This is a genomic window from Telluria sp. RB2R28 (genome assembly GCF_059685835.1).
Map to the genome: position 1 here is coordinate 56,056 of NZ_JCASIK010000009.1, position 108,616 is coordinate 164,671.

Annotated in this window: 97 protein-coding genes and 2 rRNA genes (1 of these 99 cut by a window edge); 34 read left to right on the forward strand and 65 right to left on the reverse strand. The window is 64.2% G+C overall.

Annotation, left to right across the window (positions count from 1 at the left end; translation table 11 throughout):
- From AC56LV_RS23260 to AC56LV_RS23310, 11 genes are all read right to left on the reverse strand, one after another.
- Positions 1 to 550: the 5' end (the start) of an HDOD domain-containing protein gene (locus AC56LV_RS23260; protein WP_499561179.1), read on the reverse strand. It extends 1,622 nt beyond the left edge of the window; the window shows 550 of its 2,172 coding nt (coding positions 1-550); it begins with the start codon at positions 548 to 550; the stop codon falls past the left edge of the window.
- 286 nt (positions 551 to 836) lie between these two features.
- Complete coding sequence (locus AC56LV_RS23265) at positions 837 to 2,120, reverse strand: multidrug effflux MFS transporter (protein WP_499561181.1); 1,284 nt, start codon at positions 2,118 to 2,120, stop codon at positions 837 to 839.
- A gap of 14 nt (positions 2,121 to 2,134) precedes the next feature.
- On the reverse strand, positions 2,135 to 3,337 hold the full coding sequence (locus tag AC56LV_RS23270; RefSeq protein WP_499561183.1) for a THUMP domain-containing class I SAM-dependent RNA methyltransferase: 1,203 nt from the start codon (positions 3,335 to 3,337) through the stop codon (positions 2,135 to 2,137).
- 99 nt (positions 3,338 to 3,436) lie between these two features.
- Positions 3,437 to 3,850 (reverse strand): CopD family protein, encoded by a 414-nt coding sequence (locus tag AC56LV_RS23275; protein WP_258835892.1) that lies wholly within the window; start codon positions 3,848 to 3,850, stop codon positions 3,437 to 3,439.
- Between the two features lie 25 nt (positions 3,851 to 3,875).
- Positions 3,876 to 5,141 carry a glutamate-5-semialdehyde dehydrogenase gene (locus AC56LV_RS23280; protein ID WP_499561185.1) on the reverse strand — a complete coding sequence of 422 codons (1,266 nt, stop codon included), beginning with the start codon at positions 5,139 to 5,141 and terminating at the stop codon, positions 3,876 to 3,878.
- Between the two features lie 81 nt (positions 5,142 to 5,222).
- A complete protein-coding gene (holA, locus tag AC56LV_RS23285; protein WP_499561188.1) occupies positions 5,223 to 6,236 on the reverse strand; it encodes a DNA polymerase III subunit delta in 1,014 nt (337 codons plus the stop codon).
- A gap of 3 nt (positions 6,237 to 6,239) precedes the next feature.
- Complete coding sequence (locus tag AC56LV_RS23290; protein ID WP_499561190.1) at positions 6,240 to 6,809, reverse strand: LPS-assembly lipoprotein LptE; 570 nt, start codon at positions 6,807 to 6,809, stop codon at positions 6,240 to 6,242.
- A complete protein-coding gene (gene leuS / locus AC56LV_RS23295; protein WP_499561192.1) occupies positions 6,809 to 9,451 on the reverse strand; it encodes a leucine--tRNA ligase in 2,643 nt (880 codons plus the stop codon). Before leuS ends, AC56LV_RS23290 begins: the two co-directional genes overlap by 1 nt.
- 129 nt (positions 9,452 to 9,580) lie before the next feature.
- Entirely contained in the window at positions 9,581 to 9,907 is a 327-nt protein-coding gene (locus tag AC56LV_RS23300; RefSeq protein WP_499561194.1) for a barstar family protein, read from the reverse strand.
- A 1-nt stretch (position 9,908) separates the two neighbouring features.
- Positions 9,909 to 10,718 (reverse strand): 4-hydroxy-tetrahydrodipicolinate reductase, encoded by an 810-nt coding sequence (gene dapB, locus AC56LV_RS23305; RefSeq protein ID WP_499561196.1) that lies wholly within the window; start codon positions 10,716 to 10,718, stop codon positions 9,909 to 9,911.
- A gap of 8 nt (positions 10,719 to 10,726) precedes the next feature.
- Complete coding sequence (locus AC56LV_RS23310) at positions 10,727 to 11,338, reverse strand: outer membrane protein assembly factor BamE (RefSeq protein ID WP_499561198.1); 612 nt, start codon at positions 11,336 to 11,338, stop codon at positions 10,727 to 10,729.
- Positions 11,339 to 11,413: 75 nt separating this feature from the next.
- Between AC56LV_RS23310 and fur the strand changes: the two genes are divergently transcribed.
- Positions 11,414 to 11,845, forward strand: coding sequence for a ferric iron uptake transcriptional regulator (gene fur, locus AC56LV_RS23315; RefSeq protein ID WP_499561200.1), 432 nt, complete (start codon positions 11,414 to 11,416; stop codon positions 11,843 to 11,845).
- 88 nt (positions 11,846 to 11,933) lie between these two features.
- Here fur and hrcA read toward each other — a convergent pair whose 3' ends face one another.
- Together hrcA and AC56LV_RS23325 are read right to left on the reverse strand one after the other, a co-directional pair.
- Positions 11,934 to 12,950 (reverse strand): heat-inducible transcriptional repressor HrcA, encoded by a 1,017-nt coding sequence (gene hrcA / locus AC56LV_RS23320; RefSeq protein ID WP_183556043.1) that lies wholly within the window; start codon positions 12,948 to 12,950, stop codon positions 11,934 to 11,936.
- A 91-nt stretch (positions 12,951 to 13,041) separates the two neighbouring features.
- Positions 13,042 to 13,803 (reverse strand): HAD family hydrolase, encoded by a 762-nt coding sequence (locus tag AC56LV_RS23325; RefSeq protein ID WP_499561202.1) that lies wholly within the window; start codon positions 13,801 to 13,803, stop codon positions 13,042 to 13,044.
- Positions 13,804 to 13,822: 19 nt separating this feature from the next.
- Here AC56LV_RS23325 and AC56LV_RS23330 point away from each other — a divergent pair, with 19 nt between their 5' ends.
- From AC56LV_RS23330 to AC56LV_RS23340, 3 genes are all read left to right on the forward strand, one after another.
- A complete protein-coding gene (locus AC56LV_RS23330) occupies positions 13,823 to 13,963 on the forward strand; it encodes a hypothetical protein (RefSeq protein WP_258835903.1) in 141 nt (46 codons plus the stop codon).
- A 73-nt stretch (positions 13,964 to 14,036) separates the two neighbouring features.
- The gene (locus AC56LV_RS23335; protein ID WP_499561204.1) at positions 14,037 to 14,624 is read left to right on the forward strand and encodes a hypothetical protein; all 588 of its coding nucleotides are present in this window, start codon (positions 14,037 to 14,039) and stop codon (positions 14,622 to 14,624) included.
- A gap of 20 nt (positions 14,625 to 14,644) precedes the next feature.
- Complete coding sequence (locus AC56LV_RS23340; RefSeq protein WP_499561206.1) at positions 14,645 to 15,289, forward strand: hypothetical protein; 645 nt, start codon at positions 14,645 to 14,647, stop codon at positions 15,287 to 15,289.
- A 366-nt stretch (positions 15,290 to 15,655) separates the two neighbouring features.
- Here AC56LV_RS23340 and rsmA read toward each other — a convergent pair whose 3' ends face one another.
- The 4 genes from rsmA to AC56LV_RS23360 are packed head-to-tail and all read right to left on the reverse strand — an operon-like array spanning position 15,656 to position 21,231.
- Entirely contained in the window at positions 15,656 to 16,432 is a 777-nt protein-coding gene (gene rsmA / locus AC56LV_RS23345; RefSeq protein ID WP_499561208.1) for a 16S rRNA (adenine(1518)-N(6)/adenine(1519)-N(6))-dimethyltransferase RsmA, read from the reverse strand.
- A gap of 14 nt (positions 16,433 to 16,446) precedes the next feature.
- Positions 16,447 to 17,523 carry a 4-hydroxythreonine-4-phosphate dehydrogenase PdxA gene (pdxA, locus tag AC56LV_RS23350; RefSeq protein WP_499561210.1) on the reverse strand — a complete coding sequence of 359 codons (1,077 nt, stop codon included), beginning with the start codon at positions 17,521 to 17,523 and terminating at the stop codon, positions 16,447 to 16,449.
- 3 nt (positions 17,524 to 17,526) lie between these two features.
- Entirely contained in the window at positions 17,527 to 18,951 is a 1,425-nt protein-coding gene (locus tag AC56LV_RS23355; protein ID WP_499561212.1) for a peptidylprolyl isomerase, read from the reverse strand.
- 60 nt (positions 18,952 to 19,011) lie between these two features.
- A complete protein-coding gene (locus tag AC56LV_RS23360) occupies positions 19,012 to 21,231 on the reverse strand; it encodes an LPS-assembly protein LptD (RefSeq protein ID WP_499561214.1) in 2,220 nt (739 codons plus the stop codon).
- A gap of 170 nt (positions 21,232 to 21,401) precedes the next feature.
- Here AC56LV_RS23360 and AC56LV_RS23365 point away from each other — a divergent pair, with 170 nt between their 5' ends.
- From AC56LV_RS23365 to AC56LV_RS23380, 4 genes are read left to right on the forward strand one after another with little or no spacing between them, the layout of a single operon-like run.
- The gene (locus AC56LV_RS23365) at positions 21,402 to 22,466 is read left to right on the forward strand and encodes an aminoglycoside phosphotransferase family protein (protein WP_499561216.1); all 1,065 of its coding nucleotides are present in this window, start codon (positions 21,402 to 21,404) and stop codon (positions 22,464 to 22,466) included.
- 11 nt (positions 22,467 to 22,477) lie between these two features.
- Entirely contained in the window at positions 22,478 to 23,200 is a 723-nt protein-coding gene (murU, locus tag AC56LV_RS23370; RefSeq protein WP_499561218.1) for an N-acetylmuramate alpha-1-phosphate uridylyltransferase MurU, read from the forward strand.
- Positions 23,197 to 24,543: a Xaa-Pro aminopeptidase gene (pepP, locus tag AC56LV_RS23375; RefSeq protein WP_499561220.1), complete on the forward strand. Its 1,347-nt coding sequence runs from the start codon at positions 23,197 to 23,199 to the stop codon at positions 24,541 to 24,543. The genes murU and pepP overlap by 4 nt, the downstream gene beginning before the upstream one ends.
- Positions 24,540 to 25,688 (forward strand): FAD-dependent monooxygenase, encoded by a 1,149-nt coding sequence (locus AC56LV_RS23380; RefSeq protein WP_499561222.1) that lies wholly within the window; start codon positions 24,540 to 24,542, stop codon positions 25,686 to 25,688. Before pepP ends, AC56LV_RS23380 begins: the two co-directional genes overlap by 4 nt.
- A 226-nt stretch (positions 25,689 to 25,914) precedes the next feature.
- On the opposite strand, the gene AC56LV_RS23385 is transcribed toward AC56LV_RS23380, so the two are convergent.
- The 5 genes from AC56LV_RS23385 to AC56LV_RS23405 all read right to left on the reverse strand — a co-directional run bounded on the left by AC56LV_RS23385 (position 25,915) and on the right by AC56LV_RS23405 (position 30,370).
- Positions 25,915 to 26,601, reverse strand: a complete 687-nt coding sequence (locus AC56LV_RS23385; RefSeq protein WP_499561224.1) for a type 1 glutamine amidotransferase domain-containing protein — start codon at positions 26,599 to 26,601, stop codon at positions 25,915 to 25,917.
- A gap of 90 nt (positions 26,602 to 26,691) precedes the next feature.
- On the reverse strand, positions 26,692 to 27,297 hold the full coding sequence (locus AC56LV_RS23390; RefSeq protein ID WP_499561226.1) for a TetR/AcrR family transcriptional regulator: 606 nt from the start codon (positions 27,295 to 27,297) through the stop codon (positions 26,692 to 26,694).
- A 132-nt stretch (positions 27,298 to 27,429) separates the two neighbouring features.
- Complete coding sequence (locus tag AC56LV_RS23395; RefSeq protein WP_499561228.1) at positions 27,430 to 28,887, reverse strand: NAD(P)(+) transhydrogenase (Re/Si-specific) subunit beta; 1,458 nt, start codon at positions 28,885 to 28,887, stop codon at positions 27,430 to 27,432.
- Entirely contained in the window at positions 28,884 to 29,204 is a 321-nt protein-coding gene (locus AC56LV_RS23400) for an NAD(P) transhydrogenase subunit alpha part 2 (protein WP_499561230.1), read from the reverse strand. Before AC56LV_RS23400 ends, AC56LV_RS23395 begins: the two co-directional genes overlap by 4 nt.
- A gap of 53 nt (positions 29,205 to 29,257) precedes the next feature.
- Positions 29,258 to 30,370, reverse strand: coding sequence for a Re/Si-specific NAD(P)(+) transhydrogenase subunit alpha (locus AC56LV_RS23405; RefSeq protein ID WP_499561232.1), 1,113 nt, complete (start codon positions 30,368 to 30,370; stop codon positions 29,258 to 29,260).
- Positions 30,371 to 30,618: 248 nt separating this feature from the next.
- Here AC56LV_RS23405 and AC56LV_RS23410 point away from each other — a divergent pair, with 248 nt between their 5' ends.
- Complete coding sequence (locus AC56LV_RS23410) at positions 30,619 to 31,101, forward strand: NUDIX hydrolase (protein ID WP_482896476.1); 483 nt, start codon at positions 30,619 to 30,621, stop codon at positions 31,099 to 31,101.
- Between the two features lie 21 nt (positions 31,102 to 31,122).
- Positions 31,123 to 32,235: a tRNA 2-thiouridine(34) synthase MnmA gene (gene mnmA, locus AC56LV_RS23415; RefSeq protein ID WP_258835920.1), complete on the forward strand. Its 1,113-nt coding sequence runs from the start codon at positions 31,123 to 31,125 to the stop codon at positions 32,233 to 32,235.
- Positions 32,236 to 32,242: 7 nt separating this feature from the next.
- Here the strand turns inward: mnmA and AC56LV_RS23420 are convergent, their stop codons facing one another.
- Positions 32,243 to 34,021, reverse strand: coding sequence for a sensor domain-containing phosphodiesterase (locus AC56LV_RS23420; RefSeq protein ID WP_499561234.1), 1,779 nt, complete (start codon positions 34,019 to 34,021; stop codon positions 32,243 to 32,245).
- A 167-nt stretch (positions 34,022 to 34,188) separates the two neighbouring features.
- Between AC56LV_RS23420 and AC56LV_RS23425 the strand changes: the two genes are divergently transcribed.
- Positions 34,189 to 34,935 carry a GAF domain-containing protein gene (locus AC56LV_RS23425; RefSeq protein ID WP_499561236.1) on the forward strand — a complete coding sequence of 249 codons (747 nt, stop codon included), beginning with the start codon at positions 34,189 to 34,191 and terminating at the stop codon, positions 34,933 to 34,935.
- Between the two features lie 6 nt (positions 34,936 to 34,941).
- Here the strand turns inward: AC56LV_RS23425 and AC56LV_RS23430 are convergent, their stop codons facing one another.
- From AC56LV_RS23430 to AC56LV_RS23455, 6 genes are all read right to left on the reverse strand, one after another.
- The gene (locus tag AC56LV_RS23430; protein ID WP_499561238.1) at positions 34,942 to 35,340 is read right to left on the reverse strand and encodes an ANTAR domain-containing response regulator; all 399 of its coding nucleotides are present in this window, start codon (positions 35,338 to 35,340) and stop codon (positions 34,942 to 34,944) included.
- A 33-nt stretch (positions 35,341 to 35,373) separates the two neighbouring features.
- Complete coding sequence (locus AC56LV_RS23435) at positions 35,374 to 36,156, reverse strand: 5'-3' exonuclease (protein WP_499561240.1); 783 nt, start codon at positions 36,154 to 36,156, stop codon at positions 35,374 to 35,376.
- A gap of 90 nt (positions 36,157 to 36,246) precedes the next feature.
- Positions 36,247 to 36,927, reverse strand: coding sequence for a glutathione S-transferase (locus AC56LV_RS23440; protein WP_499561242.1), 681 nt, complete (start codon positions 36,925 to 36,927; stop codon positions 36,247 to 36,249).
- Between the two features lie 70 nt (positions 36,928 to 36,997).
- A complete protein-coding gene (locus AC56LV_RS23445; protein ID WP_499561244.1) occupies positions 36,998 to 37,258 on the reverse strand; it encodes a DUF6587 family protein in 261 nt (86 codons plus the stop codon).
- Between the two features lie 2 nt (positions 37,259 to 37,260).
- A complete protein-coding gene (gene feoB / locus AC56LV_RS23450; RefSeq protein ID WP_499561246.1) occupies positions 37,261 to 39,141 on the reverse strand; it encodes a ferrous iron transporter B in 1,881 nt (626 codons plus the stop codon).
- Between the two features lie 4 nt (positions 39,142 to 39,145).
- Positions 39,146 to 39,400, reverse strand: a complete 255-nt coding sequence (locus AC56LV_RS23455) for a FeoA family protein (protein WP_482896485.1) — start codon at positions 39,398 to 39,400, stop codon at positions 39,146 to 39,148.
- A 246-nt stretch (positions 39,401 to 39,646) separates the two neighbouring features.
- Here AC56LV_RS23455 and AC56LV_RS23460 point away from each other — a divergent pair, with 246 nt between their 5' ends.
- On the forward strand, positions 39,647 to 39,856 hold the full coding sequence (locus AC56LV_RS23460) for a (2Fe-2S)-binding protein (protein ID WP_183556015.1): 210 nt from the start codon (positions 39,647 to 39,649) through the stop codon (positions 39,854 to 39,856).
- 253 nt (positions 39,857 to 40,109) lie between these two features.
- Positions 40,110 to 40,580, forward strand: a complete 471-nt coding sequence (gene bfr, locus AC56LV_RS23465; RefSeq protein WP_183556014.1) for a bacterioferritin — start codon at positions 40,110 to 40,112, stop codon at positions 40,578 to 40,580.
- A gap of 83 nt (positions 40,581 to 40,663) precedes the next feature.
- Here the strand turns inward: bfr and AC56LV_RS23470 are convergent, their stop codons facing one another.
- Together AC56LV_RS23470 and AC56LV_RS23475 are read right to left on the reverse strand one after the other, a co-directional pair.
- On the reverse strand, positions 40,664 to 41,599 hold the full coding sequence (locus AC56LV_RS23470; RefSeq protein ID WP_499561248.1) for a PfkB family carbohydrate kinase: 936 nt from the start codon (positions 41,597 to 41,599) through the stop codon (positions 40,664 to 40,666).
- Positions 41,596 to 42,213 carry a glutathione S-transferase N-terminal domain-containing protein gene (locus tag AC56LV_RS23475; protein ID WP_499561250.1) on the reverse strand — a complete coding sequence of 206 codons (618 nt, stop codon included), beginning with the start codon at positions 42,211 to 42,213 and terminating at the stop codon, positions 41,596 to 41,598. The genes AC56LV_RS23470 and AC56LV_RS23475 overlap by 4 nt, the downstream gene beginning before the upstream one ends.
- Before the next feature lie 157 nt (positions 42,214 to 42,370).
- On the opposite strand from AC56LV_RS23475, the gene purB reads away from it, so the two are divergent.
- Positions 42,371 to 43,750 carry an adenylosuccinate lyase gene (purB, locus tag AC56LV_RS23480; protein ID WP_499503999.1) on the forward strand — a complete coding sequence of 460 codons (1,380 nt, stop codon included), beginning with the start codon at positions 42,371 to 42,373 and terminating at the stop codon, positions 43,748 to 43,750.
- Between the two features lie 72 nt (positions 43,751 to 43,822).
- Here the strand turns inward: purB and AC56LV_RS23485 are convergent, their stop codons facing one another.
- Positions 43,823 to 45,784 (reverse strand): TOL_0244 family TonB-dependent receptor, encoded by a 1,962-nt coding sequence (locus AC56LV_RS23485; RefSeq protein ID WP_499561251.1) that lies wholly within the window; start codon positions 45,782 to 45,784, stop codon positions 43,823 to 43,825.
- Positions 45,785 to 45,953: 169 nt separating this feature from the next.
- On the opposite strand from AC56LV_RS23485, the gene AC56LV_RS23490 reads away from it, so the two are divergent.
- The 3 genes from AC56LV_RS23490 (at position 45,954) to AC56LV_RS23500 (ending at position 47,788) form a co-directional block, all read left to right on the forward strand.
- The gene (locus tag AC56LV_RS23490; protein ID WP_499561253.1) at positions 45,954 to 46,502 is read left to right on the forward strand and encodes a cytochrome b; all 549 of its coding nucleotides are present in this window, start codon (positions 45,954 to 45,956) and stop codon (positions 46,500 to 46,502) included.
- On the forward strand, positions 46,499 to 47,071 hold the full coding sequence (locus AC56LV_RS23495; protein ID WP_499561255.1) for a YceI family protein: 573 nt from the start codon (positions 46,499 to 46,501) through the stop codon (positions 47,069 to 47,071). Before AC56LV_RS23490 ends, AC56LV_RS23495 begins: the two co-directional genes overlap by 4 nt.
- Before the next feature lie 147 nt (positions 47,072 to 47,218).
- Entirely contained in the window at positions 47,219 to 47,788 is a 570-nt protein-coding gene (locus AC56LV_RS23500) for a YceI family protein (protein WP_499561257.1), read from the forward strand.
- A gap of 102 nt (positions 47,789 to 47,890) precedes the next feature.
- Here AC56LV_RS23500 and AC56LV_RS23505 read toward each other — a convergent pair whose 3' ends face one another.
- Complete coding sequence (locus tag AC56LV_RS23505; protein WP_499561259.1) at positions 47,891 to 49,213, reverse strand: hypothetical protein; 1,323 nt, start codon at positions 49,211 to 49,213, stop codon at positions 47,891 to 47,893.
- Positions 49,214 to 49,494: 281 nt separating this feature from the next.
- Between AC56LV_RS23505 and AC56LV_RS23510 the strand changes: the two genes are divergently transcribed.
- The 3 genes from AC56LV_RS23510 (at position 49,495) to AC56LV_RS23520 (ending at position 53,435) form a co-directional block, all read left to right on the forward strand.
- Positions 49,495 to 49,764: a GlsB/YeaQ/YmgE family stress response membrane protein gene (locus AC56LV_RS23510; protein WP_123067791.1), complete on the forward strand. Its 270-nt coding sequence runs from the start codon at positions 49,495 to 49,497 to the stop codon at positions 49,762 to 49,764.
- A gap of 70 nt (positions 49,765 to 49,834) precedes the next feature.
- Positions 49,835 to 51,112, forward strand: coding sequence for a phospholipase D-like domain-containing protein (locus AC56LV_RS23515; RefSeq protein WP_499561261.1), 1,278 nt, complete (start codon positions 49,835 to 49,837; stop codon positions 51,110 to 51,112).
- Between the two features lie 163 nt (positions 51,113 to 51,275).
- The gene (locus AC56LV_RS23520) at positions 51,276 to 53,435 is read left to right on the forward strand and encodes a S46 family peptidase (RefSeq protein ID WP_499561263.1); all 2,160 of its coding nucleotides are present in this window, start codon (positions 51,276 to 51,278) and stop codon (positions 53,433 to 53,435) included.
- Between the two features lie 399 nt (positions 53,436 to 53,834).
- On the opposite strand, the gene AC56LV_RS23525 is transcribed toward AC56LV_RS23520, so the two are convergent.
- From AC56LV_RS23525 to AC56LV_RS23580, 12 genes are all read right to left on the reverse strand, one after another.
- A complete protein-coding gene (locus AC56LV_RS23525; protein ID WP_499561265.1) occupies positions 53,835 to 54,485 on the reverse strand; it encodes a CatA-like O-acetyltransferase in 651 nt (216 codons plus the stop codon).
- A gap of 17 nt (positions 54,486 to 54,502) precedes the next feature.
- On the reverse strand, positions 54,503 to 55,987 hold the full coding sequence (locus tag AC56LV_RS23530; RefSeq protein ID WP_499561267.1) for an APC family permease: 1,485 nt from the start codon (positions 55,985 to 55,987) through the stop codon (positions 54,503 to 54,505).
- 140 nt (positions 55,988 to 56,127) lie between these two features.
- Positions 56,128 to 56,991 carry a head GIN domain-containing protein gene (locus AC56LV_RS23535; RefSeq protein WP_499561269.1) on the reverse strand — a complete coding sequence of 288 codons (864 nt, stop codon included), beginning with the start codon at positions 56,989 to 56,991 and terminating at the stop codon, positions 56,128 to 56,130.
- 125 nt (positions 56,992 to 57,116) lie between these two features.
- On the reverse strand, positions 57,117 to 58,229 hold the full coding sequence (locus tag AC56LV_RS23540; RefSeq protein ID WP_499561271.1) for an NADH:flavin oxidoreductase/NADH oxidase: 1,113 nt from the start codon (positions 58,227 to 58,229) through the stop codon (positions 57,117 to 57,119).
- 261 nt (positions 58,230 to 58,490) lie between these two features.
- Complete coding sequence (locus AC56LV_RS23545) at positions 58,491 to 59,492, reverse strand: succinylglutamate desuccinylase (RefSeq protein ID WP_499561273.1); 1,002 nt, start codon at positions 59,490 to 59,492, stop codon at positions 58,491 to 58,493.
- A 1-nt stretch (position 59,493) separates the two neighbouring features.
- Positions 59,494 to 64,200, reverse strand: coding sequence for an NAD-glutamate dehydrogenase domain-containing protein (locus AC56LV_RS23550; protein ID WP_499561275.1), 4,707 nt, complete (start codon positions 64,198 to 64,200; stop codon positions 59,494 to 59,496).
- Positions 64,201 to 64,297: 97 nt separating this feature from the next.
- Positions 64,298 to 65,638 carry an N-succinylarginine dihydrolase gene (gene astB / locus AC56LV_RS23555; RefSeq protein WP_499561277.1) on the reverse strand — a complete coding sequence of 447 codons (1,341 nt, stop codon included), beginning with the start codon at positions 65,636 to 65,638 and terminating at the stop codon, positions 64,298 to 64,300.
- A gap of 2 nt (positions 65,639 to 65,640) precedes the next feature.
- Positions 65,641 to 67,125 carry a succinylglutamate-semialdehyde dehydrogenase gene (gene astD, locus AC56LV_RS23560; protein WP_499561279.1) on the reverse strand — a complete coding sequence of 495 codons (1,485 nt, stop codon included), beginning with the start codon at positions 67,123 to 67,125 and terminating at the stop codon, positions 65,641 to 65,643.
- Entirely contained in the window at positions 67,118 to 68,197 is a 1,080-nt protein-coding gene (gene astA / locus AC56LV_RS23565; RefSeq protein WP_183555997.1) for an arginine N-succinyltransferase, read from the reverse strand. The genes astD and astA overlap by 8 nt, the downstream gene beginning before the upstream one ends.
- Positions 68,188 to 69,240: an arginine N-succinyltransferase gene (locus AC56LV_RS23570; protein ID WP_499561281.1), complete on the reverse strand. Its 1,053-nt coding sequence runs from the start codon at positions 69,238 to 69,240 to the stop codon at positions 68,188 to 68,190. The genes astA and AC56LV_RS23570 overlap by 10 nt, the downstream gene beginning before the upstream one ends.
- A gap of 68 nt (positions 69,241 to 69,308) precedes the next feature.
- Complete coding sequence (locus AC56LV_RS23575) at positions 69,309 to 70,610, reverse strand: acetylornithine/succinyldiaminopimelate transaminase (protein WP_183555995.1); 1,302 nt, start codon at positions 70,608 to 70,610, stop codon at positions 69,309 to 69,311.
- 135 nt (positions 70,611 to 70,745) lie between these two features.
- The gene (locus AC56LV_RS23580; protein ID WP_499561283.1) at positions 70,746 to 71,684 is read right to left on the reverse strand and encodes a GlxA family transcriptional regulator; all 939 of its coding nucleotides are present in this window, start codon (positions 71,682 to 71,684) and stop codon (positions 70,746 to 70,748) included.
- 236 nt (positions 71,685 to 71,920) lie between these two features.
- On the opposite strand from AC56LV_RS23580, the gene AC56LV_RS23585 reads away from it, so the two are divergent.
- The 5 genes from AC56LV_RS23585 to AC56LV_RS23605 all read left to right on the forward strand — a co-directional run bounded on the left by AC56LV_RS23585 (position 71,921) and on the right by AC56LV_RS23605 (position 76,438).
- Positions 71,921 to 72,349: a MarR family winged helix-turn-helix transcriptional regulator gene (locus AC56LV_RS23585; protein WP_258835947.1), complete on the forward strand. Its 429-nt coding sequence runs from the start codon at positions 71,921 to 71,923 to the stop codon at positions 72,347 to 72,349.
- Entirely contained in the window at positions 72,346 to 72,627 is a 282-nt protein-coding gene (locus AC56LV_RS23590; protein WP_332533499.1) for a hypothetical protein, read from the forward strand. The genes AC56LV_RS23585 and AC56LV_RS23590 overlap by 4 nt, the downstream gene beginning before the upstream one ends.
- 91 nt (positions 72,628 to 72,718) lie before the next feature.
- Entirely contained in the window at positions 72,719 to 73,552 is an 834-nt protein-coding gene (locus tag AC56LV_RS23595) for an HDOD domain-containing protein (protein ID WP_499561285.1), read from the forward strand.
- A gap of 263 nt (positions 73,553 to 73,815) precedes the next feature.
- Positions 73,816 to 74,613 (forward strand): 3-oxoacyl-ACP reductase FabG, encoded by a 798-nt coding sequence (gene fabG / locus AC56LV_RS23600; protein WP_499561287.1) that lies wholly within the window; start codon positions 73,816 to 73,818, stop codon positions 74,611 to 74,613.
- Positions 74,606 to 76,438: a glycoside hydrolase family 15 protein gene (locus tag AC56LV_RS23605; RefSeq protein ID WP_499561289.1), complete on the forward strand. Its 1,833-nt coding sequence runs from the start codon at positions 74,606 to 74,608 to the stop codon at positions 76,436 to 76,438. The genes fabG and AC56LV_RS23605 overlap by 8 nt, the downstream gene beginning before the upstream one ends.
- Positions 76,439 to 76,462: 24 nt before the next feature.
- Here the strand turns inward: AC56LV_RS23605 and AC56LV_RS23610 are convergent, their stop codons facing one another.
- The 6 genes from AC56LV_RS23610 to queA form a co-directional block, all read right to left on the reverse strand.
- Complete coding sequence (locus AC56LV_RS23610; protein WP_499561291.1) at positions 76,463 to 76,735, reverse strand: EAL domain-containing protein; 273 nt, start codon at positions 76,733 to 76,735, stop codon at positions 76,463 to 76,465.
- A 377-nt stretch (positions 76,736 to 77,112) separates the two neighbouring features.
- Complete coding sequence (secF, locus tag AC56LV_RS23615) at positions 77,113 to 78,135, reverse strand: protein translocase subunit SecF (RefSeq protein ID WP_499561293.1); 1,023 nt, start codon at positions 78,133 to 78,135, stop codon at positions 77,113 to 77,115.
- Positions 78,136 to 78,151: 16 nt separating this feature from the next.
- Positions 78,152 to 80,026 (reverse strand): protein translocase subunit SecD, encoded by a 1,875-nt coding sequence (secD, locus tag AC56LV_RS23620; RefSeq protein ID WP_499561295.1) that lies wholly within the window; start codon positions 80,024 to 80,026, stop codon positions 78,152 to 78,154.
- Between the two features lie 59 nt (positions 80,027 to 80,085).
- Positions 80,086 to 80,418 (reverse strand): preprotein translocase subunit YajC, encoded by a 333-nt coding sequence (gene yajC / locus AC56LV_RS23625; protein WP_499561297.1) that lies wholly within the window; start codon positions 80,416 to 80,418, stop codon positions 80,086 to 80,088.
- 180 nt (positions 80,419 to 80,598) lie between these two features.
- A complete protein-coding gene (tgt, locus tag AC56LV_RS23630; protein ID WP_499561299.1) occupies positions 80,599 to 81,738 on the reverse strand; it encodes a tRNA guanosine(34) transglycosylase Tgt in 1,140 nt (379 codons plus the stop codon).
- 12 nt (positions 81,739 to 81,750) lie between these two features.
- The gene (gene queA, locus AC56LV_RS23635) at positions 81,751 to 82,773 is read right to left on the reverse strand and encodes a tRNA preQ1(34) S-adenosylmethionine ribosyltransferase-isomerase QueA (protein ID WP_183555982.1); all 1,023 of its coding nucleotides are present in this window, start codon (positions 82,771 to 82,773) and stop codon (positions 81,751 to 81,753) included.
- 118 nt (positions 82,774 to 82,891) lie between these two features.
- On the opposite strand from queA, the gene recG reads away from it, so the two are divergent.
- Complete coding sequence (recG, locus tag AC56LV_RS23640; RefSeq protein ID WP_499561301.1) at positions 82,892 to 84,952, forward strand: ATP-dependent DNA helicase RecG; 2,061 nt, start codon at positions 82,892 to 82,894, stop codon at positions 84,950 to 84,952.
- Here the strand turns inward: recG and AC56LV_RS23645 are convergent.
- Entirely contained in the window at positions 84,949 to 85,668 is a 720-nt protein-coding gene (locus AC56LV_RS23645) for an NYN domain-containing protein (protein WP_499561303.1), read from the reverse strand. The genes recG and AC56LV_RS23645 overlap by 4 nt on opposite strands.
- Before the next feature lie 227 nt (positions 85,669 to 85,895).
- Here AC56LV_RS23645 and AC56LV_RS23650 point away from each other — a divergent pair, with 227 nt between their 5' ends.
- On the forward strand, positions 85,896 to 86,654 hold the full coding sequence (locus AC56LV_RS23650; protein WP_499561305.1) for a hypothetical protein: 759 nt from the start codon (positions 85,896 to 85,898) through the stop codon (positions 86,652 to 86,654).
- Positions 86,655 to 86,668: 14 nt separating this feature from the next.
- On the opposite strand, the gene AC56LV_RS23655 is transcribed toward AC56LV_RS23650, so the two are convergent.
- The 4 genes from AC56LV_RS23655 to pyrC are packed head-to-tail and all read right to left on the reverse strand — an operon-like array spanning position 86,669 to position 89,992.
- Positions 86,669 to 87,064, reverse strand: a complete 396-nt coding sequence (locus tag AC56LV_RS23655) for a 50S ribosome-binding protein YggL (protein WP_499561307.1) — start codon at positions 87,062 to 87,064, stop codon at positions 86,669 to 86,671.
- Positions 87,065 to 87,116: 52 nt separating this feature from the next.
- Entirely contained in the window at positions 87,117 to 88,118 is a 1,002-nt protein-coding gene (locus AC56LV_RS23660) for a Gfo/Idh/MocA family protein (RefSeq protein WP_499561309.1), read from the reverse strand.
- 15 nt (positions 88,119 to 88,133) lie between these two features.
- Positions 88,134 to 88,937, reverse strand: coding sequence for a DUF3025 domain-containing protein (locus tag AC56LV_RS23665; protein ID WP_499561311.1), 804 nt, complete (start codon positions 88,935 to 88,937; stop codon positions 88,134 to 88,136).
- Positions 88,938 to 88,942: 5 nt separating this feature from the next.
- A complete protein-coding gene (gene pyrC / locus AC56LV_RS23670; protein WP_499561312.1) occupies positions 88,943 to 89,992 on the reverse strand; it encodes a dihydroorotase in 1,050 nt (349 codons plus the stop codon).
- Between the two features lie 252 nt (positions 89,993 to 90,244).
- Here pyrC and AC56LV_RS23675 point away from each other — a divergent pair, with 252 nt between their 5' ends.
- From AC56LV_RS23675 to AC56LV_RS23685, 3 genes are all read left to right on the forward strand, one after another.
- Entirely contained in the window at positions 90,245 to 91,513 is a 1,269-nt protein-coding gene (locus tag AC56LV_RS23675) for a dicarboxylate/amino acid:cation symporter (RefSeq protein ID WP_499561313.1), read from the forward strand.
- 81 nt (positions 91,514 to 91,594) lie between these two features.
- On the forward strand, positions 91,595 to 92,878 hold the full coding sequence (locus AC56LV_RS23680) for a metal-dependent hydrolase family protein (RefSeq protein WP_499561315.1): 1,284 nt from the start codon (positions 91,595 to 91,597) through the stop codon (positions 92,876 to 92,878).
- 31 nt (positions 92,879 to 92,909) lie between these two features.
- Entirely contained in the window at positions 92,910 to 93,983 is a 1,074-nt protein-coding gene (locus tag AC56LV_RS23685) for a type II asparaginase (RefSeq protein ID WP_499561316.1), read from the forward strand.
- Between the two features lie 107 nt (positions 93,984 to 94,090).
- On the opposite strand, the gene AC56LV_RS23690 is transcribed toward AC56LV_RS23685, so the two are convergent.
- On the reverse strand, positions 94,091 to 95,974 hold the full coding sequence (locus tag AC56LV_RS23690; RefSeq protein ID WP_499561318.1) for an ABCB family ABC transporter ATP-binding protein/permease: 1,884 nt from the start codon (positions 95,972 to 95,974) through the stop codon (positions 94,091 to 94,093).
- Positions 95,975 to 96,030: 56 nt separating this feature from the next.
- On the opposite strand from AC56LV_RS23690, the gene AC56LV_RS23695 reads away from it, so the two are divergent.
- On the forward strand, positions 96,031 to 96,474 hold the full coding sequence (locus tag AC56LV_RS23695; RefSeq protein WP_183555969.1) for an acyl-CoA thioesterase: 444 nt from the start codon (positions 96,031 to 96,033) through the stop codon (positions 96,472 to 96,474).
- A gap of 54 nt (positions 96,475 to 96,528) precedes the next feature.
- On the opposite strand, the gene AC56LV_RS23700 is transcribed toward AC56LV_RS23695, so the two are convergent.
- The 4 genes from AC56LV_RS23700 to AC56LV_RS23715 form a co-directional block, all read right to left on the reverse strand.
- Positions 96,529 to 98,211 carry a long-chain-fatty-acid--CoA ligase gene (locus AC56LV_RS23700; protein ID WP_499561320.1) on the reverse strand — a complete coding sequence of 561 codons (1,683 nt, stop codon included), beginning with the start codon at positions 98,209 to 98,211 and terminating at the stop codon, positions 96,529 to 96,531.
- 89 nt (positions 98,212 to 98,300) lie between these two features.
- Positions 98,301 to 99,989 (reverse strand): long-chain-fatty-acid--CoA ligase, encoded by a 1,689-nt coding sequence (locus AC56LV_RS23705; protein WP_499561322.1) that lies wholly within the window; start codon positions 99,987 to 99,989, stop codon positions 98,301 to 98,303.
- 173 nt (positions 99,990 to 100,162) lie between these two features.
- Positions 100,163 to 101,239: an aminopeptidase gene (locus AC56LV_RS23710; RefSeq protein ID WP_499561337.1), complete on the reverse strand. Its 1,077-nt coding sequence runs from the start codon at positions 101,237 to 101,239 to the stop codon at positions 100,163 to 100,165.
- A gap of 25 nt (positions 101,240 to 101,264) precedes the next feature.
- Entirely contained in the window at positions 101,265 to 103,367 is a 2,103-nt protein-coding gene (locus tag AC56LV_RS23715; RefSeq protein ID WP_499561324.1) for a molybdopterin-containing oxidoreductase family protein, read from the reverse strand.
- Positions 103,368 to 103,612: 245 nt separating this feature from the next.
- On the opposite strand from AC56LV_RS23715, the gene AC56LV_RS23720 reads away from it, so the two are divergent.
- Positions 103,613 to 104,806 (forward strand): M20 aminoacylase family protein, encoded by a 1,194-nt coding sequence (locus AC56LV_RS23720; RefSeq protein ID WP_499561326.1) that lies wholly within the window; start codon positions 103,613 to 103,615, stop codon positions 104,804 to 104,806.
- A gap of 45 nt (positions 104,807 to 104,851) precedes the next feature.
- Here AC56LV_RS23720 and AC56LV_RS23725 read toward each other — a convergent pair whose 3' ends face one another.
- Positions 104,852 to 105,553 (reverse strand): suppressor of fused domain protein, encoded by a 702-nt coding sequence (locus AC56LV_RS23725; protein ID WP_499561328.1) that lies wholly within the window; start codon positions 105,551 to 105,553, stop codon positions 104,852 to 104,854.
- 140 nt (positions 105,554 to 105,693) lie between these two features.
- On the opposite strand from AC56LV_RS23725, the gene AC56LV_RS23730 reads away from it, so the two are divergent.
- Positions 105,694 to 106,257, forward strand: a complete 564-nt coding sequence (locus AC56LV_RS23730) for an acyloxyacyl hydrolase (RefSeq protein WP_499561330.1) — start codon at positions 105,694 to 105,696, stop codon at positions 106,255 to 106,257.
- Positions 106,258 to 106,377: 120 nt separating this feature from the next.
- Complete coding sequence (locus tag AC56LV_RS23735; protein WP_499561331.1) at positions 106,378 to 107,820, forward strand: DHA2 family efflux MFS transporter permease subunit; 1,443 nt, start codon at positions 106,378 to 106,380, stop codon at positions 107,818 to 107,820.
- 1 nt (position 107,821) lies between these two features.
- Here AC56LV_RS23735 and AC56LV_RS23740 read toward each other — a convergent pair whose 3' ends face one another.
- The 3 genes from AC56LV_RS23740 to AC56LV_RS23750 all read right to left on the reverse strand — a co-directional run.
- The gene (locus AC56LV_RS23740) at positions 107,822 to 108,106 is read right to left on the reverse strand and encodes a hypothetical protein (RefSeq protein WP_499561333.1); all 285 of its coding nucleotides are present in this window, start codon (positions 108,104 to 108,106) and stop codon (positions 107,822 to 107,824) included.
- A gap of 174 nt (positions 108,107 to 108,280) precedes the next feature.
- Positions 108,281 to 108,393: ribosomal RNA gene (gene rrf / locus AC56LV_RS23745) — 5S ribosomal RNA — on the reverse strand.
- Between the two features lie 128 nt (positions 108,394 to 108,521).
- Positions 108,522 to 108,616, reverse strand: a 23S ribosomal RNA gene (locus AC56LV_RS23750); the annotation flags it as partial.

The following is a 108,616-nucleotide window of genomic DNA, read 5'->3' on the forward strand; positions in this document are numbered from 1 at the left end:
GGGTGATCTGGAGCGTGCGCTGTTCAACCGCGCACAAGTCTTCGTCATCGATCGCGGTGAAGTTGAACGCGTATTCCTTGGGCGCGGCGGCCAGCAGCGCCAGGCGGCCGACATTGTGCAGGAGGCCCGCCAGGTAGGCTTCTTCGGGATGCACGTAGTCGAGCATGCGCGCGGCATCGCGCGCGATCACGGCGGCCGTCAGGGAGTTTTTCCAGAATGCGCGCAGGTCGATGCTGCCGGCATGCGGGAAGCTGTTGAAGGTCTGGAACACCGAGTCGCTGATCACGAGCGTCTTGATCATGTCGGTGCCCAGCGCCACCAGCGATTGTTCGAGGTTGGCGCTGCGCGTGCTGCGGTGGTAGGCCGAGCTGTTGGCAACGGCCAGCAGCTTGGCCGTCATGCCGGCGTCCTTCGCAATCAGCGCGGCGAGTTCCGGCATGCCGAGATCGTCGGCCTGCAGGTGCTCGATCAGCTTGACCAGGATCTGCGGCATGGCCGGCAGCCGGGCGATCAGCAAGCGATTGCGAATATCCTGATCGGATAGGAGCATGTTATCAAGCACGGCCGCCACTTGTCGAAGGGTTCTGGTAGGTGGCGATCGCGCCCGAACAGGCATGCCACGTCGCCCTGCACTTCAGTGCATGGAACAGGCGAGAGGTCTGCCAACTGCTCCAGATGATAAAAACGTATCGTAACATATATACATTTCTGATCAGGAACAATAGTTACGGTAATACTCGTTGCAACGGGCTTTCTCGGGTAGTAAACACAGCCGCGCTTGAAACTTGTTGTAACGATACGACTGTTTCCACGATTCACACTCGCTCGATGCGATATCAGGGTGTCAGTTCGCCCCGGGCGCGCAGCTTGCGGCGATGCCGCCGCGCGGTATCCCAGCATGCAAGCGACAACAGCACGAAGAATGCCTGGCCCAGCGCCAGCGCCAGCACTGAATGCGACAACGCCGGCGCGACGGCGCCGGCCACGACAGCGCCCAGCAGCGTCAGAATGAACGACTGGCACGACGCGACCGTGCCGCGAATACGCGGGAACAGGTCGAGCGCCAGCAGCGTCGCGCCGGGCGCGATCAGCGAACTGCCAAAGGTGAAGAAGAACATCGGCGCCACGGTCCACGGCAGGGCCGGCGGAAGAAACGCGTGGTAGATCACGTTGAAGGTCACGGCGCCCAGCATGAAGAAAAAGCCCATGCGGATCTGGCGCGCGAAGTCCATCTTGCCGGCCAGCCGGTTGGCAACGAGCGAACCGAGGAAGATGCCGCTCACGGTCGGCACGAACAGCCACGCGAATTCGGACGGGCCCAGGCCCAGGCTTTCGGGCAGCATGACAGGCGCTGCAGCGATGTACAAAAACAGGCCGGCGAAGTTCAGCGCCGTCACGCCGGCCATCGTCAGGAACAGGAACGAGCTGAAGATGGCGCCATAGCTCTGGGCGAGGAAGCGCGGATTGAACGGCTGGCGCTCGGCCGGCGGCACCGTCTCGGGCAGGTGCTTCCAGCAGAACCAGAACAGCAGCACGGTGTAGACCGACAGCGCCAGGAAGATCGCGCGCCAGTCGAGCAGCGTGACGATCCAGCCGCCCACCACCGGCGCGATAGCCGGAGCGATCGAGAAGATCATCGTGACCATCGACAGCAGGCGCGCCGCCGCCGTATCCGAATACAAATCGCGGATGATCGCGCGCCCCACCACCACGCCGGCCCCGGCCGACACACCCTGAAGGATGCGAAACACCCACAGGTATTCCACCGACGACGCCGAGGCGCAGCCGAAGCTGCCGATCGCGAACACCACCAGCGCCACCAGGATCACATTGCGGCGCCCGAATGCATCGGACAGCGCGCCATGCCACAGCACCATGACGGCAAAGGCCAGCATGTAGGCGGTGAGGGTTTGCTGGACCTGCAACGGCGTGGCGGCCAGCTGGGCCTGGATCTGCGGGAACGCCGGCAGGTAGGCGTCGATCGAGAATGGCCCCAGCATCGACAGCGCCGCCAGCAGCGTTGCCAGTCCGCCTGCCGAGAGCATCGCGATCTTGTGCGGCGGCGGCGGCGGCACGGGGGTGACGGGGTCCTTGGGCAGATCGGATGGTTCTGGCAGCATGGGGCGGTTCCGGGTCAGTCCTGCTTTGGTTTGGCTTCCTCGCGGCGGTTGAAGCCCGCCACCATGTCGAAACGGAACAGGCGGCATTCGAGCGCGCCATTGAAGAACGGTGTCTTGCGCGACTCTTTCAGGCGCAGCATTTTCGGCAGGCCCAGGTCGGCCGTGAACAGATAGGCGGTCCAGCCGGCAAAGCGCTGCTTGAGCGTCGTGGAAAACGCGGCGTAGAAGCCGGCCGCCATGTCGTCCTGCGGCAGGGTGCTGTCGCCGCGCACGCCGATCCGCTCGCCGTACGGCGGGTTGGTGAGCAGGATGCCCGGCTCGGTCGTCGGCGCCGACACATGCTGCGCTTCGATCTGCTTGAGCGGCACATCGAACAGGATGCCGGCGATCTTCAGGTTATGGCGCGTCATTTCGACCATGTCGCCCGAGATGTCCGAGCCGAAGATGGTCGGCTCTTGCGGCAGCACGTTCGGCTTGACCGCCGCTTTCATCGCGGCCCAGGCCTGGCGGTCGTGGTCGGCGAACTTTTCGAAGGCGAAGCTGCGGCGCGCGCCGGATGGAATCCCTTGCAGCATCTGGGCGGCTTCGACGAGGATCGTGCCCGAACCGCACATCGGATCGAACAGCGGCACGCCGGGCTTCCAGCCCGAGACGCGCAGCAGGCCCGCAGCGAGGTTCTCGCGCAGCGGCGCGTCGCCCGTCTCTTCACGCCAGCCGCGCTTGAACAGCGCTTCGCCCGAGGTGTCGAGGTAGACGATGAAGTTGCGGGCGTCGAGGAAGCCGACGATGCGCATGTCCGGTTCGCGCGTGTTGACCGACGGGCGCTTGTCGTACTGGTCGCGGAAGCGGTCGCAGATCGCGTCCTTGATCTTGAGCGTGGTGAATTCGAGGCTGCGCAGCGGCGACTTGACGGCCGTGACGTCGACGCGGATCGTGTGATCGGGGCCGAACCAGTCTTCCCAGGTCTGCTCGAGCACCAGGTCGTAAATGTCGTTTTCGGTGGTGTAGCTGCGCTGGGCCATGCGCATCAGCACACGCGAGGCGATGCGCGAATGCAGGTTGAGCAGCCAGGCGTCCTGCATCGTGCCCGAGCAGTGCACGCCGCCGGGCACCTGGTTGTGCACTTTCAGCGTGGTGCTTTGTGCGGCGATTTCGCCGATTTCTTCGGCCAGCGCCGCTTCCATGCCGCGTGGGCATGGGCAAAAATAGGAAGCCATGAGGGGTACCCTTTGTCCGTTGATGAAGCGATGAAACGATGAAAAATTAAACGCGCCACCGGCCCGGGCCGATGACGCAGCAATACAAAAAATGCAGGTTTAGAACGGCTTGACGGTCACCAGGATGACAATCGCCAGCATCAGCACGACCGGCACTTCATTGAACCAGCGGTACCATTTGTGGCTACGCGTATTGACGCCGCGCTCGAATTTCTTGAGGATGCCGCCGCACATATGATGGTAGCCGATCGTCAGGAACACGAGCAGCAGCTTGGCATGCAGCCAGCCGCCCTGGATGCCGTAGCCCAGCCACAGCCACCCGCCCAGCAGCACCGCCGGCACAGACAGGATCATCGAGAAGCGGTACAGCCGGCGCGCCATGCCCAAGAGGCGGTCGCGCGCCGCAGGGTTGGTTTCCTCGGCCAGGTTGACGAACAGGCGCGGCAGGTAGAACAGGCCGGCGAACCAGGACGCAATGAAGACGATGTGCAGTGCTTTGATCCAGAGGTACATGCTTTCCTTGTGGTGAACGTTGAATTCAGTTGCGTACTTCGCCGTGCCCGAACACGACGTACTTGAGCGACGTGAGGCCTTCCAGCCCTACCGGGCCGCGTGCGTGCAGCTTGTCGTTCGAAATGCCGATCTCGGCGCCCAGGCCGTATTCGAAACCATCGGCAAAGCGCGTCGACGCATTGATCATCACCGACGCCGAGTCGACTTCGCGCAGGAAACGCATGGCGCCGCTGTGGTCTTCGGTGACGATCGATTCGGTGTGCTTCGACGAATACGCATCGATATGGTCCATCGCTTCGTCGATGCCGGCCACCACCTTCACGGCCAGGATCGGGGCCAGGTATTCGGTCGACCAGTCCTCTTCCGTTGCCGCGACCAGATGCGTATAACCGGTCAGGATCGCGAACGCTTCCGGATCGGCGCGCAGTTCGACGTCCTTGGTCGCATACAGCTCGGCCAGGCGCGGCAGCACGGTCGGCGCGATGCCGCGCGCAACCAGCAGCGTTTCCATCGTGTTGCAAGTGCCGTAGCGGTGGCACTTGGCATTGAACGCGATGGCCAGCGCTTTATCGATATCGGCCTTGTCGTCGATGTAGACGTGGCAGATGCCATCGAGGTGCTTGATCATCGGGACCGTGGCTTCGGCCATCAGGCGCGCGATCAGGCCCTTGCCGCCGCGCGGGACGATCACGTCCACGTACTGCGGCATCGTGATCAGCGCACCGACGGCGGCGCGGTCGACCGTGTCGACCACCTGCACCGCCGCCTGCGGCAGGCCAGCGCCCACCAGGCCTTCGGCCACCAGCGTGGCCAGCGCGCGGTTGCAGTGGATCGCTTCCGAGCCGCCGCGCAGGATCGCGGCATTGCCGCTCTTGATGCACAGGCCCGCCGCATCGACCGTCACGTTCGGACGCGCTTCATAGATGATGCCGATCACGCCCAGCGGCACGCGCATCTGGCCGACCTGGATGCCGCTCGGGCGCACCTTCATGTTCGAGATTTCGCCGACCGGATCGGGCAAGGCGACGATCTGGCGCAGGCCCGCGACCATCGTCGCGATCGCGGCGTTTGATAACGCCAGGCGGTCCATCAGCGCCGGGGCCAGGCCGGCCGCCTGCGCGGCCTCCAGGTCACGGGCATTGGCGGCGCGCAGCAGGTCGGCGTCGCGTTCGATCGCATCGGCGATCAGGCTCAGGGCGCGGTTGCGGGTGGCGGTGTCGGCGCGCGCCATGGCGCGCGAGGCGGCGCGGGCCTGCTGGCCCAGCTGGTGCATGTGTGCGGTGATGTCCATCGTGTTTTCCATTGCATTAACCTGGCACGCGCAAGGCGGCGCTGTCCATCGGCGTCGAGCAACGGCTTTGCTGCGGAAGGCTTACCGCGCCACCCGCAACGCCAGCTGCAACATCGCATCCCACGCGTCGCCCGCAAAATTTTTCGCGCGCAAACCCTTGACCATGCGGTCGACCTGCGCTGCCTGTTGCAGCGCCGCTTCGAGCGTCGCAAGCGACACGCGGCGCAGCGCCGGCTCCATCATCCGCTCGCGCGGCCCCCAGATCCGGTATTCCTTGAGCAGCGCATTTAGTGGCCTGCCCTGACTCATCCCGCTCTTCAATTTTAGCAGCGTGCGGATTTCTTCGGCCACTGCCCACAACACCAGCGGCAGCGCTTCGCCTTCGCCCTTCAGGCCTTCGAGCATGCGCACCAGGCGCGCCGTGTCGCCCGTGAGCATCGCCTCGGACAGCTTGAACACGTCGTAGCGCGCCACGTTCAGCACGGCGTCGTGCACCTGCTCGAACGTGAGTTTGCCCGGCTCGTGGAGCAGGCCGAGCTTTTGAATCTCCTGGTGCGCCGCCAGCAGATTGCCTTCGACGCGGTCGGCGATGAAGTCCAGGCTCTGGCGCTCGGCGCTCTGACCCTGTGCTGCCAACCGGTTGCCGATCCAGGCCGGCAGTTGCGCGCGCTCGATGTTCGGGATGTCGATGTACACGGCGGCCTGCTGCAGCGCCGTCACCCACGACGCCTTGGCCGTCTGCCAGTCAAGCTTGGGCAGCGTGATCAAGGTCAGGTTGTCGGGGCTGAGGTCTTTCGCATAGGCCTGCAGCGCGGCGCTGCCGTCCTTGCCCGGTTTGCCGGTGGGGATGCGCAGCTCGATCAGCTTCTTGTCGCCGAACAGCGACAGTGCCTGATTCGCCGCCAGCAGCTCGCCCCATTTAAAAGTGCGCTCCACACTGAGCACATCGCGCTCGGTATAGCCCTGCGCACGCGCCGCCTTGCGGATACGGTCAGCCGCTTCCAGCGCCAGCAGATGCTCGTCGCTGGCGATCACGTACAGCTGCGCCAGGTTCTTGGCCAGGTGGCCGTCGAGCGCTTCGAGCCGCAGTTGCATCGTTTACGGCGTCGGCAAGACAGCGGCCGGCGTCGCTGGCGCCGTCACGGGCGCCAGCGGCTTGATCGCCACCAGGCGGCGCAGGATCTGCTGCACCAGGTCGGACTGCATGTCGCGGTACAGCAGCGCTTCTTCGGATTCCTTGGCCAGCACCTGCGATTCATCGAACGCGATATTGCGGCGCAGGGTGATCTCGGTCGGCGCCAGCAGCTGGCGGTTGTTGGCGTCGCGCACCTGGAACACCAGCGTGTAGCTCAGCGAGTATTCACGCACGCGACCCAGGCTGTTAAGCGACAGGATCGACTTGCCACGCGACTCGCTGATCACATCGAACAACGCCTCGGCCTTGGACGCATCGGATTCGATGCGCAGGTTGTCGCCCGCGCGCAGGTTGCGCTTGAGCTCCGTGCCCAGCGGCGAGGCTTCGTTGAACGACAGCCAGATGCTCTGGAACGGCACGTTGTACTGGCCGTCGCTGCCGCGCAGCTTGAAGCCGCAGCCGGCCAGCATCGCGACCAGCAGGACTGCACCAAGGGCGCGTACGAGGTAGTTGTTGTTCGAAGTGTTCATCATCAGACCACGATATTGACAAGTTTGCCCGGCACGACGATGACCTTCTTCGGCGTGCCTTCGATGAACTTCTGCACCGCTTCGCTGGCCAGCGCAGCCGCTTCGATGGTCGCCTTGTCCGCATCCTTTGCGACCTTGACCGAACCACGCAGCTTGCCGTTCACCTGGATCATCATGTCGATCTCGGACTGTTCGAGCGCCTGCGGGTCGACTTCCGGCCATGGGGCGTTGAGCAGGTCGCCGTGGACACCGGCAAAGCCAAGCTCTTGCCACAGTGCGTGCGTGATGTGCGGCGCGACCGGGTTCAGCAAGCGCAGGAAGATCGAGAAGCCTTCGGCGATGATGGCGTTGGACGCTGCGCTGTCATCGAGCTTGCTTGACTCGAGCGTGTTGAGCATCTTCATGCACGCCGAGACCACCGTGTTGTACTGGATGCGCTTCAGGTCGTAGTCGGCCTGCTGCAGGATCTTGTGCACTTCGCGGCGCAGCGTTTTCTGTGCGTCGGTGTGCGTGCCCTGCACTTCACCCGTGAGGGCGGCGGCAATGCGCGCGCGCTGCGCGTAGCCGAAGGCCCACACGCGGCGCAGGAAGCGGCTGGCGCCTTCGACGCCGCTGTTCGACCACTCGAGCGTCTGCTCAGGTGGCGACGCGAACATCGTAAACAGGCGCGCGGTGTCGGCGCCGTACTGCTCGATCTGCGCTTGCGGATCGATGCCGTTGTTTTTGGACTTCGACATTTTTTCGGTGCCGCCGATTTCCACCGGCTGGCCGTCGGCCTTCAACACCGCGCTTTGCGGGCGGCCCTTGTCGTCGAAGGTCAGCTCGACATCGGCTGGATTGAACCAGGTCTTCTTGGTCGATGCGTCTTCGCGGTAGTAGGTCTCGTTGAGCACCATGCCCTGCGTGAGCAGGTTCACGAACGGCTCGTCGAATTTGACCAGGCCGAAGTCGCGCATCACCTTGGTCCAGAAGCGCGCGTACAGCAGGTGCATGACGGCGTGTTCGATGCCGCCGATGTACTGGTCCATCGGCATCCAGTAATCGTTGCGCTCGTCGACCATCGCGTCGTTCGAACCCGGCGACGTATAGCGCATGTAGTACCACGACGAATCAATGAACGTGTCCATCGTGTCGGTCTCGCGGCGCGCAGGCTTGCCGCAGGTCGGGCAGTCGCACTTGAGGAACGCTTCGTCCTTGTTCAGTGGATTGCCGGTGCCGTCCGGGACCAGGTGCTCGGGCAGCACGACCGGCAGGTCGGCCTCTGGCACCGGCACGATGCCGCACTCGGCGCAGTGGATCATCGGGATCGGCGTGCCCCAGTAGCGCTGGCGCGAGATGCCCCAGTCGCGCAGGCGGAACGTGACCTTCTTGGCGCCCAGGTCCTGGCTCGCCAGTTCACCCGAGACCGCGTTGACGGCCGAGGTGTAATCGAGGCCGTCGTACTTGCCCGAGTTGATCGTGCGGCCGTTGTCCTTGTCGCCGTACCACTCCTGCCAGGCGTCGAGCGAGAATTCCTGGCCTTCGACGGCCACGACCTGCTTGATCGGCAGATTGTATTTTTTGGCGAAGCCGAAATCGCGTTCGTCATGCGCCGGCACACCCATCACGGCGCCATCGCCGTAGGTGATCAGGACGTAGTTGCCGACCCAGACCGGAATCTGCTCCTGCGTGACCGGATGGGTGACGAACAGGCCGGTCGGCATGCCCTTCTTTTCCATCGTCGCCATGTCGGCTTCGATGACGGAACCGAGTTTGCATTCGGCGATGAATTGCTGCAGCGCCGGGTTGTTCTTTGCCGCGTGCTGGGCCAGCGCGTGCTCCGGCGCCACGGCGCAGAAGGTCACGCCCATGATCGTGTCGGCGCGCGTGGTGAACACGTAGAGCTTGCCGTCGTCGATCGGCGCGCCGGTGTCATCGGCGATCGTGTGCGGGAACGCGAAGCGCACGCCGGTCGACTTGCCAATCCAGTTGGCCTGCATCGTGCGCACGCGCTCGGGCCAGCCCGGCAGCTTGTTGTCGACATGGTCGAGCAGTTCGTCGGCGTATTCAGTGATGCGCACGTAGTACATCGGGATTTCGCGCTTTTCAATGAGCGCGCCCGAACGCCAGCCGCGGCCATCGACGACCTGCTCGTTGGCCAGCACGGTCTGGTCGACCGGGTCCCAGTTCACGGTGCCCGTCTTCTGGTAGATGATGCCCTTCTCGAGCATCTTGAGGAACATCCACTGGTTCCACTTGTAGTAGTCCGGCTTGCAGGCGGTCATCTCGCGCGACCAGTCGATCGCCAGGCCCATCGACTCCATCTGGCCACGCATGTGGGCGATGTTCGAGTAGGTCCATTCGGCCGGCGGCACGTTGTTGGCCATGGCCGCGTTTTCCGCCGGCATGCCAAACGCATCCCAGCCCATCGGCATCAGGACGTTGTAGCCGTTCATCCGCAGGTAGCGGTACATCACGTCGTTGATCGTATAGTTGCGCACGTGGCCCATGTGCAGCTTGCCCGATGGGTAAGGCAGCATCGAGCAGGCGTAGTACTTGCCCTTCGGGAAACGCGGATCGTGTTCGACGGCTTTATAGGCATCGATCGATTTCCAGTAGGCCTGGGCGGCCTGTTCGACTTCGGCTGGACTATATTTTTCTTGCATGATTTCTGCAGACGTAATGTGGGAGATGGAACCGGTCATTATAACCTGTTGATTTTGCACTACGGCGTGGCGTGGTGCAGGCAGGATGGTGCAATGAGACAGCGTCCGCTGAACGCTGCCCCGGGTAATTCAGCGCAGCACGAGTTTCAATGCCGGCGTTTCGCCATAATCTTCATACCGCTCATTGATGCCGCCGATACAAAAGGCCAGCTCCTCGAACAGATCCGGCGCGGCCGCCTTCATGGCCGCGGCGTCGCGGACGACGATCTCGAGCACTTCGTCCGGCGCCAGCTGGAAGCTGGTCATGTTTTCGTCGTCACGCAGGTAGCTCAGGCAATCCACCCAGGCGTCGATGCTGTTCGCATACGACGCCGGGAAACCGAACGCGGCCCGGCTTTGCGCATGAAACGACGCCTCGTCGACGATCGCAGCGCCGTTCAGTTCTGCAACGGCCATATCAGGCGCTCAAGCCCAGCACGTCCTGCATGTCGTACAGGCCGTGGGATTTGTCTGCCAGGAAGCGCGCGGCGCGCAGCGCGCCGTGTGCGTAGGTCACGCGGCTGCTGGATTTGTGGCTGATCTCGATGCGCTCGCCCGTGCCCAGGAACATGACGGTGTGGTCGCCCACGACGTCGCCACCGCGCACGGTGGCAAAGCCGATCGTCGACGGGTCACGCTCGCCGGTGACGCCTTCGCGGCCGTACACGGCGCATTCCTTGAGGTCGCGGCCGATGGCGTCGGCAATCACTTCGCCCATCTTGAGCGCGGTGCCCGACGGTGCATCGACCTTGTGCCGGTGGTGCGCTTCGACGATTTCGATGTCGTAGCCTTCGGCAAAACTCTTGGCTGCCATTTCGAGCAGCTTGAGCGTGACGTTCACGCCCACGCTCATGTTTGGCGCGACCACGAGCCCGATCTTCTGGGCAGCGGCGGCGATCTCTGCCTTGCCAGCGTCATCGAAACCAGTGGTGCCGATCACCATCTGCTTGCCGTTGGCGGCGCAATACGCGAGGTGCGCCAGCGTGCCTTCGGGGCGGGTGAAGTCGATCAGCACGTCGGCGTTGTGCAGGCCGTGCTTGATGCTGTCTTCGATCATCACGCCGGTGAGGAAGCCGCCGAAGGCGCCGGCATCGTGGCCGATGAACGGCGAACCGGGCATGTCGAGGGCGCCAGCCAGGCGGGCGTCGGGTGCGTACTGGATGGCTTCGATCAGCATGCGGCCCATGCGGCCGCTGGCGCCGGCTACGGCAATATTCAACATCGTCATGTCAATCCTTACTGCTGGGTTGCCGGGGCGGTCACCGTGATCGGTGCGACCGGACGGCTTTCCGGTTTTGCTTTCTTTTCCGGCACCTTGGCAGGGCCGGCGATACGGTCGATGTAATCGCGCTCGCTTGGCAGGTTGCCGCCTTCGAAGCGCTCGACCACGTCATCCTTGAAGAACACGGTGACGCGGCTGGTGGTCAGTTCGCCATTGCCGCGGGCCAGGTAGAACGGATAATCCCAGCGGTTGGCATGGAATGCATCGAGCAGCAGAGGCGAACCGAGCAGGAAGCGCACCTGGTCGCGCGTCTGGCCAACCTTCAGCTGGTTCAGCATTTCTTGCGATACGAAGTTGCCTTGCTGGATGTCCGGGCGATAAGGCGAGAAGACCCACAGGAACTTTTGCAGGCGCGAAGCCTGCACGGTCTGCGCGCCGGCATTGGCGATGGCGGCCGATTTGTCGGCGTCGGCTGCGGTGGCCGCCGAGTCCGTTGCCACCGGTGGCGCCGGACGGGTCTGGTTGCGCCAGGATGCGCAGCCGGACAGCGTCAGCGTGCAGACGAGACCTGCCGCCAGCACCGCCTTGGCGGAAAATCGATGGGATACGGCTTGTTTGACGCGCATAGGTAACCTCAAATCGAGCGGGAGCTTTCAAAACGCTATATCATAAAGCACTCCGCCAATATGCGAGTAACAAACATGAGTAACAATCCGACCGACCTGAAGGCAAGCGGCCTGAAGGCCACGCTCCCGCGCCTGAAAATCCTGGAAATCTTCCAGAACAGCGCCGTGCGTCACCTGACTGCCGAAGATGTCTACAAGATCCTGTTGGCTGAAAACATGGACGTCGGCCTGGCTACCGTCTACCGCGTCCTGACGCAATTCGAGCAGGCCGGCCTGCTCAACCGCAACCACTTCGAAACCGGCAAGGCCATCTACGAGCTCAACGCCGGCTCGCACCACGACCACCTCGTCTGCGTCACCTGCGGCCGGGTCGAAGAATTCTACGACGACGAAATCGAGCAACGCCAGAAAATGATTGCCGGAACCCACGGCTACACGATCGTCGACCATGCGCTGGCGATCTACGGCAGCTGCCCGCAATGCCAGGCGGCCCGCAAGGCAAGCTAAGTTATTCGCAGTCGGCAAGGCTGCACAGCAAAAGGGCGCACCGGATTTCCCGTGCGCCCTTTTTGCGTCTGGTAAGCGTAAAAAACTGTTAAGGCTGGCTCAGTGCGTTCGACAGCAGTTTGGCGGTGATGTCGACGATGGGAATCACCCGCTCGTACGCCATCCGCGTGGGGCCGATGACGCCCAGCGTGCCGACGATGCGACCATCGACGGCGTATGGCGCGGTGACCACGCTCATCTCGTCCATCGGCACCAGGTTCGATTCGCCGCCGATGAATATCTGCACGCCGCCGGCCTTGCTCGACATGTCGAGCAATTGCATCAGGCCGGTCTTTTGCTCGAACATCTCGAACATCTGGCGCAGCGAACTCATATTCGACGACAGGTCGGTCACCGACAGCAGGTTGCGCTCGCCGGAAATGACCACGTCGTCGCTCTCGGCCATCGCCTCGCTGCCGGCCTCGACTGCCGCATGCATCAGGCGTCCCATGTCGTCGCTCAGTTGCCGCAGCTCGCCGCTCAGGCGCTGGCGCACGCCGTCGAACGACTGGCCGGCAAAATTCTGGTTCAGGTAATTGGCCGATTGCGACAATTGCGTCGGCGTGTAGTCGACATCGGTCAGGAGCAAGCGGTTCTGCACATCGCCACGGGGATCGACGATCACCAGCAGAATGCGCTTTTCGGACAGGCGCAAGAATTCGATCTGCTGGAACACCGATTCACGGCGCGGGCTTTGCACCACACCGGCAAACTGCGACAGCGACGAGAGCATCTGGGCCGCATTGGCGATCAGCTTTTGCGGATGCTGCAGCGGCAGGCGCATGCGCTCGGCGCCGACTGTCGTTTCATCGAGCTGCTTGACGGTCAACAGGGTATCGACAAACACGCGGTAGCCGCGCGGGGTCGGGATCCGGCCGGCCGAGGTGTGAGGGCTGGCGACGAACCCCATGTCTTCGAGGTCGGCCATGATGTTGCGGATCGTCGCAGGCGACAATTCCAGGCCCGACAGCTTGGACAGCGCGCGCGAGCCGACCGGCTGGCCGTCGGCGATATAGCGTTCGACAAGCGCTTTGAGCAGGGTTTGGGCACGGTGATCGAGTTGCATGGTTCCGGGAAGCGTCTTTTTCTGTGGTGCTGGGATGAGAATCAAATTGGGGCGCGGTACGGCAGCGCAAGGCCTGCGGTCCGTCCCAGTGTTATACGCGCATCCGCGCAGATCCGTGTGGCAACTCGTGCGGTGGCTCCTGTGCCGGCTCATGCGCAGCATCCAGCCAGTCGAGCAGCGCATCGATGCTGTCCACCTCGACATCCGGCCGCACCTGATCAGCCAGCTCGTTGATCTTGCCGCTGCGGTTCATCCAGGCAGCGCGCAAGCCTGCCTGCTGGGCGCCCAGGACATCGAGCAGCAGGTCGTCGCCCACATACAGGGTGTCGGCCGGCAGCACACCCAGCGCAGCGCAGCCGGCCAGGAAAATCCCCGGATCCGGCTTGGCGGCGCCAAAGTCGCGCGCCGCCACGGATGCCTGGAACTGGTCGGCCAGGCCGATCGTGGCCAGGTCGGCCACGCCGTTCGTGACTGAGCCCAGCAGCGCGCGCTGCCGGAGGCGCGCGAGGCCTGGCGCCACATCGTCATATAGCGTCACGGCATTGCGCGCAGCGACAAAGACGACCATGGCCTCGTCCACCCTGGCGACGTCTTCGCCCACCTGCTCGAACGCGGCGATCAGGCCAGCGTGGCGCAGTGCGCTCAGGTCGATCCCATACTGGGGCTCGCGGGCCAGCAATTCCAGGCGCGCCTGACGCAGGCTGTCGATCGTGAACCGCTCGGCCACGCGCGGCGCATGCTGCTGCAGCCATGTATACAACATGGTTTCGGCAGCCCGGATCACGGGCACGATCGGCCACAGGGTATCGTCGAGGTCAAACAGTACGGCTTTGGGCCAGGGATGGCGGGTCATCGGCTTCCAGGGAACAGGCATGAAAAAACGCTACGCCAGCATAGCGATGCATACGGCCAAAAGCAAACCGCACGGCTTGCGCGTTGCTTATATGACATTGTGCTTACAACCTGATACACATGCAAATGGGACGCAAATGGACCGGTTGCCTAATAAATGAACTAAAATGTTGAGCGATTTTTTGATTCCAACCGCGCAGCCTGCGCTTTCCCGCTAGATTATTTGGAGAATATATGAAGAGTTCCTACCTGCGCGCAAGCGCAGCGCTGGCATGCGCGGTCCTGCTGACTGCTTGCGGTGGTGACGATGGCCAACTGCTGCTGGGCGGCCAGATTTCCGGCGTGACCAAGCCGGGCATGGTCCTGACGAATAACGGCGGCTCCGACTATGAGGTCCCGGTGCCAGCGAACGGTACGGGCGTGACCACGTTCTTCTTCCCGACCCTGATTTCGTCGGATGACAAATATGACGTGCGGGTCAAGAGCACGCCAACGAACGTCGACAAGTGCGAGCTGTTTCAGAACACGGGCCGCGCCGGCTTTGACGTGACGACCATCCAGATCGCCTGCAGTTTCAAGACCCAGGCCCTGACCGGCACCGTCAGCAACCTCAAGAATGAACTGGTCCTGGTCAACGGCTCGGACCGCGTTACCGTGCCGGCCGGCGCGACCACATTCGCCATGGCCCGCGTGGCACAAGACGCGCCGTATGGTGTCTCGATCCTCACGAACCCTGCCGGCCAGAGCTGCACGATCGCCAATGGTGTCGGCACCATGGGCCCGGCCGATGTGAACAACGTGACCGTCACGTGCGCACCTTAATTTTTTCTGGAGTCAAACGCATGAAGTCTTCCCTGATCCGCCCGGCGCTTGCGCTGGCGCTGGCTGCAAGCCTGGCCGCCTGTGGCGGCAGCGACAAAGCCGAATTCACTGTTGCCGGTTCGGTGACCGGCATTGTCTATGATGGCCTGGTCCTGACCAATGCCGGCGTGCCCCTGAAGGTCGCACCGCCAGCCACGGCAGGCGCAGCGGTGCGCTTTGCCTTCCCGGACAAGCTGGAATACGGTGACACCTATAATGTTCAGGTCGATAAGCACCCGGACCACCAGAACTGCGAGCCGGGCGTTCCGGAAGGCGGCATTTACGCCAACAACGCCGACACGGCAGGCCGCCTCGTGACGATCGACATCGCGATCGCATGCAAGATCAACGAATACACCGTCGGCGGCACGATCACCGGCCTGACCGGTGCCGGCCTGGTGCTGGCCAACGGCAGTACGGGTGGCACTTACACGGCTGCAACGCCGGCAACGCCACCTGCCACGACGCCGATTACCTACGCGCTGCCTTTGGTGCCATTCGGTACGACCTACGGCGTCACGGTCAGCAAGCAGCCAGCTGGCCAGGTCTGCACCGTCGTGAACCCGACCGGCACCATGGGTGACGCCGCGGTGACCAACGTCAACGTGACCTGCGTCGCGGCCTAGTCCTGGAGAGTTATACGCAATTCTTATGTCGAGTATGCGAAAGGAAAATTGGACTTATATGCTGTAACGCAGCATACTGATTCTGTCTCCTCCAACTCTCCTCAGAAAAGAATTGGATTTCGGCCCGCTCTTGTAGCGGGCCTTTTTTTTGCCCGTTGCCAGCTGCTTCATGATGAAAACTGCGACCGGCTTGCAATCGTAGGGTGGACGGCTATGCCGTCCAAGCGTTCAACGTAATATGGCATTACCCGTTGCGAAATTGGTTTGAACGCGTGGGCGGGAAACCCGCCCACCCTACGGCTGATAAAAAAAGCGCCTCTGAAGGCGCTTTGATCGGGTGACATACGGGCCGGATGGCCGCGGCAACTAGGCCTGGCTCGGCAGATTGGCCAGCGCCACATACTGCGCCAGGCTGACCGCTTCCGGGCGCACGCTCGGATCGATGCCCGCTTCCACCAGCTGCGCCTCGGTGAACATCCCCGCCACGCAATTGCGAATCACTTTGCGCCGCTGCGAGAAGGCCTTGGCGACCACCGCTTCGAGGCGCTTGGCGTCGCACGGCAGTTGCTGCTTGACCGGCACCATGCGCACAATGGCCGATTCGACCTGCGGCGGCGGATCGAATGCGGTGGGCGGCACGATGAACATCAGCGACATGTCGTAGCGCCATTGCAGCATCACCGACAGGCGACCGTAGGTCTTGCTGCCCGGCTCGGCCACCATGCGCTCGACCACTTCCTTCTGCAGCATGAAATGCTGGTCTTCGATCAGGTGCGCGAAGTCCGCCAGGTGAAACAGCAGCGGGCTAGAAATGTTGTATGGCAAATTGCCCACCACGCGCAGCTTCTGTCCCTCGCCCACCGGAATTGCGCCGAAGTCGAACTTCAGGGCATCGCCCGAATGTACGGTCAGGCGCTCGCGTGGATAGGCTTTTTCCAGGCGCGTGACCAGGTCGCGGTCGAGCTCGACGACGTGCATGTGGTCGAGCTGCTTGAGCAGCAGCGCCGTCATCGCGGCCAGGCCCGGTCCGATTTCGACCATGGTCTCGCCCTTGCGTGGTGCGATGGCGTCGATGATGTCGGAAAGGACTTGCTTGTCGGTCAGGAAGTTCTGGCCGAAGCGCTTGCGTGCTACGTGTTTCATGAATGCTTTCTTGTTTATTTAGTGCCGGCCGCGCGTTGCGCCAGCACCATGTGCATGGCGGCGCCGATTGCTTCGATCATGCTGCCGCAATCGGCCAAACCGAGACCCTGCGCGGCCAGGTCGAGCGCGGTGCCATGGTCGACCGAGGTGCGGATCAACGGCAGGCCGAGCGTGACATTGATGCCGCGCCCGAAGGTCGCGTGCTTGAGCACCGGCAAACCCTGGTCGTGGTACATCGCCAGCACGCAATCGGCGTCTTTCAGGTACTTCGGCTGGAACAGCGTGTCGGCCGGATACGGGCCGCGCGCGTCGATGCCACGCGCACGCGCTGCCTCGAGCACTGGCGTGATGACGTCGATTTCCTCGCGCCCCAGGTAACCGTTCTCGCCCGCATGCGGGTTCAGGCCGGTGACCAGGATGACAGGCGCAGCGATGCCGAACTTGGTGATCAGATCGGCGTGCAGGATATCGAGTACCTGGGTCAGGTTTTCGCGCGTGAGTGCGCCCGGGACATCCTTCAGCGGCAGATGAGTCGTGGCGAGCGCGACACGCAGGTACGGTTGATCCCCGCCCGGCGCGCCGGCCAGCATCATCACCACTTTCGGGGTGCCGGTCTTCTCGGCCAGGTATTCGGTGTGGCCGGAGAACGCGACACCGGCATCGTTGATCGTGCTTTTCTGCAGTGGCGCGGTGACGATGCCGTCGAACCAGCCGCGCTCGCAGCCTTCGATGGCCAGGTCGAGCGTGGCCAGCACGGCGCGCCCGTTCTCGGGATCGAGCCGGCCCGGCACCACATGGGCGTCGAGCGGCACGTCGATGGCTGCCAGCCGCGCGGCGCCGAAGTGCGGCAGGCCGCCGTTGCGCAGCGCCTGGGTCGACAGGGCAGCCAGGCGGATGGCAGGATCGATCAGGCTGGCCGTGAGCGCCAGGAAGGCGGCGTCGCCCACCAGCACGCAGTTGGCCTCATCGCGCATTGCCCAGGCAGCGCGGATCGCGATTTCGGGGCCGATGCCTGCTGGCTCGCCGACCGTGATCGCTAACGTGGGCCGCTGGTGCGCCAACGGGCGCACAGGCGCCTGCGGCGCGACCATTGCTTACTGCTCCTCGCGGAATTCGACGTAGGCACGGTCGCGCACTTGGCGCATCCAGTCTTCCATCGCTTCCTGCATCTTGCGGTCGCGCAGGACCTGGCGCGCCACGTTGCGCTCTTTCTGCTGCGTCACGTCTTCGCTCTTGCGCTCGACGACCTGGATCAGGTGGAAGCCGAACGGCGACTGCACGATGTCGGACGTGTCACCCGGCTTGAGGGCGTTCATCGCGGTCTCGAATTCCGGCACGGTGTCGCCCGGATACAGCCAGCCCAGATCGCCGCCCTTGCTGGCCGAACCATCCTGCGAGTACTGGCGCGCCAGATCTTCGAAGGTGCCGGCGTTGTTGGCCATTTTTTCCTTGATTTCAAGCAGCTTGCGCTTGACCTCGCCCTCGGTCATGGTCGGGGTGACCTTGAGCAGGATGTGGCGTGCGCGGGTCTGCTCGACGACGGCCTTGTCGGTCTCGCTGGCCAGCGAACGCTTGCCGGCCAGTTTCAGGATGTGGAAGCCGACGTTGGTCTTGAGGATCGGCGTGACCTGGCCCGCTTCCAGCTTGCGCAGCTCGGTCGAGAAATTCGGTGGCAGGCGGTCGGCATCGCGCCAGCCGATGTCGCCGCCCTTGAGCGCGTCCGGTGCGTCGGAATAAGTGGACGCCATGCGCGCGAAGTCGGCGCCGGTGCGCAGCTGGCGCATCACTTCTTCGGCGCGCGCGGCGCGGGCAGCGATCTGCTCGGGCGACGCGTTCTCGGGCACCCGCACCAGGATCTGGGCGATGTTGACTTCGATACGGTCGGCGGCGGCGGCCTTGGCGGCGGCCATATAGGTATCAATCTCGGCTTCCGAGACTTGCACCTTGCTGTCGACTTCGTGCTCGCGCAGGCGCTGCATCATGATTTCGTTGCGGATGTCTTCGCGGAACCGCGAGAAGGGCATGCCTTCTTTTTCCATCTGGTTGCGCATGTCCTGCACCGACAGCTTCTGGTTCTCGGCGATGCGGCCAATGGTGGCGTCCAGCGTGCGGTCGTCGACCTTGACGCCCATCTCCTTGGCCAGCTGCAACTGGGCGCGCTCGACGATCATCGCCTCAAGCACCTGGCGTTCCATCGTGGCGGTGTCGGGCATCTGGGCGTTACGCGCCTTCATGTTTGCCGTCACCTGGACCATGCGGCCAGCCACTTCGTTGCGCGTGATGACTTCATCGTTGACGACGACCTGGATCGAGTCGACCACCTTGGCGTTGGCCGAGGCAGGCGGCAGGAAGCCCGAGCTGGCGGCCGGCGTGGCGGCTGGCGTCGTAGCGGCCGGCGTACCGGCGGCCGGCGCTGCGGCCTGGGCCAGGACCTGGCCGGCGCTCATCGCGCACAGCAGCGCGGCTGCCAACTGGAGAGACTGCAAACGGGTAGTACGCATCATCTGGAAAGCACTCATTTGAGGATTGTTCACGTCAGGTTGGACGACGAAGTATGGACACCGAGTCTGAAATTTGACTTAGGGGCGCCCAATGCCGGCATTCAGTCGCGTATAGCCCGGGACGCTCTTGTTGAACGACTCGAGCGGGTTGCCCAGGCCCAGGCGCGACAAGCCATTGAGCTCGAGCTGGAAGAAGATCGGCGTCGAGGTCGTCTGGGCTGCGGTCACGAAACGCTGCGCGCCCATCCGGAACACCCAGCAATCGGCCTGGTATTCGAGACCGATCAGGCTCTCGATCAGCTTGCTGCCGGTGGACGGATTGACCGCCTGCCCCACGCCATATGAGCGCAGCGCGTAGCTGACACGCCCGACGCCATACCAGCGCCGCGAGATCGGATACTGCGCCGACAGGTCGATGTTGCGGAAGCTGTCACGCTGATAACGATACTCGGCATTGACGGCCTTCATCTTCCCCGGACGCCACTGCACGCTCACGTTCGAGCTGTACAGACTGCTTCCGGCCGCATCGTATTGTACGCCGCTATCGAAGGTCCAGGACTCGGAAATGGTGCCGCCAGCGGCCAGCAGCAGGTCGTACCGGCTTTGCTGCGCCGCTTCGCCCGCGATGCGCACGCGCGGCTCTTCGAAGTACAGGCGCTGGCCGATGGCCAGGCGCAGGCGCTCGGCGCCGTCTTCCTGGATGAAGCGCGACACCAGCGCCGCGGTCAGCTGGTTGGCGTCGGACACGCGGTCCAGGCCAACGTAGCGGTTCTCGGAAAACAGCTGGGCGTAATTAAAGCCCGAGCGGCCCGTGTCAAACAGCGGGACATCGTCCTGGTTCTCGTACGGCGTATACACATAGAACAGGCGCGGCTCGAGCGTCTGCGTGGTGGACTTGCCGAACAGCGAAGCATCGCGTTCGAACACCATGCCGCTGTCGAGTGACACCGTCGGAATCGAGCGCGTCAGCTTGGTCGGCTTGCCCGGGCGCATGGCGTGGTCGTCGAGATCGTACTGGGCTGCGTTGTACATCAGCTTGGGCGTGACGAACCAGCCCGGCCGTACGATCGGATAGCTGACCTGGCCCTGGACCACGGCGCGCGAGCCGCCCACCTCGGTGGGGTGGGCGAAGCGGGTCGCCTCGGCGTCGACCGCCCAGTCGAAGCCCGCCACGTCGTAGCGCGCCGAACGGAAGTTAATCTGCGGCAGGCGGTCGTACGGCCGCGGCACCGTCAGGCTTTGATTGGTGGCGGCCGCCGGATCCTGCAGCACCTGGTAATTCTGGGCGCGCGCGGACAGGCTCCAGTACTGGCCCGAGTAATCGGTGCGCAGTTCGCGCAGCAGCTGGCGCTCGGCGCTGGCCGCAACGGTGCGGGAAAAGTCGGACGGGTATTCATCGTCCGATGCGCCATGCAGGTTCCAGCCGTAGGACCAGTTCGGTTTGATCGCGCCGTTGTGCAGCGAATCGGCGCGCCAGCGTGTGGTGCCCGTCTGGCGGTCGTCCGGCAGCACTTCGACGTGGGTTTCGCCGCTGTAGGTGCTGCCCAGGTAACGGCCGGTCGCGCCCATCTGGAAACCGCGGTCGAACATCATGCGCGGGTACAGCGTCAGGTCGCGATTCGGTGCGATGTTGACGTAGTACGGCACCATCACCTCAGCCTTGCCCTGCGAGCCGAAGCCCACGGTCGGCGGCAGCCAGCCCGAACGGCGCTGGCCCGACAGCGAGAACGACATTGCCGGTGTGCCCAGGATCGGCACGTCCTTGAAATAGATGACGGTCTTGCCGGCGGTGCCGACGTCGCGGCCCTTGTCCAGGCGCAGCGTGCTCGACTTCAGATACCAGTCGGGATCCGGTCCTTCGCAGGTGCTGTAGGTACCGTCGCGCACGACGGCCTGCTGTTCACCCAAAAAGTCGATCCGGCTCGCCTGGCCCTGGGCATTGTTCGATGCCATGAAATACGTCGGGTTGAGCAGGTAGCCCTTGCCTGTTTCGAGGTTCAGCTGCAGCTCGTCACCCTTGTAGCGGTCGCCAAAGCGCCACATGTCGACATTGCCGGTGGCCGTGACCTGGTCTTCGACGATCAGGTAGCAGGCCGTGTCGGCGGTCATGCCGGTCTGGCCGCGCGTGATCTCGACGTTACGGGAGAGATCGAGCCGGCGGTCGGGCCGGCCGGCGATATCCTCGGCCTTGACGGTAACGGGAAGGTCGTCCTCGGCCTGGGCCGTTGGTGCAGGGGCGGTGACGTTGACGGTGGCGGGCGTCTGGGCGAACGCAGGCATCGCAGTGACCGAAGCCATTGCATACAGTGCGAGCACGTGTCGTGGTGGGAATGGTTGGGCCGAGGACCAGCTCATGGAAAATCGCAGCTCATGGAGAATCGACGTGCGCCATAAAGGGCGGTTTTTTTGGGATGAATCCCTTATTATAGGGGAATTAGTTCAACCAACCGGATTCATCAGGCCGCTTCATGTCATCTTTGTCTCAAAACCTTTCCGCCTCCGCCGACGCAGTGCCAGATACCCGGCTGTCGCAACTGAACGAATGGCTGGCCACGACCGGCCTGGTCGATGTCGCGTCCGGCCGCCGCGCCTCCGTCGACGCCAGTTTCCGGCGCTACTTCCGCTACGACGTCGTCGCCGACATGCAAGACAAGCTGGGCGCGACGCTGGTCGCGATGGATGCCCCGCCCGAGCGCGAGAACGTGCCGGCCTTCATCCACGTGCAGGGCTTGCTGCTCGAGGCCGGCGTGAGCGTGCCGGCGATTGCCGCGCGCAACGTCGAACAGGGCTTCCTGCTGCTGTCCGATCTGGGCAACACCACCTACCTGGCGCGCCTGTCCATCGACAATGCCGCCTTCATGTATTCGGACGCCGTCGACGCGCTGCTCAAGTTCCAGATGGCCAGCCAGCCGGACGTGCTGCCCGAGTTCGACCGCGCCTTCGTCATGCGCGAACTGGGCATCTTCCCCGAGTGGTACCTGGGCAAGCACCTGGGCGTGACGCTCGACGACAAGCAGCAGGCGCAGCTCAATGGCGTATTCGAAGCCATTGCCGCCAACGTGCTGGCGCAGCAGCAGGTGTTCATGCACCGCGATTTCCATTCGCGCAACCTGATGTTCCTCGACCAGCACAACCCGGGCGTGATCGACTTCCAGGACGCCGTGTATGGCCCGGTCACGTACGACCTGGCCTCGCTCCTGCGCGACGCCTACATCCAGTGGGACGAAGACATGGTGCTCGACTGGGTGGTGCGCTACTGGCAAAGCGCCAAAAGCGTCGGCCTGCCGGTCAATCCGGACATCGACGCGTTCTACCGCGACTTCGAATACATGGCCCTGCAGCGCCACCTGAAAATCCTCGGCATCTTCTGCCGCCTGAACTACCGCGACAACAAGGCCCACTACATGGGCGACCTGCCGACGGTGCTCGATTACGTGCGCAAGACCGCCAACCGCTACAACGAACTCAAGCCGCTGCTGCGCCTGCTCGACGCAGTCGACGACAAGCCGCAACAGTTCGGCTACACCTTCTGAAGGCATCCATCATGAAAGCGATGATTTTTGCCGCCGGCCGCGGCGAGCGCATGCGGCCACTGACCGATACCTGCCCGAAGCCCCTGCTCAAGGTGCGCGGCCGGCCCCTGATCACCTGGCACGTGCTGAACCTGGTGCGCGCCGGGATCGTCGACATCGTCATCAACCACTCGCACCTGGGTCACATGATCGAGGCCGAGCTGGGCGACGGCAGCCGCTACGGCGCGCGCATCGTCTACTCGCACGAACCGAGCCCGCTCGAGACGGCCGGCGGCGTGGCCAATGCGCTGCACCTGCTGGGCGACGAACCGTTCCTGGCGGTGTCGGGCGACATCTATGCGCCCTACTTCGACTTCACCGAAGCGCTCGATGCGCTCAAGGACAAGGATGCGGTGGGCCAGGTCTATGGGGTCGACCAGCGCGACATCGCCTGGCTGTGGCTCACGCCGAACCCGTGGCACAACCCGGAAGGCGACTTCGCGCTCGACATGTACACGCTGCGTAACGAGGGTGAGACCAAATTCAATTTCGCCGGCATCGGCGTCTACCGGCCCGAGATGTTCGACGGCATCCGCGCGGGCGAATTCGTCAAGTTCGGTCCCCTGATGCGCCAGTACATCGAGCAGGGTCGCATCGGCGGCGAGGTGTATCACGGCCAGTGGGTCAATGTCGGCACCGTCGGCCAGCTGGAAGAACTGAACGCGCCGCTGCGGCCGGCCAAGTCGGCGCCATGATGCCGGCCGGCGCCGTGCATGCCAACCGGCGCGCGCGCGTGCTGGCGCAGATGCAGCCGGGCGCGGTGGCGGTGCTGGGCACGGCGCCCGAAGTCATGCGCAATGGCGACAGCCCGTATCCCTACCGGCACGACAGCTATTTTTATTACCTGAGCGGGTTCGCCGAGCCTGACAGCTGCCTCGTGCTGGTGGCGGCGCTCGATGCGCGCCCTGCCCGCGCAATCCTGTTCTGCCGCGCGAAAGACCCCGACCATGAAATCTGGGATGGCTTTCGCTACGGGCCCGACGCGGCGCGCACGGCGTTCGGGTTCGACGAGGCGTATCCGGTCGACGAACTCGATCACCGCATGGTGGGCATCCTGTCGAATGCACCGGCGCTGTACTACGCGCCGGGCCACAGCGCAGCGCTCGATGTGCAGGTGGCCAGCTGGCTGAAGGGCGTGCGCGCGCTGGGCCGCACGGGCGTGACGGCGCCGGCAACGACGCATCACCTGCTGGTGCTGCTGGACGAGATGCGGCTGTTGAAGGACGCGCACGAAGCGGAGCTGATGGCGCGCGCCGGCGCCATCTCGGCCGCGGCGCATGCGCGTGCGATGCGCGCCACGCGGCCCGGGATGATCGAGTACGAAATCGAGGCCGAGCTGCTGCACGAGTTTCGCCGCAACGGCGCGCAGGCGCCGGCGTATTCGTCCATCGTCGCATCCGGTCCGAATGCCTGCGTGCTGCACTACATTGCCAATGACCGCCGCATTCTCGATGGCGAGCTGGTACTGATCGACGCCGGCTGCGAAGTCGATGGCTACGCGGGCGACATCACGCGCACCTATCCGGCCAATGGCCGCTTCACGGCCCCGCAGCGCACGCTGTACGAACTGGTGCTGCGCGCCCAGGCCGCAGCGCTGGCGGCAGTCCGGCCCGGGCAACCGTACAGCGGCATCCACGAGGCAGCGGTGCGGGTGCTGACCGAAGGGATGCTCGACCTGGGCCTGCTCGACAAACGCAAGGTCGGCTCGGTCGACGACGCGATCGACACGCGCGCATTCGCCCAGTTCTACATGCACGGCACCGGCCACTGGCTCGGGATGGACGTGCACGATGTGGGCGTGTACCGCGATCTGGCGCTGCCCGACAAACCATCGCGCGCGCTGCAGCCGGGCATGGCGCTGACCGTGGAGCCGGGCATCTATGTGCGGCCGGCCGATGGCGTGCCCGAACAATACTGGAATATCGGCATCCGGATCGAGGACGACATCGTCGTCACCGGGACGGGTGCGCGCATCCTGACGGACGGCGTACCGAAAGACGTGGCGGAGATTGAAGCATGGATGAAGGCAGCACGATGACCAACCAAACTTACGACGTCGATGTGGCGATTTGCGGCGCAGGGCCGGTGGGCCTGGCGCTGGCGGGCTTCCTGGTCCGGCGCGGCATCGCCGGTGCGCGTATCGCGCTCATCGACGGCAAGTCGCTGGGCCAGGCGATTTCGGATCCGCGCTCGATCGCGCTGTCGTGGGGCAGCGCGCAACTGCTGCAAGAAGTGGGCGCCTGGCCGCTGGCCGCCACGCCGATCCACGAGATCCACGTCTCGCGCCGCGGCCAGCTGGGCCGCAGCCTGATGCAGCGCGAAGACCACGATGTGCCGGCGCTGGGCTACGTCACGCGCTACGGCGCCGTCGTCGATGCGCTGGCAAAGGTGGGCGAGCAGGCCGGCGTATTAATGCTGCGCCCGGCGCGCGTGACGTCGCTCGATGAACAGCCGGATGCGGTGCTGCTGCACCTGGACGATGGCAGCACGGTGCGTGCACAGGTGGCGGTGCAGGCCGAAGGCGGCCTGTTCGGCGCGCAAGACCAGCGCGCCCGCAGCCGCGATTACGAACAGAGTGCCGTCATCGCGCGCGTGACGACATCGATGCCGATCGCGCACCGCGCGTTTGAACGCTTCACCGACGAAGGCCCGCTGGCCCTGCTGCCCGAAGAGGGCGCCGACGGCCACCAGTACGCGCTGGTCTGGTGCATGCGCCCGGAGCGCGCACAGGCGATCCTGGCGCTCGACGACACGCGGTTCCTGACGCAGCTGGGCGAGGCGTTCGGCGCCCGCCTGGGCGCCTTCACGAAGGTATCGTCACGCAGCGCGTTCCCGCTCGGCCTGAACGCCGAAGCACGCGCCACGGCGCGCACGGTCGCCATTGGCAATGCCGCGCAGACGCTGCACCCGGTGGCCGGCCAGGGCCTGAACCTGGGCCTGCGCGACGCCGCGGTGCTGGCACGCGAATTGGCGCGCGGGACGGACACAGAGGCGATCACCCGCTTCACACAAGACCGCGCAGGCGACCGCCGCACGACCATCGGCCTGACCGACACGATGGCCCGCGCCTTCACGATCCCCGGCCCGCTGCAACCGCTGCTCGGCCTGGGCCTGGCCGCCCTCGACCTGACCCGCCCCGCCCGCACACTGCTGGCCGACCTGATGATGTTCGGCCGCCGCTAACCCCAAGCAATTACCCAACAATTAGGGTCAGAGTCGAATTGTTTGACAACGTTTTGTTAAATGGCCGCCAATACATTGCCAATGGCGATGTTTTGGCGGCTGCCATATCAGTAGCGTAGGGTGGACGGCTGCGCCGTCCACGCGTTCAAATCCACTTGATGTCGTGGCGCGCCACAGTTTGTCGAACGCGTGGGCGGAAAATCCGCCCACCCTACGGTCAACTGGTTCAATGCGACCGCGACAGCGCTTCCAGCAGCTTGGTGGCAGTCGCTGCCGACGAACCCGGATTCTGGCCGGTGATCAGCAAACCATCGGTGACGACGTACGAACCCCAGTCATCGGTGCGCGAATAGTTACCGCCTTTTGCCTTGAGCTCGTCTTCCACCAGGAATGGCACGATGTCCGTCAGTTCAACGGCGGCTTCTTCGGTATTGGTGAAGCCCGTGACGCGCTTGCCCTGCACGAGTGGCGTGCCATCCGTATTCTTCACGTGACGCAGCACGCCCGGTGCGTGGCACACCAGCGCCACCGGCTTGTTCGCAGCGATGAACGACTCGATCAGCGCGATCGAGTTGCGGTCTTCGGCCAGGTCCCACAGCGGGCCATGGCCGCCCGGGTAGAACACGGCATCGAAGTCACCCTGCGAGACGCTGTCGAGACGCACGGTCGCGGCCAGTTGCGCGTTCGCAGCGGCATCGGCCTTGAAGCGGCGGGTGTCATCGGTCTGGGCCGACTCATCATCACTCTTCGGGTCGAGCGGCGGCTGGCCGCCGGCAGGCGAAGCCAGCACGATGTTGGCGCCGGCTTCCTTCAGCGCGTAATACGGGGCGGCCAGCTCTTCGAGCCAGAAGCCGGTCTTGCGGCCAGTGTTGCCCAGGGTGTCGTGCGAGGTGAGTACGATCAGGATGTTCATGGTGTGGCTCCTTGTTGTTGATGTTAATAGACCAGTCGTCTAGATTACGTGTCAAAAAAAACGCTTCGTGTGAAGCGTTCGATATGCGTGTTATTCGGGCAATTGCAACAGGCGCCGCGTGGTCGCCAGAGCCGCATCGAATGCTACCGCGTCGCGCGCGATCTTGGCCATGAGGCTGGCGCCGAGCCAGAGCTGGTACAGGCTCTGCGCCACCTGCCCTGCCTCACCCTCCACCTTCAGCGAACCGTCGGCAATGCCGCCTTCGATGGCCTCGGCCAAACGGGCGACGATGCCAGCGGTACCTTGCTTGAGCGTCAAACGCATCGGCTCGGACAGATCGACCACTTCGGCGCCCAGTTTGACGGCCAGGCACTTGCCCTGGCAATCGTCAAACGACTGGTTCGTGCGCCATTGCCCGAAGTAGGTCAGCAATTTGACGGCCATCGTCGCTGACGGCTCACGCAGCGTGATGTCCATGTCTGCCAGATACGCCTCGAAATACCTGGCCAGCAGCGCTTCGCCAAAGGCATCCTTCGAGCCGAAGTAATGGTAGAACGATCCCTTCGGCACGCCTGCCGAGACCAGGATCTCGTTCAGCCCTACCGCCGAGAACCCTTTGCCAGCCATGATGCGCTGCCCAACGTCGAGGATAGTGTCGCGAACGCCAGACGATTCAGAGGTCAATGCTTTTGCCATGAGCCCACTATACAGCAAAATTAGACCAGTCGTCTAGAGCCGCACTCAAGCGAGCCGCGAGGCTCAGTGGCGAGCGTTCCTGAAAGCTATTAGCCAATAATTCGACTCTGACCCTAATTGTTGGGCTATTGCTTAGTCGACGGCTTTGACCATCGCTTCGATGACTTTTTTGGCGTCGCCAAAGACCATCATCGTGTTGGGCTGGTAGAACAGATCGTTATCCAGGCCGGCGTAACCGGAGGCCATCGAGCGTTTGTTGACGATGATGCTTTTGGCCCGGTAGGCTTCCAGGATCGGCATGCCGGCAATGGCCGACTTCGGGTCTTTTGCGGCCGGGTTCACCACGTCATTGGCGCCCAGGACCAGGACCACGTCGGTTTGGCCGAATTCGCCGTTGATGTCTTCCATCTCGGCCACCTGGTCGTACGGTACCTCGGCTTCAGCCAGCAGCACGTTCATGTGGCCCGGCATGCGCCCGGCCACCGGGTGGATCGCATAGCGTACCATCACGCCATGGGCGGTCAGCTTGTCGACCAGTTCCTTGACCGTGTGCTGCGCGCGCGCCACGGCCAGGCCGTAACCGGGGACGATGATCACCGACTCGGCATTCTGCAGGATGAACGCGGCGTCTTCGGCCGAGCCGGATTTGACGGGCCGCTGCTCTTTCGCGCCGCCGGCGTCGGCCACCGCTTCGCCGCCAAAGCCGCCCAGCAGTACATTGAAGAACGAGCGGTTCATCGCCTTGCACATGATGTACGAAAGGATCGCGCCGCTCGAGCCCACCAGCGAGCCAGCGATGATCAGCATCGCGTTGTTCAGCGAGAAGCCGATCCCCGCCGCTGCCCAGCCCGAGTACGAGTTGAGCATGGAGACCACCACCGGCATGTCGGCCCCGCCGATCGGGATGATGATCAAGACGCCCAGTACGAACGCCAGCGCCGCCATCACGATGAACGCGCCCCATGCAGGCTCAAGGCCGTCAGCGAAGCAGAACACTAGCCCCAGCGCGACAATCGCGATCGCGACGAACAGGTTCAGGATGTGCTGGCCCGCAAAGCGCACCGGCGCGCCCTGGAACAGACGAAACTTGTACTTGCCCGACAGCTTGCCGAACGCGATCACCGAGCCCGAAAACGTCACCGCGCCGACGAACGTGCCGATGAACAGCTCGAGCCGGTTCCCGAACGGCAGCGGTTCGCCCCGCGTCGTGATGTTGAAGGCCCACGGCTCGGCCACTGCCGCGATCGCGATGCAGACGGCGGCCAGCCCGATCAGCGAGTGCATCGCCGCGACCAGTTCCGGCATCTTGGTCATCTCGACCTTCTTCGCGGCGGTCGCGCCGATGGCGCCGCCCACGACCACGCCCAGCAGCACCAGGCCGAATCCCAGCCCCCCGCCCTGCTGCAGCCGCTCCTGCAGCTTGAGCATCAGCGCGACCGTGGTGAGCACCGCGATCGCCATGCCGGCCATCCCGAACGCATTGCCCAGGCGCGCCGTCGATGGCGACGACAAGCCCTTGAGCGCCTGGATGAAGCACACCGAGGCGACCAGATAGAACAGCGTAACCAGGTTCATGCTGATGGCGTTCATGCCGCATCCTCCTGCTTCGATGCGGCCTTGGGCGCCTTCTTGCGGAACATCTCCAGCATGCGCTGCGTGACCAGGAAGCCACCGAACACGTTCACGGCCGCGAGAGCCACGGCCAGCGTGCCGGCCACGCGCCCCGTCGCGCCTTCGGTCAGGCTGGCGGCCAGCATGGCGCCGACGATGACAATGGCCGAGATCGCGTTGGTGACCGCCATCAACGGTGTGTGCAGCGCCGGGGTGACGGTCCAGACCACGTGGTAGCCGACGTAGATCGCCAGCACGAAGATGATCAGGTTGATGACGGTGTGGCTGATGTCCATGGTGTCTCCTGTCCGTTCTTGTCAACGATGCCAACGTCTTATTTGCCAACGTCTTACTTGCGCAGCAGCTCTCCGGCGCTGCACATCAGGGTCGCGCGCACGATCTCGTCGTCGCGGTCGATATGGAACTGGTCGTCGGCGTCGATCACGAGCTTGAGAAAATCGAGCACGTTGCGCGCGTACAGGGCCGAGGCATCGGCCGGCACCAGCGTGGCCAGGTCGGGCTCGCCGATGATGTGCACGCCGTGCTTGAGGACAGTGGCGCCGATCTCGCTCAGGGCGCAGTTGCCGCCCTGCGCCACGGCCATGTCGACGATCACGGACCCCGGCTTCATCGCGCGCACGGTGTCTTCGCCGATCAGCACGGGCGCGCGCCGGCCCGGAATCAGGGCCGTGGTAATGATGATGTCGGCCAGCTTCGCGCGTTCGTGCACGAGCTGCGCCTGGCGCCGCATCCAGTCGGCCGGCATTGCGCGCGCATAGCCGCCGCTGCCGGCCGCGATCTCGCGCTCTTCGTCGGTTTCATACGGCACGTCGATGAATTTCGCGCCCAGCGACTCCACCTGCTCTTTCACTGGCGGACGCACGTCGGACGCTTCGATCACGGCGCCCAGCCGCTTGGCGGTGGCGATCGCCTGCAGGCCGGCCACCCCGACGCCCATGATCAATACGCGCGCCGCCTTGACCGTGCCGGCCGCCGTCATCAGCATCGGCATGAAGCGGCCGTAGGTATTTGCGGCCAGCAGGATGGCCTTGTAGCCGGCGATGTTCGCCTGCGAGGACAGCACATCGAGCGATTGAGCGCGCGTGATGCGCGGCGCGGCTTCCAGGGCAAAGGCAGTGATGCCGGCCGTGGCCAGCGCAGCGAGATTCTCACCATCGAAGGGATCGAGCATCCCGACCAGCACAGCGTCGCGGCGCATCATGGCCAGTTCGTGCGCGGCGGGACTGCGCACCTTGAGCACCAGATCGGCGCCGAACGCGCCAGGGGCATCGACGATGACGGCGCCGGCGGCCTCAAAAGCCGCGTCTGGCGCCGCTGCATGCAGGCCAGCGCCCGCCTGCACCACGATCGTGTGGCGCGTGGCCAGCTTCTTCACGGTCTCGGGGGTGGCCGCAACACGGGTCTCGCCCGGCCGGGTTTCGGCCGGAATACCGATTCTCATGGATCCCTCCATTCGTTGGACTGCCGCGCCAGCAAATCTATCACGTCTTTACAGTGATTGTTCAAATATTAAATTTGCGTGGCCAATTTGATCATCCGTAGAGACCGTGCAGTGCGCACCAGGCCATGATGGTTGTTTTTGCGACAGATCAAGCCCGATTAACCACATGCCAACGTTGCAGGAAGCGACCGGCTGAGCAAACACGGGCCTTGTCAAGGTAGAATACCGGCTCATTTTCAAGGACAGGCATGAGCGATATCTTCAAACCATCGGTTACCGTGGCAGCGATCATCGAGCACGAGGGCCGGTTCCTGCTGATCGAGGAAGAGACGAGCGAAGGTATCAAGCTGAACCAGCCCGCCGGCCATCTCGACCCGCACGAATCGCTGGAACAGGCGGTGGTGCGCGAAGCGCTTGAAGAAACGGCGCATGAATTCATCCCCCACTCGCTGGTGGGGATGTACATGTCGCGCTACCACTCGAAGTCACGCAATGCCGACGTCACCTACCTGCGCTTTACCTTCGCCGGCAGCGTCGGGCGCCAGTTCGACCAGCCGCTCGACGAGGGCATCCTGCGCACCATGTGGATGACGCGCGACGAAATCGCCGCCACCGTCGACCGCCACCGCAGCCCGATCGTGCTGCGCTGCGTGGACGACTACCTGGCCGGCCAGAGCACACCGCTCTCCCTGCTGCACACCCACCCTTCGGTGTTCGAAGGCGGGATCTGAAGAATTCACTACGGACGTAACATGCGCAAGAAAAAAGTCGTGATCGGGATGTCGGGCGGAGTCGACTCCTCGGTCGCGGCCTGGATGCTCAAGGAACAAGGCTACGACGTGGTCGGCCTGTTCATGAAAAACTGGGAAGACGACGACGATTCCGAATACTGCTCGACGCGCCAGGACTGGATCGACGCGGCCAGCGTGGCCGACGTGGTCGGCGTGGACATCGAGGCGGTCAACTTCGCCGCCGAATACAAGGACCGCGTGTTCGCCGAGTTCCTGCGCGAATACCAGGCCGGCCGCACCCCGAACCCGGACGTGCTGTGCAACGCCGAAATCAAGTTCAAGGCCTTCCTCGACCATGCGATGAAGCTGGGCGCCGACCTGATCGCCACCGGCCACTACGCGCGCGTGCGCGAAAACACGGCCAGCGGCAGCTTCGAGCTGCTCAAGGCCTTCGACGCCACCAAGGACCAGAGTTATTTTCTGCATCGCCTGAGCCAGGCGCAGTTGTCCAAGTCGCTGTTCCCGCTGGGTGAAATCCCGAAAACCGAGGTGCGCAAGATCGCCGAAAAGCTCCAGCTGCCCAACGCGGCCAAAAAGGATTCGACGGGCATCTGCTTCATCGGCGAGCGGCCGTTCCGCGACTTCCTGAACCGCTACCTGGCCTACAAGCCGGGCCCGATCCGGCTCGACGACGGCACGCAGGTGGGCGAGCACGTCGGCCTGTCGTTCTACACGCTGGGCCAGCGCAAGGGGATCGGTATCGGGGGCCTGAAGTCACGCAAGACCGCTGACGGCATCAGCGAGCCGTGGTTCGTCGCGCGCAAGGACATCGAGGCCAACACGCTCTACATCGTGCAGGGCCACGACCATCCATGGCTGCTGTCGGACCGGCTCGAAGCCGGCCAGGCCAGCTGGATCGCCGGCCACGCACCGGCGGCCGGCGCGCTGTCGGCCAAGACCCGCTACCGCCAGGCCGACATGGCCTGCCGCGTGCTGGCCGATGGCGACGCGCGCTTTGCGCTCGACTTCGATGAAGCCCAATGGGCGGTCACGCCGGGCCAGTCGGCCGTGCTGTACGACGGCGACGTGTGCCTGGGTGGCGGCATCATCGACGTGCGCTCAAGCGCCGCCTGACGCCATATCAAGGCTGGCGCGCCGCCAGCCACTCCACCAGCACGGCGGGCGCCAGCGGCCGCGCGTGCAGGTAACCCTGGACCTCGTCGCAGCCGGCCAGGCGCAGGAAATCTTCCACCTCCACCGTTTCGACGCCTTCGGCCACGACCTTGTGACCCAGGTCGTGCGACAGCTTGATCATCGTGCCCACCAGCGCGCGGCAGCGTTCGTCCTGGACCAGGTTGCGCATGAAGCTCTGGTCGATCTTGACCACGTTGGCCGGCAGGCTTTGCAGGTACGACAGGCTGCTGTAGCCGGTGCCGAAGTCGTCGATCGCCAGTTGCACGCCAGCGCGCCCGAGGCGCTCGAGCGTGGCCTGCGCGACCTTCGGATTGCGCATCAGCGCGCTCTCGGTCAGCTCGATCACCAGGCACGATGGCGCCAGGCCGTGGTGCTGCAACTCCATCAGCACGCGGTCGCAGAAATCCGGCTCTTCCAGGTTCACGGCCGAAACGTTCACCGCCACCTGCAACGCCAGGCCGTCCCGGCGCCAGGCGACCATCTGGCGCAGCGCCGCGCGCAGCACCCACTCGGTGGTCGCGCGTGCCAGTGATGTCGTCTCGATCACCGGCATGAATTCGCCGGGCGAAATCGCGCCGGCCGTCGGATGGTTCCAGCGCAGCAGCGCTTCGACGCCGACGCAGGCGCCGTCGAGCAGGCTGACCTTGGGCTGGAACACCAGATGCAGTTCGTCCTCGCTCGCGAGCGCGGCGCCGAATTCGGTCACCAGCCAGAAGCGGCGCTGCAGGATCGCGTCGTGATGCGACGAGAACACGCGCACGCAGCGCTCGGCCGCCAGCGCATCGTGCGCGGCGCTGTGCATATTGCGCAGCAGGTCGAGGCCCTCGGTCTGGCCGACCGTGAACGGCGCAATGCCCACCGTCGTCGTCGTGATCAGGCGCGCCTGGCCGTAACTGGCGCGCGCGTCGAGCCACGACTGCATCTGCTCGCAGAACGGCTCGATCGACAGGCCGCGTGGCGCGAAGAACGCGAACTGCGTGCTGCCCACATGGTAGATCTTGCCGGCGCCACCCAGGCGCAGCTGCGGCACCGTTTCACGCACCATGTCGTCGAGATAGCTCGAACCCATGACGCGCTGGGCATCGCTCAGTTCCTGCGGGCTGGCCAGGCTGATCAGGGCGGCGATGCGCACCTCGCCATTCGGCTCATACAGTTCGAGGTCGTTAAAGTCGATGATGAACTGGTTGCGGTTCGGCAGGCCGCTGACCGGATCAACGCGCCCGAACGCATGCTGCAGTTCGATCTGCGCCATCACCATGGTGGCCAGGTCCGTCAGCGCCTGGCGCTCGGCCAGGCTGACCTGGCGCGGTTCGGTACCGAGCACGCACATCGCGCCCAGGCAAAAGCCTTCGCTGGTTGTGAGCGGCGCGCCGGCATAGAAGCGGATACCGCCTTCAGCCAGCGGGCTGTCGCGGAAATACGGGTCTTCCAGCAGATCCGGCACGACCAGTACCTCGCGCTCGTCCGACACCATCGCGCACGGCGCTCTCATCCGCGGAATCGTGTCGTGGGTAATACCGATCTTCGACTTGAACCATTGACGGTTGGCGTCGGTCAGCGAGACCGCCGCAATTGGCAATCCGAACAACTGCGCAGCCATGCGCGTGATGCGATCGAACGCTTCGCTGGGCGGGCTGTCGAGCAGCTCCAGACGACGCAGGGCATCGAGACGGGCAGTCTCGTACTGAGGCGACGCACAGTGCGGTTGAAAGAGCGGAGGATTCATGAAGAGACGACGCGCCGTTGCGCGTAAATATGACGAATATGACGGACAGAATCTATTGTTGCTAATAACAAACTTAAGGTCAATCATTATTTTCAAGCGAATCGTTGTATTCGTCATTTTTAGTTGCTTAGTGTAAAATAAAAGCAGCAAATCACACGAACGATGTCATGAAAACACATGAATTTAACGATCCGATACTGACGACCCGCGAAGCAGCGCAGTTGCTTGGTGTTGCTGTCAGCACGGCCCAGGTATGGATGGAGAGCGGTGATTTGCCGGCCTGGAAGACGCCGGGCGGCCATCGCCGTGTGCGCTACAGCGCCGTGATGCGACTGGTGCGCGAGCGCGTGGCGTCAAAGGATGAGGTCAAGGCAGTCAGGCCGTCGGGTACTGCGGAACTGGCGACCGAGTTCCTGCCGGCGGTGGCGCCGGACTATCCGGTCCCGGCCAATGAGGCACAGCGGCTGGCGGCACTCGCGCAAAGCGGCCTGATGGATTCGGAAGATGACGCTGCCTTCGATCGCTTGACCTGGCTTGCCGGCCACGCCACGGCCTGCCCGATGGCGCTGATCACCTTGTTGTCAGCAGAGCGCCAGTGGTGCAAGTCGCGCGTCGGGGTGGAAAACCGCGAGACCACGCGTTCATTGGCCTTCTGCAGTCACGTGCTGATGCAGGACGAGCCTTTCGTGGTCGAGGATGCCAGTGCCGATCCGCGCTTTGCCGACAACCCGATGGTCACCGGCGCGCCGTTCATCCGTTTTTATGCCGGCTACCCGGTACGCACCGCCGACGGGCTCGCGCTGGGTTCGCTGTGCGTGCTTGATACCGAGCCGCGCCGCCTGCGCGAGCGCGAGATGCGCGCGCTGCGTGAACTGGCCGTGCTTGCATCGGACGAAGTGCAGCGCCGCGCATAGCCTGTATCAGCCCGGCTTGCCCGGCGCCTGCTGCTGCTGCTTGACGAAGGCAATGACGGTATTACGAATGGTCTTGAGCACGGTGTCGGCCTTGAACGGCTTGACGATGAAACCGTGCACGCCACGCGCGAGCGCGCTCTGGACCGCGGCGGCGTCGAGCGTGCCCGAGACGAGAAACACGAGCGTCTTGGGCAGCGTCGCGCGCAGCTGCTCGACCACGTCGCTGCCGTCCTCGACCTGTTCGCGCGCGATGCAGATCACGTGCGGGTGGTGCTTGACTGCCAGCGCCAACCCCAGCGCGCTGGTGTGCGTGGCGCCGACCACGTCGTAACTGCCGTCGGCCAGCACGGTGCCGAGCGTCGAGCGCGAGACGGCGTTTGCATCCACGATGACCGCTTTGAGCATAGCTTCACATTCCTTGTCAGTGCGCTGAATAAATCAGCCTTCGTACGCCAGTGTTTTCCATGTCACGCCCAGGCGCACGTCCAGTTTCAGCGACACCAGACAGCGTGACATCTCCAGTATCTCACGCTCGGCGCGCAATCTCTCGCCGAGTGGCGTCTTGAGGATGCCGGCGCCGGCCATCACGGCCTCGAGATTGCCGTACGCACCCAGCAGGCGCGCCGCCGTTTTCATGCCGACCTTCGACACACCCGGCACGCCATCGGTCGGGTCGCCCATCAGCGCCAGCAGGTCGTGCAACTGCTCGGGCGCCACGCCAAAGCGTGCACGGACCCAGGCGTCGTCGTGCCACTCGTTCTTGAAATGATCCCACACCAGCGCGCCGTGCGCGATCAGTGGATGCAGGTCCTTGTCGGTGGTGGCCACCACCGCCGTGCCGCGGCCTTCGGACAGCCAGCGCATCACGCCGGTAGCGATCACATCGTCGGCTTCGACCTCGGGCACCATCAGCACATGCACGCCGGCCGCGCGCAGGCGGTCGTGAAATTCGGGCAGCGCCGCGCGCAGTTCGGACGGCATCGCCGCCCTGCCCTCGCGGTAGCGCGGATACAGCGCATGGCGCCAGGTCGGACCGCCATGATCAAAAGCAGCCAGCACGTGCGTTGGCGCATGCGCCTCGAGCACGTTGCGAAACGACGAGAACGCATGGCGCAGCGCGATGCTGGCCTTCAGGTCGGAATCGGGCTCGGGGCTGGCTTCGTAGACGCGGCGCACGATGTTCAGGCCGTCGATCGCGAGCAGCTTTCCCGGGTTAGACATGTGATGTGGTCATGAAGAGACGTGGAAGGCGCCCATCATAAACCGGTTGCACGGTCGCGGGAAGATGCGCGACCGTGGTGCGAACTGGCCTTACTTCGCGTACGCGTATTCGCCACCGCGCTCGAGCGCGCGGCGATACGCCGGCCGCGCATGGATGCGGGCCAGGAAATCGGTCAGGTTCGGGTATTTGGCGTCGAGCCCGCCGCGCGAGGCGGCTGCTTCCAGCGGGAAGCTCAGCTGGATGTCGGCAGCGCTGAACTCTTCACCGGCAAACCACGGGTGCTTGCCCAGTTCGGCTTCAAGGTAACCCAGCTGCAGCGCGATCTGCGGCAGCACGAAGGTGCCCTTCACCTTCTGCGCGATGCCGCGCGCGATCGGCTTGGCAAAAAACGGCATCGGCGTGCTTTCGATCTTGTCGAACACGAGCTTGAGCAGCAGCGGCGACATCATCGAGCCTTCGGCAAAGTGCAAAAAGTGCGTGTAGCGCAGGCGCGCCGGCGTGCGGGCGGCGGGCACCAGGCGCGGGGCATCCGTATCGGAGGCGCGCGCCGTGAGGTACTCGACGATGGCGCCCGATTCGGCCACCACGAGATCGCCATCGGTGATCACGGGCGACTTGCCCAGCGGGTGCACGGCCTTCAGTTCGGGCGGGGCCAGCATCGTCTTGGGATCGCGCTCGTAACGCTTGATCTCGTACTCGAGTCCGAGTTCTTCGAGCAGCCAGAGGATGCGCTGCGAGCGCGAATTGTTCAGGTGGTGGACGACGATCATGGCGTGGACAGGAAAGTGGAGATGGCGGCCAGCTTAGCACCGTTGGCCACGCACCTGCAGCCCGCTAGCGCTAGCGCTGGTGCAGCTTGATGACGCGGTGCTTGCCTGCGCCCTGCGGCGCCGGCGCCGCGGCTTTCGGGGCGCAGCTGCCGCAGCTGCCGCCACCGCAGGCGCCGCCGCTGCTGGTATCCAGCCAGCGCGCCAGCGCCGACTGGCGCCCGCCCCTTGTCAGCATCAGCACCGCGCGCGCGCGCAGCGGGGCCGGCAGGTACTTCGCGCCCAGGTACAGCGCGGCGATGGCAACGATGACGATGACGGTCAGTTCTTGCATGGTTAGGCTCCGGTGAAGGCCAGCGTGACGCGGTAGACGATGAACGCCGCCACGTAGGCCAGCGCGAACATGTAGCCGGCCATGATCCAGGCATATTTGCGGCTGCCCGTTTCACGCGCCACGGTGGCCAGCGTTGGCAGGCAGTGTGGCGCATAGACATACCAGGCCAGCAGCGACAGGCCGGTGGCCAGCGACCACGATTGCGCGATCAGCGGCGCCAGCGTGTTGCCGACTTCATCGCCGCCCGACAGCGCGTACACGGTGCCCAGCGCGCCGACGGCCACTTCGCGCGCGGCCATGCCCGGCACCAGCGCGATAGCGATCTGCCAGTTAAAGCCGATCGGGGCCAGCACGACTTCGAGTGCGCGGCCGATCATGCCTGCCACGCTGTAGTAGATCGGCGGATTGGTCGCGCCTTCCGGTGCGCCCGGGAAGCTGGAGAACAGCCAGAGCAGGATCATCATGGCCAGGATCAGCGTACCGACGCGCATCAGGAAGATCTTGGCGCGTTCGAGCAGGCCCGAGGCCAGGCCGCGCGGATGCGGCCAGTGGTAGGCCGGCAGTTCGAGCATCAGCGCGTGCTGCTTGTAGCCGTTGCGGCGCTTCATGAACCAGGCCACCGCCATTGCCGACAGGATGCCGGCCAGGTACAGCACGAACAGCACGATGCCCTGCAGGTTCATGAAGCCGCCCACGACGCGGTCGGGAATGAACGCGGCGATCAGGAGCGCATACACCGGCAGGCGCGCCGAACAGGTCATCAATGGCGCGATCATGATCGTCACCAGGCGGTCGCGCGGATTCTGGATCGTGCGCGCGGCCATCACGCCCGGAATGGCGCAGGCAAACGACGACAGCAGCGGCAGGAACGAGCGGCCCGACAGGCCCACACTGCCCATGATGCGGTCGAGCAGGAACGCCGCGCGCGGCAGGTAGCCGACGTCCTCTAACAGCAGGATGAAGAAGAACAGGATCAGAATCTGCGGCAGGAACACGAGCACGCTGCCCACGCCGGCGATGATGCCGTCGACGATGAGACTGTGCAGCATGCCCTCGCCGATCCACGAGCCGACCATCTCGCCAAAGGCGCCCATGCCCGCCTCGATCAGTTCGATCGGTGCATCGCCCCAGCTGAACACGGCCTGGAAAATCACGAACATCAACAGCGCCAGAATGATCGGACCGGCGACCGGGTGCAGCACGACGCCGTCGATCTTTTCGCTCAGGTTGCCGGTGTCCTTGGCCGACGAGACGGCAGCAGCCAGGATGCGGCGCACTTCGCGCTGGGTGTCTTCGACCGACACTTCGTCGATCGCCGACAGCGGCTTGGGCGTCACCGGCACGCCGAACGGCATCGCGTCGAGCTGGGCCAGCAAGGCTTTTTCGCCGCCGGACTGGATCGCGACGGTCTCGACGACCGGCATGCCCAGCTCTTGCGACAGCTTGGCGGTGTCGATCTCGATGCCGCGCTTTTTGGCCACGTCGACCATGTTCAGCGCCAGCACCATCGGCAGGCCGAGACGGCGCAGCTCGAGCACCAGGCGCAGGTTCAGGCGCAGGTTGGTGGCGTTGACGACGCACAGGATGGCGTCGGGCGGGACTTCACCGGCGCGCAGGCCCGCGACCACGTCGCGCGTGATGCCTTCGTCGGGCGTCTGCGCATTCAGGCTGTAGGCGCCCGGCAGGTCGAGCACGCGAAACGCGCGTCCGGCGGGCGACGTGAAGCTGCCCTCCTTGCGTTCGATCGTGACGCCGGCATAGTTGGCGACCTTCTGGCGCGCGCCGGTCAGGCGGTTGAAGAGTGCGGTCTTGCCGCAGTTGGGATTGCCCAGCAGTGCGACCAGTGGCGTGCGTGACGCGACTTGCGATTCCATGACACCCATGCGACTAGTCCGCCTTGATCGAGACGAGGGCGGCTTCGAAGCGGCGCAGCGCAAAGGTGGATTCGCCGACCTTGACGGCCAGCGGACCGCCCAGCACGCGCTTGAGCACGCGAATGCGTTCGCCCGGCACGAAGCCCAGCTCCATCAGGCGGCGCTGGACGTCGATGCCGCCCTCTTGCGCACCGCGCGCAAGATGGACGACGGTGGCGCTCTGGCCCGTCTTGAGCGAGTCGAGGGTTGGCAATGCGGCGTGGGTCATGGCGGCTTCCGAAAAATTGTTGCGCGTATGAGACAGCGACTGGAACGATCCCGGTATCATAAACCTAAATAGGAATTATTTCTATTTGCAGCTTGTCATCGCTCCCCGGTCAAGTCCAAAAAATACGTCTGTACCGAAAATTTCGCTTGCGTTCACGGTCGAGTTTACAGAAAATAGCAACGCAAATGAGAATGATTCGCATTTTATAGACTAAAACGCAATGGTTGTTTCAAAAGGGTTGCTCCAATGATCGTCTGTGTCTGCAATAACATCTCCGACCGTGAAATCCGCCAGGCCGCTGAACTGGGCATCTCGTCGATCGCCGAGCTGCGCAAGGAACTGGGCGTGGGCACCATGTGCGGCACCTGCGTCAGCTATGCACGCGAAGTGCTGCACGAGCACATCGACAGCAAGACCACCGTCACTGAAGTGCGCCGCCTGCCGCAGGCTGCCTGAGCCTTCTCTGATTTCCCGGTAGCACGAGCCTCGCAATCTGTGCGGGGCTTTTTTTCGTCCGTTGTAACCGCGTAACCCGGTAGTGAGAACCGTTCGCACAGTGAACTGAGAACGGTTGCTATTACGCCCAAAAATGGCACATTTCGCGTTATTTAATGCGCTTTTTTACCCATTTTCGCGCAATTTCTAGCGTTTTAATGGCTCTCTGTTTGCTATCATGGAGGTCATTCAACACATTACCGAGGGCACCCCCATGAAAGGCGATCCAAACGTCATCCGTCTGCTGAACGCACAGCTGACCAACGAGCTGACCGCGATCAACCAGTACTTCCTGCACGCGCGCATGTATCGCCACTGGGGCCTGGACAAGCTGGCGAAGAAGGAATACGACGAATCGATCGGCGAGATGAAGCACGCCGACAAGCTGATCGAACGCATCCTGATGCTCGACGCGCTGCCAAACCTGCAGGCGCTGCACAAGCTCATGATTGGCGAGTCGACGCAGGAAACGCTCGAATGCGACCTGAAACTCGAACGTGCCGCGCACGTGACGGTCAAGGAAGGCATCGGCGCCTGCGAAGCGGCAGCCGATTACGTGTCGCGCGACCTGCTGTTGATGATTCTTGAAGACACCGAAGAGCACATTGAGTGGTTGGAGACGCAGCTGGACCTGATCGTCAAGATCGGTATCCAGAACTACCTGCAGACCCAGATCGGCGAGTAATCAGATAATAAGCCGCCAGCCGGATTCCCGCCCGGGAGTCCGGCTGGTGGCTGGCCGCCGCTGGCCGCTGCTGCCGCTGACCATCAGCGCCAGCGCGTCATCCACTTGTCGTAAAACCCCATATCCCTTGGCACCGCACCCGGTATCGCACAGATCGCACCGGCGAATTCGTTCGCGCGCGCGAGCGTGACGTCCAGCGGCCAGCCGCGTGCCGTACCAAGCAGGAAAATGGCCGAAAAGGCGTCGCCCGCCCCCACCGTATCGATGACGAACGGCGGCGCCGGCGTCTCGTGGTTCTTGAGCGCGCTGCCATCGCTGCCGAAGTACACCGAGCCGCGGTGGCCCAGCGTCACGATCAGCGCGTCGAGCGCAAACATCTTCAGCAAGGCCTGGCATGACGCGCGCACTTCGTCGGCCGACAACGCCGGGGCGTCGGGTTTGATCTGGCAGTACCAGCCGAACAGCGCCTGCAATTCTTCTTCATTGACCTTGACGATGTTGGCCGCGTCCAGCGAGCGGGCCACGCCGCGTTCGTCGTACTGGCCGTCGCGCAGGTTCAGGTCGAGAAAGCGTGGCGCGCTGCTTGCAGCCAGCACCGCCGTCAGGGCGGCGCGCGACTGCACGTTGCGCTGGGCCAGCATGCCGAAATAGACCATGGCCGGCTGCACGCCCGCGAGCGCAGCGCCGGCCGTGGCGGCGTCGATGAAGTCGTAGGCCTGGTGCGGCAGGATCGTGAAGCGGTGGCCGCGCAGGCCGCGCTCGACCAGCACGCGGCCGGTCTCTTCGATCGGATCGACCTGCAGCCCGGCGTCGCTCATGGCGAAGCGCTCGAATTCCGCGCGCACCAGCTGGCCGCTGCGGTCGTCGCCGATGCGCGTGATCGCCAGGCACGGCGCCATGAAAGCAGACAGGTGGCGCGCCACATTGAACGGCGCACCGCCGACGATCTGCTCGTTGTTGAAGTCGTCGACGAGCGCTTCGCCGAAGATGACTGTCGTGGACAGGTTGTTGTCCATCATGCGGCGACGACAGGCACGGTGTCCTTGAACGACTGGCGCTCGGACAATTTATCAAACAGGCGCGCCAGGTTCGGGTAGTCGCCGCGCCAGTCGATCTCGGGAAAGCGGAACGCGAGCCAGCCCAGCGCGCAGCCCACGGCGACGTCGGCCAGCGTGTACTGGTTGCTGCGGCAGAAGGCGCCCTCGCCCAGGCGCTCGGACATCACGCGCAGGCCGGTATTCACCTTGCCCATCTGGCGGGCGATCCACTCGGGACTTTGCTGCGCTTCTGGCCGCAGCGTTTTTTCAAGGCGCACCAGCACGGCCGCATCGAGCACGCCATCGGCCAGCGCTTCCCAGACCTTGACCTCGGCCCGTTCGCGCCCGTTTGGCGGCAGCAGCTTGCACACCGGGGTGAGCGTGTCGAGGTATTCGGCGATCACGCGCGAGTCGTACAGCGCGCTGCCGTCATCCATCAGCAGGCATGGCACCTTGCCCAGCGGGTTGGTCTTCGCGATCGTCGTGTCGGCCGACCAGACGTCTTCGAGGATGAAGGCGCAGTCGAGCTTTTTCTCGGCCAGCACGACACGCACCTTGCGCACGTATGGGCTGGCAATGGAACCGATGAGTTTCATGGATGTACGCAAGTGGAAATTGGCCTTCAGTATAGCATCGGGCCCAGCCGCAAAACCTGCAGCGCCACGGCTGCGGTGCGCTGCAACATCGCAGCATTGGCAAGAGGTGGACGGCCGGCCAGTGGTAAAATCCGCGTTTTTGACCGACACGCCCGCCATGACCTCTACTGCTCTGTCGCCGACCCTGTCGGCCCTGTCCCCGCTCGATGGCCGTTACGCCACCAAAACCGACAAGCTGCGTCCCATCCTGTCGGAAACGGGTTTCATGCACCACCGCGTGAAGGTGGAAATCGCGTGGCTGCAGGCGCTGTCGCAGGCCGGCTTCGCCGAGATCAAGCCATTCTCGAGCGAAGCGATCGCCCACCTCGACGGCATGGCGGCCAACTTCGGCGAGAAAGATGCAGCCCGCATCAAGGAAATCGAAGCGGTCACCAACCATGACGTCAAGGCGGTCGAGTACTGGCTCAAGGAGCAGGTCAAGGACGTGCCGGAACTGGTCGCGGCCAGTGAATTCATCCACTTCGCCTGCACCTCGGAAGACATCAACAACACGTCGCACGGCATGATGCTCAAAGCGGCGCGCGATGGCGTGATGCTGCCGGCGCTGCAGGCGATCATCGCCAAACTGACCGAGATCGCGCACACCAATGCGGCGCTGCCGATGCTGTCGCGCACCCACGGCCAGACGGCCAGCCCGACCACGCTGGGCAAGGAGATGGCCAACGTCGTCGCCCGCCTGCAGCGCGCCATGAAGCGCATCGCTGACGTCGAGATCCTGGGCAAGATGAATGGCGCGGTCGGCAATTACAACGCGCACCTGTCGGCCTATCCGGGCTTCGACTGGCCGGCGTTCTCGAAGGACGTCATCGAGACGCGCCTGGGCTTGACCTTCAACCCGTACACGATCCAGATCGAACCGCACGACTACATGGCCGAGATGTTCGACGCGTTCGCGCGCGCCAACACGATCCTGCTCGACCTGAACCGGGACATCTGGACCTACGTCTCGCTGGGCTACTTCAAGCAGAAGCTGAAAGCCGGCGAAATCGGTTCGTCGACCATGCCGCACAAGGTCAACCCGATCGACTTCGAAAACTCGGAAGGCAACCTGGGCCTGGCCAACGCGCTGCTGCGCCACATGGCCGACAAGCTGCCGGTCTCGCGCATGCAGCGCGACCTGACCGACTCGACGGTGCTGCGCAATATCGGCGTGGGCTTCGGCTACACGCTGCTGGCCTACGACAGCTGCCTGCGCGGCCTGAACAAGCTGGAAGTGAACGCGGCGCGCCTCGAGCAGGACCTGGACGCGAACTGGGAAGTGCTGGCCGAGCCGGTGCAGACCGTGATGCGCCGCTACGGCATCGAGAACCCGTACGAGCAGCTCAAGGAACTCACGCGCGGCAAGGGCATCACCCGCGACGCGCTGCGTGAATTCATCGGGACGCTGGCCGTGCCGCAGGAAGCGAAAGACCTGATGCTGGCGATGACGCCGGCAAACTACATCGGACTTGCCGCCAAGCTGGCGGCAGAAATCTGATGTTGTGCGCGATGCCGCCACACGGCGGCATCGCGCATGCATCTGCATCCATGATGCGCCGGCCCCGGCGCGTCAGTAATCCCACCTGATTCTCACCCCCACACGCCGCTCGAACTCTGCCCAATACGTGGTCGAGCCGAATTCGGCGTGCCCACCATTCAGGTTCTCGCCGTACACCGACAAGGCCACGCCCGGCCGCAAGCGCCAGCCGAAGCGTGCATCGAGCGCCGTTGACGACGCAATGAGCGACGCCGGCATCTCGCCGGTGCGGCGCAGTGTGACGTTGATCTCGCGCGCATCGTCGATGTTGTAGTGCGACCGCAGTTGCAGCGTGTGGGACGGGTCGCGCCGCGCCGCAGCCACGCCCATCACGTCGTTGCCGCCCGGTTTGAGGGCCAGGCGCTGGTGCAGCGCCGTCCAGCCGGCCGACAGGCGCCAGCGCGGCAGTGCCTGCCAACTGCCCCACGTTTCGATGCCGCTGGCGCTGCCTTCCAGCAGACTGGCAAATTCGACGTAACTGAAGGTGGGGTCGATCTGCTGCCCCCGCAGGTGGTCGTAATCGTGGTGGTACAGCACGACCGTGTACGACAGGCCCGCCGCCGGCTGGCCACGGTAGCCCAGTTCGAGCACGCGCGCCACTTCGCTGCGCACCTGCGGCCCGCCGCGCAGGATGAACGGGGGCTGGCCGGGCACCCAGGCATCGACGTCCAGCCGCGCGGGTGAGCGCACCGTGCGCGCGGCCGATGCCCACAGCGCGTGCTGGGGCGAGAGGCGCCACGACAGGCGCGCGCTCGGCAGCCATTCAATGCCGGTGTAATGGTTGTACTCGACGCGGCTGCCCAGCGTCAGGCGCCAGTCGTCGTTCAGCAGGATGTCGTCCTGCACGAACACGCTGCCCCAGCGCAGCAGTTTGCGCGCCGGCAGGAACGCGACCCAGGGGCTGTTGGTGACGCGGTCACGCGTGCTGCGATAGTTGGCGCCCCACATCAGGTCATGGCGGCCTTTGGTGGCCAGCGTGTGCTGGAACTGCACGTCTGCGGTCGTGAGGCGCTCGGCAAACAGCGGCGGCGATTCGCGCACCGTATGGTCGAGATAGGCTTGCAGCGACACGCTGGCGCCCGCGTCGAGCGTGCGCTGCCAGCGCGCCAGCAGGTTGGCGCCGTCCGATCGCACACGGCCAAATGTGGCCGGGCCGAACGGCGTGGCCAGTTCACCGGGTGCCGGCTGATCGAGGCGCCCGCGGTTGACATTGCCGATGACCGAGAAGGCATCGGCGCCCTGGTCCCAGTCGGCGCGCACGCCCACCAGCGCGCGCCGGTGACCGTCGTCGATGCGCCCGCCACCAATGCCCTCGCTGTCGCTGCGCCGGGTGACCTTGCCATACGCGCGCCAGGCCACGCCGCCATCGCTCGTGCCGCCCTGGCGAAACGCCGCGCTGGCCACGCCGTCGCTGGCGCCGTGCAGCGCCACCATACCGCCCTGCGTATCGTGGGCCGAGCGCGTGCTGATGTTGATGACGCCACTGACGGCGTTCAGGCCCCACATCACGCCACCCGGCCCGCTGACCACCTCGATGCGCGCAATGTCTTCGAGCAGCACGTCCTGCGCGTCCCAGAACACGCCCGAAAACAGCGGCGTATACACCGAGCGGCCATCGATCAGCACCAGGATCTTGTTGGACAGGACGCTCGGCCCGCTGTTCATGCCGCGCGCGCTGATCGAATAGGCATAACCATTGATGCGCGCCACATGCAGGTTGGGCGCGAGGCGCAATGCCTCGGGCAGCGAATCGGCGCCGGAGCTGCGGATGTCGTCGGCAGTGATCACGAAAACCGCCGCCGATGCATCCTGCAGGCGCTCGGGCCGCTTCGAGACCGACGTCACCTGGATATTGGCCAGTTCCTCGATTGACAGGTCGGCCAGATCGGCCAGGTCGACAGGATTGGCCTGGCCATGCGCGAGCGCCAGGACAGGCGCGGCGCAAACAAGAGCAACCCAGACAGCAGCAACACGAAGGCTGGCAGCAAACGGCATGCAGGGTATGAATGCGCTCATAACCAGATATTACATTCGGCAGAACGTGGTGGTGTATCTTTTGCAATCCGGTGTGGCTTGTTGGACGTGAAAAAGCGCGTCAACACCACGACGGCCTTTTTTGCTATAGTGAGTTAGTTCTAGCCCGTACTAATTACTTATAAGAAAAATGCGCCGCTATTCGATTCCAGCGATCTTGCTGCACTGGCTGATGGCCTTGGCGATCATCGGCACCTTCACCCTTGGCCTCGTGATGACCGACATCCAGGGCATCAGCATGGCCAAGCTGCGCTATACGAGCTGGCACAAATGGGCCGGTGTGACGATCCTGGCGCTGGCCGCGCTGCGCCTGTTATGGCGCCTGTTCAACAAGCCGCCCGCGTACCCTGCCGGGCTGCCGCGCTGGCAGCATGGCGCCGCCCATGGCCTGCATCTGGCGCTGTATGTGCTGATGTTCGCGGTGCCGCTGTCCGGCTATTTCTTCAGCCTGGCGGCCGGTTACCCGGTTGTTTATTTCAGCAAGTTTCCGCTGCCGGTGCTGATCGGCCCCGACCCGGTGCTGCGCGACATCCTGCGCGGCCTGCACTACTGGCTCAATATGCTGCTGGCCGGCCTGGTCGCATTGCACGTGCTCGCCGCGCTCAAGCACCTGCTCATTGACCGCGACGGCATCATGCAGCGCATGCTCCCCATCCCTACCCCGAAGGAAAAACCATGAATTCCATCAAGGCCCTGCTGCTGGCGAGCCTGGTTGCTGGCAGTGTCGCTGCCGTGCAGGCCGCGCCACTCAAGACCGACCTGGCAGCCAGCGGCGTCTCGGCTGTCTTCAGGCAGATGAACGTGCCGGTGGAAGCACCGTTTCGCACGTTCGCGGCGCAGATCGATTACGACGCCGCCAAGCCGGCGGCGGCCAGCGCCAGCGTCGAGATCACGACGGCCAGCTTCGATATCGGCGACGCCATGTACAACAAGGAAGTGGCCAAGAAAGAATGGTTCAATTCGGCGCAGTTTCCGAAGGCCACTTTTGTCTCCACCAGCATCGCACCGGCTGGCGCCGGCAAGCTGACGGTGTCGGGCAAGCTGACCCTGAAAGGCAAGAGCGCCAATGTCACGTTCCCGCTGACGGTCAAGGCTGCCGGTGCGAAAACCGTGTTCGAAGGCCAGTTGCCAATCAAGCGTCTGGCGTTCAATATCGGCGAAGGCGAGTGGAAAGACACGAGCATGGTCGCCGATGAAGTTGTCATCAAGTTTCGCGTTACCGCAGCACCAGCTGTCGCAGCAAAATAAACTGTTTCACCACCACGTAGGGTGGACGGGTTCCCCGTCCACGCGTTCAACGAAGCTTGCTCAGTTTGAACGCGTGGGCGGCATAGCCGCCCACCCTACGGCTGCACGACAAATCTCTCTATCAACTTTTTTACAGGAATCGCACCCATGAACATCAAGCACCTGATCGCAGCCGCCGCCGCCTTTGCCGCCACCTCGGCCTTCGCCGCGCCAGTCACGTACGACATCGAGCCAAACCACACCTACCCGAGCTTCGAAGCCGACCACATGGGCCTGTCGGTATGGCGCGGCAAGTTCAACAAGTCGAGCGGCACCGTCACCATCGACCGCGAAGCCAAGACCGGCTCGCTGGACATCACCGTCGACATCAACAGCATCGATTTCGGCCACGAAAAGATGAACGAGCACGCGAAAAAGCCTGACATCTTCGACGCTGCCAAGTACCCGACCGCGACCTTCAAGTCGAAGGCGATCAAGTTCACGGGCGACGTGCCGACCTCGGTCGACGGCGAACTGACCCTGCACGGCGTGACCAAGCCACTGACCCTGCAGATCAACAAGTTCAAGTGCATCATGCACCCGATGCTCAAGAAAGAAGCATGCGGCGCGGACGTGACCGGCACCTTCAAGCGCGATGATTTCGGCATCAGCTTCGGCCTGCCGAACTTCTCGCCGGAAGTGAAACTGGCAATCCAGGTCGAAGCAGTCAAAAAGTAATCTGGTTCGACCATGAAAAATCCCCGCCGGTTCGCACCGGCGGGGATTTTTTTTGATCAGCGCTCTGACGAATCAGTGCAGCTCAGCGCCGCTCAGTGCTGATTAACGGCCATCACGGTCGAAGTCGCCCGGGATCGCGCGCTCGACACGGTGCCAGCCGGCGCGGGTGGCCGACTTGGCCTGGTCCCAGCTCAGGCGCGAATTGCCTTTCGAGCGGTCCCACTCGGTCGACAGACGACCTTCGTTGGCATCGTAGCCGCCGTCGTACTTGTCGTAGTTGTTGTAGCCCAGTGCGTAGGCTGGCTCGTAGTCGTCATAGGTGTAGCCTGGCGTGTAGTAAGGCTGGGTCTGGTACTCGTTGCGCCAGTAGTCATTCTCGGCCTTCGGATTGACCACATGGCCCACTCCCTTGCCTGCTGCGCCGCCGACCATGCCGCCGATTGCTGCGCCTGCCGCCACGCCCAGTGGGCCGGCTGCTGCACCGATCACCGCGCCAACCGTCGCGCCGCCGCCAGCACCGACGCCTTGCGCCAGGTTATGGTCGCTCAGTTCGTCGGTGGCTTTTGGATTGACCACTTCGCCCGCGCCACGGCCGGCTGCGCCGCCTGCCAGGCCGCCGACGACAGCGCCTGCTGCCATGCCGATCGGACCGCCGACTGCACCGACCAGTGCGCCTGCTGCTGCGCCCGAACCTGCGCCCACGCCCTTGGCCAGATGGTGCTCGGACAGGTCGTCATTGGCTTTTGGATTGACCACTTCAGCTGCGCCCTGGCCGGCGATGCCGCCAGCGATGCCGCCGACAACCGCGCCTGCCGCCATGCCGATCGGACCAGCAACGGTGCCGACGGTGGCGCCCAGCGCCGCGCCGCCTGCCACGCCCAGGCCAGCGCCCAGCACGTGCGAACCACCCTGTTCGGTCCACGATTTGTGGATGTGCGCTGCATCTTCATCCGAACGTGCATTCACGCCCAGCAGGATGCCGCCGCCCTTGATGCCTTCTTCGTAGTGCTGTGCGCGCTCTTCCGGGATGCCGGCGCCGATCAGCGCGCCGATCAGGCCACCGGTGATACCGCCCGCACCGGCGCCGGCCAGCGCCGCTGCCAGAGGACCGGCCACGACCAGGCCCAGGCCTGGCAGCACCAGCGTGGTGCCCACTGCTGCGATACCGGCCAGCACGGCGCCGATGGTGCCGCCGATACCGGCGCCAATGCCCGCGCCTTCAGCGGCCTTGGTACCCAGTTCGGTGTCCGTGTCGGCGAAGTGGGTTTGACGGGTGGAATCGGACATCATCAGGTTGACGTCGTCGCGGCTGTAGCCGCGTTCGGACACAGTGCCATACGCGCGTTCGGCGCTGGCACGGTCAGGGAACAGGCCGGTGACCATACGCTGGTTATCCGTGGTGCGGGTGGTATCAAAGCTGCTCATGATGAATCCTTTGCTGGTTGGTTTCGGCAGCCTGCTACGGATGAGCTGTTGCTGCCAAGGACCTTCACCATAGGCCCCGTTGTCGTGCGGCTCTGTTCGATGACGCACGCTCGGATGACTGACGGCATCTTGCCGCAAAGAATTTTCATGACGATGCAAAATCGTCATCGAAGGTACGCTGCCGCACCGACCCGGGGGTGCGGCGTCTCTAGACTTTTTCACATGGTCTCGGCATTCGTTGGGCCTGGGGATAATGTCTTTTCACTTGAGGAGGAAGCACCATGTTATTTATTATCTGGATCGTCGTTGGCGGTATTCTGGGTTGGCTGGCCAGCATGGTCATGAAAACGGACGCCGAGCAAGGCATCATCCTGAACGTTGTGGTCGGTATCATCGGCGCCTTCCTGGGCGGCTGGTTGCTCTCGCCACTGTTCGGTACCGGCACCATCAATTCCGACGACTTCAGTGTTGCTTCGCTCCTGGTTTCGTTCCTGGGTGCAGTCATCCTGCTGGCCATCGTGAATCTGCTGCGTCGCGGTCGCGTTCGCTAATATGGTGGTTCGCCACCCATAAAAAACCAACGCCCTGTGCGTTGGTTTTTTTTCCTCTGCGATTTTACTGATGAGCTCAAAAAAGTTCTGGACACTGTTGCTGACAGTGGCCGCCACCCTCGTCCTGGGGGTGCTCGCATTGAATTTCATGCCGGGCGAAAAACAGATCGAACGCCAGCTGGCACGGCAATACGATACGGCCGATCCGCAGTTCCGCCGCTCGCTCGGCGTGTTGCTGGGCCCACCAATCATCGAAGGCAACCAGGTCGAGGCGCTGCTCAATGGCGACCAGATCTTCCCGGCGATGCTCGAGGCCATTCGCGGGGCAAAAAAAACGATCACGCTGGAAACCTATATCTACTGGTCGGAATCGATCGGCACCGAGTTTTCCGAGGCCTTGGCCGAGCGCGCGCGCGCCGGCGTCAAGGTGCACGTGATGCTCGACTTCATGGGCAGCATGAAGATGGACACCGCCCAGGTCGACAAAATGAAAGCGGCCGGCGTGCAGGTGCAGCGCTATCACAAGCCGGTCTGGTGGAAGCTGGCGCGCATGAACAACCGCACCCACCGCAAGCTGCTGATCGTGGACGGGACGGTCGGCTTTACGGGCGGCGTGGGCATCGCCGACCAATGGCGCGGCAACGCACAGGACGAAGACCACTGGCGCGACAGCCACTTCCGCGTCGAAGGCCCGGTCGTCGGGCAGATGCAGGCCGTGTTCAACGATAACTGGACCAAGGCCACGGGCGTGGTGCTCGATGGCCCGGCGTACTTCCCGCCGCTCCAGCCGAAGGGCACGATGCCGGCGCAGATGTTCTCCAGCTCGCCCACCGGCGGCAGCGAGAGCATGCACCTGATGTACCTGATGGCGATCACGTCGGCGCGCGAGACGATCGATCTGTCGGCCTCGTATTTCGTACCGGATGAGCTGACGGTGCGCACCCTGATCGCCGCCGCCAAACGCGGCGTGAAAGTACGCCTGATCACGCCGGGCGAGATCATCGATTCGGATCTGGTGCGGGCCGCTTCGCGCGACCGCTGGCCCGAGCTGCTGGCAGCCGGCGTGCAGATCTCGGAATACCAGCCGACGATGTACCACGTCAAAACGCTGATCGTCGACAAGCTGCTCGTATCGGTGGGGTCGACCAACTTCGACAACCGCTCGTTCAGTATCAATGACGAGGCGAATCTGAACGTGCTCGATCCCGGGTTTGCGGTGCAGATGACGGACGTCTTTGACGCGGACTGGGCACTGGCCAAGCCGGTGACGGCGCAGGCCCTCGCCAAGCGGCCCTGGTGGGAACACGCTGCGACGTGGTTCGTGTCGTTGTTCGAGGCGCAGTTGTAGGCGCAATTGCGCGCACCGTTGCAAGCAGGCCCGCGCCCATACTGGCGCGGGCTTTTTCATTGGTGTTGCTGAAATACAGGTTGACGATCCGATAGCGGATTAACCATACTCATGAACACTCTCCGGAGTCCATGAATATCCCTTCCCAACCAGACCAAAGCGCATGAAAAAGACCCTTCTCTCGCTCGCCATCCTGACCAGCTTCGCCGCCCAAGCGGACGAAGGCATGTGGATGCCGCAACAGCTACCACAAGTAGCCAAGCAACTGAAAGCCGCCGGCCTCAAGCTGGATCCGGCAAATCTGACCAAGCTGACTGAATTCCCGATGGGCGCGATCGTGAGCCTGGGCGGCTGCTCGGCATCGTTCGTCTCGCCGCAAGGTCTGGTCGTGACCAACCACCACTGCGTCTACAACAGCATCGCCGTCAACTCGACGCCCGAGCGCGACCTGCTGGCCAACGGCTTCCTGGCCAAGACCATGGCCGACGAACTGCCGGCCTCGCCTGGCAGCCGCGTCTACGTCACCGACGAAGTGGCCAATGTCAGCGCCCAGGTCATCACCCCTGAAGTCGCCAAGCTGACCGGCAAGGCCCGCATCGACGCCATCGAAAAGAACCAGAAAACCCTGGTGGCAGCCTGCGAAAAAGATGCCGGCTACCGCTGCACCGTGGCCAGCTTCTACGGCGGTCTGGAATTCTATCGCCTGAAACAGCTCGAGATCCGCGACGTGCGTCTGGTGCATGCGCCGGCGTCGGGCGTCGGCAAATTCGGCGGCGATACCGACAACTGGATGTGGCCACGCCACACGGGCGACTACGGTTTCTACCGCGCGTATGTCAGCAAGGATGGCAAGTCGGCCGAGTTCTCGAAGGACAACGTGCCGTACCAGCCAAAGCACATCATCAAGATTGCCAAGGACAACCCGAAAGAAGGCGACTTCGTGATGGTGCTGGGCTACCCTGGCCGCACCAACCGTCACCGCCTGCCGTCCGAAGTGGCATTCACGTTCGACTGGAACTACCCGGCCTTCATCCAGGCCTCGAGCGAGACGCTGGCCATCATCGACCGCGAAACCAAGGCCGATCCGGCTGCCCGGCTGAAATACGCGGGCCAGATCGCGGGTGTGAACAACTACTACAAGAATCGCAAGGGCATGCTGGTCTCGTACCAGGGCAGCGACTTCCTGCAGCGTAAAACGGCCGAGCACAACGCGCTCAAGGCCTGGGTCAATGGCGACGCCGCGCGCAAGGCGCAGTACGCAGCCGACATCGAGATGGCCGAAAAGCTGATTGCCGAACGCGATGCAGGCACCAGGAAGAGCTTCTTCCAGACCTACGCGCAGCCGAAGTTCCTGTCGTCGGCACGCACGCTGTACCGCCTGGCCAACGAGCGCACCAAGCCGGACGCCGAGCGCAAGACCGGCTACCAGGAACGCGACCTGCCACGCCTGACGTCCGTCGTCGAAGGCCAGGACCGCACCTACGACGAAAAAGTCGACAAGGCGCTGGTGCTGAACTTCCTGACCAAGTACAACGCGCAACCTGCCGCTGAGCACGACGCCGCGTTCGACGCCGCACTGGGCATCCGCGCCGGCATGAGTGAAGCCGAACTGAAAGCCGCGCTGGACCGCATCTATGCAGGCTCGAAACTGGCCGACAAGGCAGCGCGCACCGCGTGGCTGAAAAAGACGCCAGCCGAGTTCAAGGCATCGAACGACAGCTTCATCAAGGCAGCGGTCGCGATGTACGACGCCGACATGAAGGATGAAGAAAAGCAGGAAGAATCGGCCGGCAAAATCCAGCAAGCCTACGGCAACTACATGAAGGCCAAGATCGCCTACATGAACAGCCGCGGCCAGGCCGTCTACCCGGACGCCAACAGCACGCTGCGCGTCACCTTCGGCAAGATCGCCGGCCGCCCGCAAGGCGCCGACGGCACCACCGGCTGGACTGCCTTCACCACCGTGGCCGGCGTCACCGCCAAGCACACGGGCGAAGGCGAGTTCGACGCGCCGGACAACCAGCTTGCTGCCATCCAGGCAAAGAACTTCGGCAAGTACGTCGACCCGAAACTGAAAACGCTGCCAGTGAACTTCCTGGCAACGCTGGACATCACGGGCGGCAACTCGGGTTCGGCCGCACTGAACGCCAAGGGCGAGCTGATCGGCCTGGCATTCGACGGCACGCTCGACTCGATTATTTCGGACTGGGACTTCAATAAAGCCATGACCCGTTCGATCCAGGTCGATACCCGCTACATGCTGTGGAATATGCAGTACGTCGACAAGGCCGATAACCTGCTGAAAGAAATGAACGCGCTGTAAATCTCGCGTCGTTAATCTTGCCAAAGGCCGCGCTACCGCAAGGAGCGCGGCCTTTTTAATACCCCAAAAAAATTCCCAACAATTAGGGTCAGAGTCGAATTGTTTGACAACTTTTGCGGATGAGCCGTTCATGCGACTCCGACCCTAGTTATCTCTAGGGCAATTGGCCAATAATTCGACTCTGACCCTAATTAATTTTTATTCAAATTTGGCGGGTTTGGATAGCTGCAGGAAATTAATGCCGAGAGTATTTGAATGTGCCGTAACTTCTACCAAACTCAAGCAGAAAAACACCTCAAAAACAATTAGGGTCAGAGTCGAATTGTTTGACAACTTTTGCGGATGAGCCGTTAATGCGACTCTGACCCTAGTTATCTCGCGGGCAATTGGCCAATAATTCTACTCTGACCCTAATTGGATGATGGTGGTGAGTTCGGTGTTGATTTGGGTGGCGAGGCGGTGGATGTGGAGGCCGTCGACGAAGCCGTGGTGGGCCTGGACCGAGAATGGCAGCGTCAATTTTCCGTCGGCGGCATCGCGGAAGCGCCCCCAGGCCAGCGAGGGGATGTCGGGCTGTGCCAGCACCGCGGTCGGGTGCTGGATTGATGTGAAGTCGAGCCAGGGGATGCAGGTGACGAAGACTTGCTCTTTTGCTGCGCGCGGTGACAGGCCTGCGTACTGCGTGTTCAACGCGGTCATGCCAGCGGCTTCGGCGCCGGCGGCGCGGCTGCGGGCGACGAACGTGCGCAGGTCATCGGACCACGCGAACATCGCGAAATTCAAATCGTCATTGGCATTTGTGACCGTGAACGACGGGGTCAAGCGCTCGATGCGGATGACCTCGCCATCCAGGATGCGGTAGCAGAAGTTCTCGATCTTCAGCACCGCGCGCAGCGTGGCGCACAGCAGCACGTGGAATGGCGCCAGGCCCTGCGCGCGGCACCAGGGACGAAAGTCTGGCAGCGTCAGCGTGAAGCACAGGTTCAGCGCCGGGCTGTCCATGCTGTCGAACAGCGCGAAGCGGTCGCGCCGTCGTTCAAACTTGTCCATCGTGATTCGCCAGCCGCTTACGCCTGCTGTTTGTTCAGGCGGCTGTTGCGCATGCTGTAGACGAAGTAGGTCACGACCGCTACGCCCATCCAGATGAAGAACACGCGGAACGTCGTGCTCGACAAATCCTTCATGATGTACAGACATGCCAGTACCGACAGCCCTGGCACCACATACGGACCGAACGGCACGCGGAAGCCCGGTGGCGCGTCCGGGCCCTGCTTGTGACGGATCACCGGCACCGCGATCGACACCACCATGAACGCCGTCAGCGTGCCCATGCTGACCATGTCCCACAAGAAGGTCGAGTCAACCGTGCCAGCCACCAGACCCACGACGGTGCACACGATGATCGTATTGGCCACCGGCGCCTGCGTGCGCGGGCTGACTTTCTGGAACACCTTCGGGATCAGGCCATCGCGGCTGATCGCGTACAGGATGCGGGTCTGGCCGTAGATCGTCACCAGCGTCACCGAGAACACCGACACCACGGCGCCGGCCGACAGGATCAGCGCTGGCCAGGCCTGGCCCGTCACGTTCTGCAGGATCACCGACAGGCCGGCTTCCTGGCCTTCGAACAGGTGCGCCGGCTGCGCGCCCATCGCGGCAATCGCCACCAGCATGTAGAACACGGTGACGATGACCAGCGCCGACAGGATCCCGATCGGCACATTGCGGCGCGGATCCTTGACCTCTTCGCCGGCGGTGGCGATGGTGTCCAGGCCAATGAACGAGAAGAACACGGTGCCGGCAGCGGCGGTCACGCCGGCCATGCCCGCATAACCCTTGCTCTCGTCCATATTGAAGAATGGCTGGAAGTTGTTGGCGTCAAAGCCGGTGAACGCGATCGCGGCAAAGAACACCAGGATCGCCAGCTTGATCATCACCATGATGGCGTTGGTCGTGGCCGATTCCTTGGTCCCGCGCACCAGCATGATGCCGCACATGATCACGAGCAGGATCGGCGGCAGGTTGATGTGGCCCGGATAAAACGAGACGTTATGGTGGTCCGACACGAACATCGGCGAGCGCAACTCGATCGGTATCTGCCAGTGGAACGCGTTGAGCAGGAAGTTGTTCAGGTAATCGGACCAGCCAATTGACGTCGCACTGGCCGCCAGCCCGTATTCGAGCAGCAGGCAGCCGGCGACGATGAACGCCGCGAATTCGCCCAGCGTCGCATAAGCGAACGAGTACGACGAGCCCGATGCAGGCACGCGTCCGGCCAGTTCGGCGTAGCACAGCGCGGTCAGGCCGGCGGTGATTGCCGCGAGCAGAAACGAGAGAACGACGGCAGGACCGGCTTTCGGCACCGCTTCGACCATCGTGAAAAAGATGCCGGTACCGATCGTGGCGCCCACGCCGATCATCGTCAGCGGGAACAGCCCGAGCGAGCGATGCAGGCCGGGCAAGGCGCCGGCAACGCCAACGGATGTGCCCTCGTCGTGATGGCGTCCCGCCGGTTTGGTACGTAGCAGCTTTTGGCCCAGGGTCTGATTCACGGCGAGTCCTTCAGTACGCGGTTGCAATCGCGTTCGATGCCGCCGGTAAGCAGTCCCCAAACGCAGTCTCAAAACGAAGCTGCGATTATAGGGGACTCTGCTGTCGCTGAAGACATTTTGTTTGCACGCGCGACAAGACCTCAATCGAGCAGGTGGATGCGCTCGCCCGTCATGCTGCGCTGGGCCGGCTGGCCATACACGCGGATGCCGCCCGAGCCCGAGGTACGGGCAAACAGCGACTGCCTGACCGTGGCCCGGATACTGCCGGCGCCGCTCGCGCCCAGGTCGGCGTCCTGCGTCGTCAGGCCCGCCAGATCGGCGCTGGCCGAGCCGCTCACGCGGGCGTTGAGCGAGCGCACCGCACCGCTGGCCTCGAGCGAACTCGATCCACTCAGCTCCATGCGCGCGACCTCGCCGTTCACGGGCCCGACGCGCATCCGGCTCGACCCGGACAGCGTGACATCGATGCTATTGCTGGTGAGCCGGGCCGCATCCAGCAGACCGGAGCCGCTCGCGCGCACATGCAGGTTGCCGGCGGTGCCGGCCAGGGTCACGCTGGCCGAACCGCTCTTGCGCACGTCAAGCGGTGCGCCATTCAGGCCGCCCACGTCGACGCGGGTCGCGCCCGACGCGCGCACCTCGGTCAGGCGTGGCGTTGTGTAGATGATGCGTAGCGGCGTCTTGCTGCGCAGGTTCTGCTCGGACCAGATGCGTAGCGTGTCGCCCTGCGTCTCGGTGCGAATCAGCGGCAGCAGGTTGCTGTCGGCTTCCACCACCAGCGACGCCACCGGACCCACGCGCACATCGACCGGCAGCGCGCCGCTCACGTCCAGCGCCGGCAACGCCGTGATGGCGCGGGCATCGCGCGCCGCGACACCGTTCCCTTCCGTCGTCCCGCTGCTCCACGACGTATGAAAGCGCATGTCGCTGCCATCCTGCGGCGCGACGATGATGGCGCAGCCGGCAAGGGCAGCAAGAGCGGCAAGGGCGATGAGGGTACGCATGGCAGTCCTGACAGGTTGTTGTTCGGGTGATGGCACTCTACCAACCGCCCTGCCCCCCCAACGTGCTGCATGCGACGAACTGCAAAAACGGCGCCGTGGACTGCATGCCCCGGGCGCGAACCGTGTCAGCCCTTGCCAAGCCGCGTGGTGTCGAACAGCGTCTTGAATTCGTGCGGCTGCGAGCGCCAGTACTGCGGCGGCGCGCTCACCTGCGCCCCCAGTTCGGCCGCCGCGTGCCATGGCCAGCGCGGGTCGTACAGCATCGCGCGCGCCAGGGCGATGACGTCCGCCTGGCCCGCCTGCAGAATCGCTTCGGCATGGCGCGCCTCGGTGATCAGGCCCACGCCGATCGTCGGCAGGCCCGTGTCACGCTTGATCCGTTCGGCGAAGCCGATCTGGTAGCCCGGCTCCACCGGGATCTTCTGGGCGGTCGACACGCCACCGCTCGAGACGTGGATGAAGTCGCAGCCGATGCGCTCGAGTTCACGCGCAAAGCGCACGCTTTGTTCGAGGTCCCATCCGCCATCGACCCAGTCGGTGGCCGAGATCCGCATCCCGAGCGTCATCGACGGTACGGCGGCGCGCACGGCGGCGAAGACTTCCAGCGGATAGCGCATGCGGTTCTCGAGCGAGCCGCCGTATGCGTCGGTGCGGTGATTGGCCAGCGGCGAGAGGAACTGGTGCAGCAGGTAGCCGTGGGCGCCATGCAGCTCGATCGCGTCAAAACCCAGCGCGTGTGCGCGGCGTGCAGCGGCAACGAAACTGTCACGCACCCGCGCCAGGCCGGCGGCATCGAGCGCCAGCGGCGCGGCGTCGCCCTCGGTATGCGGGATGGCGGACGGGCCTTCGGTCTGCCAGCCGTTGGCGGCGTCGGGTGCGATCTGCGCTCCACCCTCCCACGGCACGTTCGTCGACGCCTTGCGGCCCGCATGGCTCAGCTGGATGCCGATCTTGATCGGTGAATGACGACGCATCGCTGCCAGAACCGGCGCCAGCGCGTCGGCATGGGCATCGGACCACAGGCCCAGGTCATTTGGCGAGATGCGGCCTTCCAGCACCACGGCGGTGGCTTCAAGGGTAATGAGCGAGGCGCCGGACAGCGCCAGGCTGCCCAGATGGATCATGTGCCAGTCGGTGGCCAGGCCATCGACAGCGGAATACTGGCACATCGGGGCGATGGTGATACGGTTGGACAGCTCGAGGGGGCCGAGCGAGTACGGTGAAAACAGCATGGTCATGGTGGCTCCTGCATATCAAGAGCACCAGTCTAGCCCGACATGAAAATTCGTGTCGTCGACCAAAAAAAGCGGGGGTCAGGTCTGACATTCGGACACGACCTCGACAATCAGGTAGTGGAAATCAGCTGGCACCGGGCCATGCCAATACCGGGCAACACGCCATTGGAAGTGGCTAAGGCTGAGGTCGTGTCCGAATGTCAGACCTGACCCCGGCTGTGTTAACTGAACGGGAATGCCATTCGGGCCGTAGCCCGAGTGGTCTTAACCGATCCGCACCACCATGATCCCGGCGCGCAGTCCCACCCGGACATCCGGGTTCGGGAACACGACAAGTTCTTCGTCGTGCTGCACCGTGTAGGTCGTTGCACCATCCTGCGCGATGACGTCGCCCTTGTGCATCGGCGTGAAGTTCCAGGTCTCGCGCCCCACGCGCATGCTGAACGCGTCGGACAGCTTGATGATCGACTGCGCCGTTGCGAACACGCGCGGCGCAGTCGTCGCTGGCTGCGCCGGCTGCCCGCGCAGCAGACGATCCAGCGCGCTCGATGCGGCGGCAAACTGCGACAGGTCATTCTGCCCCAGCGTGCCAACACGACCCAGTTCGACCGTGCTGCTGGCCGCGCCGAGATGCTCGGCCGTGAAGTAACTGTAGGTGCCGGCCGATTCAGGATTCATGATGATCGCTTCGATCCCCGCCTCGCCCAGCCACCCCATCAAGCCTTCGCGCGCCGCATCCGCAATCAGTTCCGGCACGATCGCGAACATCGGATAGTGCGACGGCCTGATTGCCGTGTGCAGGTCGAGGTGCCAGCGCGCCGGGCCGCTGCCCTCGAAAAACGCGCGGGTCGCCTCGATCAGTACATCGGCGCGCCCTGCCTCGAACGTCCCGGCGAGCGAGCCGCGTTCGGCGCGGAACATCCGGTTCAGGTCCGCGTCGATGAAACGCTTGCCGGCGCGGATGGCGTCGATATGCCCGACACACAGCATCAGGTCCACCGCCAGCGCACTGGCGGAACGCGACAGCGCGTCGACCAGATACGCCACCATCTCGATCGGCCCCGTCTCGTCGCCATGCACGCCGACCGACACCAGCACGCTGGGGCGATCGGCGTCCGGCCTTGCGGCGCGCACCGTCAGGATGCCCGACGCCGGCAACCCGACGACAAAGCCGGCATCGCGAAAGCGCTGCGCGACCGCGCCGAAGTCGGCTTCGGCCAGTGCGCGCACCGCTTCCGGCAACCCTGCTACGGATGCAGCACTCATCTTATGCAGCCAGGCGTTCTGGCGAGAGGCCTTCCGACAGCGCCCACACGTCCAGCATCGCCTGTTCCAGCTCCGTCGGCGGGGCAAAGCCCGTCAAGCCGCGCGCGGCAGTCACTTCGTCCACCGCTGCCTGCATGTCGTTGCCGTTGTGGCCCGCATGCTCGATCACCTGCAGCAGCAGGCGCTGTTGCGCGCGGCGCAGCGACTGCAGCGCGTAGTTGCGCAGCTGTTCCTGCGACTTGCTCTGTGCCGGCAGCTTCAGGCCCAGTTCCAGCGTGTCGATGCCGACCTGCTGGCGCAGCAAGGTGCCCACCTGCAGGAACTGCAGCAGCGACATGCCCTCTGGTCGTGGCACCGAGACCGCCGCGAACAGGAACGAGGCTTGCGACTCGATGATCTCGACGGCCTTCCAGGCAGCCGCGAACTGTGGCGGCAGGCCCGTATGGCCATCGGCCTCGGAGCGGAACTTGGCCGCTGCGCTCTCGTCGGCTTCGGCGAACAGCGTCGAGAGTTCGTCCAGGCCTTGCGAGCCTGGCGGCAGCGACAGCACGCCTTCGATCGTGGCGCGTTGCAGCGCGCGGGTACGGTTGTCAACCGAGACCGACACGTCGCGCGGCACCACCAGGGCGTCGGCGTCGAGCGCATCGAACACCGGCGCCAAGTGCAGCGCAGCCCAGGCCTTGGCCCATGCCTTGACGACTTCGGTGTCGTCGATGCGGTGTTCCAGCGCCAGGTCGCGCAGCATCAGCGGACCGCAGCGGTTCACGGCTTCGTTGGCCAGCACGGTGGCCAGGATGGCGTTGGCCAGCGGATGGTCCAGCGGATCGCGGGTGGCGACCAGCTGCGCCGGGAAGTAAGGCCGCAGCAGCGAATCGGCCCAGACTTCACCGGTCAGCGGCAGTGCAGCCAGCGTGCGCTTGAATCGGTTCTTGACGTTGGCGATGACCACGGCCAGTTCCGGCGCCGTCAGGCCCAGGCCCAGCGCCTTGCGGCGCAGCAGTTCGGCGTCGCTCGGGAGCTGCTCCAGCTCGCGCGAGACGGCGCCTTCGGCTTCCAGGTTGGCGATCAGGGCGATGTAGCCGTCGACCACCGCGCCGGTGGCTTGCGCCTGCACTTCACGGGTCAGCAAATGCGTCTGCAGCGTGTTGTCGCGCAGGACCAGGCGCTCGATCTCGCCGGTCATTTCGTTCAGCGTGCGGTTACGGTCGGTTTCCGACAACTGGCCGGCATTGACTTCGGTGTCGAGCCAGATCTTGACGTTGACTTCATGGTCCGAGCAATCCACGCCGGCCGAGTTGTCGATCGCATCGGTGAAGATGCGGCCACCGGCGAGCGCGAACTCGATGCGGCCGGCCTGGGTCGCGCCCAGGTTGCCGCCTTCGCTCACCACCTTGCAGCGCAGCTCATTGCCGTTGACGCGGATCTGGTCGTTGGCGCGGTCCTTCACTTGCGCGTGCGTCTCGGTCGAGGCCTTGATATAGGTGCCGATGCCGCCGTTGTAGAACAGGTCGACCGGCGCCTTGACGATGCGGTGCATCAGTTCCTGTGGCGGCAGCGACGTCTCTTCGATCTGCAGCGCCTCGCGGATCTGTGGCGAGAGTTCGATCGAGCGGGCATTGCGCGGGTACACGCCGCCGCCGGCCGAGATCAGGCTCTTGTCATAGTCTTCCCACGACGAGCGTGGCAGCGCGAACATGCGCTCGCGTTCCTTGAACGAGACTTCGACGTCCGGCGTCGGGTCCAGGAAGATATGGCGGTGGTCGAACGCCGCCACCAGTTTCAGCTGGCGCGACAGCAGCACGCCGTTGCCGAACACGTCGCCCGACATGTCGCCCACGCCGGTCATCGTGATCGGGTTGTTGGCCAGGTCGTGACCCAGTTCATAGAAGTGGCGCTTGACCGCTTCGAACGCGCCTTTGGCGGTGATGCCCATCTTCTTGTGGTCGTAGCCGTTCGAGCCGCCCGACGCGAACGCGTCGCCCAGCCAGAAGCCGCGCTGCACGGCGATGCTGTTGGCGATGTCCGAGAATGTTGCGGTGCCCTTGTCGGCCGCCACCACCAGGTACGGATCGTCCTGGTCGTGACGCACGGTCGCCTCTGGCGGCACGATCTCGCCGCGCACACGGTTGTCGGTCACTTCCAGCAGGCTGGCGATGAACAGTCGGTAGACGGCTTCGCCCTCGGCGGCGACCACGTCGCGCGCTGCATCCTTCGGCATCTGCTTGCAGACAAAGCCGCCTTTCGAGCCGGCCGGCACGATGACGGCGTTCTTCACCATCTGCGCCTTCACCAGGCCCAGCACCTCGGTGCGGTAGTCCTCCATGCGATCCGACCAGCGCAGGCCGCCCCGGGCGACCGGGCCGCCGCGCAGGTGCACGCCTTCGAAGCGGCGCGAGAACACATAGATTTCGCGGAACGGCCGCGGCTCCGGCGCCAGCGCCAGGTCGCTCGTGTCGACCTTGAAGATGATCTTTTCGCCGCTGTTCTGGAAGTAGTTGGTACGCACGGTGGCCAGCGCCAGGTCGATCAGCGCCGCCATGATTTCTTCGGTGTCGGCATGGTTCACGCCCGGCAGGCTGGTCTTCAGCAGGTACAGCGCGCTGCTGCCTTCGTTGCGTTGTTCGTCGGTCAGGGCCGGATCGAAGCGCTGCATGAAGCCGTTGACGAATTCCTTGACCAGGCCAGGCTGGGCGCGCAGCGTTTCGGCCATGTAGCGTACCGAGAACTTCGAGCCGAGCTGACGCCAGTAGCTGATATACGCGCGCACCAGCTGCACTTCGCGCAGCGACAGGCCGCCTTCGATCGTCAGGCCGTTCATGCGGCCATCTTCGGCCTCGTCGTTGAACAGGGCCGAGAACAGTTCTTCGGCCACTTTGCCGATGCCAGGCTTGGTGAGCTTGGCGGCGCTTTCGGCGTCGACCGACAGCGCGGTCACGTAGCGGCGCACACCATCCAGGCCCGTGTGGCGGAAGGTCTGCTCGCGGTCGACCGCGATGCCCGCGTTCTGCAGGGCCGGCAGGATGCGCGACAGCGACGGCACGGTTTCGCTCGAATACAGGCGGATCGAGGTGCCGGCAGCATCATCCTGCTCGATGCGCGCAGTCACGCGATCCGGACGGCAGCGCGTCAGCAGCGCGTGCACGTCGCGGAACGCCGTTTCGGGCGCAGTGGCGGAGACAAAACTCACCGGCAGCGTTGGCACCACCTTGCGCATCAGGCTGCGCAGGCGGCTTTCATCGACGCTGTTGGTCAGCTGGGCAAAGCGGTCATGCCAGCCATCGAGCACGCCCAGGAGCGGCGCCTGCAGATCGGTTTCCAGGTCGAGCGGATAACGGGCCGCATGCGCGATCAGGTACACGCGTGCCAGCGGGCCATCGGCCACCAGGGTCTGGACGTCGACGTCGCGCGCGCCCGAGCTGTCCTTCAGGGCGGCTGCCAGGCTCGCGGCCACGGCGGCGCTGAAGCGCTCGCGCGGCAGGTACACCAGCACGTTCAGGTGACGGCGATACACGTCGCGGCGTGCAAACACCTTGGCGCGTGGCTGCTTGTACAGCGACACCACGGCGCTGCAGACTTCGGCCAGCCATTCCGGCTCGGCTTCCAGCGCTTCGTTGCGCGGCAGCGATTCGAGGATCTCGATGAATTTCTCGGCGCGGAAGCCTTCCTGGCGCACGCCGGCGATGCCGAGCACCTTGGCCACGCGGCCACGGGCGAACGGCAGGCGCGCCAGCGGGGTCGACGTGGCGGCGCGGGTGAACAGGCCAATGAAGCAATGCTCGCCCAGGATGCGGCCCTGCGCGTCGGTGTCGCGCACGCCGATAAAGTCCAGCGGCTGGTCGCGGTGCAGCGTGCCGCCCACGTCGGCCTTGACGATCGACAGCGTGTCAGCACGGCGCGACAGCGTATCGAGGTCGCCCGGGATGCTGGCCAGGCAATCGCCATACACCGGATGCGCGGTGTCTTTCAGCACGCCGATGCGGCTGCCCAGATCGCGTTCGAGTTCGCGCTCGCCTGCCTTGACGACGTAGTAGGCGTAGCCAAACGGCTCGAAGCCTTCGTTCTTGGCCCATTCGAGGAACGCGGCGGCTTCCTGGCCGTCCGGCGTGCCGGCGGCGGCAGCGGCCGCGGCCACGGCGGTCATGCGGTCGCCCATGGCGACGGCGTCGCGCTGCACGGTGGCGGCGTCGTTGGCGACCATGCGGATGCGCGCGGTCAGCTTGTCGAGTTCTTCGTACTGCAGTTCGTCGTTCAGCAGGCACAGGACGATGGATTCGAGCGGGCTGCCCGCTTCGCCGATGGCAACCAGCGCGCCGCTCGCGTCGCGGCGTACCGGCAGCACGGCGTTCATGACGCCGGCGGCGACGATGCGCTCCTTGCGCAGTGCCATGACGAACGAGTCGACCAGGTACGGGCGGTCATCGTTGAGAATCAAGAGTGCGGTGGCCTTGCCGCCGCGGCCGTCCGAGTAACCCATCGTGGCGATCTGCGCGCCGGGGCCAGTGCGCCGGGCCAGCTGCGAGAAACCGTCGACCAGCACGGGCGCCAGGCTGTGCGGCGCGGTGCCGGCCAGGTCTTCGTCGTCGAGCGACTCGAGCCAGGCGGCGATCAAGGCATTGACCTGCGCGCTGCCGGCCGATTGATTGGCCGAACCGTTCTCGTTGATCAGCGCCAGCGTCTGGCCGCGCAAATCGTTGGGCATATCTTTCATCTTGCTTCTCCAAAGTTGTGTGCCTGGCGCGCCGCAGCTCGTGGCATGGCGCTGCCTTGCTTTATATGGACAGGGATTACCCGCCCGAATCCTGCTGTTACAAGTCGTACAGCCCCGGCAAGCCGAGGATGCGTGTGAGTTCTTCCAGCGCAGCGGCGCATTCCAGCGCCAGCTGCGGGTCCATCAGATCCTGCGTCTCGATGCGGTCGCGATAGTGGCGTTCGACCCACGCAACCAGTTGCGCATACAGCGCCTCGGTCATGATCACGCCCTGGTGCATTGCGGCCGCCTCGGCATCGGTCAGCGCCACGCGCAGACGCAGGCACGCCGGCCCGCCGCCGTTGCGCATGCTCTGGCGCAGATCGAATTCGATCAATTCGTCGATCGGGCCACGCCCCGCCAGTAAGCCTGCCAGATAATCGGCAACCGCGGCGTTCTCGCGGCATTCGTGCGGCACCACCAGCGCCATGCGCCCGTCCGCCTTGGACAGCAGCTGGCTGTTGAACAGATAGCTGGCGACAGCATCGCCGACCGCGACCTGACTGCTTGCCACGCGCACCGGATGCAGCTCGGTGCCAGCAACGGCCAGCGCGCGCCGCAGCGCGTCGAGCGTGCCCGCTTCATCGGCAAACGCCTGCTCGTGATAGAACAGCACATTGCCATTGCCGACCGCGATGACGTCGTTGTGGAACACGCCCTGGTCGATCACGTCCGGGTTCTGCGACGCAAACACGGTGCGCGCCGGGTCCAGGCCGTGCAGGCGCGCGATGGCTTGCGACGCTTCGAGTGTCTGGCGCGCCGGGTATTTTTTGGGCGCCGGGGCGGACGGGTCGAACTCGACGCGGCCATACACGAAGAACTCGACGCCGGCGGCGCCGTGGCTCGCGGCAAAGCGCGTGTGGTTGGCTGCGCCTTCGTCGGCAAAGGCCGGCACCGATGGCAGCGGGTCGTGCACCATGAAATGTTCGCTGTTGCCGAAGATCGCGCGCAGCGTGCGCGTGGCCTGCACGTGTTCTTCGGAGCGGTGCAGCTTGTTGTTCAGGTTCGCGGCCGTGAAGTGCACGCGGCCATCGAGCGAGTCGGCCGACGGGCTGACGGTGGCCGCGTTGGCGGTCCACATCGGCGCGGCCGACCAGGCGCAGGCCAGAATCACCGGCGCTTCACGGTAGGCACGGGCCAGCACGTCGGCGTCGGTACCCGAAAAGCCCAGGCTGCGCAGCAGGCGGAAGTTCGGGCGGCCCTGCGGCGGCATTACCGCCTGCGCAAAGCCGCGCGCCGCCAGCTCGCGCATCTTGGCCAGGCCCTGCAAGGCGGCCTGGCGCGGATTGGAGCTGCTGCGCACATTGCTGAACGAGGCCACGTTACCGAACGACAGGCCGGCGTAGTTGTGCGACGGGCCAACCAGCCCGTCGAAATTGAATTCGCGTGCGTCGCGCATGGTCACGCTCCTTCGGCCGGGAAGCGCAAACCGGGCGACAGTGTGGCCGGCATGTCGAGCACGGGGTTTTCGATCGAGGCGACCGGATAGGCGCAATAGTCGGCGGCGTAATACGCGCTTGGGCGATGGTTGCCCGATTTGCCCACGCCGCCAAACGGCGCCGAGCTGGCCGCGCCGGTGGTTGGCCGGTTCCAGTTGACGATGCCGGCGCGGGCGCGCACGGCAAAGCGCTGCCACAGGTCTTCGGACGGCGACAGCAGGCTTGCGGCCAGGCCGTATTGGGTAGCGTTGGCCACGCGCAGCGCGTCGTCGAAACTCGCCACGCGGATCACTTGCAGCAAGGGGCCGAACCATTCTTCGTCCGGGATGCCCTGTGCATCGGTCGTGTCGACGATGCCGGCGGTGACGAAACCGGTGTTCGGGTCGAGCTGGCGCATCGCCAGCAGCAGCTTGCCACCCTTGGCGACCATGTCTTCCTGCGCCTGCACGAGGCGCGCGGCGACGGCGCTCGAGACGACGGGCCCCATGAACGGCTGCGGTTCGGCGTTCGACGGGCCGACCTGCAACTGCGCGGCCACGGCCACCAGGCGCGCGAGGAACGCGTCGCCGGCGGCGCCGTTTTCGATCACGAGACGGCGCGCGCAAGTGCAGCGCTGGCCGGCCGAGATGAAGGCCGACATCACCGTGTGGTGCACGGCCGCGTCGATGTCTTCAACGCCCCAGACGACAAGCGGATTGTTGCCGCCCATTTCCAGCGCCAGCATCTTGCCCGGCTGGCCACCGAACTGCTTATGCAGCGCGGCGCCGGTCTGGCTGCTGCCGGTAAACAGCACGCCGTCAATCAGCGCCTGCTGGCCCAGCGCGATGCCGGTGTCGCGGCCGCCGTTGACCAGGTTCAGCACGCCCTTGGGCAAACCGGCCTGCTCCCACAGCTGCACCGTCTTGACCGCCGTGCGCGGTGCGTATTCGCTGGGCTTGAACAGCAGCGTGTTCCCGGCGATCAGCGCCGGCACGATGTGGCCGTTCGGCAGGTGGCCGGGGAAGTTGTACGGTCCGTAGACGGCGAACACGCCGTGCGGGCGGTGGCGCAGCACGGCGTTGCCGTCGGCGACCTTGGTTGCGCTCTCGCCGGTGCGGGCGGCGTGCGCCTGGACCGAGATGTCGATCTTGTTGGCCATCGTCGCGACTTCAGTGCGCGCTTCCCACAAGGGCTTGCCCACTTCCTCGGCGATCGTCGCGGCGAGCGACTCGGCGTTGTCCTTCAGCAGATCGCGAAAACGGGTGGCGATGGCAATGCGTTCGGCCAATGGCGTCAGGGCCCAGGCTTCGAAGCTGTCGTGCGCGGCTTGCGCGGCGCGCGCGATGTCTTCCAGGCTCGAGGCATTGCTGGTCCAGGTCTGGCGGCCGGTCGATGGGTCGATCGTCGCGAGTTCGGCGCCGCTGCCGGCGAACCATTCGCCGTTGATGTAATTCGAGAGATTAGCCATGGGTGTTTTTCCTGGTATTGAGTGTCAGGGTACGCACGTTGTCGCCGGCGGCGATGCGCAGCAGCGCCAGCTCGTCGGGACTCAGGACCACGCTGCCTGCGCCAGGCACGGCGCGCGTGAGGATCATCCGGAAGTCGTCCAGGCGCGTGTTCGACACCAGCATGTGTTCGGTGTCGTGGGCGATGTCCTTGGGCGCACCCTCGACCACCTCGCCGGCGTCGATCGCCGGCAAGCCTTGCGCCGCCACGGCCAGCACGCTGTCGCGCACCGCGCGCAGTTCCGACACGCGGCCCTGCAGCACGGGACCGGCGTCGAAGATGTCGACGTAGCCTTCGTAGTACATGCCCTCTTGCTCGAGCAGGCGGCGCGCCGGCTGGGTCGAGGTGTGCACCTTGCCGATGACATCGATCGCCGATTGCGGCAGGTAATCGACATACAGCGGCTGGCGCGGCATCAGTTCGGCGATGAAGGATTTCTTGCCGATCGCGGTCAAGCCATCGACATGGTTGAAATCCATCTTGAAGAAGTGCCGGCCCAGGCCTTCGTAGAACGGCGAATCGCCGCCCTCGTCCTGGTAGCCGCGCATCTCGGCGATGATCTTTTCGGTAAACAGCTGCTGGAACTGGGCGATGAACAGGAAGCGGCTCTTGGAGAGCCACTTGCCGTTGAAGCCCACGCGGTATTCAGGCAGCAGAAACAGCGAGCACAGTTCGGTCGAGCCAGTGAGATCGTTCGACAGGTACAGCGTCTCCATGCGCGTGAAGACATTCAGTTCGCGGCTGCAGTGCACCAGCGTGCCGATGCGGTAGTTGTAGAACGGCTCGGTCAGGCCCACCGCGCCCTTGATCGCGCAGACGCCGGCGATGCTGCCGTCCTGCGGCTCTTCGAGCACGAACATGTAGTCGCGCTGCTCGGGGCGGATGGTCTCGGCAAACGAGGCCTCGGACGTGGCCAGGCGCTGGCCCAGCATCTCGGGGTCGGGCTTCAGCGTCGTCATGCCGCTGCCGGCCTGGTGCGCCATATTGATCAGGGCGTCCAGGTCGGACGTTTTGGCGGCGCGGATCACGAGCATGATGCTTCTCCTTCGATGCGCAGGCAGACAACCTCGTCGCCCGCTGCGACGCCAAGCGCCTGCTGGACCTCGCGCGGCAGCGCGATCGTCGAGCCGTGTTCGAGCGGTGCGCAGTGCAGCGTCACGGCCCGGAAGCCGTTGTCGACGCTGGCGACGGCGTAGGCCACCGGCGCGCCGTGGTTCGGCGACTCTTGCCCGGCAGCGGCCACGCGCAGGCGCTGCGAGGCGCCGAACGAACGCAGCGCGTTCTTGTGCGCCTGCAGGATCGGGCCGCCGTCGAAGATATCGATGTATTCGTCGGCTTCAAAGCCTTCCTGCGCCAGCAGGTCGAAGGCCATCTGGCCGCCCGGATGGATCTGGCCCAGCGCCGCCTGGGCGTCGCCCGGCAGCAGCGGCACGTAGACAGGATAGTGCGGCATCAGTTCGACGATCAGCGTGCGGTTGCGGGCGCCTTCGATCAGGCGCTCGGCTTCGAGAAAATCCATCTTGAAGAACTTGCGGCCCAGCGCATTCCAGAATGGCGACTGGCCATCGGCATCGACGCGCCCGGCCAGCGGCACGAAGAAGCGGTCGCCAAAGCGGTGCGGCGCGAGCATCGCGTACAGCAGGCGCGCGCGCGACAGCAGCGCCGCCTCGACGCCCGCGCTCTCGCGGTTGCGGACAAAAAAGCCCGACAGGTGCGAGTAGGCGGTCAGTTCCGAGCACAGCGTGAGTGCGTGCACGTTGTGGCTGATGTTCAGGTCACGCGAGACCTGCTGGATGACATCGTTGCGAAACGCGAAATAGGTGCCGTTCGAGCCGGCCGATGCGTGAATGGCAGCAGTGCCGACGACCTCGCGCGAGCGCAGGTCTTCAAGCACGAACAGATACGATTCTTCGCTTGGAATATCGACTTGCGCGGCGAACGAGGCGAGCGAGCGCTCGACGGCGGCATTGATGCCTTCGCGCGTGCGCGGGAGCGTATGCACCCCCGGCATCGAAATAGCGGCCATCGCTTCGAGCGCGCCGATATCCGCGCGATCTACCGGACGGACAACATACATGTGGTCTCCCTGTGGGTCAGTGCGTGCGGCCGGCCGCCTTGTTCAAGGCGACCGGCGGGTCCGATGCATCAGGCGGCGTCGGGTGCAGGCACGGGTGCCTCTTTGCGTGGCGCCGCAGGCTCGTCAATGGCGTCAGCCAAAAATTCGGCCACGGCGGCGCGCATGATGCGGTTCGCTTCGGCGATCTGCGCGTCCGAGACGATCAGCGCCGGCGCCAGGCGCACGACGTCCGGACCGGCGATCAAGAGCATCAGGCCCATCTTCTCGGCGATCTTGGTGAAGTCCTTCGAGCGGCCTTTCGACGTTTCCGCCATCGGCAGGCCCAGGAGCAGGCCCATGCCGCGTGGCTGGCCAAATACTTGCGGGAAGTCCGCCGCCAGTTGCAGCAGGTTCGTCATGATCGCCACGTTGGCTTCTTTCACGCGCGCCAGGAAGGCCGGCTGGTTGATGATCTCCAGGACCTTCAGGGCGACCGTGGTGGCCAGCGGGTTGCCGCCGTAGGTCGTGCCGTGGCTGCCCACGCCCAGGTGCTTGGCGATCTCGGTGGTCGTGAGCATCGCGCCGATCGGGTAGCCGTTGCCCAGTGCCTTGGCCGACGTCAGGACGTCCGGCTTGACGTTCATCTGCTCGTAAGCGAACAGCGTGCCGGTGCGGCCCATGCCCGACTGGACTTCGTCGAAGATCAGCAGCGCGCCGGTCTGGTCGCACAGCTCGCGCAGCGCTTTCAGGTAGTCCGGGTTGCCCGGAATGACGCCGCCCTCGCCCTGGATCGGCTCGACGATCACGGCCGCGACATCATCGGTAATCGCGGCGCGCGCGGCCTCGATGTCGTTGTACGGGATGTGGCTCAGTTCCGGTGGCAGTGGCTCGAAGCCTTCGGTGTACTTCGACTGGCCGCCGACCGACACGGTAAACAGCGTGCGGCCGTGGAACGATGCGAGGCACGAGACGATGCGCGACTTGTGCGGACCGAACTTGGTGTGCGCGTATTTACGGGCGAGCTTGAGGGCTGCTTCGTTGGCTTCGGCGCCGGAGTTGCAGAAGAACGCGCGCTCGGCGAACGTCGCTTCGGTCAGCGCACTGGCCAGGCGCAGCACCGGCTCGTTGGTGTAGCCGTTGCCGAGGTGCCAGAGGGTGTTGAGCTGCTTCGTCAGCGCTTCGTTCACTTCAGGATGGGCGTGGCCCAGCGAGGTGACGGCGATGCCCGAGGTGAAGTCCAGATACTGCTTGCCTTCCTGGTCCCACAGGTCCAGGCCCGATGCGCGCACCGGCACCATGGCGGCCGGGGCGTAGGTCGGGACCAGGACGTCGTCGAAGGTCTGGCGGGTGACAGACCGCGTGGCGATACCCGAATCAAGCTGAGCGTTCATGGCTTTTCCTCATCCAATCAATGTAAATGGCGCGGGACAGGTCTCCCGCATGATCAATTCATTATAGAAACGCTGGCCGACAACTTCTTTTAGAAGTGCGACAGGCATTTTCATTTTTGACGCTACCGGACGGCACTATTGCGCCAGCTTCCTCTGCCGCTCTTCGCGCGGCGTATTGCCAAACAAGGCCCCGAACGCCGTCGAAAAGTGCGAGCCGGACGAAAACCCGCACATCAGCCCCACCTGGACGATCGAGTGATTGGTGTCGAGCAGCAGCTGGCGCGAGCGGCGCAGGCGCAGTTCGAGGTAGTAGCGCGATGGCAGGCTGCCCAGGTATTGCTTGAACAGGCGCTCGAGCTGGCGCCGCGAGATGCCGGCCAGCTGGGCAATTTCGTCGGTGGACAGCGGCTCTTCGATATTGGCTTCCATCAGCGCCACCGCCTCGGACAGTTTCGGTTGCAGCGCGCCGAAGCGGGCTTGCAGCGCCACGCGCTGGCGCTCGTCCGGGCCGCGCACGCGGTCGATGCACAGCGTTTCCTTCACTTGCGCCTGGACGGTCGCGCCAAACAGCAGGTCCACCAGCGTCAGCGCGAAGTCGATGCTGGCCGCGCCGCCGCAGCAGGTGAGGCGGTTGGCGTCGAATTCGTAGAGATTGGGGGTGAGCAGGGCCTGCTCGGCCTGGGCATTGACGTCCGGGTACAGCGCCCACGGCAGCGCCGTGCGCACGCCATGCAGGACGCCCGCATCGGCCAGCCACAGCACGCCGGCGCCGACGCCGCCCCAGAACGGCGCGGCGCGGCAGCGCTCGACCAGGGCGCGCAGATTGGCCGGGCGCAGCGCCGCTTCGGCCTCGTCGGCCACCAGCAGTACCAGGTGCCAGTGACGCTGGGCGTCGCCCATGAATTTATCGGGACTGCGCACATCGACGTGCAGGCGCTCGGGCCCCAGCACCTTGGCGGCCAGCCGCAGCGGCTGGTACAGGCCGGACCAGGTCAGCGCGTCCGGCTCGCCGGCATTGACCAGGAGCACGCGCAGCAGCCGCTCCTGGGTCAGCAGGGTCAGGTCAGGCTGCATCGCGGCGGATGGTCAGGGTCACGAAAAGGAAACGGCCACAGGCCTGTGCAAACGACATGGGCGTACATCATACCGGAGAACATTCAGGCAACAAGCCTGTGCGGTCCGCCCCGCCATATTGCGTACCGATGGACGCGTGGCGTTACGGGCAGTGCAGCGGGCAATGCAGCGGGCGGCTATAATCCCGGCCCATGGGGGAACGATATCTAAAAAGCGTCCGACTGCTGGCCGAGTGCATGCAGAGCTTCGAGCGCGTCTCGGGCGACGCCGTGCGCCAGAATGGCTTGACGCATGCGCAGTTCGATATCATCGCCACGCTCGGCAACACGAGCGGCATGAGCTACAAGGAGCTGGGCGAGCGCACCCTGATCACCAAGGGCACGCTCACCGGCGTCATCGAGCGCCTGGAGCACAAGGGCCTGGTACTGCGCGAGCGCAGCTGCGACGACAAGCGCTCGTTCTTCGTGCGCCTCACGCCGGCCGGCGAACAGGTATTCTGCGATGTGTTCCCGCTCGTGATCGCACGCGGCAAGGAATTGTTCCACGCTTACAGCGACACCGACTTCGCCACGCTCGAAACCGCCCTGACGCTGCTGCGCACCCGCATCGCCAGCCACGGCAACGGTCCCCTGCCATCACCACCCCACCTGAAGGAAACGCCTTGAAAACCGCCCTCATCGACGACAAGAAGCCCGCCCATTTCGACAAGCACATCATCGGCAACATTCTGCTCGACGTCGCCCCCCTGGACGAAGTCCAGCAAGAACCGATGCTGATCGGCGTGCGCAACGAAGCCGGCGACATCTACCGCCTCATCGGCGCAACCAAGCTCAACAGCTACATGAACGCGGTCGAAGAACTGTTCGACCTGGGCCTGGCCGACGAGCTGGAAAACACCGAAGAGCCAAAAGAAGGCTGCGACGCCATCTTCAGCGAAGCGTAATCGGTCGCAGGGATGCCACAGGCCGTTGCCAGTGGTTCTCTAGAGCAATATATTTGGTCGCGTTCCGATGGGTTGGGGGTATAATTTTTTCATGGACCAACTCTCCTCCCTCGACAGCATCGCGGCTGAAGCCAGCCGGGGCGAACTCACGTTCCCCACCAGCGTTCACGCATCGCTCAAGTTGCAGCGGGCGTTGAGCGAACCCGACTGCCACATCGACGCCGCCGCCCGCCTCGTGCAGGCCGAGCCGCTGCTGGCCGCGCGCACGGTGGCGATCGCCAACTCGGTCGCCTACAACCGGTCCGGTAACGACGTCACGAGCGTGCCCGCCGCCGTGCAGCGGGTGGGCTTTCGCACGCTGGGCGCGCTGGCCGCGTCCGTCATCGTGCGCCAGCTGGCCAGCGAAATCCGCGACCCGGGCCTGCGCAAGAAGGCCGACCAGCTGTGGACCCACTCGGCCCACGTGGCTGCACTGGCCCAGGTGATCGCGCGCCGCGTCTCGTTTGTCGACCCTGAAACCGCCCTGTTCGCCGGCATCGTGCACGAGGTCGGCGGCTTTTATCTGCTGTCGCGCGCCGAAGCGATGCCGGGGCTGCTGGACGATAATTTGGATGCCTGGCTCGACCATGGCGAAGCGGCCATCGGCCGCGGCGTGCTGCACCAGCTGGCCGTGCCGGCGCCCGTGATGAGCGCCATCGAAGCATTGTGGGGCGGCATGCGCGCGCTGCCACCCGAGACGCTCGGCGACACGCTGCTGCTGGCCAATGACCTGGCGCCGTTCCCGTCGCCGCTGTTCGCGCCGGTGGGCGCCACGACCTATGCGGCCGCAGCGACCATCGACTTCGTGTTCGGCCACGGCACGCTCAAGGGTGTACTTGAAGAGTCGGGCGAAGAGGTCAAGAGCCTGGTGTCGGCGCTGCTGTAGACAAAAAAATGCCCGCTCGGTGAGGAGCGGGCCAAAGTCCAAAACTAGGGATGTCCTGAAAGAGACAGCCCGATCTTATGTCTCGCGGGGTGCGCACTCGGTGCGCTGACTCACACTCGCACCATCTTTTCGCACGGATTTTATCCCTGTTTTTCCACACGCCATTGCCACCCCTGGCGTGCCGGTCGCATCCCCGCTTTCTGCTAAGGTCACGCCAATAAATGGCGTACGCAACAGTGCGCCCCGACCTTCTGGAGAATCCCATGAAAATCAGCTTGCAAGACCAGGTGGTGCTCGTCACCGGTGGCGATTCCGGCATCGGCCGCGGCATCAGCCTCGCGTTCGCCGAGGCTGGCGCCCAGGTCGTCGTCAACTACAACAGCAGCCGCGACAAGGCCGAAGAGGTCGTCGCCCAGATTACTGGCGCCGGTGGCCGCGCCGTGGCGGTCCAGGCCAACGTCGGCCATGAAGACGATGTCGCGCGCCTGTTTGACGAAACCGTCAAGGCGTTCGGCGGCATCGATATCCTGGTGGCCAACTCGGGCATCCAGAAAGACGCGCCGATCGCCGAGATGACGCTCAAGGACTGGCAAGCCGTCATCGACGTCAACCTCACCGGCCAGTTCCTGTGCACGCGCGCGGCCATCCGGCGCTTTCGCGAGCAGGGCAACCGCGGCCGCATGCGCGCCAACGGCGCCATCCTGTGCATGAGTTCGGTGCACGAGATCATTCCCTGGGCCGGCCACGTCAACTATGCGGCGTCCAAAGGCGGCATCGGCATGCTGATGCGCTCCCTGGCGCAGGAAGTGGCGCCCGACCGCATCCGCGTCAACGCCATCGCCCCGGGCGCGATCCGCACGCCGATCAATGCCGAGGCCACCGAAGGCGCGGCGGCCGACAAGCTGCTCAAGCTGATCCCGTACGGCCGCATCGGTGACGTGGAAGACGTCGCGGCGCTGGCGCTGTTCATGGCGTCCGACCTGGCCGACTACATGACCGGCACCACGGTGTATGTCGATGGCGGCATGACGCTGTATCCGGGCTTCGAAGACAATGGTTGAACGTTCAGATAATCCGGCCCGCACCCCGCCGCCAAGACCTATTGCCGATCACGGCGCGATCGGCAACCTGGCCACGATGGCGCTGGTCGCCACCGACGGCACGATCGACTTTCTGTGCTGGCCCGACTTCGATAGTCCCAGCATCTTCGCCGCCCTGCTCGACCCGGACAAGGGCGGCCACTTCACGCTCGCCCCGCAGATGGCGGATGCACGCGTCGTGCAGACCTACCTGCCCGACACCAACGTCCTGCTCACGCAGTGGCTGAGTGACGAGGCCAGTGTCCAGGTCACTGACCTGATGGCCGGCCCCGAGGAAATCGGCCACGGCGCGGCGCGGCTGCTGCGCCGCGTGCAGGTCACGAAAGGTGACGTGTGCATGCGCCTCGATTGCCAGCCGCGCTTTGACTATGCGCGCCTGCAGCCCGAGGTCAGCATCGCCTCGGACCATGTGGTGTTTTCCGCCGCCGGCGCGCCATCGCTGCGCCTGTGCGCGCCTGTTGACTTTACGGCTGCCGAAGGCGGCGCCGGCGCTACCTTCGTGATGAAGGCGGGCGAGTCGGTCGATTTCGTCATGGACGAAGAAGGCGACCCGCCCCTTGACCAGGCGGCGCGCGATACGCTGGTGGTTGACGTCGTCGCGCACTGGCGCAACTGGGCCAGGCGCTCGACCTACAAGGGCCGCTGGCGCGAGGACGTCACGCGCTCGGCGCTGGTGCTCAAGCTGATGACATCGCGCCGTTACGGTTCGATGGTCGCTGCCGCCACCTTCGGTCTGCCCGAGGTGCTGGGCGGCTCGCGCAACTGGGATTACCGCTCGACCTGGATCCGCGATGCCTCGTTCACCGTGTATGCGCTGATGCGGCTCGGCTACACCGACGAAGCCAAGGCGTTCACGCGCTGGTCGGCCGAGCGGCCCACCCACGGGCCGGATGACGGCCAGTTGCGGATCATGTACGCGCTCGACGGCGGCGAAGTACAGGCCGAAGTCGATCTCGATCACCTGGCCGGTTATGCGGGCTCGCAGCCGGTCCGGATCGGCAACGACGCGGCGACCCAGCTGCAGCTCGATATCTTCGGCGCCCTCCTCGACGCGGTTTACCTGAGCAACAAGTACGGCGAAGCGATCTCGCACGCCGACTGGCTCGGCGTGTGCCACGTGGTCGGCTTCGTGTGCGACAACTGGCGCCGGCCCGACGCCGGCATCTGGGAAGGCCGCGAAGCGCCGCGCGAGCACCTGCACTCGCAACTCATGTGCTGGGTGGCGGTCGACCGGGCCATCCGCCTGGCCGGCAAGCGCTCGCTGACTGCCCCGTTCGACCGCTGGATTGCGGCGCGCAACGACATCGCCAACTACATCTGGGCCACGTTCTGGAACAAGGAACTGGGCCACTTCGTGCGCAGCAAGGGTTCCACCGACCTCGATGGCGCGATGCTGATGATGCCGCTGGTGCGCTTCATCGGCTCGACCGACCCGCAGTGGCTGGCCACGCTCGACGCCATCGGCGACCAGCTCGGCGACGACGCGCTGGTGCTGCGCTACGACCGCGACGATGGCCTTGAGGGCGAGGAAGGCGCGTTCGCGGCCTGTTCGTTCTGGTACGTGGAATGCCTGGCGCGCGCCGGGCGCCTGGAGCAGGCGCACAACAATATGGAAAAGCTGCTCGCCTACGGCAACCATGTCGGACTGTACGCCGAGGAATTCACCGGCATGGCCGAGCTGCTCGGTAATTTCCCGCAGGCGTTCACGCACCTGGCCCTGATCAGCGCCGCGACATATCTCGACAGCGCGCTCGATGGCAGGAACAACCATCCGTGGCAGTTGTAGAGAAAGCAGCTTGCACGCCACCTTTCAAAGCAGCGGCAAGATCATCGACCTGGCCGCTGCGGTGATGCAGACCGGCGTAAGTAGCGCGACAGCGCCGAACACGTTCCCGATCGGCTCGGGTTTGTGTAGCAAGTACCCTTGTGCGAAGTCGATGCCGATCTCACGCAAGCGCTCCAGCACGTTGGGTTGGTCCACGAACTCGGGGACCGTCTTGACGCCCACCACCCGGGCCACATCAACGAAACAGCGGAGCCGGGAGCCGGGGTCAGGTCTGGGAGCCGGGGTCAGGTCTGACATTCGGACACGAACTCAGCCGGGAGCCGGGGTCAGGTCTGACATTCGGACACGAACTCAGCCGTAGCCACTTCCGATGGTATCTTGTCCACTATTCACATGGCCCGGTGCCCGCTCGTTCCGACTGCCTGAATGTCGAGGTCGTGTCCAAATGTCAGACCTGACCCCCGCTTTTCTTCGCTATTGTCGAGATCGTGTCCGAATGTCAGACCTGACCCCGGCTTTTCTGTAAGGAAAGCGGGACAAAAAAAACCCGCGCCGTTGCCGGTGCGGGTGAAGTCCAAAACTAGGGATGTCCTGAAAGAGACAGTTCCACTATAAATACGGGCACATCGCGGCTCCGTGCGTTGACACACACAAAGCCGCAATCGTGCAATCGGTCAGACGACGGCGCCGTCGGTGTCGTCTTTCTCTTTGACCGGCTTGATCAGGTCTTCACGCTTGACGCCCAGCCACATCGCCACGGCCGCCGCCACGAACACCGACGAGTAGATACCGAAGAGAATGCCGATGGCCAGCGCGATCGCGAAGTAGTGCAGCGCGTAGCCGCCGAAGAACAGCATCGACAAGACCATCATCAGCGTCGAACCGTGCGTGATGATCGTGCGCGAGATCGTGCTGGTGATCGCGTGATCGATCACTTCAGGCACGCTCATGCGGCGCTGCTTGCGGAACATCTCGCGGATCCGGTCGAAGATGACGACCGACTCGTTGACCGAGTAGCCCAGCACCGCCAGCGTTGCAGCCAGCACCGTCAGCGAGAATTCCCACTGGAAGAACGCGAAGAAGCCCAGAATGATGACCACGTCGTGCAGGTTGGCGATCACGGCGGCGACGGCGAATTTCCATTCGAAGCGGATCGCCAGGTAGACCACAATACCCAGAATGACCATCAGCAGTGCGTTCAGGCCGTTCTGGGCCAGCTCGTCACCGACCGACGGACCGACGAACTGCACTTGCTGCAGGCTGATCAACTCTTGCCCGCCTGGCGCGACGCAGCTGGTGCGGTTGAGCACTTCACCCTTGTCGGTCGTCGTTTGCGTCTGCTTGGTCGTGCCCTGATCGTCGCGGCAAATCGCGTTGAACACGGCCGTCGAGCTGCTCGCCGCTGGCGCGCCCGCGACGATCGGCAGGCGCAGCATGATGTCCTGCGCGGTGCCGAAGCTGGCCACCTCAGGGTGCGAATAGCCCATGCCGCGCAGCGTGTTGCGGATCTTTTCCTGGTCCGCCGCCTTCGGATACAGCAGCTCCATCACCGTGCCGCCCGTGAACTCCACCGAGAAGTTCAGGGGCTTGGTGATCAGGAAAAACACCGCCGCCACGAATGTGATCACCGAGATCGCATTGAGGACCAGCGCGTGGCGCATGAACGGGATGTCCCGTTTGATCTTGAAAAATTCCATTGTCGTATCCCGGTGCTTACTTCTTGTTAGGCGTCATGCCAGGCTGCCAGACCGTGCCGATCGAAATCTTCGTCAGCTTCTTCTGGCGGCCGTACCACAGGTTGGCGAAACCGCGCGCCACGACCACGGCCGAGAACATCGAGGTCAGGATGCCCAGGCAGTGGACCACGGCAAAGCCGCGCACCGGACCGGAACCGAAGATCAGCAGCGCCAGGCCGACGATCAGCGTGGTCACGTTGGAGTCGACGATGGTGTCCCAGGCGTGCTTGGAACCGGCCGAAATCGCCGCCTGCGGCGTCGCGCCGGCTCGCAGCTCTTCACGGATACGTTCGTTCACCAGCACGTTCGAGTCAATTGCCACGCCCAGTGCCAGCGCGATTGCCGCGATACCCGGCAGGGTCAGCGTGATCTGCAAGATCGACAGCAGGGCCAGCAGGAACAGCACGTTGGCCGCCAGCGCCAGCGCGGAGAACACGCCGAACAGGTGGTAGTAGATGATCATGAAGATCGCGATTGCCACGAAGCCCCAGATGGTCGAGTGCAGGCCGCGCTCGATGTTCTCGGCGCCCAGTTGCGGGCCGATCACACGTTCTTCGACGAATTCCATCGGCGCCGACAGCGCGCCCGAGCGCAGCAGCAGTGCCAGCTCGTTGGCGTCCTGCGAGGTGCCCATATTGGTGATCTGGAAGCTCGAACCCAGTTCGCTCTGGATGGTCGGGGCCGACAGCACGTTGTAGACGCCCTTTTCTTTCAGCAGGATCGCCATGCGCTTGCCGACGTTTTCACGCGTGGCCAGGCGGATGCGGCGGCCACCATCGCCGTTCAGGTCGAGCGAGACGGCAGGCTGCTGGTTCTGGTCGAAGCTGGCGGTGGCGCTCGAAATCGATTCGCCGGTCAGGATGATGTCGCGCGAGACGACGATCGGTGCGCCGCGGCCTTCGGTGAACAGTTCGGAGTTCAGCGGAATCGCTGCCGACAGCTCGGTGCCCGGGGTCACGGTGGTGTCGACCATGCGCAGTTCGAGCGTGGCGGTACGGCCGATGATGTCTTTCGCGCGGGCGACGTCCTGCACACCTGGCAGCTGGACCACGATGCGGTCGGCGCCCTGCTGCTGGATAATCGGCTCGGTGGTGCCCAGTTCATTGATGCGCTTGGACAGCGTCATGATGTTCTGCTTGATGCCGTCTTCGACCGAGCGCTTGATGGCTTCGGGCTTCAGGCTCACGACCAGCTTCATGTCGGCGCCATCGGCGGCGTCGGCAAAGGCCAGCTCGCTCGACTGCGCGGCCAGCACATTGCGCGCATTGCTGCGGGTGGCGGCGTCGCGGAAGCGCACTTCGATGGTGTCGCGCACGCGCTCGATGCCGCTGTGGCGCACGTTCTTGTCACGCAGGTTGCTGCGCACGCTCGACTGCAGGGCCTTGACCTTGTTGTCGAGGACCGCCTTGGTGTCGACCTGCAGCAGGAAGTGCACGCCGCCGCGCAAGTCCAGGCCCAGGCTCATCGGCGCTGCGCCAATGGCCGTCATCCAGGCCGGGGTGTTCTTTACCAGATTGACGGTGACGATGTAATCGGGATTGGCAGGATCGCGGTTCAATTCGCGTTCGAGGGCCAGCTTGGCCTTGAACTGTTCTTCGGTACCGGCGAAGCGCGCGCGCACCGACGTGGTGTGGCCCGTGCCTTCGAGGGTGATACCGGTGGAAGGAATGCCGGCACGCTTGAGCGCATCCTCGACCACGGTAGTGGAGGCACTCGTGATATTCAGGGTAGAGCGGCCTGATGTGACCTGCAACGCCGGCGTTTCGCCGAAGTAGTTCGGTGCCGTGTACAAGGCGCCCAGCAGCAGCGCAATGACGATCAGTATGTATTTCCAGACGGGATAGCGATTCATAGTGTTCCGGCGTTCAGGTTAGGCAGTGCGGGTTGCCCCGCACGGCGCACAGCTAAGGCTTACAGGGCTTTGAGCGTGCCTTTTGGCAGCAGCGTGGTCACCGAATTTTTTTGCATGGTGATTTCGGTGCCGACGGCAACTTCCAGCGTCACATAGGCTTCGGCCACTTTCGAAACACGGCCGACGATACCGCCGGCGGTCACGACTTCGTCGCCCTTGGCCAGTGCGTCCATCATGGCTTTCGCCTCTTTCTGGCGTTTCTGCTGAGGACGGATCATCAGGAAATACATGACCACGAACATCAGGATCAGCGGCAGGAAGGTCGTCAGGCTACCCATGATGCCGGCATCGGCGACAGGGGCAGTTTGCGCGTACGCGTTGGAAATGAACACAAGAACTCCGATGGTGAAGTTAAAAAAATAAGCGGTGTATTCTAGCATCGGCCAGAAGCCGCAAACCATATCCGGCAGTATGTCGTCTTGCTTTCAGGTATTGCAAGACAAACCGGTCGATATTGCATGCAGCCCCGACCGTCAATACCGCAAGATCAGGGCCGCACGGTAAGCAAGTGCTTACACGCCGCGCGCGCGGTCAGCCGCGAACTTGACGCGGAAAGCCTGGAAGCCGTCGGCGTCGATCGCGTCGCGCATTTCCTGCATCAGATTCAGGTAGTAATGCAGGTTGTGGATCGTGTTCAGGCGCGCGCCCAGGATCTCGTTCGAGCGGTGCAGGTGGTGCAGGTAGGCGCGCGAGAAATTCTGGCAGCAATAGCAGGTGCAGCTCTCGTCGAGCGGCGCCATGTCTTCCTTGTAGCGCGCATTCTTGATCTTGACGTCGCCAAAGCGCGTAAACAGCCAGCCGTTGCGGGCGTTCCGGGTCGGCATCACGCAGTCGAACATGTCGACGCCGTTGGCCACGCCATCGACCAGGTCTTCCGGCGTACCCACGCCCATCAGGTAGTGCGGCTTGTTCTCGGGCAGGCGCGGACCGACGTGGGCCAGGATGCGCTTCATGTCTTCCTTCGGCTCGCCGACCGACAGGCCACCAATGGCCAGCCCCGGGAAGTTGATGTCCTCCAGGCCCGCGAGCGACTCGTCGCGCAGGTGCTCGTACATGCCGCCCTGGACGATGCCGAACAGCGCGTTCGGGTTGCCGCCGCTCGTGAATTCATTCATCGAGCGCTGGGCCCAGCGCAGCGACATGCGCATCGATTTCGCTGCTTCTTCGGCGGTGGCAGGGCGGCCGTCGATTTCGTAGGGCGTGCATTCGTCGAACTGCATCACGATGTCCGAATTGAGCGCGCGCTGGATCTGCATCGAGATTTCTGGCGACAGGAACAGTTTCGAGCCGTCGATCGGCGAGGCGAACTTGACGCCCTCTTCCGTGATCTTGCGCATCGCGCCCAGCGAAAACACCTGGAAGCCGCCCGAGTCGGTCAGGATCGGGCCATTCCAGCCCATGAACTTGTGCAGGCCGCCGAACTTGTTCATCACGTCCACGCCCGGGCGCAGCCACAGGTGGAAGGTATTGCCCAGGATGATCTGCGAGCCGACGTCCGTCAGTTCGATCGGGTCCATCGCCTTGACCGAGCCATAGGTACCGACCGGCATGAAGATCGGGGTTTCGATGGTGCCGTGGTTGAGCTTCAGGCGGCCGCGGCGGGCGTGCGACAGGCCGCTGGTGTCTTTTTTGAGCAGGGTAAATTCGAGCATGTGTTCTCTGACTTATCGTGAGGTGGTGCTCAAGAGCATGGCGTCGCCATAGCTGAAGAAGCGGTATTCGTTGGCGATCGCGTGCGCATACGCGGCGCGGATCGGCGCGTAGCCGGCAAAGGCCGACACCAGCATCAGGAGTGTCGACTTGGGCAGGTGGAAGTTGGTCACCAGGCGCGTGACAGTTTTAAAGGTGTAGCCGGGCGTGATGAACAGGGCCGTGTCGGCGCTGCCGGCAACCAGCTCGCCGCTTTGCGAGGCCGACTCCAGCGCGCGCAGGCTCGTCGTGCCGACGGCAATCACATCGCGGCCTGCGGCCCGGGTGGCGCGCACCGCGTCCACCGTCTCTTGCGCGATTGTGTACCACTCGGTGTGCATCTTGTGCTCGCTGAGGTCTTCGACCCGCACCGGCTGGAAGGTGCCAGCGCCCACGTGCAGCGTGACGTAGGCAAAGTTCACGCCTTTCGCGGCCAGGCGGTCGAGCAGCGGCTGGTCGAAATGCAGGCCGGCCGTGGGCGCAGCCACGGCGCCCGGCTCTTTCGAGTACACCGTCTGATAACGCTGTTCGTCGAATTCGTCGGCGGTGTGCTCGATGTACGGCGGCAGCGGCAGCCGGCCATGCGCTTCGATCAGGTCGAACACATCGCCTTCAAAGTGCAACGTGAAGAATTCGCCGGCGCGCTCGCCTGCCGTCACATCGAAGGCGTCGGCCAGGCGGATGCGGTTGCCGGGTTTCGGCGACTTCGACGCGCGGACCTGGGCCAGCACCGTGCGGTTGTCGAGCACGCGCTCGACCAGCACCTCGACCTGGCCGCCGGATTCCTTGACGCCGAAGAAGCGTGCCTTGAGCACGCGGGTGTTGTTCATCACGAGCAGGTCGCCCGCCTGCAATTGGTCGACGATGTCGGCGAACTGGCGGTCGATGATCTGGTCGCCATCGAGGTGCAGCAGGCGCGACGCGCTGCGGTCCGGCAGCGGCAATTGCGCGATGCGCTCGGGGGGCAGGTCGAAGTCGAAATCGGATAGCGAATACATGATGTTCAATTGGTTGGGCAAATCTCGGCAAATCAATGCTGCCAGCTTTACAATAGAGGCTTGAAGCGCATACGGCGAACCTTCTATTTTACGTCAGCAAGCGCCACTTTGCCGCAATATGCCCGCCCCTAAAACCACAACGCCCCCAAAAACGCTCGAAAGCAAGCTCGCCCGCCTCGGCCTGCGCACCGACATGGACCTGGTGCTGCACCTGCCGCTGCGCTACGAGGACGAGACCCAGATCATCACGATCCGGGATGCCTGCATGCGCGGCGGCCAGACCTGGCAGGTGGAAGGTATCGTGACCAAGAACGAGATCTCGTTCAAGCCGCGCCGCCAGCTTCTCGTGACGATCGCCGATGCATCGGGCGACCTGCTGCTGCGCTTCATGAATTTCTACGGCAGCCAGGTCAAGCAGATGGCCGAAGGCGTGCGTATCCGCGCGCGGGGCGAACTCAAACACGGCTTCTTCGGCGCCGAGATGGTCCACCCGGGCTACAAGGTGGTCAACGAAGGCGCGCCCCTGCCCGCCTCGCTCACGCCCGTGTACCCGGCCGGCGAAGGCTTGTCGCAAACGGTGCTGCGGCGCGCGATCGCCGACGCGATGAAGCGCATCGACTGGGCCGACACCGTGCCGCCCGCGATCCGCAAGCGCATGGACCTGATGGACTTCGAGCCGGCCGTGAAACTGCTGCACTACCCGCCGGCGGATGTCGACGAGCATGCGCTGATCGAGCGCTCGCATCCGGCCTGGGACCGCATGAAGTTCGACGAACTGCTGGCGCAGCAGTTGTCGCTGAAACGCGCGCAGCGTGCGCGCCGCGAAAAAGGCGCGCCGCCACTACGCGCGGTGGGCCAGTTGTCCGAAGGCTTCCTGGCCGGGTTGCCCTTCGCGCTGACCGGTGCTCAGCAGCGCGTGGTCGAAGAAATCCGCGCCGATCTGCGCGCCGGCTACCCGATGCAGCGCCTGCTGCAGGGCGACGTCGGCAGCGGCAAGACGGTGGTGTCGGCGCTGGCCGCCGCGCAGGCGATCGACAGCGGCTACCAGGCCGCCCTGATGGCGCCGACCGAGATCCTGGCCGAGCAGCACTTCCGCAAGATCGCGGCGTGGATGGAGCCCCTCGGCGTGAAGGTCGCGTGGCTCACCGGCAGTCTGAAGAAAAAGGACAAGGCGGCGTCGAACGCGTTGATCGAATCGGGCGCAGCCAACCTGGTGATCGGCACGCACGCGCTGATTCAGGACTCGGTGCAGTTCGCGAAACTGGGCCTGGTGATCGTCGACGAACAGCACCGCTTCGGCGTCGGCCAGCGCCTCACGCTGCGCAACAAGGGCAGCGACGGCCTGGTGCCGCACCAGCTGATGATGTCGGCCACGCCGATCCCGCGCACGCTGGCGATGACGTATTACGCCGACCTCGAAGTCTCGGTGATCGACGAACTGCCGCCGGGACGCAGCCCGATCGTCACGCGCGCCATCGACCAGAACCGCCGCGACGAAGTCGTCGAGCGCGTGTACGCCGCGGCGCTCGAAGGCCGCCAGGTGTACTGGGTCTGCCCGCTGATCGAGGAATCCGAAGCGCTGCAACTGCAGACCGCGACCGAGACCTACGAGACGCTGGCCGAGTCGCTGCCCGACCTGCAGGTAGGGCTGGTGCATGGCCGCATGAAGCCGGCCGAGAAGCAGGAAGTAATGGACGCGTTCACGGCGGGCCAGGTGCATGTGCTGGTGGCGACGACCGTGATCGAGGTGGGCGTGGACGTGCCCAATGCATCGCTGATGGTGATCGAGCATGCGGAGCGTTTCGGCCTGTCGCAGCTGCACCAGTTGCGCGGGCGCGTGGGCCGCGGCTCGGCGGCTTCGGTGTGCCTGCTGCTGTACCAGTCGCCGCTGGGTCAGGTGGCCAAGCAGCGCCTGCTGACGATGCGCGAGACGACGGACGGTTTCGAGATCGCGCGGCGTGACCTGGAGATTCGCGGGCCTGGTGAGTTTCTGGGCGCGCGCCAGTCAGGACAGGCGATGCTGCGCTTTGCCGACCTGGAGATCGACCAGTGGATGGTCGACCGGGCGCGCGACGTGGCGCAGTGGCTGCTTGATGGCGAGACGCCTGAAAAGATGGCGGTCGTCGATGCGCACCTTGCGCGCTGGCTGGGTGGGCGTGAGGAGTTCTTAAAGGTTTAGACGGCGCGCAGAATGGGAGAGGCCGGTTCAGCTTTGGACGCCATGCCGACGCTGCAATGGCCACCGGCAGTCTGGTGCAGTCGCAACTGCTCGCAAGCCTCGATCATTGTGCGCAACTTGGTGTGACCGTGCGCTGCTGGCGAAAACCCGGGGCTGGTTTTCCTGAGCTGGGTTCCCAGTTCGCTCAGGTTGACCAGTCCATTTTGGGAGACTTTGGCGACTTTGCGAACCGTCTTGACCAATAAGCTGCGCCAATCAACCACCACGTTTTCAGCGACCGGCGCCGCTGGCGGTTCGACTTTCGCTGCGATGGGCCCCGCTTCATGAAACCGGTCACACGCATGACGCAAGGCCATAGGCGTCTTCACTTCGCCAACGACATGCACACCAGCCCCGCGCTCCTGCAGCTTGCGGCACAAGCCGACAAAATCCGAATCGCTCGTCACGATCACGAACTGGTTGGCGCGCCCGTCGAGCAGCATCTCCAGTGCGTCCAGCGCCAGCGCGATATCGGCCGTGTTCTTCCCACCCACATACTGGAATTGCAGGCATGGCGCGAAGCCGTGACGGATCAGCGCTTCCTGCCACTTGTTGGTCAGCGAAGCCGCGTTGCCGTAACCGCGCCGCAGCACCACACGCCCAAGGCTCGATGCATGCTGCATCGCCTGATCGAGCACGCCGCTCTGCGCATTTTCGCAATCGACCAATACCGCCACATTCCGTTCTGCAGACATGAGAATTCCCGTTAGGCAACAGCTTAACTCTAGCAGGATATTGAGGACGGCCGGATGGCATTTCCCGTCTGGGCGCTTACCGTGTTGTACAAACGCACTGTGACAATCCGTTAGAAATTTGCGCCCTGTTTGCGGCTATCTTGGCTGAGTTGCAACGCCCTGCCCGGGGCAGTTGCGCCTCTCATTCACCATTCAATACGGAACCTGGCATGCCTATCGTCGGACTCGGACTGCACTTTCTGATCGCGCTGTTCTTCGCGGTTCACGCGCTGCGCAATGGGCGCCAGATGTACTGGCTGCTGATCCTGTTCTCGTTCCCGCTTCTTGGCAGCCTGGCCTACTTCGTGGCCGAGTACCTGCCCGCGTCGCGCCTTCAGCGTCAGGGCCGCATCGCCACCCGCGCGCTGCAGAAAACCATCGATCCGGGGCGCGACGTGCGCGAAGCGCGGCGTGCGTTTGACCTGACCCCGACGGCCCACAACCAGATGCGCCTGGCCGCCGCCCTGCTGGGTGCGGGCCAGTCCGACGAAGCGGTCCAGCATTACGATGCGTGCCTGCGCGGGCCGTTCGCGGGCGATCCGGAAGTGATCCTAGGCGCTGCGCGCGCCAATGCGGCGCATGGCCAGCCGGCGGCAGCGATTGCGCTGCTCGCGTCGCTACAAGACCGGCAGCCGGGCTTTCGCGCCGATGAGGTCGCGCTGGCGCTGGGCCGCGCGTATGCCGGGAACAATCAGCAGCTTAAGGCCGGCGTGCAGTTCGAGTCAGTGGTGGAACGCTTCGGGAGTATCGATGCGCGCGTCGAACTGGCGCTGTGGGCCATCGCCAATGGCAAGAACGATGTGGCGCAGCGTGAGCTGCAAGAGATCGCGCATGCGCGCAAGCACATGGAAAAGCACACGCGGGACCTGCATCGAGAGTTGTTCAGGCGGCTGGATGGGGCGGTCGCGTCGAAGCCACCAGCCACCTGACCCGGAACATACCTTTATTGGGTACGATCATGCCCATATTGGGTTCCGCCGTGCCATCCATCGACCAATGCATGAACACGGACATCGGCCACCTCTGGCCGGGCACGTAACCACTGCTCGACGGCCTCGCGATCGTCTTCGCCCGGTGAGCCGCGTTCCAACGTCGTGATCACGCCAGATGTTGCGGTCAAAGGGAAGCGTCCGCCGAAACCGCCACCGAGCATCCCGCGCTCCTCGATAAAACCGGACAAGTCATCAATGAGGGCGCTGTGCACATGTTCATCGATCGATTCGCGGAACGTCAGCTCGACATCGAAGACATACTCCGTAAATTCGCCAACGCGCAGCTTCTTGCGTTGACGTTGATTGAGGCGCCGTACACGGGCGGTGGAGCGAGCATCGCGTTTCATGGTGTCCTTGTTGTTTGTCGATCTGACCCGAAGTGCTTGACAGCGCCAAGCATCATGCTGGCGGGCGTACGCGGTCCGCGTCGTAACGCAAGCCGATCTGCCGGCGGATCTCGTCCATCACGCCCATCAGCGCCAGCGTTTCACGCTGCGTCATCACCGGGCTTTCCAGCAAACCGGCTTGCCAGCAGCGCTGCGCCTCGATGGCTTCGTGCACGTAGCCGTTGCCGAGATACGGCGTGTCGATCGTGCGCGAGGTGCCGTCGTCGAGCGTGACCGTGACCGATGTCGCGCAGTGGAAGCGCGTGTTCATGCGCACGTGACCGCGCTCGCCCGCCACCGTCAGTTCGGCCGGCGTGCGCGCCAGCAGCGAGCAGCTGCAGACCGACATGCCGCCGCCTTCGTGCTTGAGCGTGAAGCCCGTCTGCACGTCGACGCCGGTCGGGCCCATCTCGGCCTGGGCGCGGATTTCCGTCACCGGGCCAAGCAGGCCAGCGGCGATCGACAGCGGATAGATGCCCAGGTCGAGCAACGCGCCGCCGCCCAGCTCGGGATTGAACACGCGGTGCTCGGGGCCGAACGTGGCGGCAAATCCGAAGTCGGCCACCACCTGGCGCGGCGTGCCGATTTCGCCGGACGCCAGGATGCGCTGGACTTCCTGGTAGGCCGGCAGGTAGCGCGTCCACATTGCCTCCATCAGGAACAGGCGCTTCGAGCGCGCGAGCGTGACGACCTGCTCGGCTTCGCGCAGGTTCATCGTGAACGGCTTTTCGCACAGGACGCCCTTGCCGGCGCGCAGGGCCATCGACGCATTCTCGACATGCTGCGGGTGCGGCGTGCCGATGTAGACCAGGTCGATGTCCGGGTTCGCGGCCAGTGCTTCGTACGAGCCGTAACTGGCCAGCGCGCCGAATTCGTGGCCGAATGCATCGGCCTTTTCCTGGCTGCGTGACGCCACGCCGGCCAGCACCGCGCCCGGCACATCCTTGAGTGCAGTGGCAAAGGCATGGGCAATCTTGCCCGTGCCGAGGATTCCCCAACGTACCGCTTCAGCCATGCACATTCTCCTTGGTTAGTCCGTCCGGCGTGGACGGAACACGGTGGTATCACGATAAAAATCAGCGTCCTGCCCCGGCCACCAGCCCGGTACGCCCAGCACCTGCAGCGGTGTGAAGCCAGCTGCGGCCCCATTGCTCGCCAGGCCTTCGCCGGCCAGCGCAGCGGCCACTTCGCCGTCGATCCAGGCGCGGCGCGCAGCCGGCGCGAGTAGAAAGTAAGCGTCGTCCACGAACACGACGCGCGTGTGCGCCGTGATCGCCTTGCGCGGCGTGACCAGCTTTTCCATCAGCGCATGGCCGAACAGCCAGACCTCGGCGTCGCGGCCGAACATCGCGCGCCCGTCGTACAGCGCTTCGAGCCAGCGATGTGCCCGTAGGTCGTCGACCAGCGCGCGCCCGGCAGCCGTGTCCCGCACCACCAGCAGCGCCGCATTCTCATCGAAGATCGTAGCGGCGTCGCGCGCCGGTCCACGTGACTTGCCCACGCCGGCCTGCGCGATCTGCGCCGCCTGCAGTGTGTTCAGGGCGCGCTTGATACCCGGGAACGTCTGCCACACCAGCGCATTGAAAAAGTCGTGCAGATTATCGCGCGTGGGCACCTGCCCCGTCGCGCCGATGAATGCCTCGTACGCCATGCCGTCGGGCAGGCTCGCTTGCGGCACGAAGCGCAGTGGCTGGCCGGCGCCGTTGCGCAAGTCCAGCGCGCGCGCCGCGACGTTGAAGGCATCGATAAAGCCTTCAGGCGGCGGCGCGGCGCGCTCGAAGGCCGGGCGCACCGTGTCATACCACGGCTGCGCCCAGTCGATCGGCGGCAGCATCGGTGTTACAGCATCTTCCAGTTGATGGTCTCGCCCGCGTTGAGCGGTACCAGCTGGTGCTCGGCCATCGGCACCGATTCGGGCAAGGTCCAGGCTTCGCGCTTGAGCGTGATCGTGCCCTCGTTGCGCGGCAGGTTGTAGAACGCCGGGCCATTGAAGCTGGCGAACGCCTCCAGCTGGTCGAGCGCGCCGGCCTGGGCGAAGGCTTCGGTATACATCTCCATCGCGTGTAGCGCCGTGTAGCAGCCCGCGCAGCCGCAGGCCGCGTACTTGGTGTGCACCGCGTGCGGCGCCGAGTCGGTCCCCAGGAAGAAGCGCTCGTCGCCGCTGGTGGCGGCGGTGACCAGCGCCAGGCGGTGTTCTTCGCGCTTGAGCACCGGCAGGCAGTAGAAGTCCGGACGGATGCCGCCCTTGAACAGCTCATTGCGGTTGTACAGCAGGTGGTGCGCGGTGATGGTGGCGGCGATCGGGCCTTCGGCTTCGGCCACGTACTGGGCTGCATCTTTGGTGGTGATGTGCTCGAACACGACCGGCAGGGCCGGCATGTCGCGGCGCAGCGGGCGCATGACGCGCTCGATGAACACGGCTTCGCGGTCGAACAGGTCGATGTCGCTATTGGTGACTTCGCCGTGCACCAGCAGCGGCATGCCGATTTCCTGCATCACTTCGAGCGTCTTGTAGCACTTGGTCAGGTCGGTCACGCCGGCATCGGAATTGGTCGTGGCGCCGGCCGGGTACAGCTTGACGGCGTGGATGAAGCCCGTCTCTTGCGCGCGGCGGATCTCGTCCGGGTTGGTGTTGTCGGTCAGGTACAGCGTCATCAGGGGCTCGAACTGCACGCCCTCGGGCAGCGCGGCCAGGATCCGGGCGCGGTAGTCCAGCGCCATGGCCGTGGTGGTCACGGGCGGGCGCAGGTTCGGCATCACGATCGCGCGCGCGAACTGGCGTGCGCTGTGCGGCAGCACGCTGGCCATGGCCGCGCCGTCGCGCAGGTGCAGGTGCCAGTCGTCGGGACGGGTGATGGTGATGGTGTCGGGGATTTCGATGGTGGACATGGCGGCTCTCGGAAAACGGATGGCGTATTTTACCTGTGCCGGGGCGCCGTGGATCACCACGCGACACGGGCAATGACGCACGCGACGGCATGCTTGACAGCACCAACAGCGGCTAGGATACTGCGGAACTTGCCATAATCTTCAGAATCAACTGGTCTTTCGGTCCTCGACAGCCAGCCACTGCCCGAACAATTCACCAGCGACAGCGCCGTTGCCGCGGGTGTCGCACAGGTCCCAAAGACAGGAAGCTTTATGAACAATCGAAACCGCCTGACCACTTTTATTCTGATCGCGCTGGTGATCGGTATTCTGGTCGGCTATCTGGTCAACACCAACACGGACACCGCCGGCGCACAAAGCTTCGCCGACACGATGTCGTTGATCACGACGCTGTTCCTTCGCCTGATCAAGATGATCATCGCGCCGCTGGTGTTTGCCACCCTGGTGGTCGGCATCGCCAAGATGGGCGACGCCAAGGAAGTCGGCCGCATCGGCGTCAAGGCGCTGGGCTGGTTCTTCATCGCCTCGCTCATCTCGCTGTCGCTGGGCCTGATCCTGGTGAACCTGTTCCGTCCCGGTGATGCGCTGTTCGCCGCCGGCATGATGCCGCCAGTGGACGCCGCTTCGGGCATTACCACCAGCGGCCTGACGATGAAGGACTTCATCACCCACCTGGTGCCAACCTCCATTGTCGACGGCATGGCCCGCAACGAGATCCTGCAGATCGTCGTGTTCTCGGTGTTCTTCGGCACCGCTGCCGCCGCTGTCGGCGCGCGCGCCACGCCGATGATCGACGCCATCGACGGCGTCGCCCACGTCATGCTCAAGCTGACCGGCTACGTGATGAACTTCGCACCGATTGCAGTGCTGGCCGCCGTCTCGGGCATCATCGCCAAGAGCGGCCTGGGCGTGCTGTCGACCTACGGCGTCTTCATGGCCCAGTTCTACTTCGGCATTGCGCTGCTGTGGGTGGTGTTGATCGCCATCGGCATGATCTTCGTCGGCCCGCGCATCCTGCGCCTGATCGCCGAACTGCGCGGCCCGACCCTGCTGGCCTTCTCGACCGCATCGTCCGAAGCGGCGTTCCCGAAAACCCTGGAAGGCCTGGAGCGCTTCGGCGTCAAGAACCGTCTGGCCTCGTTCGTGCTGCCGATCGGTTACTCGTTCAACCTCGATGGCTCGATGATGTACTGCACCTTCGCCGCCGTCTTCATCGCCCAGGCCTACGGCATCGAGCTGTCGATGAGCACCCAGATCACGATGATGCTGGTGCTGATGCTGACCTCCAAGGGCATGGCCGGCGTGCCGCGCGCGTCGCTGGTCGTGATCGCCGCCACGCTGAACCAGTTCGACATCCCGGAAGCCGGCCTGCTGCTGCTGCTGGCGATCGACCACTTCCTGGACATGGCCCGCTCGGCCACCAACGTCATCGGCAACGGCATCGCCACCGCCGTCGTGGCCAAGTGGGAGGGCGAGCTCGGCGAGCCGAACGCCGAACCCGCCATTTCACCACTGCGCTAGGCGCCGCGGGCATTGCCTGACACCGAAGGCCTTCCAGCGATGGAGGGCCTTTTTTTTCATGAAAATAACGAGGGACGAACGATGAAAACCATACTGGCCGCCGGCATGCTGCTGGCCTTGAACAGCGCGCACGCTGCCACCCAGACAGTCGATTGCGGCCGCCTGCTGGACGTGCAGCAAGGCACCTGGCGCGAACGCGTCAGCATCGTCATCGAGAACGGCAGCATCGTCTCGGTCGGCCCCATGACCGGCGCCCCCGGCAACATCGATCTGTCGCGCCACGCCTGCCTGCCCGGCCTGATCGACATGCACGTGCACCTGACCAGCGAGACCCTGCCGGCAGTGGACGCCTACCGTGACCGCCTTACGGCCAACCCGGCCGACATGGCCTACCGCTCGATCAAGTTTGCCGAGCGCACGCTGATGGCGGGCTTCACGACAGTGCGCGACCTGGGCGCGGCCGATGACCTGAACATCGCCCTGAAGCGCGCGATCGCCGCCGGCGACGTGCCGGGCCCGCGCATGTTCACGGCCGGTAAATCACTGGCCACCACGGGCGGCCACGCCGATCCCACCAACAACCTGTCGCATTTCCTGAACGAGAAGATCGGCACGCCCGGCCCGGTCGAGGGCGTGCTCAACAGCCCCGAAGAAGCGCGCCAGGCCGTGCGCCAGCGCTACAAGGATGGTGCGGACCTGATCAAGGTGACGGCCACCGGCGGTGTGCTGAGCCAGGCCGCCAGCGGCCAGAACTCGCAGTACACCGAGGACGAGCTGCGCGCCGTGGTCACGACCGCGAAGGATTACGGCTTTCGCGTCGCGGCCCACGCCCACGGCGCGGAAGGCATGAAGCGCGCGCTGCGCGCCGGCGTCGACTCGATCGAGCATGGCACGCTGATGGACGACGACGTCATCACGCTTTTCAAGAAGACCGGCGGCTGGTACGTGCCGACCATCTCGGCCGGCCGCTACGTGGCGGACAAGGCCAAGGTGCCGAACTACTATTCGGCGCTGGTGCAGCCCAAGGCAGCGGCGATCGGGCCGCAGTTGCAGGCCACGTTTGCCCGCGCCCACAAGGCCGGCGTGAAGATCGCGTTCGGCACCGATGCCGGCGTGTTCCCGCATGGCGAGAATGCGAAGGAATTCGGCTACATGGTCGAAGCGGGCATGACGCCGATCGAGGCGATCCGCGCCGCGACCGTCAATGCGGCCGTGCTGCTCGACCAACCCAAGCGCCTGGGCGCGATCGCGCCGGGGTTCGCGGCTGACATCATCGCGGTCGAGGGCGACCCGCTCAAGGACGTCAAGCTGCTCGAGCAGGTCAGGTTCGTGATGAAGGATGGCGTCGTCTTTAAAAAGCTGTAAGCTGCCGGGTTTGAAAAACCCGGAGACCTTCATGCTGTTCCCGCAATCTGCCCGCGCCGCCCTGTGCGGCGTTCTTTTTTTGTTCGCCGCCGCGGTCCAGGCCCAGACCGCCAAGCTGCCGAACGTGACGATCCTCGCCACCGGCGGCACCATCGCCGGGACAGGCGCCAGCAGCACGACGACGATCGGCTATACCGCTGCCACCGTCGGCGTGCAATCGCTGATCGCGGCCGTGCCCGAGATCGCGAAGGTGGCCAACGTCAGCGGCGAACAGGTCTTCCAGATCGCCAGCGAAAACATCAGTGATGCGCAGTGGCTGCAACTGGCCAGGCGCGTCAACCTGCTGCTGGCGCAAAGCAGCGTCGATGGCATCGTCATCACGCACGGCACCGACACGCTGGAAGAGACGGCATACTTTTTGAACCTGGTCGTCAAGAGCAGGAAGCCGGTGGTGGTGGTCGGCTCGATGCGGCCGTCAACGGCGCTGTCGGCCGACGGCCCGATCAATCTGTACAACGCGGTGCGCCTGGCCGGTACGCCTGAAGCGGCGGGCCGCGGCGTGCTGGTGGCGATGAATGACCAGATCCACGCGGCGCGCGACGTCACCAAGGCCAATACGACGACGGCGGACACCTTCCGCACGATGGAGCTGGGCATGATCGGCTACATCCAGGGCGGCAAGCCGTTCTTTTATCGCGACGTGACGCGCAAGCACACGGTCGATACCGAGTTCGATCTGGCCAAACTGGACGCGCTGCCGCTGGTGGATGTGGCGTACGCGTATGCGAATGTGGGCGATGTGGCGGTCAATGCGCTGGTGGCAGCCGGCGCCAAGGGCCTGGTGCATGCGGGTGTCGGCAACGGCAGCCTGCCTGCCAAAACCAAACCGGCGCTGGTGGCTGCGCGGGCCAAGGGTGTCATCGTGGTGCGCGCGAGCCGCGTCGGCCAAGGCATCGTGGCACGCAATGGCGAAGCCAATGACGACCAGCTGGACTTCGTTGTGGCCGATACGCTCAGTCCCCAGAAGGCGCGCATCCTGCTGATGCTGGCGTTGACGAAGACGACCAGCACCAAAGAAATCCAGCGGATGTTTTATACGTATTGATGCACTGCTGGCTGGACGCGTGGACGGCGGAGCCGTCCACCCTACCGCTGGCGTTGACGAAAACGACCAGCACCAAGGAGATCCAGCGGATGTTTTACACGGTTTGATTACGCGCCGGATACCGTAGGGTGGACGGCTGCGCCGTCCACGCGTTCAAACGCTTCTGGCACCAGCGGCGGCGACGCCACATCCTCGTCGGGCCGCGCCAGCTGCCGGTCCCACATCTGCGCATACAGGCCGCGCGCGGCCAGCAGCGCGCCGTGCGTGCCGCGCTCGACGATCTTGCCGTGATCGAGCACGATGATCTGCTGCGCATCGGCGATCGTCGACAGGCGGTGGGCAATCACCAGCGTCGTGCGGTTCTTCGCGATCTCTTTCAACTGCGCCTGGATTGCCTGCTCGGCGCGCGAGTCGAGCGCCGACGTGGCTTCGTCGAAGATCAGCAGCGCCGGGTCTTTCAGCAGCGTGCGCGCGATCGCCACGCGCTGCTTCTCGCCACCGGACAGTTTCAACCCCCGCTCACCCACCATGCTTTGATAGCCATCCGGCAGGCTTTCGATGAAGTCGTGGATCGACGCCGCGCGCGCAGCCGCCACGATGTCGTCGCGGCTGGCGCCGGGCCGGCCATAGGCGATGTTGTATTCGATCGTGTCGTTGAACAGCACTGTATCTTGCGGGACGATGCCGATTGCCGCGCGCAGCGAAGACTGGGTGATGTCGCGCAGGTCCTGCCCATCGATCTTGATCGCGCCGCCGTTCACGTCGTAGAAGCGAAACAGCAGGCGTGACAGCGTGGACTTGCCCGAGCCGCTGTGGCCTACCACCGCCGTCGTGGTGCCGGCGGCGATGGTGAAGTCGACGTCGAACAGGATCTGGCGCTTGGTCTCGTAGCTGAATTCCACGTGCGAGAACTCGACCTGCGCGCCCTTGATATCCAGCGGCAGCGCCTTGGGGCCGTCGGCCACTTCGCGGTTCTGGTCGAGCAGGCCAAACAGGCGCTCCATGTCGGCCAGGCTTTGCTTGATCTCGCGGTAGATCACGCCCAGGAAGTTCAGCGGCATGTACAGCTGGATCATGAAGGTATTGACCAGCACCAGGTCGCCCAGGCTCATGGTGCCGTTGATGACGCCCTGCGTGGCGCGCCACAGGATCAGCGTGACCGCGGTCGCGATGATCAGGGACTGGCCCGTGTTCAGCACCGACAGCGACGTCTGCGAGCGCACGCCGGCGTTCTCGTAGTTCTTCAGGCCCTCGTCATAGCGCTTGGCTTCGTAGTCTTCGTTGCCGAAGTATTTCACCGTCTCGTAATTGAGCAGCGAGTCGATCGCCTTGGTGCTGGCTTTCGATTCGAGATCGTTCATCGTGCGCCGGAAGTGCGTGCGCCATTCGGTCACCACCACGGTGAAGGTGATGTACGAGGCCAGCGCCACGGCGGTGATGATGCTGAACCAGATGTCGTAATTCAGTATCAGGTAGCCCAGCACCAGCGTGATCTCGACCAGCGTCGGCAGGATGTTGAAGAGCGAGTACGAGATCAGCGAGTTCACGCCGCGCGTGCCGCGCTCGATGTCGCGCGTCATGCCACCCGTCTGGCGGTTCAGGTGAAAGCGCAGCGACAGCGCATGCAGGTGGCGGAACACGCGCAGCGCGATGGTGCGCACGGCGCGCTGCGTCACGCGCGCGAACAGAAATTCGCGCAGCTCGGTGAAGACGGTCATCGACAGCCGCAGCAGGCCGTAGGCAATCAGCACGCCAACCGGCAGCACCATCAGCGCGTGCGGGTGCGCGGGATCGATGGCCAGGCCGTCGATCAGACGCTTGAGCACCAGCGGCACGCCGACGTTGGCCATCTTGGCCGCGACCAGCGCGCCCATGGCGGCCAGCACGCGCCACTTGTAGACCCACAGGTACGGGAACAGGGTCTTGAGCGTGGCCCAGTCGTTGCGGGGAATGCCGGTAGGGTCCGGCGGAAGTGAGGTATTGCGGCGCATGGGGAGACTTTTGTGGTTCAATTCGGGTCGATTGTAGCTTTTACCGAGAATTCACGATGACCACGCCCGAAAATACCGTTACCACGCCCAGCACCATTCGCCTCCCCGCCGGCAAGATGCCCGAACTGCGGGTCATGCCCGCACCGTCCGACGCCAATGTGTATGGCGATGTGTTCGGCGGCTGGATCATGGCCCAGGTCGACCTGGCCGGTTCGCTGCCGGCCACGCGCCGCGCCAATGGCCGCGTGGCGACCATCGCCGTGAACTCGTTTTTGTTCAAGAATCCGGTGTTCGTCGGCGACCTGCTGTCGTTTTATGCCGATATCACCAAGGTGGGCAACACGTCGATCACGGTGTTCGTCGAGGTATACGCCGAGCGCAACCGGCTGGCGGCCGAAGTGGTCAAGGTGACCGAGGCGACGCTGACCTATGTGGCCACCGGCCCGGATCGCAAGCCGCGCCAGTTGCCGCCGCTCGAATCGCTGATCGCGAACCGGTAATCCGGTCGTGAAAAAGGCCGCCATGATGGCGGCCTCCAGAACCTTATGCCGGCATCAACCCGGCTTTTTTTCGTCGCGCAGTTCGCGCCGCAGGATCTTGCCGACGTTCGTCTTCGGCAGCGTCTCGCGGAACTCGACGAACTTCGGCCGCTTGTAGCCGGTCAGCTGCTCCTTGCAGAACGCCGTGACCTGATCGGCGGTGAGGCTCGCGTCCTTCTTGACCACGTACAGCTTGACCGCCTCGCCCGAATGCTGGTCGGGCACGCCCACGCACGCCACTTCGAGCACGCCCGGCATCGCCGCGACCACGCCCTCGACTTCGTTCGGGTACACATTGAAGCCCGAGACAAGAATCATGTCCTTCTTGCGATCGACGATGCGCGTGTAGCCCTTGTCGTCCATGATGCCGATATCGCCGGTCTTGAAGAAGCCGTCGGGCGTCATGACCTTGGCCGTTTCGTCGTCGCGCTGCCAGTAGCCGGCCATGACCTGCGGGCCACGCACGGCGATCTCGCCGGCGGTGCCGAACGGGACGGCGTTGCCGGCATCGTCCAGGATGCGCAGTTCGGTCGATGGCAGCGGCAGGCCGATGGTGCCGGTGAACTCGCTGATATCGCAGCGGTTGGCCGTGACCACGGGCGAGGTCTCGGACAAGCCGTAGCCTTCGACGATCGGGATGCCCGTCGTCTTGAGCCACTTGTCGGCCACCGCTTTTTGCACGGCCATGCCGCCGCCCGGGCACACCATCAGGCCCGAGAAATCGAGCTTGGCGAAATCGTCGTTGTTCAGCAGGCCGTTGTACAGCGTGTTCACGGCCGGGAAGATGTTGATGCGGTAGCCACCCAGCTCCTTGATGAAGCCCTTGATGTCGCGCGGGTTCGGGATCAACAGGTTCATGCCGCCCACGCGCAGGCCGAGCAGCGCGCAGACCGTCAGCGCATAGATATGGTACAGCGGCAGTGCGCAGGCAAACTGCGGCTGCTCGCCCGCCAGCTGGCGCCCCAGGGTCGGCGCGAACCAGGCCTCGTTCTGCAGCACGTTGGCAATCACGTGGCGGTGCAGCAGCACTGCGCCCTTCGACACGCCCGTGGTGCCGCCCGTGTACTGCAGGAAGGCGATGTCGTCGTGGCCGATCGCAACCTGCCCCAGGGTTTGGCGCGCGCCCTCGGCCAGCACCTTGTTGAAGGCAACCGCGCCTGGCAGCGAATAGGCCGGGACCATCTTCTTGACCTTGCGCACCACCAGATTGACCAGCGTGCCTTTCAGGCCGCCCAGCAGGTCGCCCATCGTGGCCAGGATGACGTGTTTGACCTGCGTCTTGCCGACTACCTGCTCCAGCGTGTGGGCGAAGTTTTCCAGCACCACGATCGCCTCGGCGCCCGAATCGGTCAGCTGGTGCTGCAGCTCGCGCGGTGTGTAGAGCGGATTCACGTTGACGACGACATAGCCGGCGCGCAGCACGGCAGCCAGCGCCACCGGATACTGGAGCACGTTGGGCATCATCAGCGCCACGCGCGCGCCGGGTTTCAGGCCCTTCGCCTGCAGCCAGGCAGCCATGCGCTGCGACATCGTATCGAGTTCGGAAAACGTGATGGACTTGCCCATGCAGGCATAGGCCTTGCGGTCGGCGTACTTGCGAAACGCCTCCTCGAGCAGATGCGCCAGCGAGCGATATTGCGTCGCATCGATCTCTGCCGGCACACCGGTTTCGTACGACGTGAGCCAGAATTTGTCCATGTATTCCACTGCCTTCCTTGTTGGTTCCAATAAAACGCCGAAGCCGCCTCGCAGGCGGCTTCGGCTGGTTGCCCATCATCCGCCGTGACTTACGCCACCGTGTCCGCCTGCTTTTCGTCCCGCAGCGCGCGGCGGAGAATCTTGCCGACGTTGGTCTTGGGAAGCTCGTCGCGGAACTCGATGTATTTGGGGCGCTTGTAGCCGGTGAATTCCTGCTTGCAGTAGGCCAGCAAGTCGTCCGTCGTGAGGCCCGGGTCTTTTTTTACCACGAATACCTTGACCGCCTCGCCCGAATGGGCGTCCGGCACACCGACTACGGCGCACTCGAGCACGCCCGGATGGCCGGCGATCACGCCTTCGAGCTCGTTCGGATAGACGTTGAAGCCCGAGACCAGGATCATGTCCTTCTTGCGATCGACGATCCTGACGTAGCCATTCGCGTCCATGATGCCGATGTCGCCCGAGCGGAAGAAGCCGTCGGCCGTCATGACCCTGGCGGTTTCGGCCGGCTGGTTCCAGTACCCCTGCATGACTTGCGGGCCGCGGATCGCGATCTCGCCGCTCTCGCCCAGCGCCACCGGGTTGCCGGCATCGTCGATGATGGCGATGTCCGTCGAAGGCACCGGCAAGCCGATGGTGCCGGTAAAGTCCAGCACGTCGGCGCGGTTGCAGGTGGCCACCGGCGACGTCTCGGACAAGCCGTAGCCTTCGATGATGGCCACGCCGGTGATATCGCGCCATTTGTCGGCCACGGCCTTCTGCACCGCCATGCCGCCGCCATTGCAGATGCGCAGGCCGGAGAAATCGAGGTGGGCGAAATCGGGGTTGTTCACCAGCGCGTTGTACAGCGTGTTCACGGCCGGCAGCATGTTGAAGCGGTGCTTGGCCAGTTCTTTGACGAAGCCGGGGATGTCGCGCGGGTTCACGATCAGCACGTTCAGGGCGCCCATGCGCATGCCCCACATGGCGCACGCGGTCAGCGCGAAGATGTGATACAGCGGCAGCGCGCACACGATTGTCAAAGGCTCGCCGCCCGCCTCGCCAAGCGCCGGCGCCGACCACGCTTCGCTTTGCAGCACGTTGGCGATCACGTTGCGGTGCGTGAGCGTGGCGCCCTTCGAGGGCCCCGTGGTGCCGCCCGTGTACTGCAGGAAGGCGACGTCGCCGGCCTTGAGCGTGGCCGGCTTGAAGGTCATGCGGGCGCCCTGCGCCAGCGCGTCCTTGAACGACACCATGTTCGGCAGCGAGAACTCGGGCACCATCTTCTTGACGTGGCGGACCACAAGGTTGACCAGCATGCCCTTGGCGCCGCCAAGCAGCTCGCCCATGTTCGCCACGACCACGTGGCGCAGCGGCGTCTTGCCCATCACCTTCTGCACGGTGTGGGCGAAGTTTTCCAGCACGATGATCGCTTCGGCGCCCGAGTCGGTGATCTGGTGTTCGAGTTCGCGCGCGGTGTAGAGGGGATTGACGTTGACGACGACATAGCCGGCGCGCAGCACGGCGGCCAGTGCGATCGGGTACTGCAGCACATTGGGCATCATGAGCGCCACGCGCGCACCGGGCGTCAGGCCGCGGCTTTGCAGCCAGGCAGCGAGCTTTTGCGAACACGCGTCAAGTTCGCGGTAAGTGAGGAACTTGTCCATGCAGACAAAGGCATTGCGGTCTGCGAATTTGCTGAACGATTCTTCCAGCAATTGCACCAGCGAAGAGTACTGATCAGGATTGATCTCTGCCGGCATGCCTGGTGGATACGACTGCAGCCAAATCTTGTCCATGGGTTGCCTCTGTCTCGGGATCTTTTTCAAGATCGTGATCGTTCTTGTCGACGGCCGTGCTATGTTGCCGGCTCGCGTGCGCACGAAGCTTATGCCTTTGCTATCGCTGGTTGTGATGCTATCGGGCAGCGCCCTTGTGCGCAAGCGCTTTTACGCCGATTGGAACTGGCCCTCTACGGCAGCGCGCTCATGGTGCGCTGCACCACCTGCAGGCCCGTTGAACCCGTCGCAGCCAACCCCGCCAACACACGGGTACGCTCTTTCTTGTCGAGGGCGGCCAGCCGGTTGACGGCCTTGTAGAAACCCGTCCACGTCTTTTCGCGGCGCAGCAAGGCGCGAAATGCCGGCACCAGATCATTGTAGGTCGCCACCGAGGCCAGATGGGCATTGGACAGCGGCTCGGCAAAGAAGCGGTCATAACCGGCGTAGCCGCCCCAGTTTGCCTTGAGCACCTGGTAGTCGTTCTGCAGCGCGATGAACAAACGGCCCTTGGTGGCGCGCTTGGTCTCGTCCGGTTCCATGCTCTTGTACGTGCGCTCGAGCTCGCCGCGATAACGCAGCAGCAGCGCCAGGAAGTCGCGCTTGCGCGCCTTGTAGCGATCGTAGGCCGCGGCCATGGCCGGGTTGCCGAAGCGTTCGAGCCAGGCTTCCACACCGGCCTGCTCCACGGCGCTGGCAAACGATTCATTGAACTGCGAGTCGCCCGCGACATAGACGACCTGGTGCGCCAGTTCATGGAAGATCAGGCGCGCCAGTTCGGCGTCCGGGTAATTAATGAAGGTCGATACCAGCGGGTCGCTGAACCAGCCGAGCGTCGAATAGGCACTCACGCCGCCCACTTCCACGTCGTGGCCTTCTGCGCGCAGTTGCCGGGCATAGGCCTGGGCGTCGGTCTTGCTGTAATAGCCGCGGTAGTTGACGCAGCCGGCCACCGGGAAGCACCACTGGATCGGTTTGAGGGACAGTTCGGGCGTGGCCACCACGTTCCACAGCACGTAGGGGCGTTTGAGGCTCGTGTAATTGGTGTAGCTGCCGTTATCGGGCAGCTGCATTTCCTGGATGGCGAAGCGGCGGATCTGGCGCGCCGCCTCGAGCCGGTGCCGCAATGTGACGCTGGTGCCGGTGTCGGCGATCCAGTCGTCGATCGGGCGCGCGTCGGACAGCAGTTGCAGCTGGCCTTGCGCGGCCTGGGTGTAGTACGAGAGCGATGAGCAGCTGGTCAGCATCAGGGCCGCAGCTGCCGCGGCCATGACCGGCCGGAAGGCCAGTGAGAATCTAGAGGGCGTCATCTCGTGTCGGGGGCGCAGCTTTTTCAACCTGCACCAGGGTGTCGTAGAAAGTGGGCGCCCGGCCCATGTCGGTCAAACGCTGGCTGGTGACTTCGTTGGCGTTCTTGCCGTCGGTGGCCAGTTTTTTCCACCAGATCGACAAGCCCACCACCAGTCCAGCGCGCGCCTTGTCGGTCACGCGTGCACGGGCGAGGAACGAACCGCGGTCGTTATAAATGCGCGCCATGTCACCGTGCGCGATGCCGCGTGCGGCAGCGTCAAGCGGGTGGATGTCGAGGTGCGGTTCGCCCTCAGTTGCGCGCAGGCTCTGTACATTGACAAACGTTGAGTTGAGGAAGTTCCGTGCCGGCGGAGAAATCATGGCCAGCGGATAGGTTTTTGCCAGCTCGGGGTTCGATGCGACCGACTCGTACGGCGGGATGTACGTGGGCACGGGATCGAGGCCGTCGGCCAGCATGCTCTCGGAAAAGAACTCGCACTTGCCCGATGGCGTCGTGAAGCCGCCGTCGGCAAACGGCGCGTCCGGCATGTTGAGCTTGCTCCAGCCGGTGCGCTTGAGCGACTCCCAGTCGAAGTGCACCGCCCGCGTATCCTTGCTGTTGAAGGCTTGCGCTGCGATGGCGTCGTCGCTCTCGCGGAAGCACGGATCGGTAAAGCCCATGCGCGCGGCAAGCAGGCGGAAGAATTCGGTATTCGGCTTGGATTCGCCCACCGGTTCCACGGCGGCGTTATTGGCCATCATGTACAGGTGCCCGTAGGCCAGGTGCGCATCGACGTGTTCGAGCTGGGTGGTGGCCGGCAGCAGGATGTCGGCGTAGTCGGCGCTGTCGGTATGAAAGTGCTCGAGCACCACGGTGAACAGGTCTTCGCGCTCGAAGCCCTGCTGCACCTTGCGCGAATCGGGCGCGATCGCCAGCGGGTTCGCGTTGTAGACGATGACGGCCTCGATCTTCGGGCCGAAATCGGGCGCGCTCTGGCGCAGCAGGTCGTCGCCGATCGTGGTCATGTTGATCGTGCGCGGGGTACGGCCGGCCAGCAGATCCGGGCGCTGCAGCGCCGGACGGTTGGTCGGGAACGAGGCCGAGCTCGACAGCTGGATGCCGCCGGCCGGCTGGCGCCAGGCGCCCACCAGGGCCGGCAGGCAGGCGATATTGCGCACGGCCATGCCGCCGCCGCGCACGCGCTGGATGCCGTAGTTGACGCGGATCGCAGCCGCCTCGCCGTTCTTCGCCGTCTGGCCGTACAGGCGCGCCAGGTTGACCACTTCATCGACACTGATGCCGCAGATTTCGGCCGTACGTTCCGGCGTCCATTCGAGCGCGCGCGCCTTGAGGGGCTCGAAACCCAGCGTGTGCTTGTCGATGTAGGCGTGATCGAGCAGGTCTTCCTTGATCAGCACATGCATCATGCCCAGGGCCAGCGCGGCATCCGTGCCGGGCAGCAGCGCAATGTGTTGATGGCATTTTTCGGCAGTGAGCGAGCGATACGGATCGATGGCAATCAAGGTGGCGCCATTGCGCTTGGCTTCTTGCGCGCGCATCCAGAAATGCAGGTTCGACGCGATCGGGTTACCACCCCAGATCAGGATCAATTTGGCGTTCTGGAACTGTTCGAGATCGGTGCCGATCGAACTGCCGATGGAATACCGGTAGCCGGTCGCGCCGGCCGTGGCGCAGATGGTGCGGTCGAGCAGCGATGCACCCAGCTGATTGAAAAAGCGCAGCGACATCGATTCGCCCTGCACCAGGCCCATCGTGCCGCAATAGCTGTACGGCAGGATCGCCTCGGGGTCGCGCGCGGCGATACCCGTCAGGCGCGTGGCGATTTCGTCTAGTGCGGCGTCCCACGTGATGCGTTCGAACTTGCCTTCGCCCTTGCGGCCGACGCGCCGCATCGGATACAGCACACGATCCGGGTGGTAGGTGCGCTCGATGTAGCGCGAGACCTTGGTGCACAGCACGCCGGCCGTGGTGGGATGGTCCGGGTCGCCCTTGACCTCCGTGGCCACGCCGTTCTCGACTTTGACGAGCAGCGCGCAGGTATCGGGGCAATCATGGGGACAGGTCGCACGGACGGTGGTGGTGGTCATATTGTTATTTGGGCTTTGCATGCAGGCTGCACTGAAAAAACTGCGCTAAACCAATACTTTATACGATTCGGACGGGGTTCGTGACCTCCCCTGACAAGTCTGTTTAAGGCACGCTACAATAGTTAAAACCATGCCATGCAAGGGTGGCAAGACAACCGAGGGGCCTCCAGCAAACCCCTGTGTGCAGCGCCTGACGCGCTGCAGCGCGCGGCAGCGTCACCGAGGTCCCCATCGCGGAGAACATCATGAAACTGGTTGAACCTATCCTGGCGTCACTCGCCGAAATCCAGGCAATCCGGCGCGACCTGCACGCGCATCCCGAATTGGGCTACGAAGAACACCGTACCGCGCAGATCGTGGCCGACCGGCTCGAAGCGTGGGGCATTCCCGTCGTGCGCGGGCTGGGCGTGACGGGCGTCGTCGGCATCATCAAGAACGGCACGTCCGAGCGCGCGATCGGCCTGCGCGCCGACATGGACGCGCTGCCCATGCAGGAAATCAATGGCTTCGCCCATGCGTCGACCAATGCGGGCAAGATGCACGCCTGTGGCCACGACGGCCACACGGCGATGCTGCTTGGCGCCGCGCACTATCTGGCGCAGCACCGCAACTTTGATGGCACCGTGTACCTGATTTTTCAGCCGGCCGAAGAAGGCGGCGGCGGCGGGCAGCGCATGATCGAGGATGGCCTGTTCGAACGCTTCCCGATGGACGCCGTGTACGGCATGCACAACTGGCCAGGCATCGCCGAAGGCACGTTTGCCGTGGTCGACGGGCCGATGATGGCGTCGAGTAACGAGTTTCGCGTGACCGTACGCGGCAAGGGCGCCCACGCGGCGCAGCCGCACCGCGGCATCGATCCGATCATGGTGGCGGTGCAGATCGCGCAGGCGTGGCAAACGATCATCTCGCGCGAAAAGAACCCGCTGCTCACGGCGGTGTTGTCGATTACCCAGATCCACGCAGGCAGTGCTACCAACATCATTCCGGATGAAGCACAGCTGGTCGGCACGGTGCGTACATTCACGACCGAGGTACTCGACCTGATCGAGCGACGCATGCAGGAAATGGCCGACGGGATTGCTGCCGGCTTTGGCGCGACGGTCGACTTTGGCTTCAAGCGCAAGTATCCGCCACTGGTGAACCACACCGAGCAGACCGCGTTTGCGATCGAGGCAATGCGCGCGGTAGTGGGCCCGGATGCGGTCGATGTGAATGTCGAACCAACCATGGGCGCCGAGGATTTCGCCTTCATGCTGCAGGCCAAGCCAGGCTGCTATGTCTTCCTGGGCAATGGCGATGGCGACCATCGCACGGGTGGCCACGGTCTTGGACCATGCCAGCTCCACAATGCCAGTTATGACTTCAACGACAACCTGCTGCCAATTGGCGCGAGCTATTGGGTACGCCTGGCGGAGACGAGTCTGCCGGTTGCCTGACAAGGTGGCGGGCCGGGCATCGCGCCCGGTCCTGCCTGACGGTGCCTAGAACAGACCGAGGAATTTTTTCTTGACCGTGTTCTTGCGCGCCGGGTCGACGACATCGGTCACGTCCTTGTCGTTGAACTTGTCGATCAGGGCGGCAAACCCCTGGTGCCGCGCCAGATCCAGTTCTTCCTTGAACAGCGGCACGACGCAGTGGAAGTAAATGTCCTTGCCTTCGACCGTCACCGAGTGGAACGGTTCCGGCGTCGACACTGGCGGCAACAGGATGGCGCCACAAAAGTCCACGCCATCGACGTAGGGCTTGGGCGGTGCGCCATTGGGCATCGCATGGCCCAGGCCAATCCAGGTGCCCTGGTTGTGGGGATAGTGCGCGAGGTGGCGCATCAGGGCTACCGGCCAGTACCAGCGCTCTTCCTTGATCGACGCTTCGTCGAGCTGCCAGTTCGCCGGCAGCGTCATGATCAGTTCGGCGAACGGCGGCGCGCCTTCCGGCGTCGTCATCGGGCGCTTGCTCATGCCCGATGTTATGAGACGCACGTAGGGGAAGTCGGCCGTCGGTTCGATCACGTGGATATCGACCCGGACCGCGCCGTCATCCGTCTCGTGGAAGAACATCGCGGGTGCGCCCAGGTGCGTGGCAATGTGTTCGCCGACCGGGTCGTGCGGCAGCACGACGGATTCCGGTTGGCGCTGCATCGGCGCGCTCAAAGGATACAGGGGGGTGATGGTTGGTTCGGTCATGGTGATTGATCGATATTGTTGCGGCGGGCGCCTATGATACCCGCGCCGCCCGCTTGCGTGGCTGGCAGCACGCTATTGTTCTCGCTAGTACAATACCGCATTATTCCAAAATGTCATCCCCCACCCTTTCCAGGTAGACCATGTTCACTCTCAAAAAAATCAGCCTGCTGGCGCTGGCCAGCGCCGCGCTGTGCGCGCCTGCCGCGTTCGCCCAGTCCACCGTGGGCAACGGCTATATCGATTCCGTCTCGTTCGAATACGGCACCAATCCGCAGCAGCGCATGGGCCGCGTCGCGATCCAGTCGGACTGGGACAAGCAGTGGTTCGCCGGCAATGGCCGTCATCTGTCGGGTTACTTTGAAACGAATCTGGCCCTGTGGCGTCTGAACTCGTACGAGAACGTGCGCGGCCGCAACAAGAACATCGGCGTGCTGGGCTTTACCCCGGTATTCCGCTACCAGAACGACAACAAGCTGGGTCTGTATGGCGAAATCGGTATCGGCCTGAACCTGCTGTCGACGCTGTACAAGAATGAAGACAAGGAACTGTCGACCGCGTTCCAGTTCGGCGACCATATCGGCGTGGGCTACACCACCGCCAAGTGGGATTTCGGCCTGAAATACCAGCACTATTCGAACGGCAGCATCAAGAGCCCGAACGCCGGCGCGAACTGGCTCGTCGCAAAGGCAGCCTACCGCTTCTGATGGGTTTTATTACCCGCGTGACACCCGCCCCGGCCGCGGGTACACGGCGCGGGTAAATAGCATTTCGTGACACAATCGGGCCTTTCGCGGCGTAGTCCGCGCGCTGCTGTCGAGGCCCGATTGACTCCTTCGCCCACCCTCAAACGCTATCTCCCCTGGCTCGTCGCCATCGCGCTGTTCATGGAACAGCTGGACGCGACCATCGTCAATACCGCCATTCCCAGCATCGCCGCCAGTCTTGGCGTCACACCGCTCAGTCTCAAATCCGTCGTCACCAGCTATATCCTGGGCCTGGCTGTCGGTATTCCGCTCAGTGGCTGGATGGCCGATCGCTTCGGTACCCGACGCGTGTTTTTTACCGCAATTTCAATTTTCACCTTTGCGTCCGTGTTGTGCGGCTTGTCGGTCGATGCGCGCATGATGACGGCCGCGCGCCTGCTGCAAGGGTTGGGCGGCGCGATGATGATCCCGATCGGGCGTCTTTCGATCGTGCGTACGTTTCCCAAGAACGAGTTACTGGGAGCGATGAACTTCGTGATCATCCCGGCGCTGATCGGTCCATTGCTGGGCCCCACAATCGGTGGGCTGATCGTGCACTGGACCACCTGGCGTGTGATCTTCTTCGTCAATGTTCCAGTGGGCTTGATTGCGCTGTACTTTGTGTGGCGGCATATGCCGGATTACCGTGCGGAGCAGCGGCGGCCGCTCGACGTGGCCGGCTTGCTGCTGTTTAGCAGCGGCACGGCCTTGCTGTCGTGGGTGCTAGAAGTGTTTGGCGAGCACACGCTCGACGGCATCACGGCCGGTCTGCTGTTCTTGCTGGCACTGGGTTTGCTCGGCGCCTATGCTTGGCATGCGTGCCGCACGAAGTTTCCATTGCTGCGCCTGACGCTGCTCAAGGTGCGTACGTTTCGCATCGCTGTGCTGGGTGGCTTCGTCACACGCTTGGGTGTCGGTGGCCTGCCGTTCCTGCTGCCGTTGCTGTACCAGCTGGGCCTGGGAATGCCGGCGTGGCAGTCGGGGCTCATGATGATGCCATCGGCGCTGGCGGCAATGGGAATGAAGCTGTTCGCACCGCGCCTGCTGGCGCGCTTCGGCTATCGCCAGGTGCTGCTGGCCAATACGATCATGATTGGCGTCACCATCGCCATGTTCACGCTGGTTGATGCCGGCTCGCCATTGATCATGATCGTGTGCATCAGCCTGATGCTGGGGTTCTTTAACTCGCTGCAGTTTTCGAGCATGAACACGCTGGCCTACGCCGACATTGAACCGGCGGACTCGAGCATGGCAAGCACGATCTCGAGCTCGCTGCAGCAATTGTCGATGAGCTTTGGCCTGGCGGCAGGATCGATCGTCACTGCCTGGTTCCTTGGTGACGTGTCCCAGACCAATGGGGGCCAGGTGACGCAAGCGATACACCACGGTTTCATGGCGCTGGCGATACTGACGCTGTTCTCTTCCTTGGTGTTCTGGCGCCTGCGCCGCGATGATGGCGACAGCATCAGTCAGAGCCGCGGCGTGGCCAAGACGGTTGAACCGGTGACGGTAACGGGGCAGTAGGTTATGTCGGCCTTGTGAGGGGCGCGAGGACTTTTTCGCGGTTATTCAGGATGAAATTTACGAAGGTCGGCTCCTTGACGGCCAGGCGTATCAGACCCGGCAGCAATGGATAGCAGAACGTGGCGATCCTGCGCACGCATTCATCGTCGCGCAGCGCAGCTTGCGCCGCCTGGGCCGTGCCGCCGTGCAGCATTGGTGCGAGCGTGGCGCGTTGTTTGTCCACAATGGCGGCGATGGGCGTCATGAGTCTGGCGTTCAATGCGGTCTGGTCGATGGGATCTGACATAGTGATTCTCCAGTAGTGGTCCATGGAGAATGTTGGCGTAGAGCCGGCTGGTTGATGCTGATGTTGGGCAACAGAATCGCCAAGTCCCGCCTTGCCTGGAAAGCCGCGACCTATCGATCGCCCAAAGCAAAAAGCCCCACTCAGATCACTGAGCGGGGCTTTTCTATATAACTAGCCTGACGATAACCTACTTTCACACTGGTTGCAGCACTATCATCGGCGCAAAGTCGTTTCACGGTCCTGTTCGGGATGGGAAGGGGTGGGACCGACTTGCTATGGTCATCAGGCATAACTTGTACGAGCTTCGTTGCACATGCAACGAGACTCTGAATCTGGAAGAAGTAGTTTTTATTTTGGGGTCGTATTTGTATCAACAACAGCTGAACTCTTGCTAACCCTGGACTACCAAGGTTATAGGGACAAGCCGTACGGGCAATTAGTACTGGTTAGCTTAATGCATTACTGCACTTCCACACCCAGCCTATCAACGTCCTGGTCTCGAACGACCCT

Excerpts from the sequence above, each read along its gene's own strand:
- AC56LV_RS23265 (WP_499561181.1), bottom strand. The coding sequence starts at position 2,120 with ATGCTGCCAGAACCATCCGATCTGCCCAAGGACCCCGTCACCCCCGTG.
- AC56LV_RS23270 (WP_499561183.1), bottom strand. The coding sequence starts at position 3,337 with ATGGCTTCCTATTTTTGCCCATGCCCACGCGGCATGGAAGCGGCGCTG.
- AC56LV_RS23275 (WP_258835892.1), bottom strand. The coding sequence starts at position 3,850 with ATGTACCTCTGGATCAAAGCACTGCACATCGTCTTCATTGCGTCCTGG.
- AC56LV_RS23280 (WP_499561185.1), bottom strand. The coding sequence starts at position 5,141 with ATGGACATCACCGCACACATGCACCAGCTGGGCCAGCAGGCCCGCGCC.
- holA (WP_499561188.1), bottom strand. The coding sequence starts at position 6,236 with ATGCAACTGCGGCTCGAAGCGCTCGACGGCCACCTGGCCAAGAACCTG.
- AC56LV_RS23290 (WP_499561190.1), bottom strand. The coding sequence starts at position 6,809 with ATGATGAACACTTCGAACAACAACTACCTCGTACGCGCCCTTGGTGCA.
- leuS (WP_499561192.1), bottom strand. The coding sequence starts at position 9,451 with ATGCAAGAAAAATATAGTCCAGCCGAAGTCGAACAGGCCGCCCAGGCC.
- AC56LV_RS23300 (WP_499561194.1), bottom strand. The coding sequence starts at position 9,907 with ATGGCCGTTGCAGAACTGAACGGCGCTGCGATCGTCGACGAGGCGTCG.
- dapB (WP_499561196.1), bottom strand. The coding sequence starts at position 10,718 with ATGACGATGTTGAATATTGCCGTAGCCGGCGCCAGCGGCCGCATGGGC.
- AC56LV_RS23310 (WP_499561198.1), bottom strand. The coding sequence starts at position 11,338 with ATGCGCGTCAAACAAGCCGTATCCCATCGATTTTCCGCCAAGGCGGTG.
- fur (WP_499561200.1), top strand. The coding sequence starts at position 11,414 with ATGAGTAACAATCCGACCGACCTGAAGGCAAGCGGCCTGAAGGCCACG.
- hrcA (WP_183556043.1), bottom strand. The coding sequence starts at position 12,950 with ATGCAACTCGATCACCGTGCCCAAACCCTGCTCAAAGCGCTTGTCGAA.
- AC56LV_RS23325 (WP_499561202.1), bottom strand. The coding sequence starts at position 13,803 with ATGACCCGCCATCCCTGGCCCAAAGCCGTACTGTTTGACCTCGACGAT.
- AC56LV_RS23330 (WP_258835903.1), top strand. The coding sequence starts at position 13,823 with ATGAAAAAACGCTACGCCAGCATAGCGATGCATACGGCCAAAAGCAAA.
- AC56LV_RS23335 (WP_499561204.1), top strand. The coding sequence starts at position 14,037 with ATGAAGAGTTCCTACCTGCGCGCAAGCGCAGCGCTGGCATGCGCGGTC.
- AC56LV_RS23340 (WP_499561206.1), top strand. The coding sequence starts at position 14,645 with ATGAAGTCTTCCCTGATCCGCCCGGCGCTTGCGCTGGCGCTGGCTGCA.
- rsmA (WP_499561208.1), bottom strand. The coding sequence starts at position 16,432 with ATGAAACACGTAGCACGCAAGCGCTTCGGCCAGAACTTCCTGACCGAC.
- pdxA (WP_499561210.1), bottom strand. The coding sequence starts at position 17,523 with ATGGTCGCGCCGCAGGCGCCTGTGCGCCCGTTGGCGCACCAGCGGCCC.
- AC56LV_RS23355 (WP_499561212.1), bottom strand. The coding sequence starts at position 18,951 with ATGAGTGCTTTCCAGATGATGCGTACTACCCGTTTGCAGTCTCTCCAG.
- AC56LV_RS23360 (WP_499561214.1), bottom strand. The coding sequence starts at position 21,231 with ATGGCTTCGGTCACTGCGATGCCTGCGTTCGCCCAGACGCCCGCCACC.
- AC56LV_RS23365 (WP_499561216.1), top strand. The coding sequence starts at position 21,402 with ATGTCATCTTTGTCTCAAAACCTTTCCGCCTCCGCCGACGCAGTGCCA.
- murU (WP_499561218.1), top strand. The coding sequence starts at position 22,478 with ATGAAAGCGATGATTTTTGCCGCCGGCCGCGGCGAGCGCATGCGGCCA.
- pepP (WP_499561220.1), top strand. The coding sequence starts at position 23,197 with ATGATGCCGGCCGGCGCCGTGCATGCCAACCGGCGCGCGCGCGTGCTG.
- AC56LV_RS23380 (WP_499561222.1), top strand. The coding sequence starts at position 24,540 with ATGACCAACCAAACTTACGACGTCGATGTGGCGATTTGCGGCGCAGGG.
- AC56LV_RS23385 (WP_499561224.1), bottom strand. The coding sequence starts at position 26,601 with ATGAACATCCTGATCGTACTCACCTCGCACGACACCCTGGGCAACACT.
- AC56LV_RS23390 (WP_499561226.1), bottom strand. The coding sequence starts at position 27,297 with ATGGCAAAAGCATTGACCTCTGAATCGTCTGGCGTTCGCGACACTATC.
- AC56LV_RS23395 (WP_499561228.1), bottom strand. The coding sequence starts at position 28,887 with ATGAACGCCATCAGCATGAACCTGGTTACGCTGTTCTATCTGGTCGCC.
- AC56LV_RS23400 (WP_499561230.1), bottom strand. The coding sequence starts at position 29,204 with ATGGACATCAGCCACACCGTCATCAACCTGATCATCTTCGTGCTGGCG.
- AC56LV_RS23405 (WP_499561232.1), bottom strand. The coding sequence starts at position 30,370 with ATGAGAATCGGTATTCCGGCCGAAACCCGGCCGGGCGAGACCCGTGTT.
- AC56LV_RS23410 (WP_482896476.1), top strand. The coding sequence starts at position 30,619 with ATGAGCGATATCTTCAAACCATCGGTTACCGTGGCAGCGATCATCGAG.
- mnmA (WP_258835920.1), top strand. The coding sequence starts at position 31,123 with ATGCGCAAGAAAAAAGTCGTGATCGGGATGTCGGGCGGAGTCGACTCC.
- AC56LV_RS23420 (WP_499561234.1), bottom strand. The coding sequence starts at position 34,021 with ATGAATCCTCCGCTCTTTCAACCGCACTGTGCGTCGCCTCAGTACGAG.
- AC56LV_RS23425 (WP_499561236.1), top strand. The coding sequence starts at position 34,189 with ATGAAAACACATGAATTTAACGATCCGATACTGACGACCCGCGAAGCA.
- AC56LV_RS23430 (WP_499561238.1), bottom strand. The coding sequence starts at position 35,340 with ATGCTCAAAGCGGTCATCGTGGATGCAAACGCCGTCTCGCGCTCGACG.
- AC56LV_RS23435 (WP_499561240.1), bottom strand. The coding sequence starts at position 36,156 with ATGTCTAACCCGGGAAAGCTGCTCGCGATCGACGGCCTGAACATCGTG.
- AC56LV_RS23440 (WP_499561242.1), bottom strand. The coding sequence starts at position 36,927 with ATGATCGTCGTCCACCACCTGAACAATTCGCGCTCGCAGCGCATCCTC.
- AC56LV_RS23445 (WP_499561244.1), bottom strand. The coding sequence starts at position 37,258 with ATGCAAGAACTGACCGTCATCGTCATCGTTGCCATCGCCGCGCTGTAC.
- feoB (WP_499561246.1), bottom strand. The coding sequence starts at position 39,141 with ATGGGTGTCATGGAATCGCAAGTCGCGTCACGCACGCCACTGGTCGCA.
- AC56LV_RS23455 (WP_482896485.1), bottom strand. The coding sequence starts at position 39,400 with ATGACCCACGCCGCATTGCCAACCCTCGACTCGCTCAAGACGGGCCAG.
- AC56LV_RS23460 (WP_183556015.1), top strand. The coding sequence starts at position 39,647 with ATGATCGTCTGTGTCTGCAATAACATCTCCGACCGTGAAATCCGCCAG.
- bfr (WP_183556014.1), top strand. The coding sequence starts at position 40,110 with ATGAAAGGCGATCCAAACGTCATCCGTCTGCTGAACGCACAGCTGACC.
- AC56LV_RS23470 (WP_499561248.1), bottom strand. The coding sequence starts at position 41,599 with ATGATGGACAACAACCTGTCCACGACAGTCATCTTCGGCGAAGCGCTC.
- AC56LV_RS23475 (WP_499561250.1), bottom strand. The coding sequence starts at position 42,213 with ATGAAACTCATCGGTTCCATTGCCAGCCCATACGTGCGCAAGGTGCGT.
- purB (WP_499503999.1), top strand. The coding sequence starts at position 42,371 with ATGACCTCTACTGCTCTGTCGCCGACCCTGTCGGCCCTGTCCCCGCTC.
- AC56LV_RS23485 (WP_499561251.1), bottom strand. The coding sequence starts at position 45,784 with ATGCCGTTTGCTGCCAGCCTTCGTGTTGCTGCTGTCTGGGTTGCTCTT.
- AC56LV_RS23490 (WP_499561253.1), top strand. The coding sequence starts at position 45,954 with ATGCGCCGCTATTCGATTCCAGCGATCTTGCTGCACTGGCTGATGGCC.
- AC56LV_RS23495 (WP_499561255.1), top strand. The coding sequence starts at position 46,499 with ATGAATTCCATCAAGGCCCTGCTGCTGGCGAGCCTGGTTGCTGGCAGT.
- AC56LV_RS23500 (WP_499561257.1), top strand. The coding sequence starts at position 47,219 with ATGAACATCAAGCACCTGATCGCAGCCGCCGCCGCCTTTGCCGCCACC.
- AC56LV_RS23505 (WP_499561259.1), bottom strand. The coding sequence starts at position 49,213 with ATGAGCAGCTTTGATACCACCCGCACCACGGATAACCAGCGTATGGTC.
- AC56LV_RS23510 (WP_123067791.1), top strand. The coding sequence starts at position 49,495 with ATGTTATTTATTATCTGGATCGTCGTTGGCGGTATTCTGGGTTGGCTG.
- AC56LV_RS23515 (WP_499561261.1), top strand. The coding sequence starts at position 49,835 with ATGAGCTCAAAAAAGTTCTGGACACTGTTGCTGACAGTGGCCGCCACC.
- AC56LV_RS23520 (WP_499561263.1), top strand. The coding sequence starts at position 51,276 with ATGAAAAAGACCCTTCTCTCGCTCGCCATCCTGACCAGCTTCGCCGCC.
- AC56LV_RS23525 (WP_499561265.1), bottom strand. The coding sequence starts at position 54,485 with ATGGACAAGTTTGAACGACGGCGCGACCGCTTCGCGCTGTTCGACAGC.
- AC56LV_RS23535 (WP_499561269.1), bottom strand. The coding sequence starts at position 56,991 with ATGCGTACCCTCATCGCCCTTGCCGCTCTTGCTGCCCTTGCCGGCTGC.
- AC56LV_RS23540 (WP_499561271.1), bottom strand. The coding sequence starts at position 58,229 with ATGACCATGCTGTTTTCACCGTACTCGCTCGGCCCCCTCGAGCTGTCC.
- AC56LV_RS23545 (WP_499561273.1), bottom strand. The coding sequence starts at position 59,492 with ATGAGTGCTGCATCCGTAGCAGGGTTGCCGGAAGCGGTGCGCGCACTG.
- AC56LV_RS23550 (WP_499561275.1), bottom strand. The coding sequence starts at position 64,200 with ATGAAAGATATGCCCAACGATTTGCGCGGCCAGACGCTGGCGCTGATC.
- astB (WP_499561277.1), bottom strand. The coding sequence starts at position 65,638 with ATGCGCGACGCACGCGAATTCAATTTCGACGGGCTGGTTGGCCCGTCG.
- astD (WP_499561279.1), bottom strand. The coding sequence starts at position 67,125 with ATGGCTAATCTCTCGAATTACATCAACGGCGAATGGTTCGCCGGCAGC.
- astA (WP_183555997.1), bottom strand. The coding sequence starts at position 68,197 with ATGCTCGTGATCCGCGCCGCCAAAACGTCCGACCTGGACGCCCTGATC.
- AC56LV_RS23570 (WP_499561281.1), bottom strand. The coding sequence starts at position 69,240 with ATGTATGTTGTCCGTCCGGTAGATCGCGCGGATATCGGCGCGCTCGAA.
- AC56LV_RS23575 (WP_183555995.1), bottom strand. The coding sequence starts at position 70,610 with ATGAACGCTCAGCTTGATTCGGGTATCGCCACGCGGTCTGTCACCCGC.
- AC56LV_RS23580 (WP_499561283.1), bottom strand. The coding sequence starts at position 71,684 with ATGCAGCCTGACCTGACCCTGCTGACCCAGGAGCGGCTGCTGCGCGTG.
- AC56LV_RS23585 (WP_258835947.1), top strand. The coding sequence starts at position 71,921 with ATGCAGAGCTTCGAGCGCGTCTCGGGCGACGCCGTGCGCCAGAATGGC.
- AC56LV_RS23595 (WP_499561285.1), top strand. The coding sequence starts at position 72,719 with ATGGACCAACTCTCCTCCCTCGACAGCATCGCGGCTGAAGCCAGCCGG.
- fabG (WP_499561287.1), top strand. The coding sequence starts at position 73,816 with ATGAAAATCAGCTTGCAAGACCAGGTGGTGCTCGTCACCGGTGGCGAT.
- AC56LV_RS23605 (WP_499561289.1), top strand. The coding sequence starts at position 74,606 with ATGGTTGAACGTTCAGATAATCCGGCCCGCACCCCGCCGCCAAGACCT.
- AC56LV_RS23610 (WP_499561291.1), bottom strand. The coding sequence starts at position 76,735 with ATGTCAGACCTGACCCCGGCTCCCAGACCTGACCCCGGCTCCCGGCTC.
- secF (WP_499561293.1), bottom strand. The coding sequence starts at position 78,135 with ATGGAATTTTTCAAGATCAAACGGGACATCCCGTTCATGCGCCACGCG.
- secD (WP_499561295.1), bottom strand. The coding sequence starts at position 80,026 with ATGAATCGCTATCCCGTCTGGAAATACATACTGATCGTCATTGCGCTG.
- tgt (WP_499561299.1), bottom strand. The coding sequence starts at position 81,738 with ATGCTCGAATTTACCCTGCTCAAAAAAGACACCAGCGGCCTGTCGCAC.
- queA (WP_183555982.1), bottom strand. The coding sequence starts at position 82,773 with ATGTATTCGCTATCCGATTTCGACTTCGACCTGCCCCCCGAGCGCATC.
- recG (WP_499561301.1), top strand. The coding sequence starts at position 82,892 with ATGCCCGCCCCTAAAACCACAACGCCCCCAAAAACGCTCGAAAGCAAG.
- AC56LV_RS23650 (WP_499561305.1), top strand. The coding sequence starts at position 85,896 with ATGCCTATCGTCGGACTCGGACTGCACTTTCTGATCGCGCTGTTCTTC.
- AC56LV_RS23655 (WP_499561307.1), bottom strand. The coding sequence starts at position 87,064 with ATGAAACGCGATGCTCGCTCCACCGCCCGTGTACGGCGCCTCAATCAA.
- AC56LV_RS23660 (WP_499561309.1), bottom strand. The coding sequence starts at position 88,118 with ATGGCTGAAGCGGTACGTTGGGGAATCCTCGGCACGGGCAAGATTGCC.
- AC56LV_RS23665 (WP_499561311.1), bottom strand. The coding sequence starts at position 88,937 with ATGCTGCCGCCGATCGACTGGGCGCAGCCGTGGTATGACACGGTGCGC.
- pyrC (WP_499561312.1), bottom strand. The coding sequence starts at position 89,992 with ATGTCCACCATCGAAATCCCCGACACCATCACCATCACCCGTCCCGAC.
- AC56LV_RS23675 (WP_499561313.1), top strand. The coding sequence starts at position 90,245 with ATGAACAATCGAAACCGCCTGACCACTTTTATTCTGATCGCGCTGGTG.
- AC56LV_RS23680 (WP_499561315.1), top strand. The coding sequence starts at position 91,595 with ATGAAAACCATACTGGCCGCCGGCATGCTGCTGGCCTTGAACAGCGCG.
- AC56LV_RS23685 (WP_499561316.1), top strand. The coding sequence starts at position 92,910 with ATGCTGTTCCCGCAATCTGCCCGCGCCGCCCTGTGCGGCGTTCTTTTT.
- AC56LV_RS23690 (WP_499561318.1), bottom strand. The coding sequence starts at position 95,974 with ATGCGCCGCAATACCTCACTTCCGCCGGACCCTACCGGCATTCCCCGC.
- AC56LV_RS23695 (WP_183555969.1), top strand. The coding sequence starts at position 96,031 with ATGACCACGCCCGAAAATACCGTTACCACGCCCAGCACCATTCGCCTC.
- AC56LV_RS23700 (WP_499561320.1), bottom strand. The coding sequence starts at position 98,211 with ATGGACAAATTCTGGCTCACGTCGTACGAAACCGGTGTGCCGGCAGAG.
- AC56LV_RS23705 (WP_499561322.1), bottom strand. The coding sequence starts at position 99,989 with ATGGACAAGATTTGGCTGCAGTCGTATCCACCAGGCATGCCGGCAGAG.
- AC56LV_RS23710 (WP_499561337.1), bottom strand. The coding sequence starts at position 101,239 with ATGGCCGCGGCAGCTGCGGCCCTGATGCTGACCAGCTGCTCATCGCTC.
- AC56LV_RS23715 (WP_499561324.1), bottom strand. The coding sequence starts at position 103,367 with ATGACCACCACCACCGTCCGTGCGACCTGTCCCCATGATTGCCCCGAT.
- AC56LV_RS23720 (WP_499561326.1), top strand. The coding sequence starts at position 103,613 with ATGAAACTGGTTGAACCTATCCTGGCGTCACTCGCCGAAATCCAGGCA.
- AC56LV_RS23725 (WP_499561328.1), bottom strand. The coding sequence starts at position 105,553 with ATGACCGAACCAACCATCACCCCCCTGTATCCTTTGAGCGCGCCGATG.
- AC56LV_RS23730 (WP_499561330.1), top strand. The coding sequence starts at position 105,694 with ATGTTCACTCTCAAAAAAATCAGCCTGCTGGCGCTGGCCAGCGCCGCG.
- AC56LV_RS23740 (WP_499561333.1), bottom strand. The coding sequence starts at position 108,106 with ATGTCAGATCCCATCGACCAGACCGCATTGAACGCCAGACTCATGACG.